The sequence below is a fragment of the Streptacidiphilus jeojiense genome (assembly GCF_000719095.1).
Classification (GTDB): Bacteria; Actinomycetota; Actinomycetes; order Streptomycetales; family Streptomycetaceae; genus Streptacidiphilus; species Streptacidiphilus jeojiensis.
The window spans coordinates 1-110,215 of record NZ_JOEH01000018.1; the positions used below are offsets into that span (position 1 = coordinate 1).

107 protein-coding genes and 1 pseudogene (1 of these 108 cut by a window edge) are annotated in these 110,215 nt (G+C 71.6%); 51 read left to right on the forward strand and 57 right to left on the reverse strand.

The window, feature by feature from the left end:
* The first annotated feature begins 142 nt into the window (after positions 1–142).
* On the forward strand, positions 143–1,042 hold the full coding sequence (locus IF29_RS42325) for an arylamine N-acetyltransferase family protein (protein ID WP_051725805.1): 900 nt from the start codon (positions 143–145) through the stop codon (positions 1,040–1,042).
* A gap of 29 nt (positions 1,043–1,071) precedes the next feature.
* Here the strand turns inward: IF29_RS42325 and IF29_RS46225 are convergent, their stop codons facing one another.
* Positions 1,072–1,887, reverse strand: coding sequence for a hypothetical protein (locus tag IF29_RS46225; RefSeq protein WP_157623898.1), 816 nt, complete (start codon positions 1,885–1,887; stop codon positions 1,072–1,074).
* Positions 1,888–2,059: 172 nt separating this feature from the next.
* Between IF29_RS46225 and IF29_RS0123400 the strand changes: the two genes are divergently transcribed.
* Positions 2,060–2,989 carry an NADP-dependent oxidoreductase gene (locus tag IF29_RS0123400; RefSeq protein WP_030258303.1) on the forward strand — a complete coding sequence of 310 codons (930 nt, stop codon included), beginning with the start codon at positions 2,060–2,062 and terminating at the stop codon, positions 2,987–2,989.
* On the opposite strand, the gene IF29_RS0123405 is transcribed toward IF29_RS0123400, so the two are convergent.
* Positions 2,978–3,610, reverse strand: coding sequence for an HAD family hydrolase (locus IF29_RS0123405; RefSeq protein ID WP_030258306.1), 633 nt, complete (start codon positions 3,608–3,610; stop codon positions 2,978–2,980). The two genes, IF29_RS0123400 and IF29_RS0123405, sit on opposite strands and share 12 nt — an antisense overlap.
* Positions 3,611–3,642: 32 nt before the next feature.
* On the reverse strand, positions 3,643–4,869 hold the full coding sequence (locus tag IF29_RS0123410; RefSeq protein WP_051725807.1) for an MFS transporter: 1,227 nt from the start codon (positions 4,867–4,869) through the stop codon (positions 3,643–3,645).
* Between the two features lie 89 nt (positions 4,870–4,958).
* Between IF29_RS0123410 and IF29_RS0123415 the strand changes: the two genes are divergently transcribed.
* Both IF29_RS0123415 and IF29_RS0123420 read left to right on the forward strand, forming a co-directional pair.
* Positions 4,959–5,720 (forward strand): DeoR/GlpR family DNA-binding transcription regulator, encoded by a 762-nt coding sequence (locus IF29_RS0123415; RefSeq protein WP_030258310.1) that lies wholly within the window; start codon positions 4,959–4,961, stop codon positions 5,718–5,720.
* A 28-nt stretch (positions 5,721–5,748) separates the two neighbouring features.
* Positions 5,749–7,011, forward strand: coding sequence for an MFS transporter (locus IF29_RS0123420; protein ID WP_051725810.1), 1,263 nt, complete (start codon positions 5,749–5,751; stop codon positions 7,009–7,011).
* On the opposite strand, the gene IF29_RS0123425 is transcribed toward IF29_RS0123420, so the two are convergent.
* Positions 6,998–8,971 (reverse strand): heavy metal translocating P-type ATPase, encoded by a 1,974-nt coding sequence (locus tag IF29_RS0123425; protein WP_030258315.1) that lies wholly within the window; start codon positions 8,969–8,971, stop codon positions 6,998–7,000. The two genes, IF29_RS0123420 and IF29_RS0123425, sit on opposite strands and share 14 nt — an antisense overlap.
* A 93-nt stretch (positions 8,972–9,064) precedes the next feature.
* On the opposite strand from IF29_RS0123425, the gene IF29_RS0123430 reads away from it, so the two are divergent.
* The 5 genes and pseudogenes from IF29_RS0123430 to IF29_RS42330 all read left to right on the forward strand — a co-directional run bounded on the left by IF29_RS0123430 (position 9,065) and on the right by IF29_RS42330 (position 12,332).
* Positions 9,065–9,439 (forward strand): ArsR/SmtB family transcription factor, encoded by a 375-nt coding sequence (locus IF29_RS0123430; RefSeq protein ID WP_030258317.1) that lies wholly within the window; start codon positions 9,065–9,067, stop codon positions 9,437–9,439.
* A gap of 187 nt (positions 9,440–9,626) precedes the next feature.
* Complete coding sequence (locus tag IF29_RS46230) at positions 9,627–10,106, forward strand: DUF6193 family natural product biosynthesis protein (protein ID WP_157623900.1); 480 nt, start codon at positions 9,627–9,629, stop codon at positions 10,104–10,106.
* A 1,038-nt stretch (positions 10,107–11,144) separates the two neighbouring features.
* The gene (locus IF29_RS46235) at positions 11,145–11,387 is read left to right on the forward strand and encodes a hypothetical protein (protein WP_157623901.1); all 243 of its coding nucleotides are present in this window, start codon (positions 11,145–11,147) and stop codon (positions 11,385–11,387) included.
* A gap of 77 nt (positions 11,388–11,464) precedes the next feature.
* A complete protein-coding gene (locus IF29_RS0123445; protein ID WP_030258319.1) occupies positions 11,465–11,665 on the forward strand; it encodes a hypothetical protein in 201 nt (66 codons plus the stop codon).
* A pseudogene (locus IF29_RS42330) lies at positions 11,665–12,332 on the forward strand (YdcF family protein). Before IF29_RS0123445 ends, IF29_RS42330 begins: the two are co-directional and overlap by 1 nt.
* A gap of 342 nt (positions 12,333–12,674) precedes the next feature.
* Here the strand turns inward: IF29_RS42330 and IF29_RS0123455 are convergent.
* Entirely contained in the window at positions 12,675–13,076 is a 402-nt protein-coding gene (locus IF29_RS0123455; protein ID WP_051725813.1) for a Zn-ribbon domain-containing OB-fold protein, read from the reverse strand.
* A 121-nt stretch (positions 13,077–13,197) separates the two neighbouring features.
* On the opposite strand from IF29_RS0123455, the gene IF29_RS0123460 reads away from it, so the two are divergent.
* Positions 13,198–13,893 carry a TetR/AcrR family transcriptional regulator gene (locus IF29_RS0123460; RefSeq protein ID WP_030258326.1) on the forward strand — a complete coding sequence of 232 codons (696 nt, stop codon included), beginning with the start codon at positions 13,198–13,200 and terminating at the stop codon, positions 13,891–13,893.
* Between the two features lie 121 nt (positions 13,894–14,014).
* Positions 14,015–15,940, forward strand: a complete 1,926-nt coding sequence (locus IF29_RS0123465) for an ABC1 kinase family protein (RefSeq protein ID WP_030258328.1) — start codon at positions 14,015–14,017, stop codon at positions 15,938–15,940.
* A 27-nt stretch (positions 15,941–15,967) separates the two neighbouring features.
* Here IF29_RS0123465 and IF29_RS0123470 read toward each other — a convergent pair whose 3' ends face one another.
* The gene (locus IF29_RS0123470; RefSeq protein ID WP_030258331.1) at positions 15,968–17,623 is read right to left on the reverse strand and encodes a flavin-containing monooxygenase; all 1,656 of its coding nucleotides are present in this window, start codon (positions 17,621–17,623) and stop codon (positions 15,968–15,970) included.
* A 176-nt stretch (positions 17,624–17,799) separates the two neighbouring features.
* On the opposite strand from IF29_RS0123470, the gene IF29_RS0123475 reads away from it, so the two are divergent.
* On the forward strand, positions 17,800–18,741 hold the full coding sequence (locus tag IF29_RS0123475; protein ID WP_030258334.1) for an SDR family NAD(P)-dependent oxidoreductase: 942 nt from the start codon (positions 17,800–17,802) through the stop codon (positions 18,739–18,741).
* A gap of 82 nt (positions 18,742–18,823) precedes the next feature.
* Here the strand turns inward: IF29_RS0123475 and IF29_RS0123480 are convergent, their stop codons facing one another.
* The 4 genes from IF29_RS0123480 to IF29_RS0123495 are packed head-to-tail and all read right to left on the reverse strand — an operon-like array spanning position 18,824 to position 21,425.
* Positions 18,824–19,534: a TetR/AcrR family transcriptional regulator gene (locus tag IF29_RS0123480; RefSeq protein ID WP_030258337.1), complete on the reverse strand. Its 711-nt coding sequence runs from the start codon at positions 19,532–19,534 to the stop codon at positions 18,824–18,826.
* A 6-nt stretch (positions 19,535–19,540) separates the two neighbouring features.
* On the reverse strand, positions 19,541–20,014 hold the full coding sequence (locus tag IF29_RS0123485) for an HtaA domain-containing protein (protein ID WP_084714842.1): 474 nt from the start codon (positions 20,012–20,014) through the stop codon (positions 19,541–19,543).
* Entirely contained in the window at positions 20,011–20,664 is a 654-nt protein-coding gene (locus IF29_RS42335; RefSeq protein ID WP_051725815.1) for a carboxymuconolactone decarboxylase family protein, read from the reverse strand. Before IF29_RS42335 ends, IF29_RS0123485 begins: the two co-directional genes overlap by 4 nt.
* A gap of 5 nt (positions 20,665–20,669) precedes the next feature.
* A complete protein-coding gene (locus IF29_RS0123495; RefSeq protein ID WP_030258346.1) occupies positions 20,670–21,425 on the reverse strand; it encodes an SDR family oxidoreductase in 756 nt (251 codons plus the stop codon).
* Between the two features lie 174 nt (positions 21,426–21,599).
* Between IF29_RS0123495 and IF29_RS0123500 the strand changes: the two genes are divergently transcribed.
* On the forward strand, positions 21,600–22,958 hold the full coding sequence (locus tag IF29_RS0123500; protein ID WP_037596345.1) for an FAD-dependent oxidoreductase: 1,359 nt from the start codon (positions 21,600–21,602) through the stop codon (positions 22,956–22,958).
* A 154-nt stretch (positions 22,959–23,112) separates the two neighbouring features.
* The gene (locus IF29_RS0123505; RefSeq protein ID WP_030258352.1) at positions 23,113–23,919 is read left to right on the forward strand and encodes an IclR family transcriptional regulator; all 807 of its coding nucleotides are present in this window, start codon (positions 23,113–23,115) and stop codon (positions 23,917–23,919) included.
* An 84-nt stretch (positions 23,920–24,003) separates the two neighbouring features.
* On the opposite strand, the gene IF29_RS42340 is transcribed toward IF29_RS0123505, so the two are convergent.
* From IF29_RS42340 to IF29_RS0123520, 3 genes are all read right to left on the reverse strand, one after another.
* Positions 24,004–24,321: a DUF4286 family protein gene (locus tag IF29_RS42340; RefSeq protein ID WP_037596302.1), complete on the reverse strand. Its 318-nt coding sequence runs from the start codon at positions 24,319–24,321 to the stop codon at positions 24,004–24,006.
* Positions 24,322–24,332: 11 nt separating this feature from the next.
* Entirely contained in the window at positions 24,333–25,250 is a 918-nt protein-coding gene (locus IF29_RS0123515) for a VOC family protein (RefSeq protein WP_051725819.1), read from the reverse strand.
* Between the two features lie 122 nt (positions 25,251–25,372).
* A complete protein-coding gene (locus tag IF29_RS0123520; protein ID WP_051725821.1) occupies positions 25,373–26,860 on the reverse strand; it encodes an MFS transporter in 1,488 nt (495 codons plus the stop codon).
* 368 nt (positions 26,861–27,228) lie between these two features.
* Between IF29_RS0123520 and IF29_RS0123525 the strand changes: the two genes are divergently transcribed.
* Entirely contained in the window at positions 27,229–28,761 is a 1,533-nt protein-coding gene (locus IF29_RS0123525) for an aldehyde dehydrogenase (protein WP_084714844.1), read from the forward strand.
* A gap of 62 nt (positions 28,762–28,823) precedes the next feature.
* Positions 28,824–29,681: a mycofactocin-coupled SDR family oxidoreductase gene (locus tag IF29_RS0123530; RefSeq protein ID WP_030258366.1), complete on the forward strand. Its 858-nt coding sequence runs from the start codon at positions 28,824–28,826 to the stop codon at positions 29,679–29,681.
* 198 nt (positions 29,682–29,879) lie between these two features.
* Here the strand turns inward: IF29_RS0123530 and pntB are convergent, their stop codons facing one another.
* From pntB to IF29_RS0123545, 3 genes are all read right to left on the reverse strand, one after another.
* On the reverse strand, positions 29,880–31,319 hold the full coding sequence (pntB, locus tag IF29_RS0123535; protein WP_030258368.1) for a Re/Si-specific NAD(P)(+) transhydrogenase subunit beta: 1,440 nt from the start codon (positions 31,317–31,319) through the stop codon (positions 29,880–29,882).
* Between the two features lies 1 nt (position 31,320).
* Positions 31,321–32,877, reverse strand: a complete 1,557-nt coding sequence (locus tag IF29_RS0123540; protein ID WP_030258372.1) for a Re/Si-specific NAD(P)(+) transhydrogenase subunit alpha — start codon at positions 32,875–32,877, stop codon at positions 31,321–31,323.
* A gap of 117 nt (positions 32,878–32,994) precedes the next feature.
* Positions 32,995–33,981, reverse strand: coding sequence for a cyclase family protein (locus IF29_RS0123545; protein WP_030258375.1), 987 nt, complete (start codon positions 33,979–33,981; stop codon positions 32,995–32,997).
* A 272-nt stretch (positions 33,982–34,253) separates the two neighbouring features.
* Between IF29_RS0123545 and IF29_RS0123550 the strand changes: the two genes are divergently transcribed.
* From IF29_RS0123550 to IF29_RS0123570, 5 genes are read left to right on the forward strand one after another with little or no spacing between them, the layout of a single operon-like run.
* Complete coding sequence (locus IF29_RS0123550; RefSeq protein ID WP_030258377.1) at positions 34,254–35,546, forward strand: cytochrome P450; 1,293 nt, start codon at positions 34,254–34,256, stop codon at positions 35,544–35,546.
* Positions 35,546–35,755 carry a ferredoxin gene (locus IF29_RS0123555; RefSeq protein ID WP_030258379.1) on the forward strand — a complete coding sequence of 70 codons (210 nt, stop codon included), beginning with the start codon at positions 35,546–35,548 and terminating at the stop codon, positions 35,753–35,755. The genes IF29_RS0123550 and IF29_RS0123555 overlap by 1 nt, the downstream gene beginning before the upstream one ends.
* On the forward strand, positions 35,752–36,144 hold the full coding sequence (locus tag IF29_RS43820) for a Zn-ribbon domain-containing OB-fold protein (RefSeq protein ID WP_051725823.1): 393 nt from the start codon (positions 35,752–35,754) through the stop codon (positions 36,142–36,144). The genes IF29_RS0123555 and IF29_RS43820 overlap by 4 nt, the downstream gene beginning before the upstream one ends.
* Before the next feature lie 15 nt (positions 36,145–36,159).
* Positions 36,160–37,308: a thiolase family protein gene (locus IF29_RS0123565; RefSeq protein ID WP_030258384.1), complete on the forward strand. Its 1,149-nt coding sequence runs from the start codon at positions 36,160–36,162 to the stop codon at positions 37,306–37,308.
* Positions 37,305–38,534 (forward strand): CaiB/BaiF CoA transferase family protein, encoded by a 1,230-nt coding sequence (locus IF29_RS0123570; protein ID WP_030258387.1) that lies wholly within the window; start codon positions 37,305–37,307, stop codon positions 38,532–38,534. The genes IF29_RS0123565 and IF29_RS0123570 overlap by 4 nt, the downstream gene beginning before the upstream one ends.
* Before the next feature lie 41 nt (positions 38,535–38,575).
* Here IF29_RS0123570 and IF29_RS0123575 read toward each other — a convergent pair whose 3' ends face one another.
* Together IF29_RS0123575 and IF29_RS0123580 are read right to left on the reverse strand one after the other, a co-directional pair.
* Positions 38,576–39,385: an NAD(P)-dependent oxidoreductase gene (locus IF29_RS0123575; RefSeq protein ID WP_037596307.1), complete on the reverse strand. Its 810-nt coding sequence runs from the start codon at positions 39,383–39,385 to the stop codon at positions 38,576–38,578.
* A gap of 22 nt (positions 39,386–39,407) precedes the next feature.
* A complete protein-coding gene (locus tag IF29_RS0123580; protein WP_030258391.1) occupies positions 39,408–40,607 on the reverse strand; it encodes a cytochrome P450 in 1,200 nt (399 codons plus the stop codon).
* Between the two features lie 139 nt (positions 40,608–40,746).
* Here IF29_RS0123580 and IF29_RS0123585 point away from each other — a divergent pair, with 139 nt between their 5' ends.
* Positions 40,747–41,532 carry a FadR/GntR family transcriptional regulator gene (locus IF29_RS0123585; protein WP_030258394.1) on the forward strand — a complete coding sequence of 262 codons (786 nt, stop codon included), beginning with the start codon at positions 40,747–40,749 and terminating at the stop codon, positions 41,530–41,532.
* Positions 41,533–41,583: 51 nt separating this feature from the next.
* Here IF29_RS0123585 and dmpG read toward each other — a convergent pair whose 3' ends face one another.
* From dmpG to IF29_RS0123600, 3 genes are read right to left on the reverse strand one after another with little or no spacing between them, the layout of a single operon-like run.
* The gene (gene dmpG, locus IF29_RS0123590; RefSeq protein WP_030258397.1) at positions 41,584–42,591 is read right to left on the reverse strand and encodes a 4-hydroxy-2-oxovalerate aldolase; all 1,008 of its coding nucleotides are present in this window, start codon (positions 42,589–42,591) and stop codon (positions 41,584–41,586) included.
* Positions 42,588–43,553: an acetaldehyde dehydrogenase (acetylating) gene (locus IF29_RS0123595; RefSeq protein WP_030258400.1), complete on the reverse strand. Its 966-nt coding sequence runs from the start codon at positions 43,551–43,553 to the stop codon at positions 42,588–42,590. The genes dmpG and IF29_RS0123595 overlap by 4 nt, the downstream gene beginning before the upstream one ends.
* A complete protein-coding gene (locus tag IF29_RS0123600; RefSeq protein ID WP_037596311.1) occupies positions 43,550–44,386 on the reverse strand; it encodes a 2-keto-4-pentenoate hydratase in 837 nt (278 codons plus the stop codon). Before IF29_RS0123600 ends, IF29_RS0123595 begins: the two co-directional genes overlap by 4 nt.
* A gap of 325 nt (positions 44,387–44,711) precedes the next feature.
* Between IF29_RS0123600 and IF29_RS0123605 the strand changes: the two genes are divergently transcribed.
* A complete protein-coding gene (locus IF29_RS0123605; protein ID WP_030258405.1) occupies positions 44,712–46,181 on the forward strand; it encodes an MFS transporter in 1,470 nt (489 codons plus the stop codon).
* Between the two features lie 22 nt (positions 46,182–46,203).
* Positions 46,204–46,992: a FadR/GntR family transcriptional regulator gene (locus IF29_RS0123610; protein ID WP_030258408.1), complete on the forward strand. Its 789-nt coding sequence runs from the start codon at positions 46,204–46,206 to the stop codon at positions 46,990–46,992.
* A 67-nt stretch (positions 46,993–47,059) separates the two neighbouring features.
* On the opposite strand, the gene IF29_RS0123615 is transcribed toward IF29_RS0123610, so the two are convergent.
* The 10 genes from IF29_RS0123615 to IF29_RS0123660 form a co-directional block, all read right to left on the reverse strand.
* Positions 47,060–48,301 carry a MaoC family dehydratase gene (locus IF29_RS0123615; protein ID WP_030258410.1) on the reverse strand — a complete coding sequence of 414 codons (1,242 nt, stop codon included), beginning with the start codon at positions 48,299–48,301 and terminating at the stop codon, positions 47,060–47,062.
* A complete protein-coding gene (locus IF29_RS0123620; protein WP_030258412.1) occupies positions 48,298–49,833 on the reverse strand; it encodes a class I adenylate-forming enzyme family protein in 1,536 nt (511 codons plus the stop codon). The genes IF29_RS0123615 and IF29_RS0123620 overlap by 4 nt, the downstream gene beginning before the upstream one ends.
* Before the next feature lie 168 nt (positions 49,834–50,001).
* Positions 50,002–50,649, reverse strand: coding sequence for a hypothetical protein (locus IF29_RS0123625; RefSeq protein WP_030258415.1), 648 nt, complete (start codon positions 50,647–50,649; stop codon positions 50,002–50,004).
* Positions 50,650–50,770: 121 nt separating this feature from the next.
* Positions 50,771–51,562 carry an enoyl-CoA hydratase/isomerase family protein gene (locus IF29_RS0123630; RefSeq protein WP_030258417.1) on the reverse strand — a complete coding sequence of 264 codons (792 nt, stop codon included), beginning with the start codon at positions 51,560–51,562 and terminating at the stop codon, positions 50,771–50,773.
* A 13-nt stretch (positions 51,563–51,575) separates the two neighbouring features.
* Positions 51,576–53,093 carry a class I adenylate-forming enzyme family protein gene (locus tag IF29_RS0123635; protein ID WP_030258419.1) on the reverse strand — a complete coding sequence of 506 codons (1,518 nt, stop codon included), beginning with the start codon at positions 53,091–53,093 and terminating at the stop codon, positions 51,576–51,578.
* 11 nt (positions 53,094–53,104) lie between these two features.
* The gene (locus IF29_RS0123640) at positions 53,105–53,410 is read right to left on the reverse strand and encodes a hypothetical protein (protein ID WP_030258421.1); all 306 of its coding nucleotides are present in this window, start codon (positions 53,408–53,410) and stop codon (positions 53,105–53,107) included.
* A 53-nt stretch (positions 53,411–53,463) separates the two neighbouring features.
* A complete protein-coding gene (locus IF29_RS0123645) occupies positions 53,464–54,240 on the reverse strand; it encodes a crotonase/enoyl-CoA hydratase family protein (RefSeq protein WP_030258424.1) in 777 nt (258 codons plus the stop codon).
* Positions 54,237–55,220: an NADPH:quinone oxidoreductase family protein gene (locus IF29_RS0123650; protein ID WP_030258425.1), complete on the reverse strand. Its 984-nt coding sequence runs from the start codon at positions 55,218–55,220 to the stop codon at positions 54,237–54,239. Before IF29_RS0123650 ends, IF29_RS0123645 begins: the two co-directional genes overlap by 4 nt.
* Before the next feature lie 71 nt (positions 55,221–55,291).
* The gene (locus IF29_RS0123655; protein ID WP_030258427.1) at positions 55,292–56,455 is read right to left on the reverse strand and encodes a thiolase family protein; all 1,164 of its coding nucleotides are present in this window, start codon (positions 56,453–56,455) and stop codon (positions 55,292–55,294) included.
* Positions 56,456–56,469: 14 nt separating this feature from the next.
* The gene (locus IF29_RS0123660; RefSeq protein WP_030258429.1) at positions 56,470–57,303 is read right to left on the reverse strand and encodes an enoyl-CoA hydratase/isomerase family protein; all 834 of its coding nucleotides are present in this window, start codon (positions 57,301–57,303) and stop codon (positions 56,470–56,472) included.
* A gap of 102 nt (positions 57,304–57,405) precedes the next feature.
* Between IF29_RS0123660 and IF29_RS0123665 the strand changes: the two genes are divergently transcribed.
* Positions 57,406–58,179, forward strand: a complete 774-nt coding sequence (locus IF29_RS0123665; protein WP_030258431.1) for an SDR family NAD(P)-dependent oxidoreductase — start codon at positions 57,406–57,408, stop codon at positions 58,177–58,179.
* A gap of 28 nt (positions 58,180–58,207) precedes the next feature.
* Here IF29_RS0123665 and IF29_RS0123670 read toward each other — a convergent pair whose 3' ends face one another.
* The gene (locus IF29_RS0123670; RefSeq protein WP_037596357.1) at positions 58,208–58,648 is read right to left on the reverse strand and encodes a pyridoxamine 5'-phosphate oxidase family protein; all 441 of its coding nucleotides are present in this window, start codon (positions 58,646–58,648) and stop codon (positions 58,208–58,210) included.
* Positions 58,649–59,003: 355 nt separating this feature from the next.
* Here IF29_RS0123670 and IF29_RS0123675 point away from each other — a divergent pair, with 355 nt between their 5' ends.
* From IF29_RS0123675 to IF29_RS0123710, 8 genes are read left to right on the forward strand one after another with little or no spacing between them, the layout of a single operon-like run.
* Complete coding sequence (locus IF29_RS0123675; RefSeq protein WP_030258434.1) at positions 59,004–60,227, forward strand: amidohydrolase family protein; 1,224 nt, start codon at positions 59,004–59,006, stop codon at positions 60,225–60,227.
* Positions 60,220–61,896: a thiolase C-terminal domain-containing protein gene (locus IF29_RS0123680; protein ID WP_051725827.1), complete on the forward strand. Its 1,677-nt coding sequence runs from the start codon at positions 60,220–60,222 to the stop codon at positions 61,894–61,896. The genes IF29_RS0123675 and IF29_RS0123680 overlap by 8 nt, the downstream gene beginning before the upstream one ends.
* A gap of 50 nt (positions 61,897–61,946) precedes the next feature.
* Positions 61,947–63,179: a CaiB/BaiF CoA transferase family protein gene (locus IF29_RS0123685; RefSeq protein ID WP_030258439.1), complete on the forward strand. Its 1,233-nt coding sequence runs from the start codon at positions 61,947–61,949 to the stop codon at positions 63,177–63,179.
* 39 nt (positions 63,180–63,218) lie between these two features.
* Positions 63,219–63,662: an FAS1-like dehydratase domain-containing protein gene (locus tag IF29_RS0123690; RefSeq protein WP_198037540.1), complete on the forward strand. Its 444-nt coding sequence runs from the start codon at positions 63,219–63,221 to the stop codon at positions 63,660–63,662.
* Positions 63,659–64,087 (forward strand): MaoC/PaaZ C-terminal domain-containing protein, encoded by a 429-nt coding sequence (locus IF29_RS0123695; RefSeq protein ID WP_030258444.1) that lies wholly within the window; start codon positions 63,659–63,661, stop codon positions 64,085–64,087. The genes IF29_RS0123690 and IF29_RS0123695 overlap by 4 nt, the downstream gene beginning before the upstream one ends.
* Positions 64,084–64,965, forward strand: a complete 882-nt coding sequence (locus tag IF29_RS0123700) for an SDR family oxidoreductase (RefSeq protein WP_051725831.1) — start codon at positions 64,084–64,086, stop codon at positions 64,963–64,965. Before IF29_RS0123695 ends, IF29_RS0123700 begins: the two co-directional genes overlap by 4 nt.
* On the forward strand, positions 64,962–67,433 hold the full coding sequence (locus tag IF29_RS0123705) for a CaiB/BaiF CoA transferase family protein (RefSeq protein WP_030258449.1): 2,472 nt from the start codon (positions 64,962–64,964) through the stop codon (positions 67,431–67,433). Before IF29_RS0123700 ends, IF29_RS0123705 begins: the two co-directional genes overlap by 4 nt.
* Positions 67,430–68,437 carry a DUF2889 domain-containing protein gene (locus IF29_RS0123710; protein WP_030258451.1) on the forward strand — a complete coding sequence of 336 codons (1,008 nt, stop codon included), beginning with the start codon at positions 67,430–67,432 and terminating at the stop codon, positions 68,435–68,437. Before IF29_RS0123705 ends, IF29_RS0123710 begins: the two co-directional genes overlap by 4 nt.
* A gap of 17 nt (positions 68,438–68,454) precedes the next feature.
* Here the strand turns inward: IF29_RS0123710 and IF29_RS0123715 are convergent, their stop codons facing one another.
* Positions 68,455–69,165 (reverse strand): TetR/AcrR family transcriptional regulator, encoded by a 711-nt coding sequence (locus IF29_RS0123715; protein ID WP_051725834.1) that lies wholly within the window; start codon positions 69,163–69,165, stop codon positions 68,455–68,457.
* Positions 69,166–69,284: 119 nt separating this feature from the next.
* Here IF29_RS0123715 and IF29_RS0123720 point away from each other — a divergent pair, with 119 nt between their 5' ends.
* Genes IF29_RS0123720 through IF29_RS0123740 form a run of 5 tightly spaced genes read left to right on the forward strand, consistent with a single transcriptional unit; the run spans position 69,285 to position 73,399 of the window.
* On the forward strand, positions 69,285–70,412 hold the full coding sequence (locus IF29_RS0123720; protein WP_030258456.1) for an amidohydrolase family protein: 1,128 nt from the start codon (positions 69,285–69,287) through the stop codon (positions 70,410–70,412).
* A 4-nt stretch (positions 70,413–70,416) separates the two neighbouring features.
* Positions 70,417–71,643 carry a thiolase C-terminal domain-containing protein gene (locus tag IF29_RS0123725; RefSeq protein WP_198037541.1) on the forward strand — a complete coding sequence of 409 codons (1,227 nt, stop codon included), beginning with the start codon at positions 70,417–70,419 and terminating at the stop codon, positions 71,641–71,643.
* The gene (locus IF29_RS0123730; RefSeq protein WP_030258460.1) at positions 71,640–72,089 is read left to right on the forward strand and encodes a Zn-ribbon domain-containing OB-fold protein; all 450 of its coding nucleotides are present in this window, start codon (positions 71,640–71,642) and stop codon (positions 72,087–72,089) included. Before IF29_RS0123725 ends, IF29_RS0123730 begins: the two co-directional genes overlap by 4 nt.
* Positions 72,090–72,091: 2 nt before the next feature.
* Positions 72,092–72,304: a hypothetical protein gene (locus IF29_RS0123735; RefSeq protein ID WP_030258462.1), complete on the forward strand. Its 213-nt coding sequence runs from the start codon at positions 72,092–72,094 to the stop codon at positions 72,302–72,304.
* Between the two features lie 45 nt (positions 72,305–72,349).
* Entirely contained in the window at positions 72,350–73,399 is a 1,050-nt protein-coding gene (locus IF29_RS0123740) for a zinc-dependent alcohol dehydrogenase (RefSeq protein WP_198037542.1), read from the forward strand.
* Between the two features lie 27 nt (positions 73,400–73,426).
* Here IF29_RS0123740 and IF29_RS0123745 read toward each other — a convergent pair whose 3' ends face one another.
* The 4 genes from IF29_RS0123745 to IF29_RS0123760 are packed head-to-tail and all read right to left on the reverse strand — an operon-like array spanning position 73,427 to position 76,361.
* Positions 73,427–74,191, reverse strand: coding sequence for an enoyl-CoA hydratase-related protein (locus IF29_RS0123745; RefSeq protein WP_030258466.1), 765 nt, complete (start codon positions 74,189–74,191; stop codon positions 73,427–73,429).
* A gap of 48 nt (positions 74,192–74,239) precedes the next feature.
* Complete coding sequence (locus tag IF29_RS0123750) at positions 74,240–75,019, reverse strand: SDR family NAD(P)-dependent oxidoreductase (protein ID WP_030258469.1); 780 nt, start codon at positions 75,017–75,019, stop codon at positions 74,240–74,242.
* A gap of 17 nt (positions 75,020–75,036) precedes the next feature.
* Complete coding sequence (locus tag IF29_RS0123755; protein ID WP_030258472.1) at positions 75,037–75,897, reverse strand: mycofactocin-coupled SDR family oxidoreductase; 861 nt, start codon at positions 75,895–75,897, stop codon at positions 75,037–75,039.
* Positions 75,898–75,926: 29 nt separating this feature from the next.
* Positions 75,927–76,361: a hypothetical protein gene (locus IF29_RS0123760; RefSeq protein WP_157623902.1), complete on the reverse strand. Its 435-nt coding sequence runs from the start codon at positions 76,359–76,361 to the stop codon at positions 75,927–75,929.
* A 130-nt stretch (positions 76,362–76,491) separates the two neighbouring features.
* On the opposite strand from IF29_RS0123760, the gene IF29_RS0123765 reads away from it, so the two are divergent.
* Positions 76,492–77,070 (forward strand): VOC family protein, encoded by a 579-nt coding sequence (locus IF29_RS0123765; RefSeq protein WP_232242410.1) that lies wholly within the window; start codon positions 76,492–76,494, stop codon positions 77,068–77,070.
* A 32-nt stretch (positions 77,071–77,102) separates the two neighbouring features.
* Positions 77,103–78,674, forward strand: a complete 1,572-nt coding sequence (locus IF29_RS0123770) for an FAD-dependent oxidoreductase (RefSeq protein WP_030258481.1) — start codon at positions 77,103–77,105, stop codon at positions 78,672–78,674.
* Here the strand turns inward: IF29_RS0123770 and IF29_RS0123775 are convergent.
* Genes IF29_RS0123775 through IF29_RS0123785 form a run of 3 tightly spaced genes read right to left on the reverse strand, consistent with a single transcriptional unit; the run spans position 78,638 to position 81,496 of the window.
* The gene (locus IF29_RS0123775) at positions 78,638–80,119 is read right to left on the reverse strand and encodes a FadR/GntR family transcriptional regulator (protein ID WP_157623903.1); all 1,482 of its coding nucleotides are present in this window, start codon (positions 80,117–80,119) and stop codon (positions 78,638–78,640) included. The two genes, IF29_RS0123770 and IF29_RS0123775, sit on opposite strands and share 37 nt — an antisense overlap.
* A gap of 28 nt (positions 80,120–80,147) precedes the next feature.
* Positions 80,148–81,020, reverse strand: coding sequence for an alpha/beta fold hydrolase (locus IF29_RS0123780; protein ID WP_030258484.1), 873 nt, complete (start codon positions 81,018–81,020; stop codon positions 80,148–80,150).
* Entirely contained in the window at positions 81,017–81,496 is a 480-nt protein-coding gene (locus IF29_RS0123785) for a cupin domain-containing protein (protein ID WP_232242411.1), read from the reverse strand. Before IF29_RS0123785 ends, IF29_RS0123780 begins: the two co-directional genes overlap by 4 nt.
* A 125-nt stretch (positions 81,497–81,621) precedes the next feature.
* Between IF29_RS0123785 and IF29_RS0123790 the strand changes: the two genes are divergently transcribed.
* The gene (locus tag IF29_RS0123790) at positions 81,622–82,080 is read left to right on the forward strand and encodes a cupin domain-containing protein (protein WP_030258488.1); all 459 of its coding nucleotides are present in this window, start codon (positions 81,622–81,624) and stop codon (positions 82,078–82,080) included.
* Positions 82,081–82,114: 34 nt separating this feature from the next.
* Here IF29_RS0123790 and IF29_RS0123795 read toward each other — a convergent pair whose 3' ends face one another.
* From IF29_RS0123795 to IF29_RS0123805, 3 genes are all read right to left on the reverse strand, one after another.
* Entirely contained in the window at positions 82,115–82,945 is an 831-nt protein-coding gene (locus IF29_RS0123795) for an IclR family transcriptional regulator (RefSeq protein WP_084714848.1), read from the reverse strand.
* Between the two features lie 259 nt (positions 82,946–83,204).
* Entirely contained in the window at positions 83,205–84,647 is a 1,443-nt protein-coding gene (locus IF29_RS0123800; protein ID WP_232242412.1) for an aromatic ring-hydroxylating oxygenase subunit alpha, read from the reverse strand.
* Between the two features lie 42 nt (positions 84,648–84,689).
* Positions 84,690–84,971, reverse strand: a complete 282-nt coding sequence (locus tag IF29_RS0123805) for a ferredoxin (RefSeq protein ID WP_030258494.1) — start codon at positions 84,969–84,971, stop codon at positions 84,690–84,692.
* Positions 84,972–85,195: 224 nt separating this feature from the next.
* Between IF29_RS0123805 and IF29_RS0123810 the strand changes: the two genes are divergently transcribed.
* From IF29_RS0123810 to IF29_RS0123825, 4 genes are read left to right on the forward strand one after another with little or no spacing between them, the layout of a single operon-like run.
* The gene (locus IF29_RS0123810; RefSeq protein WP_232242413.1) at positions 85,196–86,206 is read left to right on the forward strand and encodes an NAD(P)/FAD-dependent oxidoreductase; all 1,011 of its coding nucleotides are present in this window, start codon (positions 85,196–85,198) and stop codon (positions 86,204–86,206) included.
* Between the two features lie 56 nt (positions 86,207–86,262).
* Positions 86,263–87,729 carry an aldehyde dehydrogenase family protein gene (locus IF29_RS0123815; RefSeq protein WP_030258498.1) on the forward strand — a complete coding sequence of 489 codons (1,467 nt, stop codon included), beginning with the start codon at positions 86,263–86,265 and terminating at the stop codon, positions 87,727–87,729.
* Between the two features lie 45 nt (positions 87,730–87,774).
* The gene (locus IF29_RS0123820) at positions 87,775–87,966 is read left to right on the forward strand and encodes a ferredoxin (protein ID WP_030258501.1); all 192 of its coding nucleotides are present in this window, start codon (positions 87,775–87,777) and stop codon (positions 87,964–87,966) included.
* 10 nt (positions 87,967–87,976) lie between these two features.
* On the forward strand, positions 87,977–89,173 hold the full coding sequence (locus IF29_RS0123825) for a cytochrome P450 (RefSeq protein ID WP_030258504.1): 1,197 nt from the start codon (positions 87,977–87,979) through the stop codon (positions 89,171–89,173).
* Between the two features lie 76 nt (positions 89,174–89,249).
* Here IF29_RS0123825 and IF29_RS0123830 read toward each other — a convergent pair whose 3' ends face one another.
* Entirely contained in the window at positions 89,250–90,020 is a 771-nt protein-coding gene (locus tag IF29_RS0123830) for an SDR family NAD(P)-dependent oxidoreductase (protein WP_030258506.1), read from the reverse strand.
* Positions 90,017–91,318 (reverse strand): acyl-CoA dehydrogenase family protein, encoded by a 1,302-nt coding sequence (locus IF29_RS0123835; RefSeq protein WP_030258510.1) that lies wholly within the window; start codon positions 91,316–91,318, stop codon positions 90,017–90,019. The genes IF29_RS0123830 and IF29_RS0123835 overlap by 4 nt, the downstream gene beginning before the upstream one ends.
* 99 nt (positions 91,319–91,417) lie before the next feature.
* On the opposite strand from IF29_RS0123835, the gene IF29_RS0123840 reads away from it, so the two are divergent.
* From IF29_RS0123840 to IF29_RS0123850, 3 genes are all read left to right on the forward strand, one after another.
* Complete coding sequence (locus IF29_RS0123840) at positions 91,418–92,452, forward strand: phosphotransferase family protein (RefSeq protein WP_030258511.1); 1,035 nt, start codon at positions 91,418–91,420, stop codon at positions 92,450–92,452.
* A gap of 3 nt (positions 92,453–92,455) precedes the next feature.
* Positions 92,456–93,262, forward strand: a complete 807-nt coding sequence (locus tag IF29_RS0123845; RefSeq protein WP_051725836.1) for a sugar phosphate isomerase/epimerase family protein — start codon at positions 92,456–92,458, stop codon at positions 93,260–93,262.
* 65 nt (positions 93,263–93,327) lie between these two features.
* Positions 93,328–94,209, forward strand: coding sequence for a VOC family protein (locus IF29_RS0123850; protein ID WP_030258516.1), 882 nt, complete (start codon positions 93,328–93,330; stop codon positions 94,207–94,209).
* 77 nt (positions 94,210–94,286) lie between these two features.
* On the opposite strand, the gene IF29_RS0123855 is transcribed toward IF29_RS0123850, so the two are convergent.
* Positions 94,287–95,054 (reverse strand): SDR family NAD(P)-dependent oxidoreductase, encoded by a 768-nt coding sequence (locus IF29_RS0123855; protein WP_030258518.1) that lies wholly within the window; start codon positions 95,052–95,054, stop codon positions 94,287–94,289.
* Between the two features lie 9 nt (positions 95,055–95,063).
* Positions 95,064–96,212: an acyl-CoA dehydrogenase family protein gene (locus IF29_RS0123860; RefSeq protein ID WP_030258521.1), complete on the reverse strand. Its 1,149-nt coding sequence runs from the start codon at positions 96,210–96,212 to the stop codon at positions 95,064–95,066.
* A gap of 76 nt (positions 96,213–96,288) precedes the next feature.
* On the opposite strand from IF29_RS0123860, the gene IF29_RS0123865 reads away from it, so the two are divergent.
* Entirely contained in the window at positions 96,289–97,053 is a 765-nt protein-coding gene (locus tag IF29_RS0123865; RefSeq protein ID WP_030258523.1) for a crotonase/enoyl-CoA hydratase family protein, read from the forward strand.
* On the opposite strand, the gene IF29_RS0123870 is transcribed toward IF29_RS0123865, so the two are convergent.
* The 8 genes from IF29_RS0123870 to IF29_RS46960 all read right to left on the reverse strand — a co-directional run bounded on the left by IF29_RS0123870 (position 97,016) and on the right by IF29_RS46960 (position 105,712).
* A complete protein-coding gene (locus IF29_RS0123870) occupies positions 97,016–97,795 on the reverse strand; it encodes an IclR family transcriptional regulator (RefSeq protein ID WP_030258527.1) in 780 nt (259 codons plus the stop codon). The two genes, IF29_RS0123865 and IF29_RS0123870, sit on opposite strands and share 38 nt — an antisense overlap.
* Positions 97,796–97,803: 8 nt before the next feature.
* On the reverse strand, positions 97,804–98,952 hold the full coding sequence (locus IF29_RS0123875) for a thiolase family protein (RefSeq protein WP_030258529.1): 1,149 nt from the start codon (positions 98,950–98,952) through the stop codon (positions 97,804–97,806).
* Entirely contained in the window at positions 98,949–100,061 is a 1,113-nt protein-coding gene (locus tag IF29_RS0123880) for a CaiB/BaiF CoA transferase family protein (protein WP_063757581.1), read from the reverse strand. The genes IF29_RS0123875 and IF29_RS0123880 overlap by 4 nt, the downstream gene beginning before the upstream one ends.
* Positions 100,062–100,164: 103 nt before the next feature.
* Positions 100,165–100,962 carry a FadR/GntR family transcriptional regulator gene (locus IF29_RS0123885; protein ID WP_037596324.1) on the reverse strand — a complete coding sequence of 266 codons (798 nt, stop codon included), beginning with the start codon at positions 100,960–100,962 and terminating at the stop codon, positions 100,165–100,167.
* 79 nt (positions 100,963–101,041) lie between these two features.
* Positions 101,042–102,070, reverse strand: coding sequence for an LLM class F420-dependent oxidoreductase (locus IF29_RS0123890; protein WP_030258537.1), 1,029 nt, complete (start codon positions 102,068–102,070; stop codon positions 101,042–101,044).
* A gap of 64 nt (positions 102,071–102,134) precedes the next feature.
* On the reverse strand, positions 102,135–103,322 hold the full coding sequence (locus IF29_RS0123895) for an acyl-CoA dehydrogenase family protein (protein WP_030258539.1): 1,188 nt from the start codon (positions 103,320–103,322) through the stop codon (positions 102,135–102,137).
* A 36-nt stretch (positions 103,323–103,358) separates the two neighbouring features.
* Positions 103,359–104,492: an acyl-CoA dehydrogenase family protein gene (locus tag IF29_RS46955; protein WP_030258542.1), complete on the reverse strand. Its 1,134-nt coding sequence runs from the start codon at positions 104,490–104,492 to the stop codon at positions 103,359–103,361.
* On the reverse strand, positions 104,492–105,712 hold the full coding sequence (locus IF29_RS46960; protein WP_051725838.1) for an acyl-CoA dehydrogenase family protein: 1,221 nt from the start codon (positions 105,710–105,712) through the stop codon (positions 104,492–104,494). Before IF29_RS46960 ends, IF29_RS46955 begins: the two co-directional genes overlap by 1 nt.
* 98 nt (positions 105,713–105,810) lie before the next feature.
* Here IF29_RS46960 and IF29_RS0123910 point away from each other — a divergent pair, with 98 nt between their 5' ends.
* On the forward strand, positions 105,811–106,812 hold the full coding sequence (locus IF29_RS0123910; protein ID WP_030258547.1) for an LLM class flavin-dependent oxidoreductase: 1,002 nt from the start codon (positions 105,811–105,813) through the stop codon (positions 106,810–106,812).
* A 65-nt stretch (positions 106,813–106,877) separates the two neighbouring features.
* Here IF29_RS0123910 and IF29_RS0123915 read toward each other — a convergent pair whose 3' ends face one another.
* Positions 106,878–107,978 carry an acyl-CoA dehydrogenase family protein gene (locus IF29_RS0123915; RefSeq protein ID WP_063757582.1) on the reverse strand — a complete coding sequence of 367 codons (1,101 nt, stop codon included), beginning with the start codon at positions 107,976–107,978 and terminating at the stop codon, positions 106,878–106,880.
* A gap of 110 nt (positions 107,979–108,088) precedes the next feature.
* On the opposite strand from IF29_RS0123915, the gene IF29_RS0123920 reads away from it, so the two are divergent.
* On the forward strand, positions 108,089–109,576 hold the full coding sequence (locus tag IF29_RS0123920; protein ID WP_030258551.1) for an MFS transporter: 1,488 nt from the start codon (positions 108,089–108,091) through the stop codon (positions 109,574–109,576).
* Positions 109,577–109,609: 33 nt separating this feature from the next.
* Here IF29_RS0123920 and IF29_RS0123925 read toward each other — a convergent pair whose 3' ends face one another.
* Positions 109,610–110,215, reverse strand: partial view of an NAD(P)/FAD-dependent oxidoreductase gene (locus tag IF29_RS0123925; protein WP_030258554.1) — the end only. The gene runs 624 nt beyond the window's last position; 606 of the gene's 1,230 nt are visible here — the last part of the coding sequence; the start codon falls outside the window, past its right edge — the gene reads right to left on this strand; the stop codon is at positions 109,610–109,612.

The window sequence follows — 110,215 nt, forward strand, 5'->3', positions numbered from 1 at the left end:
GCGTCAGCCCACCACCCTGCGGATACCTCATACACCCGGCATACCGCGACAATCACACTCCGTCAGCCCCCAACGACATCACGCTTCCAAAGTCAGTAATCCTGGAGCGGATCCACGCGGCGCTGTACTACTGTTCGGCGCCATGACCTCGAAGAAGAACGATCATCCCGCCTGGGTCGCGCCCTACCTGGCCAGGCTCGGCGTCGACGCCCCGGAGTCCCTCGGCGCTCCGTCGCTGGAGGCCCTGCGCAGGCTTCACCGCGCACACGTCGAGCTGATCGCCTTCGAGAACTTCGACATCCAGCTCGGACGCCCGCAGGGCATCGACCCGGCCGAGTCCATAGCCCGGATCCTGGCCGGCCGGGGCGGCTACTGCTTCAACCTGAACAACGCCTTCAGCGAGCTGCTGACCGTCCTCGGATACGACGTCACCCTGCACCGCGGCCAGATCAACGGCTCCGCCGCGAGCGCCAAGGCGACCGCCGAGGAGTACGCCACGCACATGGCCCTCACCGTCGTCATCGACGGCGAGCGCTGGTCGGTGGACGTGGGCCTGGCCAACTCGCACTACGAGCCCATCCCGCTGCGGGAGGGCGTCCACCTCCAGGGCCCCTTCCGCTTCGAGCTGCGGCCGCTGCCGGAGATCGGCCCGGACGCCTGGCGGTTCCTCACCGATCCGGCGCAGACGACCTTCCACAGCATGGACTTCACCCTGGCGCCGGCCGTCTGGGAGGACTTCATCAGCTGCCACACCGAGTTCTCGACGTCGCCCAAGTCTCCCTACGTCATGTGGTTCGAGCTCTTCCGCCGCGACGCGGACGGCGCCGAGTTCGTGCTGGACGACGAGTTCACCCGCGACGAGGGGGCCGGGCGCCGCACCACACGGCTCCTCGAGTCCGCCGAGGAGCTGTTCAAGCTCGCAACGGACGTGTTCCACCTGGACCTGTCGGCCGTCGACGACGCCGACCGTGCCGCCCTGTGGGACCGCATCCAGCGCGCGGGGGCGGAGTGGCGGGCGAAGCAGGAGTCGGCCGAGAAGTAGGCCCCGGCAGTAGGCCCTGGCAGTAGGCCCTAGTCGGCTCCGGCGACCGTGAAGTCCGCGGTCACGAAGACGTGGTGGGGCCAGTTGACGCCGATGTAGTGGACCTCGTACTCGCCGTCGCTGAGCTGGACCACCCGGTCCACCACGGCGCCCGGGTACGCGGCCAGCGCGGCCTCGGTGGCCTTGTCCGCGGTGCTGCCGCTGACGATCGTGCCGGAACCTTCCGTGTAGTCCGCCGGGACCTGGCCGGACTGCTTGGCCGCGGACTGCGCGCCCTGCTGGAACGGGACCACCTGGGACGCCGTCGAGGGCGTCGAGCCGCTGCCGGGCGGCTGGACGACGACCTGCGAGGCGGTGATGGCCGTGCTGTTGACCGTGCCCAGGACCAGCACCGGCTGCCCCACCGTGACGGCCGACGAGGAGGCCGGGGTCGTCCCGTTCAGGTAGCTGGTCGTGGACGTCCCGGTGACGGTCGCGGTCTGGCCGGTGGCCGTGGTGACGGTGAAGCCGCTTCCGGACACGGCTGTCACGGTGCCGGTCGTCCCTCCTTCGGCCGGCCCTGAGCGGGCGTTCGAGCCCGAGCCCGATTCCCCGCCGGAGCCTGCCTGGGCCGGGGCGGACGCCGAGGACGCCGAGGACGCGGCGGCTGCGGAGGCTGTGGCCGAGGTGGAGGACGAGGCGGTCGCTGCGTATCCGGCGCCCCCGATCGCGGCTGCCGCGACCACCGCGGCCGCGATCAGCGCCCTCTTCCTGGTCTTCTTCCTCGGGGGTGTCTGCTCGCCGCCTGGCCGCGGGTCTTCTGCTGATTCCTGACCGTTCATGACCGCGCCTTTCGCTTCGATCATGCATTTTTCCTGCCTGGTAGATCCACGGTCCTGCTCGGAGATGACCTGGCTCTGGGCATCCCCTGAGAAGCGTGTGAACCCGAGGGAGGGAATGAACGGGCCGCACCGCTGCTTCTGGCAGACGGGCTCGGCGAACACCGGGCCGCCGACCTGATACGAAGGGAGCCGGGCCATGCCCCGAGCAGTGCGTTTCAAGGAGTACGGCGGCATCGAGGTCCTCGACGTGGTCGAGGTGGAGAAGCCGGTCCCGGGAGCCGGGGAGGTACTGGTCGCGGTGCGGGCCGCGGGCATCAACCCCGGTGAGGCCAAGATCCGCAGCGGTGTGCTGCACTCCCGCTGGCCGGCGACCTTCCCCTCGGGCCAGGGCAGCGACCTGGCCGGTGCCGTCGAGGCGGTGGGCGCCGGGGTCAGCGGCTTCGCGGTGGGTGACGAGGTCTTCGGCTTCACCGACGACCGCGCCAGCCAGGCCGAGTTCGTAGCCGTCCCCGCGGACCACCTGGTGCACCGGCCCACCAAGGTGCCGGTGGAAGTGGCCGGAGCGCTGTTCGTCGCCGGTACGACCGCCTACGCGGCGGTACGGGCCGTGGCCCTGTCGCCCGGCGACGTCGTGGTGGTCTCCGGCGCGGCGGGAGGCGTGGGCTCACTCGCCGTCCAGCTGGCGAAGAACGCGGGTGCCACCGTGATCGGCCTGGCCGGCCCGGCCAACCACGACTGGCTGCGCCGGCACGGGGTGATCCCGGTGGCCTACGGCGCCGGAGTCGGCGACCGGATCAAGGAGGCCGCGGCCGGGCAGGTCGACGCCTTCATCGACACCTACGGCGACGGCTATGTGCGGCTGGCGATCGACCTGGGCGTCGCACCCGAACGCATCGACACCGTCATCGACTTCGCCGCCGCCGAGGAGTTCGGCGTCCGCACCGACGGCAACGGTGCCGCCGCCAGCGCGCCGGTGCTGGCCGAGCTCGCGGAGCTGGTCGCGGACGGGCGGCTGGAGGTCCCCATCGCCCGCACCTATCCCCTCGCCGACGTGCAGGACGCCTACCGCGAACTGGAGCGCAACCACACCCACGGCAAGATCGTCCTGCTCACGTCAGCCGGCTGACCCGGAGCCGGCCGCGAGCCAGCCGTCGATGACCTGCTCCAGGTCGTCGAGGCCGCTGAACAGGTGGCCGGCCATGCCCTCGGCCTGCGCGGTGCGGACGTTCTCCGCGCGGTCGTCGACGAAGAGGAAGTCGGCGGCCTCGGCGCCCATGGTGCTGATGCAGTGCCGGAACGCGGCCGGGTCCGGCTTGGCCGCTTTGATCTTTCCGGAGAAGGCGACCTGGTCCAGGCTCCGCAGCCAGGGCTGGGCCGCGAGCAGGGCGTCGGCGTGGTCGGCGGGGATGTTGGACAGCACGGCGACCCTGGCACGGGCGCGCAGGGACTGCGCGAAGGCGACCATCCGGCTGTCCACGCGTGACCAGCTGTCGATGTCGGCCAGCCGCAACCCCTCGACCGTCGCGGGATCGACGGGACGGGACAGCAGCCGCAGCACCTCGGCCCAGTACTCCTGGGCGGACAGCCGCCCGGCGTCGTAGGGCGGGCGCAGCTCCCAGTAGGCCTTGGTGAAGGCGTCCTCGGGCGCGTCGCATCGGGCAGCCATCTGCGCCAGGGAGCCGGGGCGCTGGTGCAGGGCGATGACCCCGTAGAGGTCGAACAGTACGATCCGCTGACTGATCGTCATGGGATTCCTTCCGACTGTGGCGACGGGCGTGTTCAGGGGCGCTGGGCCAGTTCGGGCTCGGCTGTGACCGCGGGTTCGCCGGTGGCTCCGGTGGCTCCGGTGCGGAGGATCCCGGCGGCGACGGCGGCGACCACCAGCAGCAGTGCAGGGAGCAGGAAGGTGTGGTTGAGGCCCGTCAGCCGGGTCATCCAGCCGATCAGTGCCGGTCCGGCGAGCATGCCGAGGTAGCCCAGGCCGGCGACCCGGGAGACGTTGGCGCCCGCGGCGGCGGGGTCGGTGTGCCCGGCGGCGCTGAACAGCTGCGGGACGCAGCCGGACAGGCCCAGGCCGAAGACCGCCCAGCCGATCAGGGTCGCCCAGATCCACGGTGAGAAGGCCACCACGGTGAGCCCGACCGCGCCGGCGGCGGCGCCGTAGCGCAGGACGGCCGCCGGTCCGAACCGCCGGGAGACGCGGTCGGCCAGCAGCCGGCCGATGGTCATGGTGGCGGCGTAGGTGCCGTAGGCGAACGAGGCGGTGGCGGCCGGGGCGCCGAGGATGTTCTTCGCCTCCAGCGCGCTCCAGTCGTTGGCGACGCCTTCGCAGAGCATGCACATCAGCGCCAGTGCGGCCAGGATCCAGATGCGTCCGGGCACGGCACGCCGCTTCGCCGCAGGTTCGGGCTCCGGGGAGGCCGGTGCGGAGGTCGGTGCGGAGGCCGGTGCGGTTCCCAGCAGGCTGCGGGCGGGCAGCAGGGCGATCACGATGCCGACCGCTCCGGCGACGCCGAGGGTCGCGGTCGGACTCATCCCCGCGCTGGTGGCTCGTGCCCCGACCAGCGCGGCGATCACTCCGCCGACGGAGAAGGTGGCGTGGAAGGCGGACATGACGGGTCGTCCGTAGGCCTTCTCCACGTGCACGGCGTGGGTGTTCATGCTGACGTCGACGCAGCCGTTGCCGAAGCCGAAGAGCAGCAGCGCGCCCGCCAGCGCCCAGGGATCGCGGGCCAGGCCGGGCAGCACCAGGGCCGCGGCGCACAGCACGCCGGCGGCGGGGACCACCAGGCGGGTGCCGAAGCGGTCGGCCAGCCGGCCGGCGACCTGCATGCCGAGGAACGCGCCGAGGCCCAACAGGACCAGCAGGCTTCCCAGGGTCGCGTTGCTGATTCCCACGCGTTGCTCGATGGCCGGGATCTGCACCAGCCACATGCCCATCAGGGTGCCGTTGAGGACGAAGTAGACGAAGGTCGCGACACGGGCGGCGCGGAGGGAGCGGTTCATGCAAACCACCATAACGAACATATATTGTGTTTGAAAAGCGCTACTAAGCACACCTTGCATGTTCGATGCGGGTGGTGTTGAATCCCGTCATGAGCAATGCGGACCGGCACCGGCAGATCGCCCAGGCCGTCAGGGATTCGGGCAGTGCCACGGTGCTGGAGCTCGCCGAGCTGACCGGTGCCTCGGAGATGACCATCCGGCGCGATCTGGACACCCTGGCCGAGCAGGGCGCCCTCGAACGCGTCCGCGGCGGGGCGCGCACCCTGCTGCTCCGGGGCGAGGAACCGCCCTTCGCGCTGCGCGCCCACGAGGCGGCCGACGCCAAGCGCCGGATCGCGGCCGAGGTGTCCCGGCTCATCGCCGACGGCGAGACCGTCCTGCTCGACAGCGGCACCACCTGCCTGGAGGTGGCCCGGCTGCTGCGAGGACGGCGCGTGACCGTGATGCCCCTGTCGCTGCAGGCCGTTCACGTGCTCAGCGACGCTCCCGCCGCGACCACGCTGATCGTGCCGGGCGGCCGGCCCCGCGCCGCCGAGGGCGCCCTGACCGGCCCGCTCACCCTCGCCTCGCTGGCGGCGCTGCGGTTCGACACCGCGGTCCTCGGCTGCTGCGGACTGAGCGCGGCCGAGGGCGTGACCGCCTACGACCTCGACGACGCCGCGGTGAAGAAGGCGGTCATCGCCTCCGCCCGCCGGGTCATCGCCGCCGCCGACGGCGGCAAGCTCGGCCGCACCGCCCACGCCTACGTCGGCCCCTCCTCCCTGCTGCACACCCTGGTCACCGACGCCACCGCACCCCCCGACGAAGTAGCAGCGCTCGAAGCAACCGGCACCGTCGTCAGCACCGCCTAGATCCGACTAGATCCGAGGGGTCTCCTCCGTGCCATCCGCACTCGCCACCGCCGAGGTCGCGACCACCCCGTCCGCCGTGCGCTCGGTCTGGGCCTCGCCGCTCTACCGCGGCGCGACCGTCGCGCTGTTCCTCTCCGGGCTCGGGACCTCCGCCGCCGCGCCGCAGATCACCCTGTTCCTGGTCAACGACCTGCATGTGTCGCTGACCACGGCCGGGTTGTTCTACCTCACCAACATCACCGCCCCGCTCGCCGGCTATCTGATCGGCACACGCTCGGACCGCTCCGGGAAGCGGCTCGGGCTGTTCCGCTGGTGCGCCCTGGCCGGAGCCCTCGGCTGGGCCGCCATGGCCGTCGCCGACCGGGCCTGGATACCCTTCGTGATCAGCGCCCTCGTCCTGGCCTTCTCCGGCGCCGCCGGCTCACAGCTGTTCGCCGCGGTCCACGACGACCTGAAGGCGACCGCGAGCCCGGTGGCCGACGGGGTGGTCTCCGTCGTACGGATGGCGTTGACGGCCGGATGGGTCGTCGGCCCCGTCCTCGGCTCGCTGCTGGCGACGGCCGCAGGGCCCCGGGTGATGCTCGCGGCCACCGGAGCCTGCGCCCTGGCGCAGATCCTCCCCATGGGCTTCGCCCGCAGCAGCGGCGACCGGCCCGGCGCAGCGGCTGACGCACCCGCCGAGGAGCTGACCGGGGCTCTGACCGAGCGTCATGCGCCGCGCCCCGGGCTGCGGGCGATGCTTCCGCTGCTCGCGTTCACCGGGCTGTACCTGCTCGTCTACGCGGGCGAGCCGATCAAGTACGGCTACCTGCCCATCTACATGCGCGACAGCATGCACCTGCCGACGGCGGTCAGCGGCGCGGTCATCGGCATCCAACCGCTGATCGAGCTGGTCCTGATGCCGGTGGCGGTGGTCGTCGCCCGCCGGATCGGCATGATGCCGCTGATGGTCCTCGGCGCGGCGTTCGGCGTCGGCGCGAACCTCTGCTTCGCCCTGACTGGCAACGCGGCCGGGATGTTCGCCGGGCAGATACTGATGGGCGGGGTGTGGGGGGTGTTCGCCGGCCTGGGCATCATCGTCGCCCAGCGGCTGCTGCCGCAGGCCGTGGCGACCGCGTCGGCGGTCTTCATGAGCTCAACTGCCGTCGCCAGCGCCCTCGGTGGGCTGACCGGCAGCCTCGGTGTCAGCGTGCTCGGCCTGCCGCATGTCTTCCTCGCCCCGGCCCTGTTCGGACTCCTCGCCACCGGCGGGATGGCCGTCCTGAGCCGCTCCCGGTTCAGCGTGCGCTGAGCGCCGCGGCGCGGTTCCACGCGGTGTCGCGCAGCAGCCGCAGGCCGTTCAGGCCCACGATCACTGTGGAGCCCTCGTGCCCGAGCACGCCGAGCGGCAGCGGCAGCCGTCCGGCCAGGTCCCAGACGACCAGGCCGGAGATGAACACCGCGGCGATCACCAGGTTCTGCACCACCAGCCGACGGGCCCGGCGGGACAGGGCCACCACGGTGGGGACAGTGGACAGTTCGTCGCGGACGATCACCGCGTCCGCGGTCTCCAGGGCGAGGTCGGAACCGGCCCGGCCCATGGCGAGGCCGCTGTGGGCGGCGGCCAGCGCCGGGGCGTCGTTGACACCGTCACCGACGACCAGGACCTTGCGCCCGGCCTGCTGCTGCTCCCGCACCGCGGCGACCTTGTCCTGCGGCAGCAGACCGGCCCGCACGTCGGTGATGCCGACCTCGGCGGCCAGCCGCGCGGCCGCGCGCGGGTTGTCCCCGGTCACGAGTAGCGGGGCCCGGCCGGTCAGCCCCGCCAGCGCGGCGACAGTGGCGGCGGCGTCCGGACGCAGCCGGTCGGCGATGCCGAGCACACCGACGGGCGTCCCGTCGCACTCGACCACGACGGCGGTGCGCCCCTCGCCCTCCAACTCCGCGGCCAGCGCGGCGGCCCGGCCGCCCCCGGCCAGCATCCGCGCCGGGGCGCCGACCGCGACGTCGACACCTCGCACGGTGGCCCGCACCCCGACCCCGGGGGTCGAGCTGAAATCCTCGGCGACCGGCAGGGCCAACCCGCGCTCGCGGGCCGCGCCGACCACCGCACGGGCCAGCGGATGCTCGCTGGGGTGCTCCGCCGACGCCGCCAGGCTCAGCAACTCCCCTTCCGACAGCCCGGATCCGCTCAACGGGCGGATGTCGGAGACCCGGGGCGTGCCCTCGGTCAACGTGCCGGTCTTGTCCAGCGCGACCGCATCGACCTGCCCCAACTGCTCCATCACCACGGCCGACTTGACCAGCACGCCGTGGCGTCCGGCATTGGCGATGGCGGAGAGCAGCGGCGGCATCGTGGCGAGCACCACCGCACACGGCGAGGCCACGATCATGAAGGTCATCGCGCGCAGCAGCGAGCCGGTCACGGCGGCGCCGAACGCCAGCGGGACCAGGAAGACCGCCAGGGTGGCGACGACCATGCCCAGCGAGTAGCGCTGTTCGACCTTCTCGATGAAGAGCTGGGTGGGGGCCTTGGTCCGGGAGGCTTCCTCGACCAGGGCCACGATGCGGGCGATCACCGAGTCGGAGGCGTCGCGCTCGACCTCGACCCGCAGCGCCCCGGTGCCGTTCAGGGTGCCGGCGAAGACCTCGTCGCCGGCCCGCTTGGCGACCGGCAGGGGTTCACCGGTGATGGTGGCCTGGTCGACCTCGGATGCACCGTCCAGGACCCTGCCGTCCGCGCCGACCCGCTCGCCGGGGCGGATCACGATGATGTCGCCGACCACCAGGGCCTCGGTGGCGACCGACTCCTCGGTGCCGTCGTCCAGCAGTCGGGTGGCGGTGGCCGGCGCGAGGTCCAGCAGGCCGCGCACCGAGTCCTGGGTGCGCGCGGTGGCCAGCGCCTCCAGCGCGCCCGAGGTGGCGAAGATGACGATCAGCAGCGCTCCGTCCATGACCTGCCCGATCGAGGCCGCGCCGATCGCGGCGACGATCATCAGCAGGTCCACGTCCAGGGTCCGCTCGCGCAGCGCCTGCAGTCCGGCCCACCCCGGCTCCCAGCCCCCGGTGACGTAGGCGACCGCGTAGAGCGGCCCCCACACCCAGGCGCCTGCACCGGCCAGTTGCAGCGGAAGGGCGAGCAGGAACGCGACCGTGGCGACCGCTGCCCAGCGGGCTTCGGCCAGCGCGAACACCTGGGTGCGCCGAGCGGGGGCCACCGTGTCCCGGAGGTCCGCAACCGGTGCGGGCCGCCGGGTGAGGGTCGTGGACATGGGTGGTTCCTTCGCTGCGGCAGGACGGGGTGACCCGTCCACCATAGCGGAACGATTGAACAGTCATTCACGCATCATCGGTAGGATGCGGTCATGGGACACGGAGTCGACGAGAGAGCGCGAGCCAGCGCACGCGAGCGCCTGGACCACGTCGGCAGCGCCGGTGTGGCCACCATGCTCCAGGCCCTGGCCACCCCGTCCCGGCTGCTGATCCTCGCCCGCCTGGTCGAGGGACCCTGCTCGGCCAGCGACCTGGCCACCGCCGCGGGCATGGAGCGCTCCGCCTGCTCGCACCAGCTACGGCTGCTGAAGAACCTCGGCCTGGTCGTCGCCGAGCGGCACGGCCGGTCCATGGTCTACGCCCTGTACGACAACCACGTCGCCGAACTCCTGGACCAGGCCATCTACCACGTCGAACACCTGAAACTCGGCCTGCCCGACGCCGAGGACCCCGCCACCACCGAATGACCGACGGCCTCCCCGGAAACTGGGCAGCGGACGAGTCTGCCAGCCGACGGACCACCACCCAAGTTCGCCATGTTCCTCCGCCAAGACCTCGACGCTGTCACCGCCGGGCTCACCTGTGAATGAAGCCCCGGCCGTGATCTTCGCTGTCAGGGTGCCGCTTTCAGACCCCGTCCGCGAAACTAGGGCAGTGGACGCGACCGAAGTGACCTCCGATCAACAGCTACTCCTGCCCCCAAGACCCGTTCTGCCGGACATGGCCGCAGCACGCAGTCACGGACCGGCTGACGCCGTCGAGGCCCAATGGCAGTCCCTACGACTCAGTTGGCAATGGCGGCAGGAAGTACACCAGATCCGCTCGCCCGGGAGCCCGTATCCGGGCATCGTCCCACTGCTGGAAGCCTCTGCAGCCCAACCGCGACTTCGGCGGCTGTATCCGTTCGCCAGCCACTTCACACTGCTCTTCAGCAGCTCCACCAGCTACCCCTGGACTGTGCAGGCCGGATCGATCGAGCCGCTGCACAACGGCCGGTTCAAGGTCCGCCGGCGCGATCCCTTCGCCATGATCGGCGAAGTCGGGACCGCCGAAGAGGCCGTGCGTCTTGTGCTTGAACTCTTGCCCATCGACTCCGAGCCCGTCATCACCGCCTGTGCAGACGACCATGTGTGACGATGCGTGGCCCCGCCTGTCGACACCATCGCCCTCCGGCCCCAGGGGCGCTTCAAAGCAATGCCGCGAAGTTACGGGTGAGGCAGCGCTGTCAACGCGTCGGAGGAGGGTGCGCGGAGGTGGATGCTGCAGGTCGCACGTCTGAATGTTCGGATCCGGGATGCCGGGTGAGAGGTGGTCGGCCGCAATGACGCTGTGCCGTGCGGTGCAGAGCACCACCGTGAAGGAGATCCGGTCCGGGTCGACCCCCGGCGGTAGAGCTGCAACTTCACCGGACCGGGCTACTCATTCCACGGCGCGACGACAGGTGCCGCGCCACCGGCGGGCGGCTGACCCGGGCGACGGCGTCCTACATTTCCATGCATATAGACCATATGTTCTCATCTAAGCAACGGAGGGACCGGTGGCACCGCGGCCGTGAGCACCGTGGTCGGCGACCCGCAGACCACGCCGGACGCCATCGGCAGAAACGGAGGAACGAAGGGGCAGCCGAAGTGAGTAACTTGTGTACTTCTAAGGCAAGTTAAGTGCTCGACTGTCTAAACTCGCCGCATGGCATCGCCGAACGGGCCTCAGCCTCCGGGCCAATACAGCCCTCCGCCTCCAGGCCCACTCCGAAGACTGTGGAATCTTTCCGGAAACAACCAGGTGGTGGGTGGCCTTGTGGTCGCAGCTATCCTCGCCCTGTCCGGCTGGGTCGTCAGTGAAGTGACGGGGCACGCGAGCGGCCCCACAGTTCCTATCCAAACGCACTCAGCTTCTATCGACCCGCAGCCGCCCACGACGGGCAGCAGCACGGCGGCAACACAATCGCCCACGACCGACGGCGGCACCACGGCGGCGGGCCCCACAGCCATATACACGAAGGAATTCACCGCCAGTACGGAGACACCGCAGGCTTGCGGCTCCGGCACTCCCGTCTGGACGTATGTAGCCTTCTCCCAGAGCGGTCCCGTCGTGGGTAGCGGCGCTTACGAAGCAGACCTGAACTTCAACTGCGAAGCATCAGACGTTCGTGGGGCACGGATCAGCACGGCCTTGAACTCGAAGCTGGCCATCTCATCTGTGGCGTCGCCAACCGAAGCTGACTGCGCGAACGATGCTGCCGCCAACCCGGTGGACAACATCTACTACCGAGATTTCAAGGACTCCATGGTGGTGTGCGAAACAGACTCAGGGTCGGGCATCGTGGCCGCCTTGCAGCTTGTAACGCCAGCGAACCAGGCGATCAACACCGGAGTTGTCAAGTTCCGAGTGACCGTCTGGCCAAGCGGCCAGTAGCGAGTTGTGCCCCGGAAGATCACCGTCAGCCGGGGCGCTCACTACGGCGCATACGCGCGCCCGATGATGGGGCCGGCGTGATCGGGCGTCGGCCCTGGCAGCACCTCGACCTCCACTCGCTCGAACCCGGCGCACAGCAGCATCCGCCCCCACTGCTCTGGCGGAGCGCGCCGGGCCGGTTCGCGCTGGACCACGCCTCCAGCATCGCCACGCAGTACGGCCTCCAGCACCAGCTACGCAGCATCAACAACATTCGCAACAGCAAGGAGTTTGCGTGATCAGCCACAACGCCGTCGGCATCACCGAGGAGGACCGCGCCGACGCGCGGCTGATCTGGGACTTCCACCAGCTGAACCACGAGCTGCGGCCCTGCTCCGCAGCAATTGCCCTCGGTAGTCTGGACCTCGGCGTAGCCGCCACTACCGCTGACCTCTACCGCGCCGGCATGTTCCCCACCGTCGTCTTCACCGGCGACTCCAGCGCAGCCACGAAGGACCGGTTCCCCGGGGCGAAGCGGTGCATTACCGCGAGCACGCTCTGACCCTCGGCGTGCCAGCCGACGCCATCCTGCTCGAACCGAAGGCCACCAACACCGGGCAGAACATCAGTTTCTCCCGCGAGGTCCTGGAGAACGCCAGGATCGAAGTGACGACACTGATGTTGATCTCCATGCCGTACATGCAGCGACGGGCCCACGCGACCTGCCGCAAGCAGTGGCCCGAAGTGGAGCCGGTCTGCGTGTCCACGCCGCTGTCCTACGAGGAGTACGTGAGCACCCACGATGACGAAAAGCAGCTGATCGACATGCTGATGGGCGACCTGGAGCGAGTGATCGAGTACCCCAAGCGCGGCTTCGCCATCGAGCAGCCGATCCCGGAAGGAGTACATCGTGCCTTCGACAGTCTCCGCGCGCACGGCTACGACAGCTGGCTCCTGCCTTCTTGACCGCCGTGCGCTCACAGCACCCCCTCCGATGCGCTCGTGCGCGATCCACCAGCCGAACCTACTGCCACGTCTGGGCGACAAAGATCTCTGCGATGTGGGCCATAGCGCGGTTCGGTCCAGCCCGAGTACGGATCGCCCTGGACGACCTCCGCGCAGTGATCTGAACGGAGAGCATAGGGAGCCGAGGTCGGGTCGGGACCCGAAGGCGCGCATCGCGGCGACCCGGCTGCGGCGGCTGCCGCAGCGGTCCGGCTAGCCCTGTTGCCCGACGGCGGCCCCGCCTGCACCTTCGTCAACTGGGACGGTACGCCGGTCCCCTGGTGACCGATGCCTTCCCGGGCCTCAGAAGTACTCGTGGGCGGCGCGGGGTCGCTCGCTGCCCGGCTGCAGGGCCAGTTCGAAGACCGGGTGCTCCGCCGGGCCGGCGTTGACGCTGCAGTGCACGCGGGATCCCGACTGCAGCTCGTGCCAGGACTCGCCGACGACCCAGCCCTCGACCTGCGGGCCCTCGTCGAGCTGGATCAGCGAGAAGGCGGGCGGGTAGTGCGTCCTGTTCGGGGTGGATCGGACCGAGGTCACCTTGCCGCTGCCCGAACTGCGCTCCCAGGTCAGCTCGTCGCCCGCGCACACGCGGCAGAGGTTGACGTGGCGCAGCTGCGCCGAGTTGCACCAGACGCAGCGCTGGAACCAGAGCTCGCGGCTGCCGGGGTCCGCGTCCGCGGCAAGGGGGTGGGTGCTGTCCATGGCGTTTCGCCTTCCGCCGAGGGGATCGAGCGTTTGGGACTCAGTGCCATACTTACGGTACTGAGTCCCACCAGGGGTGGCAAGTAGTCCCCGGGGATCGAACAGGGAAGGATGGGCGGCTATGAGCAGGCCTTCCGTGCGTGACCGGCTGACCGACGCCGCCCTGACGCTCTTCGACGAGCGCGGCTACGAGCAGACGACGGTGGAGGACATCGTCGAACGCGCCGGGGTGGGCCGCACCACCTTCTTCCGGCACTACGGCTCGAAGGAGGCGGTGATCTTCCCCGACCACGACCGGCTGCTCGACGCCGTCCGCGACCGCCTCACCACCTCCAGCCACGCCACCGGGCTGGTGGCCGTCTCCGACGCGGTCCGACTGGTGCTGCTGCACTACCTGGAGGAGGGCGACCTCGCCCGCCGCCGCTACGCCCTGACCAGCAAGGTCGCCGCGCTGCGGGACCGGGAGATCGCAAGCGTCGGCCGCTACCAGCGACTGTTCCGCGAGTTCATCACCGACTGGATGGGCGACCGCACCCCCGGGGCCTCGCTGCGGGCCGAGATCATGGCCGCCGCCGTGGTCTCCGCCCACAACCACGTCCTGCGGCGCTGGCTCCGCGGCGAGTGCGCCGACCCCGTCGCCGAGATCGACGAGGCCATGCGCGACGTCATCGCCCTCTTCGCCCCGGCCGGCACCCCACAGGGCACCACCGACCGCAGCACTGACGGCACCACCGTCCTCGCCTTCCGCAGCGACCAGGACCTGGACGCGCTGCTCCCCGAGCTGCGCCGGCTCCTGACCGGGAGCAGTAAGGGCTGAGACGCCCACCGTCGACACCCGGATGGCGGCGCAGTCCGGGTGGGCACCCGGCCCTCCGTGGTCGAATGACTGGTGGTCAGGGTGGTCCGGCACCCCCGCCCCTGTGACGGGAGGAGGCCCCGTGGTCCTACGACTGGTACTGGTGTCGCTGGGCATCGTCGTGGCCGCCGCCTGGATCGTGCGGCGCCTGCTCGGCATCGACCGCGGGCGCTGGGCGGCCACCCTGGTGTCGGTGGTCGTCGGCGAGGGCGCGACGATCGGGATCCTTCAGGCCGTCACCGGGCACGCGACCAGCCTCTCGTGGCGGTGGGTGCCGGTCGGCCTGGCCATGGTGACCTGCCTGTCGATGCTGACCTTCGCACTGCTGGAACTGCTGGTCGGGAGCCTGCGCAGCAGGCAGGGTGCCCGAGTCCTGCTCCACCCGCTGGCCTCGCTGCGCCGGCTGGCCGCACGGACCACCCGATATCTCCAGGTCAGCATGATCGCCTTTCGCAACGGCCTGCTGCGCGGCGGCGGGGACGAGCTGCAGCCACCGGGGTCGCGGCTGGGGCGTTCGCTCACCGCGACCTTCGAGGACGCGGGCGGCCTGTTCGTGAAGCTCGGTCAGGCGATGGCCGCGCAGCCGCACCTGACCACTCCCGCGGTCGCCGCCGAGCTGTCCCGGCTGCACGACCAGGTGGTCCCGGCCGACCTCGCCGCGATCCGCGCCGTGATCCAGGACGAGCTCGGGCCGCCGGAGGACGTCTTCGCGGACTTCGTCCCGGACCCCGCCGGGGCCGCCTCGATCGCCCAAACCCACTTCGCCACCCTGCACGACGGCCGGGCGGTGGTGGTGAAGGTGCAGCGGCCGGGAATGCGCGAGTCGGTCGAACGCGACCTCGACATCCTGGAGCGCCTGGTCGACCGCCTGGACCGACGGGCGGCCTGGGCCCGGTCGCTGGGCCTCAAGGAGTTGGCCGCCGGCTTCGCCGAGTCGACCCGCGAGGAACTGGACTTCCGCTACGAGGCGGCGAACGTCGCAGCCGCGCGACAGGCCGTGCAGGGTGTGGAGCTGATCTCAGTGCCGCAGGTGATGGACGAGTTCACCACCGGCCGGGTCCTGGTGGAGGAGCGGGTGCAGGGCCGCAGCCTGGCCACGCCGGGGGTGCTGGACCGGCTCGACGGCGACCGGCGACGGCCGCTGGCCGACGCCCTGCTGGGACTGATGATCCGCCAGATGGCCGCCGGGGAGCGGTTCCACGCCGACCCGCACCCGGGCAATGTGTTCCTCACCCCGGACGGGCGGCTGGCGCTGATCGACTTCGGTGCGGTGGGGCGGCTCAACCGCTTCGAGCGCGCCGGCCTGATCGACCTGCTGCGCGGCATGCAGACCGAGGACCCGTCCCTGCTGCGGCAAGGGGCCCTGCGGATCGGGACCCTGTCCGCGCGGCTGGACACCGACGCCCTGGACCGCGAACTGGCCGGGCTGCTGTCCCGCGCCACCCGGCCCGACGGCACCCTGAACCCGGCCCTGTTCACCGACTTCCTGACCGTGTTCCGCGATTTCGGCATCGCGCTCCCCCGCTCGACCACGACCCTCTTCCGCACCCTGGTCACCCTGGTCGGGACCATCGAACTCATCGACCCCCGGTACAACCTGATCCAGGGCATCCAGCGCCTGGGCGGCGAGGTCGTGGCCCAGCAGATGTTCTCCGGAGGCATCCGCGAGTTCCTCCAGCAGGAGGCACTGTCGGCGGCCCCGCTGCTCAAGCGCCTGCCCCAGGACATCGACGACCTGGCCCGGGGCCTGGTGCGGGGCGAGATCCGGACCCGCACCAGCCTGCTGTCCGAACCGGAGGACGTCCGGGTCGCCACCGGACTGCTGAACCGCCTGGTCCTGGGCATGATCGGGACCGGGCTGGCGCTGGCCTCGGCCCTGCTGCTCACCGTGCAGTCCGCCCCGGGGCACGACATCGGTCTGGTCGACGTCATCGGCGGCATCGGGCTCTCCTTCTCCGCCCTGCTCCTGCTGCGGGTGATCGTGCAGATCTTCCGCGAGCAGAACTGAGTCCGCCGCGCCCCGGGGCCGTCCTCGCTACTCCGCGCCCACGGCTGCGCCCGCAGCCGCGGTCACGGCCGCGCGGGTGAAGGCTCCGCCGTAGTTCTCGGTCGAGGAGACCTCGTTGAGGATCTCGTGGAGCTTGCCGCGGCCGCCGGGGTTGAGCAGGAACTTGCGCACCTTCCCCTGGACGTTGGCGCCGTAGTAGTGGCTGTGCTCGGCGGAGAAGATCGACCGCGGGGCCAGCTCCTCGATCATCGTCATCCACAGCTCCTGCTGCGCCGCGGTCGGCTCGAAGACGTCGTAGCCGTGCTCGCGGGCGTACATCAGCGTGCCGAGGATCCAGTCGACCTGGTCCTGGGAGTAGCGCGGGTAGTTGCCGCCGCCGGCGCCGTGCGGGCCGCCGGGGAAGAAGAAGTTGGGCAGCAGGTGCGCGCTGAAGCCGCCGAAGTCGCAAGGGCCGTCCTCCCAGTCGACGCCGAGGTCCAGGCCCTGCCGGCCGCGCACGCCCATCCGGGTCAGCGCGCCGGTGCCGAAGTCGAAGCCGGTCGCGTAGACGATGATGTCGTAGTCGCGGTGCCGCTCGGTGGTCTCGATGCCGGTGGCGTCGATCCTCAGGATCGGGGTCTCCCGCAGCGAGACCAGCGAGGCGTTCGGCTTGTTGAAGGACTCGTAGTAGTCCGCGACGAACGGCGGGCGCTTGGCGCCGAAGAGGTGGTCCGTCGGGATCAGGCGCTCGGCCGTCACCGGGTCGGTGACGATGGAGCGGATCTTGTTGGCGAGGAACTCGCAGAACTCCAGGTTGACCTCGCGATTGGTCGTCATGTCGTAGTAGTTGGAGGTCAGTTTGGCGAACCCGGGGCTCTTCCAGATGGTCTCGTAGAAGGCCTGCCGCTGCTCCGGGGAGTCGGCCGTGGAGAACTTGCCGGCCGGGGTGTGCAGGAAGCCCGACGGGGAGGTGCAGAGGATCTTGACGATCTCGTCGAAGTTGTCGCTGAGCCACTCCTGGCGCTCGTCCGAGATCGGGGCGTTGTTCAGCGGGGTGGTCCAGGTCGGTGTGCGCTGGTAGAGGTCCACGCTGGCGACGGTGTCCACGATCGCCGGCAGCAGCTGGGCGCCGCTGGGTCCGTTGCCGATGATGGCGACCCGCTTGCCGGCGAAGTCGAGCGGGGTGTGCGGCCAGGCGCCGGTGTGGTGGGCCTCGCCGCGGAAGTCCTCCAGGCCCTCGATCTCCGGGTAGTGCGGGACCGAGAGGCCGCCGGTCGCCGAGATCACCCAGCGGGCCCGCAGCACGGTGCCCTTCTCGGTGCGCACCGTCCACACGTTGTTGGCTTCGTCGTGCACCGCCGAGACGACCTTCTCCCCGGTGCGGATGGACTCGCGCAGGTCGAAGCGGTCGACGACGAAGTTGAGGTAGCCCTCGATCTCCGGCTGGGTCGCGAACTCCTCCTTCCAGCGCCACTCGTCGAAGAGCTCCTTGGAGAAGATGTAGGCGTAGGTGTAGCTCTCGGAGTCGAAGCGCGCCGAGGGGTAGCGGTTCCAGTACCAGACGCCGCCCACGCCGTCGCCGGCCTCCAGCGTCTGCGCGGAGAACCCTGCCTCCAGCGCCCGGTAGAGCGCGTAGATGCCGACGACTCCGGCACCGATCACCAGCACCTCGACGTCAACGTCGTTGTCGACCTGCCCTGCCATGCTGACCCACTCCCACTCGGTTCCGACTGCCCTGACAGCAGCTCTCTGGATCTAAGCACGAGTGATGAAAAATGACAACGGATCCAGTCTTTAAGCAGCTCTTAGCCCTGCCAGAAGCATTGAACTATCTGAGCCTGAGTGATTAGATGCGGCGAGATCACAGTCGAAGGAGACCGATGAACGCCACCCCTGACTTCCGATTCGATGGACGGGTCGCCATCGTGACCGGCGCCGGCCGCGGCCTCGGCCGGGCACACGCGCTGCTGCTCGCCGAGCGCGGCGCCAAGGTCGTCGTGAACGACCTCGGTGGCACCAAGGAGGGCGACGGCAGCGACTCCGGGCCGGCCAACGACGTCGTCCAGGAGATCACCGCCGCGGGCGGCGTCGCCGTCGCCGACACCAACAACGTGGGCACCGAGGCGGGCTGCCACGCCCTGGTCGAAGGAGCCGTCGGCGCGTTCGGGCGCATCGACATCGTGGTGAACAACGCCGGCATCTCCCGCTTCGCCACCTTCCCGGAGGCCGACGCGGAGAACCTGGAGCGCACCCTCGACGTGCACCTGCGCGGCACCTGGCACACCACCCGCGCTGCCTGGCCGTACATGGTCGAGCAGGGCTACGGACGGGTGATCACCACGACGTCCACCGGCATGTTCGGGCTCGCCGACAACCTCGCCTACGCCACCGCGAAGGGCGCGCTCATCGGCTTCACCCGCAGCCTGGCGGTGGAGGCCGCCTCGCACGGCATCCTGGTCAACTGCATCGCGCCGAACGCGATCACCCGGCCGAGCACGACCGCGGGGAAGCCGAACATCACCACCCGGCAGCTGGACGAGGCGCGCATCCAGGCGATGCAGACCGGGCTGGTCTCGCCGATGGTGGCCTACCTGGCGCACGAGGACTGCAAGGTCAACGGCGAGATCCTGGTGGCCGGCGCGCACCGGTTCGCCCGCTGGCTGCTCGCGGTCACCCCCGGCTACCGCTCCCCCGGCGCCGAGGTGCCCACCGTCGAGGAGATCGCCGAGCACTGGGACGAGATCAACGACGAGTCCGGCTACTACGTCCCGGCGAACCTGCACGACTGGGCGTCGACGTTCATGGCCCACCTGAACGCCTGAACGCCTGAACGAACGACTCGCAGCAGTGCCGTTGACCGGTCAACGAGGACCGGTCAACGGCACTGCTGCGTAAAGGGGGCTGTCAGTCCGTCAGGGCCGCGCGCGGGTCCCCCTGGGCCAGCGGGGCCAGGATCCCGGCGCTGAGGAAGGTGATCAGGTCCTCGACCAGCACGTCGATCTTGGCAGGCAGATGTGCGCGCTTGCGCTGGGCGGACTGGTAGCGGGCCAGCGCGTGCACGGCGCTGGTCAGCGTCACCAGCCAGCGCTCGTCGAGCACGGCCTCCGGGACCTGCGGAACCAGCCGCCCGAGCAGGGTCCGCAGCGTGACCACCGAGGAACCGGTGCGCACGCCGACCAGGCCCTCGTAGCCGCCCTCCTCGGTGATGTAGAGGGAGAGGAAGGGCAGGTAGTGGTTGTCGGGCTGGAAGTGGATCGCCAGCGGCCGGACGAACGCGCTGACCACGTCGGTGACGGTGGGGGTCCGGCCGCCGAGCATCAGATCGGCGACGATGCCGGTGCGGCTGGCCTCGCTCTCGGCCCCGCGGAACTCCATGATGGCCTTCACCACCTCGTCGCGGTCCCCGAAGTGGTACTGCACGCTCGCGTGGTTGCGCTGGCCGGCGGCGATGCCGATGTCCCGCAGCGGAACGGCTGAGATCCCGTGTTCGGCGAAGAGCCGCTCGGCGGCCGTGAGGATCCGCTGCCGGGTCACCTGACCTCGGACGTTGGCGCGCTGTCCGCCGGTCGGGGAGCCGCCGCGGCGCGCGGGCCGCTCAGGCGAGGTCTGTGACATGGGCGCTCAATTTATCAGTACGGCGGCGTCGATCGGGGCGAACTCCGAGCCGGCCGCGTAGACGTCCCCGAAGACCGCGACCCCGGCCTCGGTCAGGTACGGGACCAGGGCCGGCCAGCGGACCAGCCCGGCCTCCTGGACCGGAGCGGCGGGCGCCGTGGTGGCCACGGTGACCCGGCCGTCGTCCGCACCGCGGATGCTGAGCGCGCCGCCACCCTCCGTCAGCCGCAGCTGCAGGTCGCGCAGTTCGACGTCGAGGAATCCGTGGTGCGCCTGGAAGCGGACCGCTCCCCCGAAGGAGAGCGTCCGGCCCTCGCTGTCCTCCTCGGCCGCCAGCAGCGGGAACACGAAGGCCCCGCCGGTGCCCGGCTCGGCGCCGTCCAGGGCCTCGCAGCTGCCGCCCGCGATCACGCGCACATAGTGGACGAAGGAGTCCTTCACCGCCCAGCGCAGCGCCCCCGGGCGCACCGTGCCGCTCAACGGTCGCGCCGCTGCTCGGCGGGGCGGTGGTCGGCGGGGCGGTGGTCGGCGGGGCGGTGCTCATCGGGGAAGCCGGTCATGCCGTCCTCCAGTTCCAGCCCCAGGGCGTTGAAGGCCATGCAGTGCATGTCGTAGGTGCCCACGGTGAAGACGAAGTCGATGAGCTGCTGGCGGGAGAACTGCGCCTCCAGTTCGCTCCAGGTGCCGTCGGCGATGTTCTTGCTGCCGCACAGCTCGTCCACGGCCCTGACCACGGCGCTGTCGCCCTTCGACCACACGGCGGCGTCGGGGCCCTCGGAGAGCCCCGCGATCTCGGCGTCGGTGAGCCACCCGGCGGCCCGGCTCATCCGCACGTGCTGGGCCCACTCGTACTCGCCGTAGCCGAGCCAGGTGGAGCGGACGATGGCGATCTCGCGGACCCGGTCCGGGAGGGTGGAGTTGCGCAGGTGGTTGGAGAAGGGCATCCAGCCGCGGATCAGGGCCGGGTGCCAGGCGTAGATGCCGAGGATGTGGGACTGCGGACGGGCGACCGGTCCGTCGGTCGCGGCGGCCTGACCGCCCGGCACATGGGCGCGGAGCGCGGAGAAGGCCTCGTCGACCTCGTCGGTCCAGTCGTCGACGGGGCGGACCGGGATGCGTGGCTGACTCATGGAAATCACCCTATGAAGGAGCCGCCGTTGACGCTGACGGTCTGACCCGTCACGTACGACGCCTCGTCGGATACGAGATAGGCGACCGCGGCGGCGATGTCGTCGCCGCTGCCGGTCCGGCCGACCGGGATGAACTTGGCCATCTCCTCGGCCGAGGGCATGGCGCCGGTGGCGCGCTTCTTCTCCACGCTCGGGGTGTCGATCGACGACGGCGCCACCGTGTTGACGGTGATGCCGGAGCGTCCGAACTCCATCGCGAGGGCCTTGGTCAGGGCGAGCTGTCCGCCCTTGGAGGCCGCATAGTGGGCCATCCTCGGTGCGCCGCGCTGGGCGCTGGAGGAGGAGATCAGCACCACCCGGCCCCAGCCCGCGGCGACCAGGTCGGGCAGGGCCGACTGGACCACGTTGAAGGTGCCGGTCAGGTTGATCGACAGGGTCTCGTTCCACTGCTGGAGCGTCATGTCCAGGAACGGCTGCTGCCGGGCGATCGCCGCGTTGGCCACGACGACGGCCAGCGGCCCCAGCTCCAGCCGGGCTGCCGCCAGCGCCGCGTCCACCTGTTCGCGGTCGCTGACGTCGGCGCGGTAGCCGCGGGCGACGCCGCCGGCCTTCTCGATGGAGGTGGCTGCCTCTTCCGCCGCGCCGTCGACCACGTCGAGAATGGCGACCCTGAGTCCGCTCTTCGCGAGGCGCTCGGCGATGGCCCGACCGATGCCCGCGGCTCCCCCGGTGACGACGGCGACCCGATCCGTGCTGGTCATAGGAGCCTTCCTCAGAGACTGTTTCGGCAAACGGAACGACCGTTCCGTTGTCAAGAATGCGCTCAGGTTGGCACGCTGCAGAATGCCATGTCAACTGCTTGACATGCCGTTCGGCACAAACGACACTCGCTGAAAGAATCACCTGTTCCGTTATACGACACACTGGGAGTGGACGTGCGCGCGCTACGAGTCGCAGTCGTGGGCTCCGGCCCCGCCGGAGCGTTCTGTGCTCAGATCCTGGCCGAGGAGGCCGACCACCCGGTCTCCGTCGACGTCTTCGAGCGCCTCCCCACGCCGTTCGGCCTGGTGCGCTACGGCGTCGCGCCCGACCACCAGAAGATCAAGTCCATTGTCGCCTCGTTCGCCGAGATCTTCGAGACGCCCGGCGTCCGCTTCCTCGGCAATGTGACGGTCGGTTCGGACATCACCGTCAGCGAACTGCGCGAGCACTACGACGCGGTGGTGCTGGCGTCCGGCGCGCCGCTGGACCGCCGGCTGGGCGTCCCCGGCGAGGACCTCGGCGGCGTGGTCCCGGCCGGCCGCTTCGTCTCCTGGTACAGCGGGCACCCGGACGCCGACTTCGACACCTCGCTGCTGTCCGCCGAGCGCGCGGTCGTCGTCGGCGTCGGCAACGTCGCCCTGGACGTGGCGCGGATGCTGGTGCGCACGCCCGACGAACTGCGCCGCACCGACGTGCCCGAGCACGTCATCGAGGCCCTGGCCGGCCATGCGGTCCGCGAGGTCTGCATCGTCGGGCGGCGCGGGCCCGAGGCCGCCAAGTTCACCGGCAAGGAACTCCTGGAACTGGCCGAGGTCGAGGGCGCGGACGTGATCGTCCCCGCCGAGGAACTGGCGCTCGCGGAGGCGGCGCAGCAGGCCGGCGCGGGCGCGCCGAGCAGGCCCGCGGTCACGCGGATGCTGGGCTCGCTGCGGAAGATCGCCGACCGGCAACCGCAGGGCCGGTCGCGCGCCATCCGCTTCCTGTTCAACCGGACGCCGGTCGAGTTCGTCGGCGACACCTCGGTCACCGGCATCGCCCTGGCCCACACCGCGGACCCCACGCAGGTCGAGGTCCTGGAGACGGGCCTGGTGCTGCCTGCGATCGGCTACCGCAGCGTCCCCCTCGGCGGGGCGCCGTTCGACGAGGCGACCGGCACGGTCCCGCACCGCGACTCCCGGGTGCTGGACGGCGACCGGACCGTGCCGGGCCTGTACGTGGTCGGTTGGGCGAAGCGCGGCCCCAGCGGGGTGATCGGCACCAACCGGCTGTGCGCGAGCGAGACGGCCACCGCCGTCCTGGCGGACGCCGCGGCCGCCGCTGCCGCACCGGAGCGAGACACCGACACGGACACGGACACCGACAGCACGGCCATCGACGACCTGCTGCGCTCGCGTGGCGTGCCGGTGGTGAACTGGAGCCGCTGGCTGGCCATCGAGGCGGCCGAGGTGCGGCTCGGCCAGGCCTCGGGCCGGGACCGCGCCAAGTTCCACCACCGCGCCGACATGCTGGTGGCCGCCGGCATCGACCGGTGACCCACCGTCGGATCCGCCCCTGTACCCCTATGCTCTACGTGCTCAGATCAAGGCGAGAAATCCTCACACAGGTCACCGCCTGCCAGGGCGGCCCCTGCTAGTGTTTGGTTAAAGAGAACTCCCATCCCACTGAACGGGCCAGAAGGAGCAGCGCGTGGAGTCGCAGGCAACCGAGGTGACCGCAGGCGCCCCCGATCGCCAGCGGCATCCGCTCGCCCGGGGGGTCGAGATCCTCACCCTGATGGTCGACGGCGGCAAGCAGGTCTACGGGGTGCGCGACCTCGGCACCCGCATCGGCGTCAGCGCCAGCACCGCCCACCGACTCCTCAGTGACCTGGAGGAGTTGGGCATGGTGGCCCGCACCCCGACCGGCAGCTACCGGCTCGGGATGGAGTTCCTGCGGCTGGCCTGGACCACCAACACCCGTTTCCCGATCCGCGAGGCCGCCAACGACGTCCTGGCCGACGTCACCGAGCGCAGCGGCGAGTCGGCGTTCTTCGCGGTCTACAACGACCAGCGCCGGCAGATGATGTTCGCGCTGTCCGTCGAGTCCCCGCACCCGCTGCGCTACACCGTCCCGCAGGGCGTCTGGCTCCCGCTGCACGCGGGGGCCAGCGGTCTGGCGATCCTCGCCTTCCTGCCGACCGAGGTGCAGGACGCGATCGTGCACGGCAGCCTCGACGTGCTCACCAACCGGACCCTGGTCGATCCCGACAAGCTCGCCGAGCGGCTGGCCCAGATCCGGCGGGACGGCTACGCCATATCGCACGGCGAGCGGATCGACGGGGCGATCGCCATCGCCGCGCCGGTGATGGGCCCGGCGGACGCCGTCATCGGCGACGTCGGCATCACCATCCCGGAGACCCGCTTCAACGCGACGACCACCGCGGACTTCACCGAACTGGTCAAGCAGGCCGCACAGGTGCTCACCCGCAGATTCACCGGCGCCGAGAAGCCGTAGGCCGGCGGCCCTTGTCCCAGCGCTGAGGCCCCGCCCCGGAACGTTCCGGGGCGGGGCCTCAGCGGTTGCCGGACCGCAGGCCGGCTAGTCCTTCGCCAGCAGCGGCAGCATGGCGACCGTGGTGACGTCGAGGGCGTCGCTCGTGCTCAGGCCGGAGGTGAAGAGCTTGTCGCGGGCGGCTTCGGCGGAGCCCTCCACCTCGTAGAGCGTCACGTAGCGGTGCGAGACGCCGGCGGCGGACTCGGGGGCCAGGTAGCGGCGGGCGGAGACGATGCCGGGGAGGGCGAGCACCTCGGGGATGTGGGTCTCCCAGTACCAGGTGCGGAACTCCTCCTCCCGGCCCTCGACCGGGTTGGTGAGCGCCAGCAGGATCTCGTGCGCGGGCTGGGAACTGTCGGTCATCAGATGTCTCCTCAAATGGAATCGGTGGTGAAGCCCCACGGGACGCCGAGGCTGGTGGCCGGGTCGGTCACCAGGGCGGTCCGTGAGCGGTGTGCGATGCGCACGCCCTCGGCATCGAGGTGCTTGGCGGTGCGCTCCAGGTCGACCACCTTCCAGGTGATCGCGTGGTAGGTGTCCTGCGGCACGTGGGCCGCCGCATCGGCGGCGGCCGGGCTGCCGGGGTCCGGTGCGGCGAAGTGGAACACCGTGTCGGCGAGCCGGACGAAGGGACCCTCGACGCCGCGCAGTTCGTCGCGGCCGGTGCGCACCACCTCGCCGCCGAGGACGTTCACGGTGAGCCGCAGCGCGCGTTCCGGACGGGACGTCAGCACGGTGTGGTGCGAGGCGTGTTGGATGCCGAGCGGATCGTCCTCGGCGACCTCCGGAACCGTCCAGCCCTCGCGCACCCGCGGGTCGAGCGGGAAGGGGAACATCTCGAAGAAGGCGTACCGCAGCCCGGCGTCGTCCGGCAGGGTGTGGAACGGTGACGGACCGCCGGGCCACTCCTCGCCGTCGACGACGGAGTCGTGCGAGTCGACCAGCCGCAGGCCCTCGGCGCGGAGTTCGCGGTACAGCTCCTTGACGCCGTCGACGTACCAGCCGGTCGTCTCCAGGTGCGGGACCTCGACGTCCGGGTAGCGCTGGGTGCCGCCGGTGAGGTAGCGCTTCGGTTCCAGGCTGTCGATGAGCACGTCGCTGACCGAGGTGAAGGTCGAGTACCCGACGGAGTGTCCGGGCGCCGGCGGCTCGGGCATGACGACGGAGAAGTTGGTGCTCGGGCGGCCGAAGACCCGGGCGAAGAAGTCTTCCGCCTGGTCCAGGCTGGGGACGTGGATCCTCGGGTGGTACAGCATCCGCACGTGGAAGGGGCGGTCGGTACCGTCGTTCACTGTCGATCTCCTTGCGTCGGTGCTGGTGGTGCTGGCCGGGCCGGGGTGCCGTGGCTCTGTCCGCGGTCCCCCAGGGGGCCGCGGACAGAGCCGGGCGGCCGACTTCGGCCGGACGGACCGGTTCAGATGGCTTCCGGGGTGATGGCGACCGCGTCGGCCAGGCCCTCGGCCCGCGCCTCCGCGAGCTCGTCGCTGTCGCCGGCCTTCAGCGGGTTCAGGCGGATGAACAGGGCCACCACGACCGCGACGGCGGCGACGACGGCCACCATGGTGAAGAGCACGTTGTAGCCGGTGCGGGTGGTGAACGGCGTGCCGGTCACCAGGTAGTGGGACATCAGCACGGTGCCGATGGAGGTGCCGACACCCGAGAAGGCGGTCTGGGTGACCATGTAGACGCCCTGCGCCTCGCTGGTGTTGGAGCCGGGCACGCCCTCGACGATCAGGTTGGGCAGGGAGCTGAGCAGGAAGCCGGTCGCGATGGTCAGCACGATCTGCGAGATGATCCAGCCCGCGAGCGAGTGCAGCAGCAGGGCCGAAAGGATGGCCGCCGCGACGGCGAAGGCAGCTCCGATGATGAAGGAGTTACGGGCCCGTCCGCCCCGGGAGATGCGCCCGCTGAGCGACGCGGCCACGAATCCGATGAGGCCGATGGCGAAGGAGACGTCGCCGGCGGTTCCGGCGCTGAGACCCAGACCGACCGGGGCCATCTTCGGGGTCTGCATCACGATCTGGCCGACGAAGCCGGAGATGCCCAGCGTGCCGAAGGAGACCAGCGCGGTGGCGACCAGGGTCAGGCCGAGCTTGCGGTCGAAGAAGAACCGGATGTTGATGAGCGGCTTGTCGACGTTCAGCTCCCACACGGTCCACAGCACCAGGACCACGATGCCGCCCAGGATGAAGCCGATGGTCTTGCCGCTGGACCAGCCCCAGGTGCTGCTCTCGTTGACGCCGTACAGGGCGAGGGCCACGCCGGGGGCGAAGAGCAGTCCGCCGAGCCAGTCGATCCGGTCCAGCCCCGACTTCACGACCGGCCGCGGCAGGAAGCACGCGCCGACCGCGGTGACCGCGGCCAGGACCGCGGCGACCACGAAGATGTAGTGCCAGCCCCAGGAGTCGACGATGTTGCCCGAGATGACGTTGCCCGCGGCCCCGCCCCACATGGCCGCCCCCGCGACCACCGCCACGCCCACGGGCAGCTTCTTCTTCGGCAGGTTCTCGCGCAGCACCCCGATGCAGAGCGGGACCAGACCGCCGGCCAGACCCTGGATCGAGCGGCCGATGATGAGCCCGGCGAGGCTGTTGCTGGCCAGGCTGACCACGGATCCGACGATCGAGGCCACCAGCACCACGACCAGCACGTTGCGGCGGCCGAAGGCGTCGCCCAGGCGACCGCTGATGGCCGCGGACGCCGCCCCCACCAGGAGGAATCCGGTGAGCACCCAGCCGGCGTTGCCGGGGGTGGTCTTGAAGTGCTGGATGACCTCCGGCAGCGCCGTGTACATCATCGTGGCTTCGAAGGAGCTGACGATGGCAGCGAGGATCAGGATCCCGATGATGAACGGGGTGGGGCGCGCAGGCCTGGGCTCTGCTTCTGCGGTGATGGGGGGCATCGTTGCCTCTTTCATCCGGGGATCTTGGCGTTAGTCTTTGGCTGCACGATGCACATACCTGGGTGAGGCTTCCGCGCCTCCCCGGTGTTCCGTTCAACGGGACAGCTGATCGCTACAGCGTCCCTGAGTGTGATCCCGCCGACATGGCGAGTCAAGGGGTCTGCACGCGGTAGTTCCGGGCTCGGCATGGCCCCGTCACCGCCACCCGTCCGACTCGCAATCGGCCGCCGGAGCGGCCCTGATCTGGTCCTTGACACGCAGGGGAACGTGGGCGAAGCTGACTCAGCTGTATAAAGCAACGATCGTTCGGTTAAACGAACGCCCGGCCCCCGGCTCATGAACAGTGGGGCCCGGATACGGAGGCTCTGATGTCCACCCAAGTCAGCGTTGACGGATCTGCAGGTGCGGCGCCCTCCGCGCGCGAACAGCCGGTACCGCTGCGACACCCCGACCGCCTCTTCATCGACGGCCGATGGGTGGCGCCGACCACGGCGTCGACCTTCGCGATCATCGATCCGGCGACCGAGGAGCTCTACTACCGGGCCGCCGAGGCCGGCGCCGAGGACATGTCCCTGGCCGTCGCCGCCGCGCGCCGCGCCTTCGACAGCTCAGGATGGCCGCAGCTGGCACCCGCGGAGCGGGCGCAGTGGCTGCACCGGATCGCCGACCGCCTGCGCCGCCGGGCCGCCGACGCCAGCCAGCTGTGGACGCGTCAGGTCGGCGTGCTGCACTCCATGTCGAAGGGCTCCATCGAGCGGATCGGGGCCAGCTACGACTACTACGCCGACCTGGCCGCCGACTTCCCCTTCGAGGTCCGGCACCGGCCCAACCAGGGCCCCTTCGGGGCCGTGGTCCGCGAGCCGATCGGCGTCGTCGGCGCCATCGTCGCCTGGAACACCCCGATGTCGCTGGCGGCCCACAAGGTCGGCCCCGCCCTGCTGGCCGGCTGCACCGTCGTCCTCAAGGCGCCCCCGGAGGCACCCGGCGAGGCCTACGTGCTGGCCGAGGTGGCCGAGGAGATCGGCCTGCCGGCCGGCGTCCTGAACGTGCTCACCGCCGACCGCGAGGTCTCCGAGCTGCTGGTCCGCGACCCGCGGGTGGACAAGATCGCCTTCACCGGCTCCAGCGCCGCCGGCCGCCGGATCGCCGCCGTCTGCGGCGACCGGATGGCCCGCTTCACCCTGGAGCTGGGCGGCAAGTCCCCGGCCATCGTCCTGGACGACTACGACCTGGAGACCGCGGCCAGGTCGCTGGCCGCCGCCGAGTGCACCCTCAACGGCCAGGTGTGCTCCTCGCTGACGCGCATCATCGTCAGCCGGCACCGCCACGACGCCTTCGCCGAGGCCCTCGGGAGCTTCTTCGGCGCGGTCCGCATCGGCGACCCGTTCGACCCCGACGCGCAGCTCGGCCCGCTGGCTATGGAGCGTCAGCGCGACCGCGTGGAGGGCTTCGTCGCCAAGGGCCTGGCCGAGGGCGCACGCCTGGTCACCGGCGGCGGCCGCCCGGAGGGGTTCGAGCGCGGCTACTACCTGCAGCCGACCGTCTTCGCCGGCGTCGACAACGGGTCGACCATCGCCCAGGAGGAGATCTTCGGCCCGGTCCTCAGCGTCATCCCCGCCGACGACGAGGAGCACGCGATCCAGCTGGCCAACGAGACCCCCTACGGCCTCAACGCCAGCGTCTTCACCGACGACGCCGACCGCGCCCTCCGGGTCGCCCGCCGGCTGCGCGCAGGCACGGTGGGCCACAACGGCTACCGGACCGACCCCGCGATGGGCTTCGGCGGCTTCAAGCAGTCCGGCATCGGGCGCGAGGGCGGCCGCGACGGCCTGCTCCCCTACCTGGAGTCCAAGACCCTGATCCTGGACGGCCTGCCGACCGGGTACGACCCGCTCGACTGACGCCCCCCGCTCCCCGCTCCACCCGCAGACCCACCTTCCACCGATCACACCAGGAGAGACTCATGTCGGGACGCGTCGAGGGCAAGGTCGCCCTCATCACGGGTGCCGCCCGCGGACAGGGCCGCAGCCACGCCGTTCGGCTGGCCGAGGAGGGCGCGGACATCATCGCCGTGGACATCCTCGAGGACATCGACACCGCGCCCTACGCGATGGCCACCAAGGAGGACCTGGACGAGACGGTCCGTCAGGTCCAGGCCCTGGGCCGGCGCATCGTCGCCCGGCAGGCCGACGTGCGGGTGCTCTCGCAGCTGCAGGCCGCCGTGGACCAGGGCGTCGCCGAGCTGGGCAAGCTGGACGTGGTGGTCGCCCAGGCGGGCATCCTGACCATGGGCACCGACACCCCGCAGGCCTTCTTCGACGTCGTGCAGGTCAACCTGGTCGGCGTGGTCAACACGGTCACCGCCGCCGCGCAGTACCTGGAGTCCGGCGCTTCGGTGATCCTCACCGGCTCCACCGCGGCCCTGCTGGTCGGCTCCGTCGACATCACCGGCGCCGGCGGCCTGGGCTACGCCCACGCCAAGCGGCACGTGGCCCGGCTGGGGCACGACCTGGCGCGCATCTACGCCGACCAGCAGATCCGGGTCAACGTGATCCACCCGACCAACGTGGACACGGCCATGATGGACAACGACTTCATGTACCACGCCTTCCGGCCGGACCTGGAGAACCCGACCCGCGAGGACATGATCCCCTCGCTGGCCACCAAGTCCCCGATGGGCGTCCCCTGGCTGACGCCGCGGGAGATCTCGGCGGCCGTCCTGTACTTCGCCTCGGACGAGTCCCGCTGGGTCACCGGGCAGCAGCTCAAGCTCGACGGAGGCCAGCTGCTCCCCATCTCCAGCTCCGGTGCGCCCGCGTAGGAGCCGCACCCGAGAACCCCAGGTCGGCGGTGGCCGCCGTGCGCAGAGGCGCGCGGCGGCCACTGCTTGTTCGTCCCGTTCCCCGTCTGCGGGGAACGACAGAACCGGTCGGCGCCGCACCCGTTGGTCCGGGTGCGGCGCCGACCGGTCGTTGCCCTGGCGTTCGTTGCTCTGGCGGTCGTTGCCTGGGGAGAGCCGTCAGACGAGGGCGGGAACCGCGCGGGCCGCGGCCAGGACGCCGACGATCTCGTCGACCCTGGTCTTGGCGTCGCCGAAGAGCATCGCCGTGTTCTCGCGGAAGAACAGCGGGTTCTGCACCCCGGCGTAGCCGCTGGCCATGGAGCGCTTGAAGACCACCACGTTCGCGGCCTCCCACACCCGCAGCACCGGCATGCCGGCGATCGGGCTGGTCGGGTCCTCGGCGGCGGCCGGGTTGACGGTGTCGTTGGCGCCGATGACCAGGACCACGTCGGTGTCGGCGAGTTCGTCGTTGATCTCGTCCATCTCCAGCACGATGTCGTAGGGCACCTTCGCCTCGGCCAGCAGCACGTTCATGTGGCCAGGCAGCCGGCCGGCGACCGGGTGGATGGCGAAGCGCACGTCGACGCCGCGGTCCCGCAGCAGCCGGGTCAGCTCGGCGACCGGGTGCTGGGCCTGGGCCACGGCCATGCCGTAGCCGGGGGTGATGACCACCCGGGAGGCGTTGGCCAGCAGGTCGGCGGTCTCCTCGGCGGAGGTCTCCCGGTGCTCGCCCTGCTCGCCGTCGTCCGAACCACTGGGCGCCTCGATGCCGAAGCCTCCGGCGATGACGGAGAGGAAGGAGCGGTTCATCGCCTTGCACATGATGAAGGACAGGTAGGCGCCGGAGGAGCCGACCAGCGCGCCGGTGACGATCAGCAGGTCGTTGTTGAGCAGGAAGCCGCTGGCCGCGGCCGCCCAGCCGGAGTAGCTGTTCAGCATGGAGACCACCACCGGCATGTCGCCGCCGCCGATGGAGGCGACCAGGTGCCAGCCGAACAGCAGCGCGATCGCGGTCACCGCGATGATCGCCCAGGAGGAGGGGTGGATCACGAACAGCGCGGTCAGCACCGCGAAGGCCAGCAGCGCCAGCAGGTTGAGCAGGTTCTTGCCCGGCAGCACCAGCGGGGCGGACTTGATCCTCGCGCTGAGCTTCAGGTTGGCGACCACCGAGCCGGTGAAGGTCACCGCGCCGATGAAGATGCCGATGAAGACCTCGGCGTGGTGGATGCGCAGCAGCGAGCCGGTGAAACCGCCCAGGCCGTTGCGTTCCACCTCGATGTAGGAGGCCCAGCCGACCAGTACCGCGGCCAGACCCACGAACGAGTGCAGCAGCGCGATCAGTTCGGGCATGCCGGTCATCTGCACGATGCGGGCGCGCCACAGGCCGACCACGGCGCCGATCCCGATCGCGGCGACCACGATCAGCACCGTGGTCGTCCGCACCGGGCTGTCGTGGACGGTCAGGCCGACGGTGGCGGCCAGCGCGACGACCATGCCGACCACGCCGTAGGTCCAGCCCTGACGGGCCGTCTCGTGCTTGCTCAGGCCGGCCAGGGACAGGATGAAGAGCAGCGCGGCGACCAGGTAGGCCGCCGTGGCGATGGAGGCTGCGGACACGTCAGTTCTCCTTGCTGAACATGGCGAGCATCCGGCGGGTCACCGCGAAGCCACCGAAGACGTTGATGGACGCGAGCAGCGTGGCGATCCCGGCCAGCACCTGGATCACGTGCTCGCCCGGTCCGATCTGCACCAGCGCGCCGACCACGATGACCCCGGAGATGGCGTTGGTGACGCTCATCAGGGGCGTGTGCAGCGCGTGGTGGACCTTGCCGATGACGTAGTAGCCGATCACCACGGCCAGCGTGAGCACGGTGAAGTCCTGCGGGATCGGCGCCGGGGCGAGCGCGATCACCAGCCACAGCAGGGCGATCGCGGTCAGCACCAGGGCGACCCGCCCGGCGGCCGACAGCGGCTTGCGCTGCGGCTTCGCCGGTGCCTGCACCTGCTCGGCCGGCGCCGCGGCGGGGGCCGCGCTGACCTGGACCGGCGGTGGCGGCCAGAGCTTCTCGCCGCGTCCGGTCCCGGTGGCGCGCACCACGGTGATGCCGCGCTGGACGGCGTCGTCGAGGTCCAGCACGACCTGGCCGTCCTTGCCCGGGGTGAGCAGCTTGAGCAGGTTGACCAGGTTGGTGCCGTACAACTGGCTGGCCTGGGTGGGCAGTCGGCCGGCCAGGTCGGTGTAGCCGAGGACGGTCACGCCGTTGTCGGTGACCACCTTCTGGCCGGCGACGCTGTCCTCGACGTTGCCGCCCTGGGCGGCGGCCATGTCGACGATCACCGAGCCGGCCTTCATCGAGGCCACGTCGGCCGCGGTGATCAGCCTGGGGGCAGGGCGGCCGGGGATCAGCGCGGTGGTGATGATGATGTCGACGTCGGCGGCCTGGTCGGAGTAGAGCTTGGCGGCGGCCTCGTTGTAGCGCTCCGAGGTGGCCTTGGCGTAGCCGTCGCCGGACTGCTGGGCCTGCTCCTCGACGACGACCGGCAGGTACTGCCCGCCCAGCGACTTCACCTGGTCGGCGACCTCGGGGCGCGGGTCGGTGGCGCGCACGATCGCGCCCAGGCTGGAGGCGGCGCCGATGGCGGCCAGGCCGGCCACGCCGGTCCCGGCGACCAGCACCTTGGCCGGGGGCACCTTGCCCGCGGCGGTCACCTGGCCGGTGAAGAAGCGGCCGAACTCGTGGGCGGCCTCGACCACGGCGCGGTAGCCGGCGATGTTGGCCATGCTGGAGAGCACGTCCAGGGACTGGGCCCGGCTGATGCGCGGGACGGCGTCCATGGCCAGCACGGTGATGTCGCGTTCGGCGAGGGCGTCCACCAGCTCGGGGTTGAGCGCCGGGGCCAGCGTGGAGACCAGGTAGGCGCCGTCCTTGGGACGGGCGACGTCCTCGGTCGTGGGGCCGTTGACGCGCAGCACGACGTCGGCGCCCCAGGCGTCGTCGGCGGTGCCGACGGTGGCCCCGGCCTCCTTGTAGCTGGTGTCGGTGAAGGCGGAGAGCTCACCGGCTCCGGCCTCGACCACCAGGTCGTAGCCGAGGGCGATGAGCTGCCTGACGGTCGCGGGGGTCGCGGCCACGCGGGTCTCACCGGCCGGCTCGCGGGTCACTCCTATGAGCATGGAAGGACTCCTTCTGGACATGGAGCACTGTGCGCAGATGGGGACATGGCAAAGGTCTGGCGCCGGCCCGGTGTCCCGGTCCGGTGCCAGACCTCCTTCGGCGCGAACAGTAGCGGATCAGTAGAGCAGCAGCGGGTTGATGATCACACCGGTCGACCGGTGGATCGCGGTGGGTGCGGCGACGAGCAGGCCGGTCGAGGCGCCGGCCTCCTTCAGCGCGGCGACGGCCGGACCCAGCAGGCAGTTGTCGACCAGGCAGAGTCCGATCGAGTAGATCAGGCCGTGGACCTCCAGCTTTCCGCCGGGGTTGTTGCGCGCGTCGTGGAAGTCCCAGGCCACCAGGCCGGGGTCCTGGGCGGCGATCCACTTGGCGCCGTCCTCGCCGATGCCGGGGCGGCGCACGGCGGCGGCGCCGCTGGGGTAGACGTTCCCGGCGGCCTCGTAGCGGTCGCGGCCCTGGTAGACGATCAGCGCGTCGCCGGGCTCCAGGGTGACGCCGGTGGCCGCGAGGGCCTTGTCCAGCTCGGCGGCGGTGACCGGCTGCTCGGCGACGATCCAGTCCACGCCGCGGGCCGCCGCGACGTCCAGCAGCACGCCGCGGGTGGCGATGCCGTGCTGGGCCCAGTTGACCATGGTGTCCTCGTCGGTCTGCGAGGCGTCGGCGGCGATGGGGCCGTGCCAGCCGGCGTCCGCGCCGATGTGCGAGAGACCGTCGAGGTGGGTGTTGTGCACACCGTGCGGGTCGTAGCTGATGACCTCGCCGCCGTGGGCGCTGCGGCCGTGGATGCCGACGTGCACATTGAGTTCGACGCCGCCGTGGCCGTCGGGCAGTCCGGCCGCGCCCAGGCGCTGCCAGTCGCGCTTCTCGGCCTCGGCCAGCGCGCGGCCGGCGGCCAGGCGGTGCGGACGGGTCTCGACCTCGCGTTCGAGCGAGACGGCCCTGCCGAGCTTCACCTGGGCGACGCCGCGCAGCCGGGCGGCCTCGTCGATGAGCGCCACCGAGCCGCGGCACTGCTCGCCGTCGGTGTGGCGGGCGGCGGCGTGCGCGTCGGCGATCGCGCGCTCCCAGGGGGCCAGCGGATCGGGACCGAGGTCGTCAGTCATCTGTTACTCCATGTCGTGTATTACGTAGAACAGAACATCGATACGCTACAACGGAACACGGTCGGGATTCTGCCCCCGGATTCGAGCGGCTGTCAATGGTTCGGGGCTCCGCGCTGAAGCGGTGAAATCCGACGTCGCTCCTTGACATGGGATCCGTGGTCGGACCATCCTATGGCCATCGCATAACAGTACGTGCGTTCCGTACAGCGAAACACAGCGCATCGGCTCGGAAGACGCGGAGCCGCAGGCACGCCGCAAGGAAAGGGGTACGGATGAGCACCGTGAAGATCGACCCGACGGAGATCGACTACTTCACCGACGCCGCAGTGGCGGCTGACTCAGTGCCTTACTTCGACCACATGCTCGCCGACCACCCGGTCTGGCGCGAGGAGAAGTACGGAGTCGTCATCGTCACCGGGTACGAGGAGGCCCTCCAGGTCTACCACCACCCCGAGGTCTACTCCTCGATCAACCGGACCGGCGGGCCCGTCCTGGACCTCCCCTTCGAACTGGTCGGCGAGGACCTCACCGACCTCCTCGAACAGCACCGCGCGCACTTCCCGCAGAACGACCAGATGGTCACCTTCGACCCGCCGATGCACACCGACCACCGCGCCCTGCTGATGGGACTGATCACCCCCAAGCGGCTGAAGGAGAACGAGGAGTTCCTCAAGCGCACCGCCGACCGCTTCCTGGACGAGCTGCTGCCCCAGGGGCACTGCGAGTTCATCTGGGACTACAGCAAGCGCTACGCGGTCCTGGCCGTCGCCGACCTGCTCGGGGTCCCCGAATCGGACCACCCGATGCTGATCGAACTCCTCGCCACCCGGCAGGGCCCGATCCTGGGCAACCTCAACCTCCAGGTGGCCCACCACAACAGCCTCGAACGGCTCTACGACTACTTCATCGAGAAGATCGAAGAGCGGCGGGAGAACCCGACCGGCGACATCCTCACCGGAATGTCCCTGGCCACCTTCCCGGACGGCACCCTCCCCGAGCCGATCGACGTCGCCCGGATCGCCTCCAACCTCTTCGCCGCCGGCAACGAGACCACCGTCCAGCTGCTCGGCGTCGCCCTGGCCCGGATCGCCGGGGACCAGGAACTGCAGGACCTGCTGCGCCGCGAGCCGGCGCTGGTCCCCAAGTTCATCGAGGAGGCGCTGCGGATCGAGGCGCCGATCAAGGGCTCCTTCCGGCTCACCAAGGTGGCCACCAGCATCGGCGGCCTGGACCTGGAGCCGGGAACCGTCGTGCTGCTGCTGCACGGTGCGGCCGGCCGCGACCCGCGGATCTTCGACAACCCGGCCGAGTTCGACGTCAAGCGGGCCAACGCCCGCCAGCACCTCGCCTTCGGCCGCGGCATCCACACCTGCCCCGGTGCCCCGCTGGCCCGCGCCGAGGCGGTCTTCTCCATCCAGCGCCTGCTCGAACGCACCGAGCGGATCTCCATCTCGGAGCAGCACCACGGCCCGGCGGAGGACCGCCGCTGGGACCTGATGGCCAGCTACAAGTTCCGCGGCCACAACCACCTGTACCTCGACTACACGGAGCGGGAGGCCCAGTGATGGCCGGTGAACTCACCGTGGACCGCGACCGCTGCATGGGGTCCGGGCAGTGCACCTTCTACGCACCCAACACCTTCGACCTCGACGACCTGAGCATCGCGGTCGTCATCGACCAGCACGGCGACGGCGAGGACGAGATCAAGATGGCGATCGACGTCTGCCCCACCCGGTCCATCGCCCGCAGCGGCGCCAACGGAGGACAGGCATGACGCCCAGCACCGAGGTCCCGGTCTCCGCACCGATCGCGGACCTGGAGACCGACAGCCTGCTGGGGACCTTCCCCGAGGGCCCGCGCCTGGTCGGCACCGAGTGCGGCCAGTGCGGCCGGACCATGATCGGCACCCGGGTGGTCTGCAGCTCCTGCGTCAGCCGCGAGGTCTCCCGGGTCGCACTCCCCAGCACCGGCGTCCTCTACTCCTTCACCCGGCTGCACGTCGGCGTCGAGGGCGTCCGGCCCATCGGCTACATCGACCTCGACGACGACGTCCGCACCCTCGCCGACCTCCGCGAGGGCGACACGCCGCTGCAACCGGGCATCCCGGTCGTCCTCGGCGTCGAGGGCGACCAGTGGTTCTTCGCGCCGGTCGCCGGCGAGTGAGAAGGAGACAACCCCATGACTGAGAACGTGTTCGTGATATCGGCGGCGATGATCCCCTTCGGCAAGCACCGGAGCTCGTCCTACGTCGGCCTCGGCGTGTCCCCGCTGATCGACGCCCTGCAGGGCGCCGGCATCCAGAAGTCCGACGTCGACGCCGTCTATGTGGGCCACTCCTACGGCGGCATGATGACCGGTCAGCGGATCACCAAGGAGATCGGCCTGGGCACCGTGCCGACCGTCAACGTCGACAACGCCTGCTCCAGCGGCGCCACCGCGATGCACGAGGCCTGGACCGCGATCAACCAGGGCCTGATCGACGTCGCCGTGGTCATCGGCGTGGAGAAGCTGACCCAGTTCGGCGGCGGCGCCCTTCCGCTCTCCCCCGAGGACCGCGAGGTCAAGCAGGGCCTGATCATGCCCGCCGTCTACGCCATGCGGGCCACCCGCTACCTCTACGAGAGCGAAGCCACCGTCGAGGACCTGGCCCGCGTCAGCGTCAAGGCCCGCAGGCACGGCGCGCTCAACCCCTTCGCGCAGTTCCGCAAGGAGGTGACGGTCGAGGAGGTGCTCGCGGCCCGGCCGGTCGCCGACCCGCTCACCCTGCTGATGTGCTGCCCGACCGGCGACGGCGCGGCCGTGGTGGTCCTCGCCTCGGAGCGGGCCCGGGCCCGCCTCGGCGCCCCGAACGGGATGCGGGTGGCCGCCTCGGTGCTGCACTCGGGCCAGGTCGAGGAAGGGTTCCGCGACATGACCAAGCCCGAGATCAGCTACCAGTCCGCCCGCGACGCCTACGCCCAGGCCGGCATCGGACCCGAGGACCTCGACATGATCGAGCTCCACGACGCGTTCTCGATCGCCGAACTGGTCTACTACGAGGCCTTCGGCCTGACCGAGAAGCACAGCGCGGTCGCGCTGCTGCGCGACGGCCGGACCACCTTCGGCGGCGACGTGGTGGTCAACCCCAGCGGCGGACTGCTCGCCAAGGGCCACCCGGTCGGCGCCAGCGGCGTCGCCCAGATCGCCGAGGCCTTCTGGCAGCTCACCGACCAGGCCGGCGCACGCCAGATCGAGGACGCCCGCTGGGCGCTGACCCATGTCACCGGCGGCGGCACCGCCGGCCTGGACCACGGTGCCTGCACCATTCACATCTTCGAGGCGGCATGACGACCGACGAACGCCCGCCCCTGGAAGGGCTCCGGGTCATCGACCTGACCACCTTCCTCTCCGGGCCCTCGGCGACCCAGCTGCTCGGGGACCTGGGCGCGGACATCATCAAGGTCGAGTCGCTCGACGGCGACTCCAGCCGCGCCATCGTCGGGCCCACGGTCGAGGGCGAGAGCGCCTACTTCCTGGCCAACAACCGAAACAAGCGCGGCATCGCGGTGGACCTGAAGACGCCGCGCGGGCTCGATGTGCTGATGCGGCTGATCGCCGGCGCCGACATCGTGATCGAGAACTTCCGGCCCGGCGTCACCGCCCGGCTGGGACTGGACCCCGAGACGGTCACCGCCGGGCAGCCCGCGCTGATCTGGGCCTCCATCAGCGGGTTCGGGCAGGAGGGACCGCTGCGGGACCGTCCGGCCTACGACATGGTGGTCCAGGCCCTGGGCGGAGTGATGAGCCTGAACGGCCACCCGGGCGCCCCGGCCGCACGGCTCGGCATCCCGGCCGGCGACGTGGTGGCGGGACTGTACGCGGTGATCGGCGTGCTGTCCGCGGTGCAGGCCCGCCACGAGACCGGCCGCGGCCGGATCGTCGACGTCTCCATGCTCCGCGGCCAGCTGGCGATGCTCTCCTACCAGGCCCTGTACACCTACCTCAGGGGCGTGGCCCCGGGGCCGCAGGGCGCCGGCCACGACTCCATCGCCACCTACCGCTCGTTCAAGGGCGGCGACGGCCGCGAGCTGGTGGTCACCGCGAACACCCCGCGGATGTGGGAGGGCCTGTGCCGGGTCCTCGGGGTCGACGAGCTGGTGGTCGACCAGCGCTTCGTCGACGCGGCGAGCCGGCTGAGCAACAAGGAGGCGCTCTGGGCGATCCTGGAGGCGCGCTTTGCCGAACGGCCCGCGGCCGAGTGGGTCGAGCTGCTCGCCGCCGCCTCGGTGCCGGTCGCCCCGGTCAGGAACGTCCTGGAGGCGCTCGCCGACGCCCGTGCCGCCGGGGACGGAAGCCTGGTGGTGGTGCAGAAGGACGGGACCGCCTTCGAGAACGTCGCCACCCCGATCCGCTTCGTCAACACCGCCGAGGTCGAACCCAGCTACCCGCCGACCCTGGGCGAGGACACCGTCCGCATCCTGGTCGACGAGCTCGGACTGCCGGAGTCGGAGGTCGCGGCGCTGATCGCCGACCGGGTGGTCGCCGGCGCGTCGCTGGCGGAGCGGGTCGCGTAGGCGCCGGGGAGCCCCACGGCCGTGCGCCGTGGGGCTCCCCCTCAACCGGTGGCGCCGCCACCGAGATCCATGGGTCCTTCGCGGGCCGCCGCCAGCAGCTCCGCCATCTCCAGGCCCGCCACGGCCGCGGCCTCCGCACAGGCCGCCAGGTCCTTGCGCAGGTACGGAGCGACCGCGGCGACATAGCGCTCGGTCCCGCCGCGGGCCGCGATGTAGCGGGCCGCGGTGCTCCCGCCGCTGCTGACCGCGAGGGCCGCCAGCAGGGTGTCCTCGTCGACGCCCATGGCGCGGCCCGCCTGCAGTCCGCGCAGGGTCAGCTGGGTGACCCCGGCGAAGAGCAGGTTGTTGAGCAGCTTCACCTGCAGCGCCGAGCCCCGGGCCCCGGTCGCGAGGACGGGGTCGGCGTAGGCGCTGACGATGTGACGCGCCGTCGCTACGTGTTCGGGCTCGCCGCCGAGGTAGACGGTCAGCCGCCCGTCGCGGACCGCCTGCGCCGTTCCGCTGAAGGCGGCGTCCACGATCGCGGCCCTGCCGGTGGGCGACGCCTCGTCCAGACGGCGCAGCGTCGCCGGCAGGCCGGTGGTGTGCGACACGAGCACCGCGTGGGCGTCCATGGCCGCGACGACCCCGGGCAGCACGTCGAGCACCTGGGCGTCGCTGAACAGGCAGCTGACCACGGCGTCGGAGTCGGCGATGTCGGGCGGCCTGTCGACGAGCTCAGCGCCGGCAGCGGCGAGCCGGGCCCTGACCTCGGGCCGTCGCGCGTAGGCGCGCACCCGGTGACCGGCCGTCAGCAGGCGCTCCAGCATCGGTTCGCCGATGCTGCCGGCGCCGACGAACCCGATCGTCATGTCGTGACTCATCGTCAGAGCCTCACCACTCCAGCCGGAGCGACTGGAGGCCGTACATGTTGCCGTGCTGCCGCAGTTCCTGACCGGGTGCGACGCGGTAGTCGGGGATACGCCGGTGCCACTCCCTGACCGCTGTGGTGAGTTCGAGGCGGGCCAGGTGCGAGCCCAGGCAGCGGTGCGGGCCCGAGCCGAACGCGATGTGGTTGGTGCTGCTGCGGTGCAGGTCCACCTCCAGCGGGTTCTCGTAGCGGTGCGGGTCGCGGTTGGTGACCGCGAGCGGGAGCATCACCATCTCGCCCGCCCTGACCGGACAGCCGGCGATCTCGACGTCCCTGGTCGCCTTGCGCGCCGGGACCACGAACGAGTAGACGCGCAGGATCTCCTCCACCCCGCCGGCGATGAGTGCGGGGTCGGCGACGATCTCGGCACGCTGCTCCGGATGTGTGGCGAAGTGGTACAGCGCCCAGCCGATCGAGATCGGGACCGTGTCGAAGCCGGCCTGGAACATCAGGATGCAGAAGGCGTGCATGTCCCGGTCGCTGATCGGCTGGTCGTCGATCGTCCAGGCCATGGCGTGGGACAGCAGGTCGTCGCGCGGGGCCCTGCGGCGCAGGGCGATCTGTTCGTCGAAGTAGGCCGAGACGGCCTGCATGGCGCTCAACTGCCTGCTGCCCTCCGGGTCCTCGGCGTGGGAGAGGTGCAGCAGGTCGTGGATCCAGGCGAGGAAGGTGGGCAGGTCCTCCTCGGGCAGGCCCATCAGACGCATGAAGATCAGGGTCGGGAAGCGGCGCGCGAAGTCGTCGAGCACGTCGGCGCCGCCCCGGCCGGCGAGGGCGTCGATCAGCTCCGTCGCGGTCCTACGGATCTCCGGTTCCCGGGCGGCGACGGCGGCCGGGGAGAAGTAACGGCCGAGCAGGCGACGCCACGCGGTGTGCTCGGGCGGGTCCAGCATCTCGGGGATCCACAGGAACTTCGGGTCCGGTTCGAGCGCCGTCACCGAGGTGTTGGAGAAGGTCCGCCAGTCCTGCAGCGCCCGCTGCACGGCCGGGCCGTCGGTGGCCACCCAGTAGCCGCCGGCGACCGTGCTGCGGAACCCGGTGTGGGTGCCGGCCAGCTCGTCCCAGCGCTGCAGATGGCTGAGGACCGGGCCGTCGAGCCGGTTGTCGAAGTAGAAGGCGGGCAGACCGTCATGGGTACCGTCGGGTTCGAGGGTCGTACTCATCGCCACTCCGCTCTCCAGGCGTTCTCCGCTTCGCCCATTGTCGGGGCGTGGCTCCGGCAACCCCCGTGCGGTTCCCACTGAGCGGGACAGTGTTCGGTATCCTGGTGACCCTAGTCAACTTTCAGGGAAGGCGGGTCCCATGGTGCAGGCCGACGCCCGACGGCTCGACGAAGGACCGCTCGACAGCGCGTTGGCCGCCAGTGTCCGGGCTCCGAAGACCGGAGAGCTCGTGGCCCGACGGCTGCGCCGTATGATCGCCGACGGTGAGCTGAAGAACGGCGACTTCCTCCCCCATGAGGCACAGCTGCTGGAGCACTTCGGGGTGTCCCGGCCCACCCTGCGCGAGGCGGTGCGGGTGCTGGAGTCGGAGGGGCTGGTCGAGCTGCGGCGCGGGTCGCGCACCGGGGCGCGGGTGCGCATCCCGGGTCCGGAGGCGGTGGCGCTGCCGGCCGCGCTGCAGTTGCAGATCGGTGGCGCCACGCTCGCCGACGTCTACACCGCGCGCAGCGCGATCGAGCCGACCGCCGCGCGGCTGCTGGCCCTGACCGGGGACGAGGAGCGCTACGCCGCCCTGGAGGCGGCGTTGGAGGGCGAGCGGGACAATCTCGGGTCCCCGGCCGGTTTCGCGGTCGGCTCGGCCAGGTTCCACCTGCGGATGGTGCAGCTGGCGGGCAATCAGACCCTGGCGCTGATGGCCGGGATGCTGCACGAGATCATCCTGCGGCAGACCCGCAACGCGGTGCGCAGCAGTGGCCGCCCGGGCATGGACGAGCAGGCGCTGAAGTCCTACGAGAAGCTGATCCGGCTGGTGCGCGCCGGGCGGGGCGAGGCGGCCGAGACGTTCTGGCGCAAGCACCTGGCGGCGGCCGACGAGATCGTGCTGGCGGGCCAGGCGGCGACCCGGGTCATCGACATCACGGACTGACGGACTGACCCGTCCGCGGTGCCGGACGGGCACCGCGGACGGGGAAAGCGATCAGTCCTGCTGGGCCGTCAGGTCCAGGGCGATGTCGGTGATCATGTCCTCCTGGCCGCCGACCATGCCGCGGCGTCCGGCCTCGACCAGGATGGAGCGGGTGTCCAGGCCGTAGCGGGCGGCGGCGACCTCGGCGTGGCGCAGGAAGGACGAGTACACGCCTGCGTAGCCGAGGGTCAGGGTCTCCCGGTCCACCCGTACCGGCCGGTCCTGTAGCGGTCGGACCAGGTCCTCGGCGGCGTCCATCAGCGGGAACAGGTCGCAGCCGTGGTCCCAGCCCATCAGGTCGGCCACCGCGACGAAGGCCTCCAGCGGGCAGTTCCCGGCACCGGCCCCCTGGCCGGCCAGTGAGGCGTCCACCCGCAGCGCGCCGCTCTCGACGGCGACGACGGTGTTGGCCACCCCGAGGGCCAGGTTGTGGTGGGCGTGGATGCCCATCTGGGTCTCCGGTTCCAGCACCCGCCGGTAGGCCAGGAAGCGTTCGCGCACGTCGTCCATGGTCAGTCGGCCGCCGGAGTCGGTGACATAGACGCACTGGACGCCGTAGGACTCCATCAGCTTGGCCTGGCGGGCCAGTTCCTCGGGTGGTGCCATGTGCGACATCATCAGGAAGCCGGCCACGTCCAGGCCGAGTTCGCGGGCGAAGCCGATGTGCTGGGCGGAGATGTCGGCCTCGGTGCAGTGGGTGGCGATGCGCACCGAGCGGATGCCCAGTGCGGCGGCCTGTTTGAGGTCGTGCAGGGTGCCGATGCCGGGCAGCAGCAGGGTGGTGGGGATCGCGCTGGTGCAGTTGGCGGCGACGGCCTCGATCCACTCCCAGTCGGTGTGGGCGCCGACGCCGTAGTTGACGCTGGAACCGGACAGTCCGTCGCCGTGGGCGATCTCGATGGCGCCCACCCCGGCGGCGTCCAGCGCGGCGGCGATGGCTGCGGCCTGTTCGACGGTGTAGCGGTGGCGGATGGCGTGCATGCCGTCCCGCAGGGTCACGTCCTGCACGTAGAGCTTCACTGCTGTCCGCCCTTCAGCGCGCCGGCGGTGCCCTCGGCGCGCAGCGTCGCGATCCGTTCCGCCGTGCGCAGTGCGGCGGAGGTCATGATGTCCAGGTTTCCGGCGTAGGCCGGCAGGTAGTGGGCCGCGCCCTCGACCTCCAGGAAGACCGACACCTTGACCGGGTGCTCGGCGCCGGGGGCCAGGCTGCGCACCGGGTCGTCGGCGGCGACCGCGTCGAACTGCACCTTCTGCTTGAGCCGGTAGCCCGGGACGTAGGCCTGGACCTCGCCGATCATCCGCTCCACGCTGGCGGCCACGGCCGCCTCGTCGGCGTCGCCGGTGATGCAGTAGACGGTGTCGCGCATGATCAGCGGGGGTTCGGCCGGGTTGAGCACGATGATGGCCTTGCCCTGGGCGGCGCCGCCGACCTTCTCGATCGCGGCCGAGGTGGTCTCGGTGAACTCGTCGATGTTGGCCCGGGTGCCGGGGCCGGCGGACTTGGACGCGATGGAGGCGACGATCTCGGCGTAGTGCACCGGGGTGGCCTGCGCCACGGCCGCCACGATCGGGATGGTGGCCTGGCCGCCGCAGGTGACCATGTTGAGGTTGGTCGCGTCCAGGTGCTCGTCGAGGTTGACCGAGGGGACGACGTAGGGGCCGATCGCGGCCGGGGTCAGGTCGATGACGGTGCGTCCGAGGGCGCGCAGCACCTGGTCGTTGTGGCGGTGGGCGCCGGCGGAGGTGGCGTCCAGGACGATCCCGACGTCCTGGAACTCGTCCATGGCGACCAGGGCGTCGACGCCGCCGCTGGTGGTGGCGACGCCGAGGCGGCGGGCCCGGGCCAGGCCGTCGGACTCGGGGTCGATGCCGACCATTGCGGCCATCTCCAGCCGGTCGGACAGCCGCAGTACCTTGATCATCAGGTCGGTGCCGATGTTGCCCGAGCCGATCACGGCGACCCTGGTCTTGGGAACGGTCATGCTTTCTCCTCCGTATCGGGGTCGGGCGCGGTCCCGAAGCGGACCCGGGCCGAGCCCAGTCCGCTGATCCGTGTCTCGAACAGGTCGCCGGGGGCGGCCTCGACCATGGGTCCGAGTGCTCCGGTGAGCACGACGTCGCCGGCCCGCAGCGGGGCGCCGGCGGCGGCGAGCGTGGCGGCGAGCCACACGGCCGCGTTGACCGGGCCCTCCAGGCAGTCCGAACCGCGTCCCTCGGACCGCAGCTCGCCGTTGCAGGTCAGCGACATGCGCACCTGGCGCAGGTCGATCGCGCTGAGCGGCACCGGGGCGGCGCCGAGCACGAACAGGCCGCTGGAGGCGTTGTCGGCGATGGTGTCGACGATGCCGATGTCCCAGCCGGCGATGCGGCTGTCGACGATCTCCAGCGCTGGCAGCGCGAAGTCGACGGCCCGCAGCAGGTCGACCACGGTGCAGTCCGGATGCGGCAGGTCGGCGTTCAGGACCAGCGCGACCTCCGCCTCGACCTTGGGCTGCAGCAGCCGTCCGGCCGGGATCTCGCCGGCGTCCGGCACCGCCATGTCGGCGAACAGGGTGCCGAAGTCGGGCTGGTCGACTCCGAGCTGCCGTTGCACGGCGGCCGAGGTGGCTCCGGTCTTGCGGCCGACGATGCGCCGGCCCCGGGCCAGCGAGCGCTCGGTGTTGATGCGCTGCACGGCGTAGGCGGCCGCCAGGTCGCCGGGGGCGAACCAGTCGCGCACCGGGGGGCAGGGCTGCCCGCTCCGCTCGGCGTGCAGCAGTGCGTCGGCGGCCTTGGCGGCCGCCGGTGGCGGGGCGGGGTCGCGGGGTTCTGCCACGGGCCTTCCTTCCGGGACGGGCTGACGAACAGTCCGGAGTGGCCCCGGTCGGGCCGCCGTCGCGGTCTGCGCGACCACGTCTACCAAGCGCCCGCGCGGCGCGCCCACCGCGCGGCCCGGTGAATGGGACGGGCCCGCACCGTCGGGGGCGGTTCCATTTTGTGTTCCGCTCATCGGGAGAGCCCGGTCGCGCTCCGTTTTCCCGTGGTTACGCTTCCCCCCACCCATGGAAGGAGACCGTGATGACCACGGAATCACAGGCGGCCACCCCCGCCGGCGCGATGCTCCCGGGCCTGGTCGACGGCGGTAGACGGGGGGCAGGGCGATGACCGAACTGCAGACCCCGGTCCAGGACGTCGCGGCGGACGACCGGTCGGGCTGGACGCCGCGGCTGGTGCTGTCGCTGGTCTCGCTGGTGCTGATCGTGGAGCTGGTCGCGCTCAGCTACACGGTGACCTCGACAGCCATGCCGTCGATCACCCGGCACTTCCGTACCGACCAGGGCGGCTGGCTGCTCACCTGCTACCTGCTCACCGGCGCCGTGGTCAGCCCGCTGCTGGGCAAGCTGGCGGATCTGCACGGCAAGCGCAAGGTCCTGCTCGGCGCCCTGACCGTGTCCGCGGCCGGGGCGGTGCTCACCGCGCTGGCGCCGACGTACGGGGTGCTGCTGGCCGGGCGCTGCCTGGAGGGCTTCGCCATCTCCGGGATGTTCCTGACCTACTCGCTGATGCGCGACGTCTACCCGCCGCGCACCCTGCCGCTGGCGGCCAGCCTGTCGGTCACCGGCATCGGGCTGTTCGGCGTCGGGGTGCCGTTCCTGGTCGGCTGGCTGCTGGACACCTTCGGCTTCCGCGGGATGTACGCCTTCGACGCGATCGTGATCGCGGTCCTGGGCACGCTGATCCTGCTGTCCACCCCGGAGACCCCGCTGCGGCATCCGGCCCGCACCGACTTCCCCGGCGCGCTGCTGCTCGGCGGCGGGATAGCGCTGGTGCTGGTCGCGGTCAGCCAGGGCGACAGCTGGGGCTGGACCTCGGTGAGCACCCTGGGTCTGATCGCGCTCGGCCTGGTGCTGCTGGCCGGGTTCACCCTGCGCAGCCGCCGGATCTCCGAGCCGGTGCTGAATGTGCGTCAGTTCACCCGCCGGCCGATCCTGCTGGCGGCGGTGGTCGGCGCGTCCTCCTACGGGGCCACCATCGTCCCGGCCACCATCCTGCCGGTGCTGGCGCTCACCCCGGCCTCCGCGGGGCGCACCTACGGCCTGGGCATGACGGCGTTCGCCTACGCCGCCATCGCCTCGCCCCAGGCGGTGGCCCAGGTGATCGGCGGGTTCTCGGTGGGCCGGGGGGCGCAGCGGATCTCCCCGCGCTGGTTCGCCATCGCGGGCCTGGTGCTGATCGCCGCGGCCGGGCTCTTCCTGCGCTCCTTCCACGCCCACCTGGACACCATCCTGGTCGGGGCGGTCGTCGACGGGCTGGGGGCGGGCCTGGTCTACGGCGCGGTGCCGAACATGGTGATCGCGGAGACACCGCCCGAGGAGCAGGCGTCGATCGCGGGCAGCATCCAGGTCTGCATGAGCGGCTTCTCCAGCATCATCCCGGTGGTGATGTTCACCATCCTGGCCCGCTCGGCGATCGTCTCGCCGGCGGGCGTGCTGTACGCCGAGCCCGGGATCCGGGGCAGCCTGCTGCTGATGGTCGGCCTGGCCGTGGTCGGCGCGGTGCTGGCGCTGACCGTACTGGGGCCGCGGAGGGCGGGAAAGCTGGTCATGGACACCGCACCTGCGCATAACTAGTACATTGAATACTATGAGTGCTATGAATGCAGGCCTGCAGGTCGGTCGGCCGGTGCGGGCGCCGAAGACCGCCGAGCTGATCGCGGCCCGACTGCGCCGGCAGATCGTCCGGGGCGACCTGCGGCCCGGCGACACCCTGCCCTCCGAGATCCAGCTGATGGAGCAGTTCGGGGTGTCCCGGCCCACCCTGCGCGAGGCGTTCCGCATCCTGGAGGCGGAGGCGCTGATCAACATCCGTCGGGGCAGCCGGGGCGGCGCGCAGGTCACCGCCCCGGACCTGTCGGTGGCCGCGCGCTACGTCGGACTGCTGCTGCAGATCCAGGGCACCACCCTGGACGACGTCTACGAGGCCAGGATGATCGCCGAGCCGGCCTGCGCGCGGATGCTGGCGAAGCGGCGCACCGGTGCGGACCTCGCGGACCTCAGCGCGGTGGTGGGGCAGTTGGAGGCCGCCGTGGAGTCCCGTGACGACGCGGTGCCGGATCTGGCGGAGTGGTCGCGGCTGACCTACCGGTTCCACGAACTGGTGATGGAGCGCTCCGGCAACAGGACCCTGGCCATCCAGGGCGCGGTGCTGCAGGACGTGGTGGGGATGCACACCACGGTGCGGGTGGCCCGCAACTTCGACGCGGCCGAGTCGCCGGAGCGGTTCCAACGCGCCATCAGGGCCTACAAGAAGCTGGTGGCCCTGCTCGACGCCAAGGACGCGGACGGGGCCGAGCGGCACTGGCGCAGCCATATGAAGGCGGCGGCGGACTACCTGCTCCGCGGCGAACTGCACAACAAGCCGGTGGTCGACCTGTTCGAGTGACTGCGGGTCAGCCGAACGCCCCGTGGTCCCACGCCCTGAGGGTGCGGGACCACGGGGCGCTTCCGGTTCAGTCCGCGAACCGGGCGATCTCGCTCTGCAGCAGGTCCAGCAGGTTGTCGGCCGGGGGCTGCGGGAGCTGCACCGCGGCGTCGCGGGTGGGCAGCAGCACCACGGCGGTGCCGGGCGTGGTGACCTCTCCGCGCTGGTTGCGGCAGTCCAGCTCCAGGTGGACCTCGTTGCGGCCGTGCGCCTGGACCTTGTCGACCACGGTGCCGTGCACCCAGGTGGTGTCGCCGATGTAGTTGAAGCGGCGGTGCTCGCAGCGCAGCCGGAACAGCCAGCCGTCGTCGCCCATCCAGTCGGTGAGCGCGTGGGTCAGCCAGGTCTCCCGCATCCCGCCGTAGTCGTAGCTCATCGGGATGCCCAGCTCCCGTGCCCGCTCCGGCTCCCAGTGCAGGCGCTGGACGGTGTCCGGGATGTTGCGGGCGTTGCGCGGGTACAGCCCCGGAGCCTTCCGGCGCACCTGGCGGGCCAGCGCGAAGGCGCCCGGCGGGGTGAGCTGCATGCCCCAGCCCAGGTGCCACACCACCACGTCGGTGACCGTCAGCGGCCCCTTGACCCGGGGCTGGATCTGCTCGCCGATCCGCACGTCCTCGAAGTAGCGGGGTTCGGCGCCGCGGCGGGTCTCGCTGTCGTAGGCGGCGTCGATCGCGGCCAGCTCGTCGTCCGAGTACGGCGGGAAGGTGACGGGTGGCCGACTCTGCGACCGCTCCTTGGAGCGGCCCCGTTCGGCGTGGATCCAGGTGCCGCGCTGCACGGTCACCACCGCGCCGTCGCCGTCGGCGAACAGCAGGCCGTCGGTGACGTGGGCGGCCCGGCCTCCGAAGGAGCTCTCCTTGACCTGGACGCCGACCTGGGCGCGGACGCTGGTGCAGCGGTCGCCCAGCCGCAGCGGGCGGTAGTACTCGAACTCCATCGCGGCCTGGTAGGCGCCCAGGCCCGCCAGCGGGTCGCCGCGCAGCTGCGCCTTGACCTCGGCGTCCTGTTCGATGGCGTTCTCGCCCATGGTGTAGCAGAAGTTGGGCGGGGCGATGGTGCTGCCCCAGCGGGTGGCCGGGCCGTGGCCCGGGTCGCACCACAGCGGGTTGTCGTCGCCGTAGCCGTGGGCGAAGTGGCGGATCCCGTCGGCGGTGACCTCCAGGTTGTGCGGGGCCAGCTGCTTCTTGGGCAGGCCGGTGCGGCGCCGGGCCCGCGCCACCGCCTCGTCGGTCAGCTGCCCGGCCCCGGTGTGGTCGGTCACGGCGCTCATGGCGTGCTCCTCGCGGATTCGAGTCCGGGTGCAACGGCGAACAGGTCGCGCACCTCGGGGCGGCTGACCTTCAGCGACGCGGTGCGCGGCAGCTGTTCGACGATCCGCAGGGCCACCGGCATCTGGTAGCGCGTCAGGCGTCGGGTCAGGTGGTCCAGCAGTTCCTGCTCGGTGGCGGGGCCGCTGACCGTCACCGCGACGGCGGGGACCTCGCCGAGGCGTTCCTCGGGCAGCCCGACCGCTGCGGCGTCGCTGACCGCCGGATGGGTGCGCAGCGCGTCCTCGATGACGCTGGGCGGGATCTTGAAGCCGCCGCGGTTGATGGCGTCGTCGGCGCGGCCGTGGATGAAGAGGAAGCGGTCCGCGTCCAGGGAGGCCAGGTCGGTGGTGCGCAGCCAGTCCTGGCCGCTGGGCAGTTGCGCGCCGCGCGCTTCGAGCAGGCCGACCGTGTCGCAGGGCAGTACGGCGCCCGAGTCCGGGTCCACGATCCGCAGTTCGATGCCGCGGTGGGCGCGGCCCACGCTGCCGCGCTTGCTGCGGGCCCAGTCGCGGTGGTCGGCGAGCGACCAGCCGGCGATGGCGCCGGCGAACTCGGTGGCGCCGTAGGTGGTCAGCAGCGGAACGCCGTAGCGCGCCTCGAACTCCTCGGACAGCTCGGGCGGCAGCGGGGCGGTGCCGGAGCCGATGGCGCGCACGCCCTCGAAGACCTCGGGCGGGATGCCGGTGCTCAGCACCATGCGGATGGCGGTGGGCGGCAGCCGCAGCTGCCGAGGACGGTGGCGGCGGACCAGTTCGGCCCACGGCTCGACCTCGAACCGCTCCATCAGCACGACGGCGCGGCCCTCGACGGCGTGCGCCAGGGCGAAGTACAGACCGCTGATGTGGGCGAGCGAGGACCACAGGATGACTCGGCCGGTCCGCAGCCGGGGCTCGTCCGCGAGCACGGTCCCGGCGGCGGTGAGCGAGGAGGTCACCTGGGGGTAGCTGAGCGCCACCCGCTTGGGGCGGCCGGTGGTGCCGCTGGTGGTCATCAGCACGGCGGTGTCCTCGGCTGGCAGCGTGGCCGGGGCGGGCCGCCAGGCGTCGGGGAGCAGCAGCAGCGGTGCGCCGTCGCGGCACACCACCGGCACCGCGCGGACCTGTTCGGCGGCGCTGCGCAGAGCCGACCGTCCCCAGTCCTGCGGTGCGGCGACGACCACGTCCGGGCGCAGCGCGGTGACCTCGTCGGCCAGTCCGGTGTCGCCACTGTGCGGGCTCAGGGTGACGACCTGTCGGCCGGTGGCCAGCGTGCCCAGCAGCGCGGCCAGCGGGCCGGGCCGGTTGCGCAGCACCACGCCCACCCGCCGCGCGCCGGGATGCGCCGCCAGCATCGCGTCCAGGTCGCGGGCCGCGGCCTCGAAGTACGACCAGGGGTGGTCGGTGTCCTCGAAGGTCAGCGCGGTCGCGTCGGGGTCGACGGTCAGCACCCGGCGGAGCCGGGCCGACAGCGCCGGCAGGTCGGGCCCCGGCGGTGGATGTTCCAGGTTCGTCATATGGCCTCTATCCGAGTAGCAGCCCCTCCGTGCTCGGAATAGTAGCAAAGAACAAAGTAAATTAGTAAACTGATTCAGCGATTCAAGAGGGTGCGGCGAGGGTCGCGGCGGCGCATGCGGAACAGGCCCATGACGTCGTCATGGGCCTGTTGGGAGAGCGAGGGTGCCTCAGGCGGCGCAGCCGGCCTTGGAGAAGGTGAAGGCGGCGAAGGGGTCGGTCACGGTCGCGGCGACCATCCGGATCAGATCCGCGGCCCGCCCGACGATCGGGCCGGGAACCGACTCGACGTCAGGACAGCCGCCGCCGGCCAGCAGCGCCAGCGAGTCGTCGTAGCGGACCAGCGCGGACCAGGTGCTCTCGGCCGCCGGGTCCACGTCCACCACCTCGCGGTCCCGGGCGCGGGCCTGCTCCAGGGCGTCGGCGACCAGCTCGACCTGCTGCTCGGCGTCGCAGGCCGGACCGGGCCGGTGTCCGCCGGGGAAGAAGAAGTTGGGGAATCCGGCCGCCATCACCCCCAGGTAGCTGCGCGGACCGTCGGACCAGTGGTCGGCCAGCGTCCGCCCCCGGCGTCCGTGCACGCCCAGGCTGACCGGCTCGCAGGCGGCCACCACGAAGCGGGCCCGGAACCGGGTGCCGCAGGCGGCGACGACGTCCCAGTTCCCGGTCGGCTCGTCGAAGACCGCCGAGAGCACCTCCTCGTCGAGCAGCGAGGCGCGGAAGCCGCGGGAACGCATCCGGACCACCTGGGACAGGGCGACCTCGCTCGCGCCGATCACCAGGACATCGGCCGCACCTGAATCGGTCCATCCGTGCATGAACGCTCCAGCTCCACAACGCCGTGGGTCTCGACTGTGTACCGACCGGTCCAAACAATCGAGACCTCAAACTAATGGAGCTGCCTGCCCCGGGCAAGGCTCGCGACAGCATGATTGATCTTCAGCGAAGCTTCCACTCCGGCTTGACGAATCCCTCGCGGGACACCGCGGGCATGCCGATCGGGTTCCCGATCGTGGTGTAGTTCCAGCCGACCGCCTGCGCGGTCTCCCGGTCCAGGTCCAGCGTCTCCCAGATCGCCTTCACCGTTCCCTGCACGGCGGCCGGCGGCTTGGCGGCGATGATCCGGGCCAGGGCGTCGGCGCGCGCCCAGAGTTCGCCCTGCGGCACCAGCTCGGAGACCAGGCCGATCTCGCGCGCCCTGGCCGCCGACATCCGCTCGTCCAGCCCGATCAGCGCCCAGCGCAGCGCCTCCCCCAGCGGGATCCGGCGGGCCAGGCCGATCGGCTCCAGGGCCGAGGTCATCCCGTAGGAGACATGCGGGTCGAAGAAGGTGGCGTCGTCGGAGCTGATCACGATGTCCGACTCGTTGATCCAGTAGAAGGCCCCGCCGGCCACCATGCCGTGCACGGCGGTGACCACCGGCTTCCACACCTTGTTCTGCTTGGGGCCCAGCCCGCGGCCCGGGTCCTCCTGGCTCCACACGTTCTCGGCCTTGACGATGCCGTCGGTGACGTCCACTCCGCTGCTGAAGGCCCGGTCACCGGCCGCCCGCAGCACCACCACGTGGATCGCGTCGTCGGTGCGCACCCGCGCCCAGATCTCGCGGAACTCCTCCACCATGGCCTGGTTGAAGGCGTTCAGCCGGTCCGCGCGGTCCAGGGTGACCGTCGCGATGTGGTCCTGGACCTCGAACAGCACCGTCGTGTAGTCGCGCTCGTCGTCCCGCGCCATCAGTCGGACCTCCTCAGACCGGGACACCGTCGGCCCCGTTCGCCCGCGCCACCGCATCGGCCACCCTGCGGCGGATCAGCTTGCCGGTCTCGGTGCGCGGCAGTTCCTCGACGAACCAGAAGCGGTCCGGCGTCCTGCTCGAACGCAGCGTCAGCCTAGTGAAGTCCCGCAGCTCCCCCGCGTCCACCGGGGACCCGGGACGCGACACCACGGCCGCCTCGATCCGCTGGCCCCACTCCCGGTCGGTGACGCCGAACACCGCCGCGTCCTGCACCTGCGGATGGCGCAGCAGGACCTCCTCGATCTCGGCGGGCGCCACGTTCTCCGCCCCCCGGATGATGGTGTCGTCCGTGCGGCCGCCGAGGAAGAGATAGCCCTCCGCGTCCAGGTACCCCTCGTCCCTGGTGTCGAAGAACCCCTGCGCGTCCAGGGCCCGTCCGACGCCGGCGTACTCGGCGGAGATCTGGCCGCCGCGCACGAAGACGCGACCCGGCTGCAGCGGGCCGAGCAGGTTTCCCTCCGGGTCCCGGATCTCGATCTCCACGCCGGGCAGCGCCCTGCCGGCGGAGCGCAGCCGGGCCCGCCCGTCGGGGTCGGTCGCCGCCTGGGCGCGGCGGTGGTCCTCCGGACCCAACAGGGCGATGGTGGAGCTGGTCTCGGTCAGCCCGTAGGCGTTCACGAAGCCGACCTCGGGCCAGGTCGCCAGCGCCTTCTCGATCACCGGTCCGGGCATCGGCGCCCCGCCGTAGGACAGCGACCGCAGCGAGGGCAGCGAGACGTCCTGGTCCGACTCGACGAGGCGGGCCAGCATGGTGGGGACCACCATGGCGTTGGTGACCGCCTCATCGCGCACGGTGCGCAACCACTCGGTGGGGGTGAAGCCCTCGATCACCACGGTGCGCCGGCCGGCGAACAGATTGGTGATCACATTGGCCACGGCGGCGATGTGGTACGGCGGGACGCTGACGAGTGCGGCCTCCTCCTCGCCGGCTGCGGCGAACTCCACTGTGCCCAGGACGTAGGAGACCAGGTTGCTGTGGCGCAGCAGCACGCCCTTGGGTTCGGAGGTGGTACCGCTGGTGTAGATCACCGCGGCGACCCCGTCCCCGTCCCCGTCGTCGCCCGGCTCCTCGACCCGGCCGCAGCCGGACGCAGCCGTCTCCAGCCACTCCTGCGGGGTGATCGACGGGATCCCGGCGCGCTCCAGGTGGATGCGGGCGCCGGGGTCGGCCACACCCAGGGCGTTCGGATGCTTCGTCAGCAGTGCTGCGAGCTGCTGCTCCCCCAGCCGGAAGTTCAGCGGGACGAGGGGGATCCCCGCCCTGGCCGCGGCGAACAGCGCGACCGGGAAGGCCGGGCCGTTCACCCCCAGGTAGACCAGCGAGCCGGCCCCGCGCTCGCGCAGCGCATGGGCTCCGGCGTGTGACCGCCGGGCCAGCTCGGCGCCGGTGATGCCGGCCTTCCTGCCCCCGATCAGGACCCGGTCGCCGAACCCGTCGGCGGCCATGTCCAGCAGTGTCGACAAGCGCATCGGACGCCCCCTCAGTCCGAGGCCGGCAGCGGCTTGGCCTGCTGGGTCTGCAGCGGGATCCCGTCCAGGGCCAGCGTGCCCTTGCCCTGCTTGGTGCAGAGGACCTGGATCCTGCCGCCCTCGTCGGCGTACCGCTTGCCCAGCACCGTTCCGCCCTGCAGGGCCGGATCGGCCGGCACGGCGGTCACCGCCGCACCCGAGGCCACCATCTCGACGCCGCCGCAGCTCAGCGCCGTGTCGCCGTCGGGCGCCCGGATCACGACCACTGCGGTCGTGTCGGTGGCGCTGACCAGCATCAGACCGGGCCGAAGAATCATGGTGTTCGCTCCTCAAGTGAACTCTGGACGGGTGGGTCGGTCGGCCTGTCTGCTCAGCGCCCGCGCCACACCGGCCGCCGCTTCTGCGCGAAGGCCGCGGCCCCTTCGCGGGCGTCCTCGGAGTCGAAGACCGGCCGGTACAGCTGTTCCTGCTTGGACCATCCCTCGCCGACGCTCCAGTCGGCCTGCTGCTGGGCGATCTGCTTGGTCACGGCCACCGCCAGCGGGCCGTTCGCCGCGATCGCGGCGGCGAGTTCCAGCGCGCCCTTGAGTGCCTCGCCGTCCGGGGTGACCCGGTTGACCAGGCCCAGGGCGGCCGCCCGGTCGGCGGTGACCAGATCACCCGTCAGCAGCATTTCCAGCGCCACCGCGTGCGGGATGCGCCGCGGCAGCAGCATCGCCGCTCCGCCGCCGGCCACCAGTCCGCGCTTGACCTCGGGGACGCCGAACCGGCTGGACTCGCCGGCCACGGCGAGGTCGCAGGCCAGCATCAGTTCGAAGCCCCCCGCCAGCGCCCATCCCTCGACTGCGGCGATCAGCGGCTTGCGCGGCGGGGCCATGGTCACCCCGGCGAAGCCGCGGCCCGGGATGAAGGGCTTGTCGTCGTTCAGCCAGGCCTTCAGGTCCATACCGGCGCAGAAGGTCCCGCCCGCTCCGGTCAGCACGCCGACCCGCAGCTCCTCGTCCGCGTCCAGTTCGTCGACGGCCGCGGCGATGGCGCGGGCCGTGGCGCCGTCGACGGCGTTCCGGGAGCCGGGGCGGTTGATGGTGATGATCTGGATGCCCTCGCGCCGTTCGACCAGTACCGGGGTCAGGTCCGGGTCCGTCATCGTTCGCCCTCCTCGGAGATCCGGATCACGATCTTGCCGGTGTTCACCCGGTCGGCGACCCGCTGGAGCGCGTCGCCGACCTTCTCCAGCGGGTGCACCTCGGACACCAGCGGCCGCATGCCCTGGGCGACCAGCTCGGCCAGGTGCTCGCGGGCCCGCGCGGTCTCCTCGGGCAGCCGCTGGGTCCAGGTCCGCAGCTCCAGGCCGCGGACGGTGACGTTCTTCAACAGCACCAGGTTGAGCGGGATGCTCGGGATACCCCCGGCGAAACCGATCGTCACCAGGCGTCCGCCCCAGCGGATCGCGCGCAGCGCGGGCTCGGTCCAGCGGTCGCCGACCGGGTCCAGGACCAGGTCGGCGCCCTCACCGGTGATCTCCTTGATGCGCTTCTTGAGGTCCTCGCCGGCGTAGTCGATGCCGGCCTCGGCGCCCAGCTTGCGGCAGACCTCCAGGCGTTCCGGGGAGGAGGCCGCCGCGATCACCCGGGCCCCCAGCCGTACCGCGAGGTCCACGCAGGCCGTGCCGACGCCGCCGGCTGCCCCGAGCACCACCACCCACTGTCCCGGCTGCACCCCGCCGGCGGTCACCAGCCCGTGATAGGCCGTCAGATAGGCCACCCGGAAGGACGCCGCCTCGGCCATCGACAGTCCCTCGGGGATCTTGGAGACCGATCCGACAGGCGCCACCACCTGCTCGGCCATCGCCCCGGTGGGCACGGAGCCGTGGACCAGGTCGCCGACCGCGAAGCCGTCGACCCCTTCGCCCAGCGCGGCGACCCGGCCGGCGAACTCGCTTCCGGGGGTGAACGGGAGCGGCGCCGAGACCTGGTACTGGTCGGCGATGAAGAGCAGGTCGGGAAAGTTCACGGCGGCGGCCGCGACGTCGACCAGGACCGTGCCCGGTCCGGCCCGCGGTGCCTCGATGTCCCGCACGACGATGTCGGCGGGGCCGCCGTACACCTCACAGCGAGCGGCTCTCATGGATCCTCCAAGGTGGGACTCCAGGGTGGGAACTGCAGATCTCCTGACGGGCCGGGGCCCCGGACGGGGTGTCACACCTCGATCACCACCGCGCCGCCCTGCCCGCCCGCCGCGCACATGGCCGCGACCGCCACTCCCCCGCCGCGGCGGCGCAGTTCGTGGACGAGGGTGGTGAGCATCCGCGCCCCGGACGCGGCGACCGGGTGTCCCAGGCTGCAGCCGCTGCCGTGGATGTTGACCCGCTCCTCGTCGATCCCCAGCTTTCGGCAGGCAGCGATCGGGACCGAGGCGAAGGCCTCGTTGATCTCCCACAGGTCGACGTCGGCGACGCCGTAGCCGGCCCGGTCCAGCACCTTGGGGATCACCTCGCCGGCGGCCATCCCGGTCCGGTGCGGGGCGACGCCGACGGCCGCCCAGGCCCTGACCCGGGCCAGCGGCCGCAGTCCGCGTTCGGCAGCGAGGTCCGAGCCGGCCACGACCAGGGCGGAGGCGGCGTCGTTGACGCCGCTGGCGTTGCCCGCGGTGATGCTGAACCCGTCGATCCCGGGCCGCAGCGGCTTCAGGCCGGCCAGCTTGTCCAGGGTCGACCCGCGGCGGGGGTGCTCGTCGGTCGAGAACCGTACCGGCTTGCCGTCGAGCACCACGTCGACCGGAACGGTCTCGTCGGCGAACAGCCCGGCGTCGATGGCAGCCACGGCTCGGTCGTGCGACCGCTTGGCCCAGGCGTCCATCTCGGCGCGGGTGATGCCTGCCTCCTGGGCGGTGTTCCAGCCGACGGCCACGGCCACGTCGTCGTTGGCGTCCTGGTAGTACGGAAAGGTCGGGGCGAATCCGGTGCGCCGCTCGTCGCTGCCGGGGATGCGCCAGGACAGGGCGGGGTTCATGGACGCGGAGTGGGTGCCGCCGGCGATGACGGCGCGGTCCATCCCGGCCCTGACCGACGCCGCCGCGTTGCCGACCGCGGCCAGGCTCGCGGCGCAGTGCCGGTTCACGGCCTGCCCGGGGACGTGAGCCAGGCCGGCGGCGACCGCCGCGTAGCGTGCGATGTCGCCGCCTCCGGCCAACTCCTCGGCCAGGATGACGTCGTCGATGTCCTGGGCGGACAGCCCCGAGCGCTCCAGCGCGGCCCGCACCACCACGGTGGCGAGTTCCTCCGCGGGGGTGTCGCGCAGGGTGCCCTTGAAGGACGTGGCGATCGGCGTACGTACGGCGCTGAGGATGACTGCCTCGTTCATGCCTGTCTCCTTGCTCATGCCCGGCCGCCGCGGCGCAGGTCGTCGGGGACCCACTCCGGGGAGCGCCTCTCGATGAAGGCGCTGAAGCCCTCCCTGGACTCGGGGCGCTGCAGGCTGTCGAACATGGCGATCCGGTCGTGCAGTCCGACGTACTGGTCGAGGACGCGCTTGACGTCGCGTCGGGCCAGCGGTGCGGTGCGGCAGCATTCGGCGAGCACCTCGGTGGCCGCGTCCATGAGGTCGGCGTGCGGGACGACCCGGCTGACCAGTCCCCAGTCGAGGGCTTCCTGGGCGGTCAGGGTCCGGCCGGTCATCATCAGGTCGCGGGTCCGCACCGGGCCGACCAGGCGCGCCAGCACCTGCGCGAAGTAGGTGTCCGAGATGCCGCGCAGCAGTTCCGGCACTCGGAAGGTGGCCCGCTCGCTGACCACCGCGACATCGGAGCACAGCGCGATCATCAGACCGCCGCCCTGGCAGATCCCGTTCACCGCGCAGACCACCGGTTTGACGCTCTGTCGCAACACGTCGAAGGGCACCACGTCGATCGCGCCGGGGACGCCGCCCAGTTGCAGCCAGTTGTCGCCGGCGTTCTTGCCCAGGTCGCCGCCGGGGATGAAGACGTCGCCGGTGCCGGTGATCAGCAGTCCGGCGATGCCGGGGTCGGCGTCGACACAGCGGACCGCGTAGCGCACCCCGAAGTACATCGCCGGGGAGAGGGCGTTGCGCGCCTCGGGGCGGTCCACGACCAGGTGGGCGAACGGGCCGTGGCGGTCCAGGCGCAGGTGCGGGGAGCCGAGCCAGTCCCCGTCGGGCGGGCGCGGCAGTTCCTCTGCTACGGCCTGAGTCATGCGGCCCCCTTCGGCTGTAAGGTCGTTCAGTTGAATGATTGCACTATAGACACTAGCCTGCCCCATGGCGAGACCGGAAGATCCGGACAGGAGAGACGGTTGATGAGCACCGGGAAGTCCGAAGAATTGGAGCACCAGGGCAAGGTCGCCTTGGTGACCGGAGGCGCCCGCGGCTTCGGCCGGGCCTTCGGTGCGGCGCTGGCCGTGCGCGGCGCCCGGGTGGTCCTGGCCGACATCGACGCAGACGCCGCAGCGGCGACCGCGGCCGAACTGCGTGCCGACGGCGCGAGCGTCGAGGGACTCGCCTGCGATGTGGCCGACGAGGAGCAGGTGAACCTGATGGTCCAGCAGATCACCGCCTCGCACGGCGGCCTGGACCTGCTCGTCAACAACGCCGGCCTGCACTCGGCCGCGTTCAACAAGCCGTCCGAGGAGATCGGCGTCGCCGGGATCCGCCGGCTGTTCGACGTCAATGTGATGGGTGTGCTCATCTGCTCCCTTGCGGCGAAGGCGGCGATGCGCGGACGGCCCGGCGGCGCGATCGTCAACATCTCCTCCTCCGCCGCCTACGCCAACCGGACCGCCTACGGGGTCTCCAAGCTCGCCGTGCGCGGCCTGACCGCGTCCCTGGCTCGCGAGTTCGCCTCCGACGGCATCCGGGTCAACGCGGTCGCGCCCGGGCTGATCTTCACCGACACCATCCGGAAGGAGCTGCCTGCCGCCGAGGCGCAGCGGGTGCTGGGCCAGCAGATCCTGCAGCGCGAGGGGCGGGAGGAGGACGTCGTCGATGCGGTCCTGCATCTGCTCTCGTCGCGGGCGTCGTTCGTGACTGGTGAGACCGTCCGGGTGACCGGCGGCTTCGCGCTGTCGCTGTGAAGCGCGCCGGCACCACTGTCGGTGTGGGTCAGCGTGTCATCTTGCGGAAGTCCCAGCTGGTCAGCTTCTCCGGGGTCAGCCGCAGCCATCCGTGCCGTCCGTCGGCGTGGAAGGTGTCGCCGCCGGTGTACTTGCGGGCGAACAGCAGTTCTGGCTCGGCCAGTTCGGCGGCGAGTTCACGGTGCGGCTCGGCCTGTCGCGGGATCTCGCCGACCGGTTCGACGCTGCCGGTCAGCTCCACCCCGCGCAGCTCGGCGAAGCCGACCCCCGCGTCGACCACCACGGCGACCCGGGGGTCCCGGGCGAGGTCGGTCCAACGCTGGCTGCGCACCAGGGAGTTCAGCCACAGCGAGGTTCCGTCCCAGACGAACCACAGCGGGGCTACATGGGGCCTGCCGTCGGCGCCGCAGGTCGCCACCCGGCAGGTGCGCTCGCCGCCCAGGAACTCGTCCACCTCCGCCGGGGTCATCGCGATGGCCCGGCCCCGCCGCTGCCGGGCCGGTGCGGGGCGGTAGTTGAGGAATCCCGCCTCGCCGGGGTTGGCCGAGGCGAACCCGGTGTTGCGCTCAAGCGCCCTGCGCAGTTCGCGCAGCCGGGCCTGGATCTGCACGGCCTCCTCGCCCGGCGAGGCGGCCAGCAGGTCCGCCTCCGCCTGCTCGATCTCGGTCCGCAGTCGTGCGCCCGACTCGTTGAAGGTCAACAGGTCGTGGTCCTCGTCATCCCGGGCTCCGGCGTCCAGCACTGTGGTCCTCCTGGGGGTCCAGCCTTTACGAGACAGTTGAATAGGTTACATAATATAGCTAGCTGAGAGACAAGGATGCGCGATGCCGCTTCAGGACCACATGCAGATCATCTCGGTCGACGACCACCTCATCGAGCACCCGCGGGTGTTCAGCGACCGCCTGCCCAAGAAGTTCCTCCAGGAGGGCCCGAGGATCGTCGAGGACGAACAGGGCTGCCACGTCTGGCACATGGAGGACAAGGTCTTCCCCTACATCGGGCTCAACGCCGTCGCCGGCAAGTCCCCCGAGCAGTTCGGGCTGGAGCCGCTGCGCTTCGAGGACATGATCCCCGGCTGCTACGACCCCGCCGCCCGGGTGAAGGACATGGACCTGGACGGCGTCCAGGCGGCCTGCTGCTTCCCCTCCTTCCCCGGCTTCGGCGGCCGGGTCTTCCTGCGCGCCGCCGACAAGGACCTCGGGCTCGCCTGCATCAAGGCCTGGAACGACTTCAACATCGACGAGTGGTGCGCGACGGCGCCCGACCGCTACGTACCGCTGTCGATACTCCCGCTGTGGGACGTGGACCTGGCCGCGGCGGAGCTGCGTCGGGTGGCGGCCAAGGGCTCCCGTACCGTCTCCTTCCCCGACAGCCCCGTCCCGCTGGGCCTGCCGTCCTTCCACAGCGACCACTGGGGTCCGCTGTGGGACGCCTTCGAGGAGACCGGTATCCCGGTCAGCCTGCACTTCGGCTCCGGCAGCTTCGTCCCCGGCTTCTCCGCCTCGGCCGCCGCCCTCGCGCCGAACGCCTCCGGCAAGGAGTACCAGTCGGTGTCCGCGCGCTACGACCCCGCGGCCAAGGGCCCCAAGGACGAGGCACCCACCGCCGCCTCCTTCGCCGTCTACGCCACCAACCTGATGTGGACCACGGTCGACCTGGCCCTGTCCGGGCAGCTGCAGAAGCACCCCGGGCTGAAGTTCATGCTCGCCGAGGGCGGCATCGGCTGGCTCCCCTACATCAGCGAGCGGGTGGACAACGTCTGGCAGCAGCACCGCCACTACCAGGCGATCGACTTCGACACCCGCCCCAGCGACCTGATCAGGAAGCACTTCTGGGGCTGCTACATCAGCGACGAGTTCGGTCTGAAGAACCGTCACGAGATCGGCGTCGACCGGATCTGCGTCGAGGTCGACTACCCGCACTCCGACTCGATGTGGCCGAACAGCCGCAAGATCATCGCCGAGTCGCTGCTCCAGGTGCCGGACGACGAGGCGCACCGGATCGTCGAGCTGAACGCCCGTGACGTCTTCACCTTCCCGCGTGTCTGAGCCGACCGGTCGGCCCGGGCCGCAGTACACCCGTCCACTGCCCCAACCGACCCTGGCCAGCGCGGAGTTCTGGGCCGCGGGCAGCGACGGGACCCTGCACGTCCTGCGCTGCGCGGACTGCGGCGGCTACACGCATCCGCCGCTGCCGCGCTGCCGGGTCTGCCGCGGCGCCGCCCTCAAGCTCTCGCCGGTGTCGGGGCGGGCCGTGGTGGTTGGATTCACCGTCAACCACCAGCAGTGGCTGCCCGCGTTCCCGCCGCCGTACGTCGTCGCGATCGTCGCCCTGGAGGAGGACGACGGGGTCCGCCTCACCACCAACCTGGTCAACTGCGACCCGGACGAGGTGCACGTGGGCCTGCCGGTCCGGGTCGTGTTCGAGACGGTCGACGACATCGCCCTGGCGCTGTTCGAGCCCGACCCGGAACGGCAGGGGACCACGCCTCCGCTGCCCGAGCCGGAGGACCTCTCGGTCCACCTGCGCCCGATGGCCTCGCCCGCCAAGTTCGAGGACCGGGTCGCGCTGACCGGCGTGGGCCAGTCGCGGGTGGGGCGCAGGCTCATGGTCGACCCGCTGTCCCTGACCGTCGACGCCTGCCTGCAGGCCGTCGAGGACGCCGGGCTGACGCTGGACCAGATCGACGGGCTCTCCACCTACCCGGGCAGGTCCGGTCCCCCCGGCATGTCGGAGGGTGGCATCCCGCCGCTGGTCGAGGCCCTGCAACTGCGCCCGACCTGGTTCAACGGCGCCGGGGACACGCCGGGCCAGGCCGGTGCGGTCATCGCCGGCATGCTGGCGGTGGCCTCCGGGCTGTGCCGCCATGTGCTCTGCTACCGGACCGTGTGGGAGTCCTCGCACGCGGCGATGGTGCGCGACGGACGCTGGGACGCCCCGGGCGGCCGCGCCACCGGAATGCTGGAGGACCGGGCGCCCTTCGGCGCCATGTCCGCCGCCAACTGGATCGCCATGCAGGCCTCCCACTACTTCCACCGCTACGGCGGCGAGCGCTCGGCCCTGGGCTGGATCTCGGTCACCCAGCGCCAGGGCGCCGGTCGCAACCCCGAGGCCGTGCTGCGCACACCGCTGACCCTGGACGACTACTACGCGGCCCGGATGGTGTCCACGCCCTTCGGCCTCTACGACTGCGACCTGCCGGTGGACGGGGCGGTGGCGGTGGTGGTCTCCGCGATCGAGACCGCGGCCGACCGCCCCAAGCCCCCGGTCCTGGTCGAGGCGGTCGGCACCCAGATCCTGGAGCGCCCCAGCTGGGACCAGGGCACCCTCACCCACGAACCGCTGGTGCTCGGCCCCGCCCGCCACCTGTGGAGCCGTACCTCGCTGCGCCCCGACGACGTCGACGTCGCCCTGCTCTACGACGGCTTCACCTTCAACGCCGTGTCCTGGCTGGAGGCCCTGGGCTTCTGCGAACCGGGCGGCGCCCAGGACTTCATCGACCAGGGCCGCGGCATCGCCCTGGACGGACGGCTCCCGCTCAACCCCCACGGCGGCCAGCTCTCGGCGGGCCGCCTGCACGGCTTCGGCTTCCTGCGGGAGGCGATGCTGCAACTGCGCGGCGAGGCCGACGGCCGCCAGGTCGCCTCCCCCGACGTCGCAGTGGTCACCACCGGCGGCGGAGCCCCGGGCAGCGCCCTGCTGCTGCGCCGCGCCTGAGCCGCCACGCCACCCGGCGACGGCACGATCAAACGAGGAGAGCAACGACCATGCACCAACCCATGCAGGGCATACGGGTCCTCGAAGTGGCTCAGTTCACCTTCGTCCCCGCGGCCGCCGCGGTCCTCGCCGACTGGGGGGCGGAGGTGGTCAAGGTGGAGCACGCCGAACGCGGGGACGGACAGCGCGGCCTGGTCAACGTCCTGGGCGTGGACGCGATCGTCGACGGCAGCAGCTTCTCGCCGATCTTCGAGGGTCCCAACCGGGGCAAGCGCAGCATCGGCCTGGCGCTGGAGAAGCCCGAGGCCCGCGCGATCCTGGACCGGCTGATCGAGCAGAGCGACGTCTTCCTGACCAACTTCCTCCCGGACGCCCGCGCCAAGCTGCACATCGACCTGGAGGACGTCCGCAGGGTCAACCCGGACATCATCTACGTCCGCGGTTCCGGCTTCGGGGCCCGCGGGGCGGAGGCGACCAAGGGCGGCTACGACATGACCGCCTTCTGGGCCAGGTCCGGCAGCGGCGCCGGAGCCACCCCGCAGGAGGCCGCCCGGCTGGCGCCGATGCCGGCCGGCGGCTACGGCGACAACCTCGGCGCGATGACCATCGCCGGCGGCATCGCCGCCGCCCTCTACGCCCGCGCGACCACCGGCGAGACCTCCGTGGTCGACGTCTCCCTGCTCGGCGTCGGCGCCTGGGCCACGCAGTTCACCGTGAACCTGGCCCTGATGGCCGGCGGCCCCCCGCCGCGTCCCCCGGTGCCCCGGCACGGCTCGGCCAGGAACCCGCTGGTCGGCAGCTACCGCACCTCGGACGGACGCTGGCTGCTGTTCTCCATGCTGCAACCGGGCCGCTACTGGGGCGAGTTCTGCACCGTGGTGGACCGCCCGGACCTGATCACCGACCCGCGCTTCGACACCGTCGAGAAGCTCATGGCCGACGCCCCGCAGGCGGCCGAAATCATCGCGGAGATCATCAGCGGCCGGACCTTCGACGAGTGGGTCTCCCTGTTCGACGGTATCGAGGGCCAGTGGGCGATCGTCCAGGACGCCTGGGGGGTCGCCAACGACACGTCACTGCGTGAGAACGGCATGATCGCCACCGTCCAGGACAGCGACGGCGTCGACCGCGAGCTGGTGGCCAACCCGGTCCAGTTCGACGAGACACCGGCCCGGCTGCGCCGGGGACCCCAGTTCGCCGAGCACACCGACGAAATCCTGCGCGGCCTCGGCCTGACGGACGAACAGCTGATCGAGCTGAAGATCGCCGGTGCGGTCACCTGAACCGCCTGACTGTTCATCAAGGAGCAGATGATGGCAGTGATGCCCATCGAATGGGGCAAGGTACGCGAGTACGCGCAGGCGACGGGGGCGGCGCGGCCGGAGTACCTGGACGACCCGCACGCCCCGATCCCGCCGACCTTCCTGGCGACGGTGGTGTTCTGGACGCCCATCGGCGAGAGCCTGCGCTCCCCGCAGGTGCTGAAGGCCTGCGCGGAAGCCGGGATGGAGGCAGGTAGGCACTCCCTGCTCTCGCTGGAGCAGGAGTACGTCTACCACGGTGCACTGCCCCGGGCCGGCGACCGGCTGCACGCCTCGGAGCAGCTGCGCGACGTGCGCGTCAAGCAGACCAGGAGCGGGCGGTCCATGGTCGTGGTCCGGTTCACCGTCTCCTTCCACGACCAGCCGACCCTCCAGGACGAGCAGGGCGAACTGCGCGCCGAGTGCCGGTACACCTCGGCCTACCTCCAGCGGGAGCACCCATGATCGACCCGGTACCCGGCGCCACCCTGCCGGAACGCAGCTTCGGCCCGGTCACCGCGACCGACATCGTCCGCTACCAGGGCGCCAGCGGCGACATGAACCCGATCCACCACGACGACGACTTCGCCCGCGCGGCCGGCTACCCCGCCGCGTTCAGCGCCGGGATGCTCAGCGCCGGCTGGCTCGCCGCCTACTGCACCGAGCACCTGGGCGAGACCGGTGTGCGCCGCTACCGCACCAGGTTCCGCGAGGTGGTCCACCGCGGCGACACGCTGACGGCGTCGGCGAAGGTCGTCCGGGTCTTCGAGGTCGACCGCGAGCAGCGGGTGGAACTGGCGATCCGGCTCCGCAAGGACGGCGACGGATCGGTGGTCGTGGACGGAACGGCGGAGTTCGCACTGCAACCACAGGGAGCACAGCAGCCATGACGACGAACCCCAACGCACGGCCGGGGCAGCCGACCGCGCTGGTCATCGGCGGCGGCGGGATGGGCATGTCGACCGCCCGCCGCCTGGGCCAGTCCCACCGGATCGTGCTGGCCAGCCGGTCCGCGAAGGCGAACGAGGAGCGGGAGGCCGCACTGCGCGAGGACGGCGTGGACGCCGTCGCCGTCGAGTGCGACGTGACGGATCCGGCCTCGGTCGCAGGGCTCGCGGAGTTCGTGGCCGAACGCGGCCCGCTGCGCACCCTGGCCCATGTCGCCGGGCTCTCCCCGTCGATGGACGACTGGCACGGCATCTTCAGCGTCAACCTGATCGGCACCGCATTGATGGAGAGCGCCTGTCTGGGCCTGGCAGCCCCGGGCAGCGCGGCGGTGTTCGTCTCCTCCTCCGCCGGCCACCTCGCCGACCCTCCGGCCCAGGAGGTCACCGAGGTGCTGGACGATCCGCTGGCGCCGGACTTCTTCAGCCGTCTCGACCGGCTCTTCACCCCGGAGGAGCAGACGCCGCTGCAGGCCTACCGGCTCTCCAAGTTCGCCCTCAACCGGATGTGCCGCCGCCAGGTGTCGGCCTGGGGCGCCAAGGGCGCACGGATCGTCTCGGTCTCCCCCGGACCCATCGCCACCCCGATGGGCGCCCGGGAACTCGACGGACCCAACCGCGAGGTGAAGCTGGCGCTGATGCGGCGACTGCCCATCGCCCGCGAGGGGACCATGGTGGAGACGGCCGACGCGATCGAGTTCCTGGCCTCCGACCGCGCCTCCTACATCACCGGCATCGACCTGCTGGTCGACGGGGGTCTGGTCGCGGCGACCCGCCCCGACCCGACATCCCGCGTCCACGGAGCTTACGGAGCGTCAGAGTGACCGCCGGGACCCGGCCTGCCACCAGTGCGCCCCTCGCCGGGCTGCTCGTCGTCGACCTCTCGACCACCCTGCCGGGCGCACAGGCCACGCAGTTCCTGGCCGACGCGGGCGCGGACGTCGTCCTGGTCGAGCCGCCGGGCGGCAGCCCACTGCGCGCCGACCCCGGCTGGCCCGGGCTGCTGCGCGGCAAGCGCAGCATCACCCTGGACATCGGCCTGGGCTCCGAGGACCGCCCCGTCCTGGACGGCCTGCTGCTCCAGGCCGACGTGCTGGTCACCACGATGCGCCCGGCGGCGGCCGAGCGGCACGGCTTCACCGCGCAGCGCCTGGCCGAGGCCTTTCCCCGCCTGGTGGCTGCCAAAATCACCGGCTGGGGGTCGCACGGCCCGTGGGCCGACTACAAGGGCTACGAGAGCCTGGTGATGGCCAAGACCGGCGTGATGCACTCGAAGCGGCAGCTGTCACCGGGCCCCGATCCGGCGTACGTCTCCACGCCGTACGCCTGCTACGCCGCCGCGCAGACGGCGGTCCAGGGCATCCTCGCCGCGCTGTTCGAGCGCGAGAGCAGCGGCCTCGGCCAGGTGGTCGAATCCGACCTGGTGTCGAGTGTGGGCGCGCTGGACCCGTACAACTGGTTCTACGAGATGATCCTGCACCGCTACCCCGACGCCTTCACCCCGCAGATCGCGGCCTTCGACGCGCAGGGACGGCCGCAGACACGGCTGATGTACGCCCTGCTGGTCGCCGCGACCAAGGACGGCACCTGGCTGCAGTTCGCCCACACCGCGCCGCGGCTGATGCAGGCCTGGCTGGAGGAGCTGGGCCTGGCGGACGAGCTGAAGGATCCGAAGTGGACGGACTTCCCCGACCTGCCCACCCCCGAGCTGCGCTTCGAGTGGTGGACCAGGATGCTGGCCGAGGTCGGCGCCCGGACCCTGCCGGAGTGGGAGGCGACCTTCGCACGCAACTCCAACGTCTTCGGCGAGCAGTTCCGCACACCCGACCAGGCCCTCGACCACCCGCAGATCCTGCACGAGGGCCGGGCGGTCACCGTGGACGACCCCGACCTGGGCCCCGTGCGCCAGCCCTCGACGCTGGTGCACGCGGCCGGGCGCCCGCTCACCGAGATCCGCCGCGCACCGAGACCGGGCGAGCACAGCGAGGAGCTGCGCCGGCTGGCCGCCCTGGCTGCCCCCGAGCTTGAGACACCGTCAACACAGGGCACCGCTGCGGGAACCGGCGGCCTCCCGCTGGCCGGGGTCACGATCCTGGAGCTGGGCGGGATGTTCGCCGCACCCTACGGCGCGACCCTGCTGACGGATCTCGGCGCACGCGTCATCAAGGTCGAGCCCCTGGAGGGCGACACCATCCGCTCGGTGATGGCCTTCCCCGAGGCCGGCGGCGCCAAGGTGCTCCAGGGCAAGGAGAGCATCGCGCTCGACCTGCGCACGCCCGAGGGCCTGGCCGTCGTCCTCGACCTGGCCCGCCGCAGCGACCTGGTGCTGCAGTGCTACCGCGCCGGTGTCACCGAGCGCCTCGGCATCGACGAGGCCTCACTCAAGGCCGTCAACCCCGACCTGGTCTACCTCAACTCCCCCGGCTACGGCATCGACGGACCCTACGGTCACAAGCCGGCCTACGCGCCCTCCATCGGCGCCGCCTCTGGCATCGCGCTGACCGACGCGGCCACGGCCGGAGCCAGCCCGGCCAACCAGGAGGAGTTGCTGCGCGGGGCACGCGAACGGTGGGCCGGCGGCGCCGTACCTGCCGTCCAGGCCGACGGGATCGCCGCGCTGAGCGTGGGTTCCGCCCTGCTGCTCGGCCTGTACGCCAGACGGCGGGGCATCGCCCTGACCGGCATGGTGACCACCATGCTCGGCAGCTGCACCCAGGCACTCATCGGCCGCAACACCAGCTATGCCGACCGGCCCCCGCTGACCAGGGTGGACGACGGTTTCCAGGGCACCGGACCGCTGCACCGCCTCTACCGCGCCTCGGACGGCTGGGTCTTCCTCGCGGCCTCCGCCGAACGGGACTGGTCCGCACTGGCCACCGCCCTGAGCAGCCACAGCGACCTTGGCAACGAGCGCTTCTCCACCGCCGACGCACGCGACGCCAACGGCGACGCACTCACCGACGTGCTCAGCCGCATCTTCGCCACCCGGACCAAGGACGCCTGGGAGGCGGACCTGACCGCCCGCGACGTCGGCTGCGTCGCCGTCTGCCAGGAGAACGCCGAATGGCGGATGCAGTCCGACGAGTTCCACCGGGCCGGTTATGCCGTCGACGCGGTGAGCCCCATCTTCGACGAGCACCGACGCCTCGCCCCGCTCAGCCGCTTCTCGCGCTCGGCGGTCAAGGCGGACGCCGGCTGCACCCTCGGCCAGCACACCGATGCGCTGCTGCGCGAACTGGGCCGCAGTGCCGAGTCCATAGCGGACCTTCGCAGCAGGGACGTGGTGCGATGAGCATCCCCGTACCCGAAGAACTGAGGCCGACCGGATCCGTTCTGTCGGCACCGCCGCGGCGGCCCGGATCCGTCCGCCGCACCTCCACCATGGACTTCACCTGGCCGGACGGCCTGGGCGGCGACACCGTCCTGGACGGCCGTGCCCGCGACCTGCTGACCCTGAGCGATGGCTCGGCCGGAGCTGTCGCCGAGGCCCGGCTCGGCATGGTCAGCGATCCGCGGCGGGTGGTCCGGACGATCACCTCGACGCCCCCGCTGCCGCCGTTGCGGGACCTGGTGGGCGAGTCGGCCATGTCGGGCTTCCGGGCCCGGATGTCCGTGCCGGCGGCGGCCGAGGCCGCTGCCGGTACCCCGCTGCACCTCCTGCTCGACGACGTGCCCGGCGCCACCCTGGTCTCCGGCTCCGCGTTCCAGCGCTGGTACGACCCCGAGCTGTACCGCGAGCTCAAGGCCGACGTGAGCCGGCGGGTGATGACCGACGTCTGCACCGGATACCAGCGCGGCTCCAGCGCCCTGCGCCAGGACGGCACCCTGATCTGGCGTCAGAATCGGGCACTGGCAGTGGACCTGGCCGCCGTGGACGACGACCTCGCCTGGCACGCGTACCCGGACCACACCGGGGTGGCCATGCGCCGCGCGCGCCGGATCGACGTCTGGATCGACGGCTCCACCGTCCACGTGGACGCCTTCTTCCAGGACTCCTCGACCCTCCCCGAGGGCGGCCGCCAGTCGATCCACGAGTACAGCCTGACGGCGCAGGCCGATCTGGACTCGCAGACCCTGCGCGCGGTCACCCCCGTCGCCCGGGTGCTGCCCTACGACGAGTGCCCGCTGGCCGTCCTCAACGTCGGGGCGCTGGTCGGGCTGCCGCTCGGCGGGCTGCGCCAGGCCGTGCTGAAGCGCCTGGCCGGCCCGCTGGGCTGCACCCACCTGAACGACATGCTGCGCGCGCTCGCCGACGTTCCGGCACTCGCCGGGCGGCTGGCCGATCCCGCAGCCTGACCCCCAGGAGGCACAGTTCAGCCGCGGCCCTCCGGGGTACCCGGCTCCTGCCCCATGAGCTCCGCTGTCGCAGCCGACAGCGGAGCCGTGAGCATGCCCACCCAGCCGTCGACGTAGTTGCTCAGCTGGGCCTCGCTGATGTGGTGCCGGCCGCGTGCCAGTTCGGCGAGGAGGTTGAGCACGCTGTTGTACAGCTGCACCTGGCGACCCCGCCGGGCCCGCTCGGGCAGCGCGGCCATCAGGTCGGGGACCAGGTCTCCGAGCAGGCCGAAGGACGAGTCGTCGGCGCCCTCGGGAAGGTACTGCGCGAAGGTCCGCGGGTTGGCGCTCACCCGGGCCAGGAACGGAACGAACATCTCCCCCGCCTCGATGCTCTCGACCAGCGGCCGCACGATCAGCCACACCGCGGCCCAGGGGTCGCCGGGCACCCCCTGGGCGCGGACCTCGCTGAGCAGTTCGGCCCGCCGGGCGTTGATCCGCACGTAGCGGAACGCGATCAGGGCGCGCACCAGGCCGGCCTGCGAACCGAAGTGGTAGGCGATCACGGACGAGTTCGACTGCCCCGCCTCGGACCGGATCTGCTGCAGGGTGACGGCCTCGATGCCGTTCAGGGCGAAGAGGCGCTCGGCGGTCACCATGAGCAGCTCGCGGGTGGCGTCTCCGGCGGAGTGGCGGCGCCTGCGCCGCACGTCCCGGTCGTGGTCGTGATCGTGGTCGTGGTCGGACATGACCAAAAGATAAGGGACTGCTCTTAGAAAAGGTAGACAGTTAAATAATTGAGTGGAATGCTCGAGGCGACCGACACACCTGAGCGGCCTAGCGCCGCCCGCGCTGCGGAGGGCCCTGCATGCCCAAACTCTGGACGAACTCCGGCGATTCGCACTTCCTCGAACCGGAGGACCTGTGGGAGTCGCGACTTCCCCGACGGCTTGCCGCCCTGACCCCCAAGGCCGCCAAGGACCCTGACGGCGAGTACGAGACCGTGCACGTGGACGGTCAGAGCTTCCGCCGCAAGCTGCCTACCTCGGCGGCGGTGACCTTCCTGGAGGAGAGCCGCAAGGCGGCCGGCATCCGCGACGCCGGGCTCCGGCTGGGCGATCTGGACCAGGAGGGCGTCTGGGCCGAGGTGATCTTCCCCTCGCTGGGCATGTGGGCCTCCACCTTCCGCACCCCCGAACTGCTGAAGGCCTGCATGCGGGCCAGCAACGAGTGGGCCCTGGAGGAGGTCGCATCGGTGTCCGACCGCTACGTGGTCACCGCCCAGGTCTCCACGCTCACGGTCGAGGACGCCGTGTCCGAACTGGAGTGGGCGGCCGAGCAGGGCTTCAAGGCGGTGTTCCTGCCGACCCGGCCGCACCCCAGCGCCCCGGACTGGCACCGGAACGAATGGGAGCCGTTCTGGGCCGCAGCCGAGCGGGCGAGCATGGTGCTCGCCATCCACATCGGGACCGACCCGGTCGACTTCACCTCCGAGCGCGTCGGCGTCGCCTACCGCGGGCCCGGCGGGGCGGTGATGAACTACACCGAGACCACCTTCTCCGGCCAGCGCGCCGCCATGAAGCTGGTGGCCTCCGGTGCGCTGGACCGGCACCCGGACCTGAAGGTGCTGATCTCCGAGGGCGGGGCCACCTGGATCCCGTTCCTGGGCGACCGGATGCGCGAGGGCTACCGGCAGCACCGGATGGCGGTGCGCCCGGAGCTGAAGCGGGACCCCAAGGACATCCTGATGACCCAGGTCTACGCGTCCTTCCAGCACGACGAGAGCGCCGTGGCGGCCTTCGACGCGATGGGCTACCGCAACGTCATGTTCGGGTCGGACTACCCGCACATGGAGGGCACCTACGGCCACACCCAGGACACCCTCAAGCAGCTGTTCGACGGCGTCAGCGAGGAGACCCGGCTGCGGATCACCCAGGGGGCGTTCCTGGAGCTCTTCCCGCACGTGCCGCCGGTTCCCGTCGGCGAGCCGGTCTGACCCGATGTCAAAGAACGTCAGGCTGAAGCACTCAGGGCTGCGCGACACCGCCATCGTCGGCGTCGGTGCGACCCCCTACTACAAGCGCGGCGAGAGCGCCGACAGGAGCATCAACCAGCTCGCCGGGGAGGCCATCCTGGCTGCCTGCGCGGACGCCGGCCTCTCGGTCAGGGACGTCGACGGGCTGGCCTTCTACTCCCTCGCCCGCGCCGGGTACGCCGACCAGATGGAGGCCGGCGAGTTCGTGGAGACCCTGGGGATCCGCGAGCTCAGGTTCTCGGCCGCGCTGACCGGTGGCGGCGGCGGCTCGGCCGGTGCCATCGGCCTGGCCCGGGCGGCGATCGTCGCGGGCGACGCCTCGATCGTGGTGACCGTGATGGCCCTCCAGCAGCGCACCCGGCTGGGGACCGTGTTCGCCGCCAAGGCGTCCACACCGCTCGCGTCGTTCGTCCAGCCGTCCGGACTCGCCGGGCCCGGACACCTGATGTCGCTGCTGACCCGGCGCCATATGCACCAGTACGGCACCACCCGGGACGCCTTCGCCGAGATCGCGATGTCGACCAGGGCCAACGCCCTGAACCGCCCCAAGGCCCGCTACCGAGAACCGCTGACGCACGATCAGTACTTCGGCGCCCGGATGCTGGCCGATCCGCTGTGCCTGTACGACTTCTGCATGGAGAGCGAGGGCGCGGTCGCGGTCGTCACCACCTCGATCGAGCGGGCGCGCGACCTGCGGCAGAAGCCGGTGCCGGTCGTCTCGGTCGCCCACGGCGGCACCCGCGAATGGGGCCGAGCGTTCTCCTGGTTCGGCATGCCCGACGACGGGACCTTCGCCTCCTCCGGGCACAAGTCGATCGCCCAACGGCTCTACCAGCGCGCCGGGGTCACCGCGGAGGACATCGACGTGGCGCTGATCTACGACCACTTCACCCCCATGGTGCTGATGCAGCTGGAGGACTACGGCTTCTGCGCCAAGGGCGAGGGCGGACCGTACGTGCTCAGCGGTGCCATCAGGCACTCCCCCGAACGCAAGCCGGGCCGCGTCTCGGTCAACCCGCACGGCGGGCAGCTCTCCGAGGCCTACATCATCGGGGCCACCCATATCGTCGAGGGAGTCGAGCAGATGCGGGGCACGGCGATCAACCAGGTCACCGACGCCGAACTGGCCCTGGTGACCGGCGGCCCGGCCGCCCTCCCGGTCAGCGGCCTGATCCTGGGACGTGACCGATGAGCGAAACCGGGATCGCCACAGCCCTGCCCGCCGAACTCGTGCGGATCACCACCGACCCGAGCACCGAGCCGTTCTGGCGGGCCGCCAAGGAGCGCCGGCTGGTCGCACCCCGGTGCGCCGACTGCACCGCCTTCCGGCTGCCGCCCACACCCTTCTGCCCGCACTGCCAGTCCGCCTCGGTGGAGTGGGTCGAGCTGTCGGGGAGGGCGACGGTGTACACCTACACGGTGGTCCAGGGCTTCCCCGGGCTGGCGGACATCACGCTGGTCCCGGTGGTCGTGGACCTGCCGGACGCCCCGGGGGCCCGGCTGGTCACCAACGTCGTCGGTGCCGCCCCCGGCGACGTCCGCATCGGCACCGAACTGACCGTCGACTTCCACCCCATCTCGGACGGCTGGCTGCTGCCGGTCTTCCGCATCGCAGACCCGCCCCTGGGAGGGGAGTGACCGTGGCCGACCACGAGAGCGTGCTCGACGACGCACCGTCCGAGTTCCTCGCCGGCATCGCGAACTCCGCCGGGCAGTGCGACGGACAGGCGGTCGTCCCCGACGGGGACCACTACCTGTGCTGGTGCTCCTGCGGCGAGTGGCGGATCCAGGCGCCCAGCCAGAGCGAGGGGCTGCGCCTGGCCCGGCTGCACACCGGCAGCCCGACCGACTGACACCTGACGACCCGTGACGACCCGTAACGACTGGGAGACGTATTCATGCCGCAGATCAGTAGAGCCGTAGTGATGCCCGGTGACGGCACCTGGGAGCTGCGGGAGTTCCCGGTGCCCTCCCCTCCTCCTGGCGGTGCCGTCCTGCGGGTGGAGGCCGTGGGCATGTGCCACAGCGACATCGACCACCTGCACGGCATCGTGCACACCCCGTGGGGCGGGGCCTATCCCTCGATCCCCGGCCACGAGATCGTCGGACGCATCCACGCGCTCACCGACGAGGCCCGCGCCCGATGGGGCGTTGAGGAAGGCCGGCGCGTCGCCGTGCGCGAGTCGGTCCCGCTGCCGGGCGGCATCCGGGTCTACGGCCACGACTTCGGCGTCGACGAGCGGTCGGGCCTGTCCGGCGGCTACGCGGACTACATGGAACTGCTGCCGGAGACGCTGCTGGAACCGCTCCCCGACGACATCCCGGCCGAGGAGCTGACGCTCTGGGAGCCACTGGCCATCGCGGTCCGGTGGGCGACAGCCGTACGGCCCGGCGACTCGGTCGCCATCCTGGGGCCGGGTCACCTGGGGCTGGCCTCGATCGTCGCGGCCCGCGCCGCGGGCGCCGAGAGGATCTTCATCACCGGCACCGCCTCGGACTCCCTGCGGCTGGACGCGGCACGCAAGCTGGGCGTCGAGGAGGCCATCGACATCAGCACCACCGATCCCGTGGAGCGCATCCGCGAGCTCACCGGCGACGGCGTGAGCGTGGTCATCGACGCCGCCTCGGCCTCGACCGCGACAGTGACGCAGGGCATGCAGATGGCCCAGCGCGGCGGCACGGTGGTGATCGGCGGCCTCAAGGACCGCAAGCCGGTGGAGGGCTTCATCAGCGACCTGATCCCCATGCGCCAACTCCACCTGCACGCCGGCTTCCCCGGCGACCACGTCAAGACCTCGGTGGAGCTGATCAGGCAGGGCAAGGTCCCGACCGCCGACCTGCTCGGCGAGGTCGTCACCCTCGACACGGTCGGCGAGGGCCTGTCCCTCCTCGCCCGCGAACAGCCGGACCGCGACGCGATCCGGGTCTCCCTCAAGCTCGCCGACTGAAGCGCCCGTCCCCGGTGGCGAAGCCGCTCAGCGGCCTTGCCACCGGGGACGGCGCTTCTCGAAGAAGGCGGCGACGCCTTCCTTGATGTCCTGGCCGGCCTTGACCCGCTCGACGGCCTGGGCGCCGGCTTCCCAGCCCGCCGCATCCTCGTCCTCGTGAAGTGTGGCGAGGGCGGCCAGGCTCGCTGCGACCGAGACGGGTGAGGAGAGGCAGACGTCCTCGGCCAGGGCCAGTGCGGTCGCGAGGGCTTCGCCGGGGGCGCACAGGCGGTTGACGAAGCCGAGTTGGTGGCCGCGTTCGGCGTCCAGGACGGCGCCGGTGATCAGCAGTTCCTTGGCGACGTTGAGCGGCAGGGCGCGCATGGCGCGGAAGAGGGCGCCCGAGGAGGCGACCACTCCCCGGCGACTCTCCGGGAGCGCGAACCGCGCGGTCTCCGAGGCGACCACCAGGTCGCAGGCGAGCGCGATCTCGAACCCGCCCCCGTAGGCCGGCCCCTCGACGGCTGCGATCAGCGGCTTGGCCCGGCGTCGTCTGATGACTCCGTACTCGCCGCCCCGTTCGGTACCGCCGCCCGTTCCGTCGCGCAGGTCGGAGCCGGCGCAGAACACCGACGCCGTTCCGGTGATCACGCCGGCCCACAACTCACCGTCGTCGTCCAACAGGTTGAGCGCCTCATCAATGCCGGCGGTGGTCACCCGGTCAATCGCGTTGCGCTTGGCCTCGCGGTCGATACGGATCACCAGGACCCGGCCCTGCCGCTCGCTGCGGACCGTGGCTGCGTCGGATGACATGGTCCCTCTTCCGGTGGCAACGTGGTGAGGACGGCAAGAGGCGAATGCCTACTTGGCGCCCTTCGGGGTGAACCGCAGGGCTCCGTCCAGGCGGATGGTCTCGCCGTTGAGGTAGACGTTCTCGGCTATCTGCTGGATCAGTTGGGCGTACTCCTCGGGGCGACCCATCCGCTTGGGGAACGGGACCGCGGCGCCCCAGTAGGCGTCCAGCTGTGCCGGGTCGGCGTCCCCGAAGGCCGGGGTCAGGAAGGTGCCGGGGGCGACGGTGACCACCCGGATGCCCAGCGGCGCGAGGTCGCGGGCCAGCGGCAGGGTCATCGCCACGATGCCGCCCTTGGCCGCGCTGTAGGCGGCCTGGCCGATCGTTCCGTCGTAGGCGGCGATGGACGCGGTGTTGATGATGACGCCGCGCTCCCCGTGCTCCAGTGGTTCGCTGCGCGCCATAGCCGCCGCGGCCAGGCGGCCGATGTTGAAGGTCGCGTTGAGGAAGACCTCGACCACCCGGGTGAACGACTCCTGCGGAGCCGGCCGGTTGTCCCGGTCCAGGGTCCGCGACCCGCCGCGGCCGCCGTGCGCGACGACCACGATGCGCAGCTGCCCCAGCTCCGCCGCCTGGTCCAGCGCCGCCTGGACGCTGTCCTCGTCGGTGACATCCGTACGGACGAACACGGCGCCGTCGCCGAGGTCCTCGGCGACCGCCTTGCCCTTGGCCTCGTCCAGGTCGCAGACCACGACCCTGGCCCCGGCCGCGTGCAGCCGGCGGGCCGAGGCGGCCCCGAAGCCACCGCCGCCGCCGGCGACCAGCGCTACCGCACCCTTGATGTCCATGTGTGTGTACTCCTCCGTCAGAATGCCGGGGCCTGCGGGCGCAGCTTGACGTAGCCGCCCGCGTCGACCCTCATCTGCAGGCCAGTGATGTAGCGGGATTCGTCGGACAGCAGGAACAGCACGGCGTCCGCGATGTCCTCCGGTTCGACGTAGGGGATCCCCATCGCCGTCTGGGAGGTGAACGACTCCAGGGCGTCGGCGCGGCCGGGCTCGGCCAGGTCGGGACGGAACACCTGGTACATGACGTCGCTGTTGAGCATGTCGGTGTTGACGTTGGTGGGGTGTACCGCGTTGGCGCGGATGTTCCGGGAGGCGAGGGCGGCCGCGAGGTCGTGCACCAGCGAGGCGACCGCGCGCTTGGCCCAGGAGTAGCCGAGCCCACCGGAGCCCTTGGCGACGTTGTCGAGGCTGCCGGGGACCAGCGCCGCGAGGCTGCCGGTGGCGACGATGGAGGCGCCCGCGCCCAGGTGCGGCAGAGCGGCCTCGATGGTGTTGAAGACTCCGCAGAAGTCGACAGCCACGGCGTCGACGAAGGCGCTGCCGTCGGTGGTGCCCAGCGGGCAGATGGCCGCCTGGGCGACGACACCGTCGAGCCTGCCGAACTCGGCCACGCCGTCGGCGAGGGCCCCGGCCAGGGCGCCCCGGTCGCGCACGTCGGCGACCCTGGCGACCATCCGCCGGCCCTGCTTGGCGACCTGACGCTCCGTCTCCTCCAGGTCCTCGCGCCGGGCCAGCGGGTACTGGTTGGAGTCGATGTCGGCGCAGATGTCCACGCCGATGATGTCCGCGCCCTCCGCCGCGGCGCGAACCGCGTGCGCGCGGCCCTGGCCGCGGGCGGCGCCGGTGATGAAGACGACCTTGCCGTCCAAGCGTCCCATGATCACTCCTTATCAGCTAAATCATATGCCTATTTTTGACGCATGGTCCAGTCGGCGACCAGGTCTGCGTAGTCGCGGTAGCCGCACAGCGCGGCGGCCACGACCGGGGCGACCGCCGCGGGTTCGGCGTCCATGAGCAGTTGCACCAGCACGTGGTGCGGCCCCTCCGGCGGGGTGAGCGCGGTCGCCAGCCGTCCGTCGATCACCCCGGCCCGGGCCACCGAGGCGAACGAGCCCGCCGACGGCCCCGGCGCCTCATCCAGGAGCACCGACGAGATCTGACGGTTGATCACACCGGAGAGGTCCGCGAGCAGCGCCAGGACCCGTTCCACCACCACCCCGACCGCGGGATCACCCGCCAGCCGGGCGGCGTCCACCGGGCCGATGGCCTCCAACTGGCCGACCGAGGTGCGCATGGTCATCAGGCTGCGCTCGATCGCGGGCACGTTCAGGGGTGGGGTCACCCAGCCATCCTCACGGCCCGGAGGCCGCGCGGCACGCCCCGGTTCCACCTGCCGGGATGCTCGATGGACCCGTCCCGCTCCCCCGTTGGAAAGTCGGCCGACAACTTCCTTCCTTGGACCAGGGGGTCCGGTGCGCTCTTTGAGTGACCTCTTCCGCAACGTCATGCAGCTCGGATACGTGACGGACGACATCGACGCCGCGACGGCGTACTTCGAGTCCACGTTGGGGACCGTGGACTGCGTCAAGCACTACAAGTCCTCACTGGGCGGCGGACGCCCCCCGGCCCTCGGCGGCGAACCGGGCTCCTCCTTCGTGGTGGTCGACGGCGTTCCCGCCGAGGAGTGGGTCATCGACGTCGCCCTGGTCAACGCGGGCGCCACCAATCTGGAGATCATCCGCCCGGTCAGCGGCGCGGTCGACCTCTACCGCGGCGCGGTACGACCCGGGCGGCCGGCCACCCTGCACCACCTCGGCTTCCGGATCGACGACTTCGACGAGGCGTCCGCGGTCGTCGCGGCCGCCGGCAAGGAATGGGCGCAGTTCGGCGTCAGCGGCGACATCCGCTTCGGTTACCTCGACCTGACGGCCGAGCTGGGCCACTTCGTGGAGGTGATGGAGCTCGGGCCGCAGAGCGCCGAGGGCTTCGCCCAGCTCGAAGCGGTGTCGAACGCGGTCACGGACGCGGTCACGGACACGGACAAGCAGTGACTTCTTCATCCACCATGGCGAAGGGAACGGGCATGAGCGAGCAAGGTGCGGCCGGGGACGAGTACGACGTCATCGTCGTCGGCTCGGGCGGCGGACTGATCGGCGCCTACACCGCGGCCTCCCACGGGCTGCGGACGCTGGTCATCGAGAAGACCCCGTACGTCGGCGGCACGACCTCCTACTCGGGCGCGGGCATCTGGCTGCCCGGCAACGCCGCCGAGCAGCGGGCCGGCGTCGAGGACAGCCCCGAGGCCGCCCGCCCCTACCTGGACGCGATCATCGGCGACGACGCACCGGTCGCGCTGCGCGAGGCGTTCCTGCAGGCGGGCCCGCGCATGATCGACGAGCTGGAGCAGAACCCGCTGTTCCAGTGGTTCGAGTGGAAGGGCGTGCCGGACTACTTCGAGGGCCGCCCCGGAAGCCTGGCACAGGGCCGCACCGTCTTCCCGCCCGACTTCCCGCGCGCCGAGCTCGGCAGCCTGGAGCCGCTGCTGCGCCGGCCGCTGTGGACCGAGCGCTGGGGCGTGCACCCCGGCCTGCAGTTGATCGGCGGTCAGGCATTGATCGGCCGGGCGCTGCTGGCCTACATGGAGACCGGCAATGGCTCGCTGCGGGTGAACACCGCGCTGCAGAGCCTGCTGGTGGAGGACGGACGGGTGGCCGGCGTGGTGGCCCTGCAGGACGGCGAGCAGGTGACCTTCCGCGCCCGCCGCGGCGTGATCCTGGCGGCCGGCGGGTACGAGCGCAACGGCGAACTGCGCCGCAGCTTCCAGCCGGCGGTGGGCGACGAGTGGACCCAGGGCTGCGAGGGCAACACCGGCGACGCGCTCACCGCGGGCATCGCTGTCGGCGCGGCCACCGACCTGCTGGAGGAGGCCTGGTACGCCCCCGGGCTGGTGGTGCCGGACACCCGGCCGGTGTTCTACACCTCGGTGTGGAGCGGCATCTGGGTCAACGGCGAGGGCGAGCGCTTCATGAACGAGCGCCTGCCCTACGACCGGGCCGGCCACGAGATGCTGCGCCTGGGCCAGCTCTCCACGCACTGGGTGTTCGACCAGCGCCAGCTCGACAACGAGCGGGCCTTCGCCACGCTGCCGGTGGCACCGGAGGTGCCGGGCTGGTTCGACGTGGAGAAGTTCGTCGAGGCCGGGGTCCTCAAGCGGGCGGACACCCTGGAGGAGCTCGCCGAGCTGATCGGGGTGCCCGCCGCGGCCCTGATCAAGAGCGTCGACCAGTTCAACGGCTACGCGCGGGCGGGCAAGGACGAGCAGTTCGGCCGCGGCGAGGCCCCCTGGGACCTGATGGTCACCCACCTGGCCGGAGCCCACACCGACGGCCCCAACCCGGTCCTGGGCGTGATCGACAAGGGGCCGTTCTACGCGGCCACCATCGTCCTCTCCGACCTCGGGACCAAGGGCGGCCTGCGCACCGACGAGCACGCCCGGGTGCTGCGGACCGACGGCTCGACGATCACCGGGCTGTACGCCTCGGGCAACACCATGGCCCCGATGTCGGGCCGGATCTACGCCGGCGCCGGCGTGCCGGTGGGCTCCTCGATGGCCTTCTCCTACATCGCCGCGCTCGACCTGGCGGAGCAGGGCTGATCGACGGCCGGCCGGGCGGGAGCCCGGCCGGCCTCATCGGCCAGCACCTGCAGATGACGCCGCATCAGCTGCTGGGCGAGTCCGCAGTCCCCGGCGCCGACCGCCTCCAGGATGCTGCCGTGGGCCTGCCGGTCCTCCTCGTCACCCAGACAGGCGGACGGCGGGTCGCCGGCCCCCTGACGGGTCCACAGCTCGGTGACGATGCGCAGGAACACCGCCAGCACCGGATTCCCGGCCGCCGAGGCCAGCTCCCGGTGGAAGGCGTCGCCGTGTCCGACGGCCGCGCGCAGCCGGTCGGCGGTCCCGGGCGGGACGGGCCCGCCCGCGAGGGCCTGCACACAGGCCAGCTCGATCGCCTCGCGCACCTCGCGCAGGTCGGCCGGGCCGATCCCCTCGCGGTCGAGGTACAGGGCGGTGGTGTGGATGCTCGCCGTGGGATCCGGAGCCTGCACCACCAGCCCGCCACCGGCCCCGCGGCGCATCCGCGCCACACTGTGGTGCTCCAGCAGCCGCACCGCCTCGCGCAGCACCGACCGCGACACCCCGTAGCAGCCCAGCAGGTCGGCCTCGGAGCCGAAGACGCTGCCGACGCGCCAGCCGTCGGCGGCGATGTCGTCGTGGATCCGGTCGGCGACCAGCTCGGCCAGTTTGCGGCCGCCGCTCCGCCGGGCCTCCGCCGGGCCGAGCAGCAGCTGCCCGGCGGGGCGGCGCGCCTGATGGTCCTTCATCCACTGCGTCGACCACTCCAGCTGCTCGGCCATCACGGCGTCGGCAGCCTTGGCGTCGCCCGCGCTGACGGCCTCGACGATACGGATGTTGCGCTGGTGCGCCCCGGCCTTCTCCGCGTCCGGGTCCTCCCCCGGGATGCTCTGCGAGGCCCGTGCGTAGCGCGCGGTCAGCCGCACCAGGACCTCGATCAGCAGGCGCAGCGCCGCGTTCCCCGAGGAGCGGCTGAGGATCACGTGCAGGTCGTCGTCGGTGCGCAGGTCCCACTCGTCCCAGCGCTCGCGTTCGATCGCCAGGACCTCCCGCAGCCGGCCTCGGAGCTCCTCGGTGACGGCCGCGGCCGCCAGCCGCACGCTGAGCGGTTCCAGCAGCAGCCTGGCCCGCATCAGGTCGTCGACGCTGGTGCCGACGAACTCGAGGTAGACCACCAGCGCGCGGGTCACCGGTCCGATGTCGGGCGCGGCCACGAACAGTCCGCCGTTGGGCCCCCGGCGCATCCGGGCCACCTGGTGGTGCTCCAGCAGCCGCACCGCCTCGCGCAGCACCGACCGGCTGACCCCGAACCGCTCGCGCAGCTCGGCCTCGGATCCGAGCACCTCGCCCACGGGCCAGCCGCGGGCGAGGATCTCGTCCTCGATCCGTCGCGCCACCTGGACCGCGCGTCTGTCGGACGACGGCGCGCTGCGAGGAGTCCCGGCGTCGGCAACGGTGGCGGTCACAGCAGCGCAGATCTCGGTCTCCCCCGGTTCACCGGCCGCCCGACGCCTTCCGGTCGCGCAGCAGGTACGACAGCACCACGTCTTCAAACTCGTTCTTGCGCTCCATCATCGCCCAGTGCCCGCAGTCGTGGAAGACGTGCAGCTCGCACCTGGGGATCAGCCGCATCGGCAGCAGTGCGTTGTCCAGCGGCGTGACCCGGTCGTCGCGTCCGATGGTGAGCAGCGTCGGCGCCTGGATCGAGGTGAGCATCCGGGCCTGGTCGGCGGCGCCGGTGCGGACGTCGCGCATGGCGGCCAGCGACCCGGCGTTGAACAGTCTGCCGAGGTCGGCGAGCGCGTCCGGGGCCGACGCCGCCTTCCAGCGCATCTCGACGAACTCGTCGGTCAGGATGGCGGTGTCGTAGACCATGGACTCCATCCAGGCCTGCAACCGCTCGCGGGTGGGCTCCTGGACGAACTGGACCAGGAGTTTGATGCCCTCCGGAGGGGCCGCGCTGAACAGCGGCAGCCCCACGCCGCCGATGGTGACCAGCCGGCTCACCCGGTCCGGATGGCCGGCGGCCAGCCGTGCGGCGACGTTGCCGCCCATGGAGTTGCCCACCACCGGAACGGCGTCGAGGGAGAGTGCGTCAAGGAAGTCGAGCGCGGCGGGCAGCGCCGCGAACATCGGGTTGCCCTCGCTCGGGTAGCTCTTGCCGAACCCAGGGAAGTCCAGCACCAGCGTCCGGAAGTGGGCGGCGAAGACCGGCAGGTTGGCGCCGAAGTTGGCCCAGCCGCTCACCCCCGGGCCGGAGCCGTGGAGCAGCAGCAGCGGGGGGCCGTCGCCGGCCTCGTGGTAGTGCAGGGGGCCCCGGGGCGTGTCGACCGTCCTGCTGGTGGCGTCGTGCGTCAGTTCGCTCATCCCCGGCCTCCCCGCACCCAGCCGAAGTCGTGCCAGTAGGTCTTCAGCTCGGCCACCGGCCTGGGCCAGGTCTCGATGTAGGTGACGCCCTCGGACCCGGCCGTCATGGTGTACGGGGTGCCGGCCCGGCTGAGGAACACCTCGCCCGGCCCGACCCGGACGACCTGCTTCGCTCCACCCTCCTGGTGCTCGATGCGGTACTCGCCGGCGAGCACGAACAGCATCTCGTCGAGGTCGTGGTGATGGCGCGGCACGGTGAAGTCCGCTCGCACGCGCAGCGGATTGCGGTTGAAGCGCGGGACGTCGATCGGCTTCGTGGTCACCCACATCGCACCGTCGAAGGTCGCCGCGAAGTCCACCGGGGCATCGGCCAGCGAACCACCGTCGTTCCAGAAGTAGTTCGGGTGGCTCTGCTGGTCGAGGGACATCGGAACCCAGTCCGAATCCTCTAGGAGATTGCCGAAAGTGATAGTCACCCGGCAACCGTAGGAGCGGCCCGGACACGGTGTCACCGAGCGGTTCCACCTGACGGGATGCGCCGGCGTTCCGCCCATCGGGACCGGGGAATGCCGCCCGCCGCCCGGTTCGACACACTCGCCGCATGCCAATCGAGAACTTCAGTCTGGTGAACGACGAGGGCTGGATGGACATGCCCCTCGATGTCCTGCCCAGCTACCTGTGGGCCGAGGGCGGCCAACTGGCCGATGCCCCGGTGAACTTCGAGAAGACCTTCGGCGGCAACATGTGGGTCTCCACGCGAGTGGACCGGGAGTTCAACATCAACGGCCTGCGCTGCTCCCCCGATTTCGCGGTGCCCCGGCACCACCACAACCTCGACGAGATGATCATCGTCTTCGCCGGCCAGTTCCACGTCACCTGGGGCAGGGACGGGGAGGAGGGCAGCCGCACCGTCGGTCCCGGCGAGTTCTGGATCAGCCGGGCGGGCACCCCCTACCTGATGACGGCGGGTCCCGAAGGGGTCTCCTACACCGAGACCTGGCCCGAGCCGATGGCCGAACTGCTGACCTACTGGCACGACGAGGGCTGGGTCCGGCGCTGACCCGGCGCCGGTCCCGCTCGGAGCCACGGAGGGGTCACTGCCGGGCAGCGACCCCTCCGGCGCTCAGGTTCGCATTGCGGATCGCCTCGGCGGTGCCGGACACCGCCTCGGCCAGCGCGGCCCACCGCATCCTGCCCACCGGCCCGGTCACCGACACCGCCGCGATCACCCGGTCCCCACCGCGGATCGGCGCGGCGACGCAGGCCAGCCCCTCGTACACCTCACCGCGGTCGAAGGCCACGCCGGCCTCGCGCACCCGCATCAGCTCCGCGTGCAGCGCGAGCGGTTCGGTGATGGTGTTCGCCGTCCTCCTGGGCATCCGCGCGCTGACCACGTCCTGCACGGACTCGTCGTCGAAGGCGGCCAGGGCCTTGCCCAGGGCGGTGCAGTGGGCCGGCTTGCGGCCGCCGCGGCGGGTCGGCAGCCGCAGCGGGCCCGAGGTGACGCGTTCCAGGTAGACCACCTCGGCCTGGTCCAGGACGCCGAGCTGGGCGGCCATCCCGGTCCGCGCCGCCAGCGCCTGCAGGTGCGGCAGCGCGGCCTCCTGCAGCCTGGTCCCGGCCACCGCCAGGCTGCCCAGTTCGAACATCCGCAGGCCCACCCGGTAGCCGCCGGGGTCGCGTTCGATCCAGCCGACCCCGCACAGCTGGTCGGCCAGCCGGTGCAGGGTCGACTTCGGCAGCCGGGTCCGCTCGCGCAGGTCACCGAGGCTGAGCACCTGCCGGCCGTCGCTGAAGGCCGCCATGATGACCGCGATCCGCCCCAGCACGGTGCGGTCCGAGCCGTGCAGGCCGCCGTCCTCGTCGTCCTCGTGCCGGGTGTCCGCCGGCTGGGTGAGTGTTCTCGTCGACATGCTCAAAGACATGGCTTCCTCCTATTCAGGGCACCTTTGCCCTCAGACCGCAGGAGTGAGTCCGGCTGCGGCGCCTCCCGCCGCCGACCGATTCCGCCCTGTCCCTGGGCCGGTCCGCGCGGGTCAATGAGCTAAATGAGTATCCTGTTAGTAGGATCATCCCCGCCGGATGGGCTGTCAAGAACCTTGCAGGCCCAGCAGACGCACAGGACCCCGGCGGCGGCGCTCCAAGGCTGGAGCGCTGCCGCCGGGGTCCTGTCAGGGGTCCGGTTCACTCGCTCCAGAGGTAGCGGTCGGCCACCCGGTGGTGGTTGTAGATGGTCATCTCCTGGTCCTCGCTCAGCCGGTGGCCGTCGAAGCTCGGGGAGTGCATGCCGACGGTGACCTCCTTGGCGTTCATCAGGTCCTGGGTGAAGACCTCGCCGAGGTCCGCGTCGCGGAAGTCCTCGAAGAACTCCGGCTGGTGGTCCCGCTTCCTGCCGTAGTCCGCGACCGGGACCTGGTCCAGGCTGAAGATCTCGAACACGCAGCTGTCCGGGTCGTCGCCGTTGGGCCGGGCCCGGTACATGAACGAGGAGCCCTGGTTGGGCAGCAGGATGGTGTTCGGGAAGACGTTCCACGCGGTGCCGGCGTCGGCCCACTTCTCCGCCGGGATCTCCGGCCAGTCGTAGCCCTCGGCGACCGACAGCTCCCGGTAGAGCTGCAGCATGTACTCGCCCGCGTTCATGCCCTCGGGCACCTCGGCGGTCTTCAGCGCCTGGGCGGCGCGCCAGCTGCGGTCGTTCTCCAGCCCGCGCATGTCGTCGGCGATGTACTGGACGCTCAGCGCGACGCTCAGCCGCGGGTCGACCACGTCGTTGGTGCCGCGGGCGGTCGGGTCCTTGCCCGCGTCGGCGCTGGTGTTCTTCTTCTGCCCGATGCTGGAGTAGTGCGCGTGCCGCTCGTACGTGGTGGTCGGCGACCAGACCCGGTTCTCCAGCTCGGCCAGCGAGGCGATGTTGGTGTTGGACTTGTCGAACCGGAACAGCTGCGGATGGGTCCCGGCCACGTGGTAGGCCTCCAGGAACCCGTCCAGCGCGGTCTTCCAGTTGCAGGGCAGGATCACGCCCTTCTGCCAGCGGATGCGCATGTTCTGGTACTGGAACGGCTCGAAGATCCTGGGGATCGGGTCCAGGTACTCCAGCAGCGGCATGGCGTTCGGGTCCATGGTGATAAACACGAACCCGCCCCAGGTCTCCGCGCGCACCCGGACCAGGCCCAGGTCCTCGTCGGTGCGCGGCACGAACTCCTCGCGGTCCAGCACCAGCCGGATCGAGCCGTCGAGGTTCCAGCGCCAGCCGTGGAACGGGCAGATCAGCGAACCGACCCTGCCGCGCCCCTTGGCCAGCCGGGTCCCGCGGTGCCGGCAGGCGTTGTAGTACGCGCTGACCGCGGTCCTGGACTCGCGCACCACGATGACCGAGTGCGAGCCGATCTCGTACTCGACGTAGTTGCCGACCCCGGGCAGCTCCTCCTCCCGGCAGGCCACCAGCCAGGTCCGGGTGAACACCTTCTCGAGTTCGAGCTTGAGGAACTCGGGGTCGAGATAGCGCCCCTTGGGCACGTACGCGCGGTCCAGCCGGTACTTCTCCGGCACCGCCTCGGCGGGGACGTCACCCTCGAACCACGGGGTCTGCCCGGTCAGCCGGGGCTGGGACTCAATCGAAACGGACACCGGAACCTCTCCTCCACCAAGTCCTGTCTCTGCCAACGGATGTCAGTTCGCATCGGGGCCGGCGATCTCGGCCCCGTCCTCGCGGCGCACCACATGGATGCAGTTGCCGGGGCAGCCGTCGGCCGCGTCGATCACTTCGAGGCGCAGCGCCTCGGGCACGTCGGCCCGCGCGCCCGCCTCGCTCAGGCGCTCGCCGTCGGCGTGCTCCTTGACGTAGGCCAGCCCGTCGCCGCCGAACTCAAACACCTCCGGCGCGTACTGGATGCACAGACCGTCACCGGTGCACAGCTTCTGGTCGATCCACACGCGTACGTCATCGCTCATGGGCTCCTACCCTCGTGGTCTGCGGAGCGCTGCGGGAGGCGCCCTGCCTGCGCCGTTCGCCGTCCCGGCGGCGGCCTCGGCGACGACTCTCCCCGCGGCGCCGGCGAGCGTCCATCGCGTGTCCCACCGAGCGGAATCGCGGGTGACGGGCGGGCCACGGCGGCTCATACACTCGCCGACGCTTCCACCCAGCCCCCGCCCCACCACTTCCTGGAGGTCGGTCCGTGACCGAGACCGTGGCACCTGACATCCGCGCCGGCATCAGCACCGACATCCTGATCGTCGGCGCCGGTCCGGTCGGACTCTACGGCGCGTACTGCGCGGGCTTCCGCGGCCTGCGGACCGTACTGGTGGACGCGCTGCCCGAGTGCGGCGGCCAGATCACCGCGCTCTACCCGGAGAAGCAGATCCGCGACATCGCCGCTGTCCCCACCGCACGCGGCCGTGACGTGGTGGCCGCACTCAAGGACCAGGCCGACGCCTTCGGCCCCACCTACCTGCTGGGCCGTCAGGCCGTCGGGCTCGCGCACACCCCGGCCGGACGGGTGCGGGTGACGCTCGCCGACGGTGCGGTGGTCGACGCCGGGGCGGTGGTGGTGACCGCCGGGATCGGCACCTTCAGCCCGCGCACCCTTCCGGCCGGCGAGGAGTTCCTCGGCCGCGGGCTGAGCTACTTCGTGCCGGCCCCCGAGGAGTACACCGACCTCGACGTGGTGATCGTCGGCGGCGGCGACAGCGCGCTGGACTGGCTGCTGGCGCTGCATCCGATCGCCCGGTCGGTGACGCTCGTCCACCGCCGCAGCGGGTTCCGCGCGCACGCGGCGAGCATCCGCGAGGCCTACGAGTGCGGCGCCACCATCATCACCGACGCCCAGGTGACGGCACTGACCGGCGACTCCCGGCTGCGCGAGGCGCAGGTGCGGGTCGACGGCGAGGACCAGGTCCGGGTACTGAAGGCGGACGCGGTGGTGGCCGCACTCGGCTTCCTCAGCAACCTCGGCCCGCTCGCCGAGTGGGGCGTGGAGCTGGACCGGCGCACCATCGTCGTCGACACCCGGATGCGCACCACGGTGGACCGGGTCTACGCCGCCGGGGACGTCACCGCGTACCCGGGCAAGGTCAAGTTGATGTCGGTGGGCTTCGGCGAGGTGGCGACCGCGGTGAACAACGCGGCAGTCGCCCTGGATCCCGCACTCTCGCTCTTCCCCGGCCACTCGACCGAGGCGTCGGCGTAGGGCACCATGGAAATCGCTTAATCAGTAATCCAATTACAACGAAGGTGGTACCGCACGTGGCCGCTCAGGCGCACCGCAAGCTCTACATCGACGGGCAGTGGCAGGACAGTGCGGCCGACGGCGTGCTCACGGTCCTGAATCCCGCGACCGAGGAGACCATCGCCACCGTCCCCGACGCGACCGTCGGCGACGTCGACCGGGCGGTCGCCGCCGCCCGCCGGGCCTTCGACGAGGGCCCCTGGCCGACCATGAGCGTCCGGGAGCGCTCCGGGCTGATGCTCCGGATGGCCGACGCCCTGGAGCGACGCTCGGACGAACTGAAGGAACTGGCCGTCCGCGAGGCCGGTTCGACCCGGGCCCTGGCGGACACCCTGCAGGTCACCGTCCCGCTGCAGCACTTCCGCGACATGGCCGAGCGGGTCCTGGGCCAGTTCCCCTTCGAACAGCCGATGCACCCCACCCTCGGCCCCACCCTCGCACAGGGGGTCGTCCGCCGGGAGCCCTACGGGGTGGCCGCACTGGTCTCGGCCTACAACTTCCCGCTGTACCTGAACATCCTGAAGCTGGCGCCCGCGCTGGCCGCCGGATGCACCACCGTCCTCAAGCCGGCACCGACCACTCCGCTGGCGGCACTGGTACTGGGAGAGGCGGCCGACGAGGCAGGGCTGCCGCCCGGGGTGCTCAACATCGTGACCGGGGACATCGCCGCCGGACAGGCACTCACCACCCACCCGGGCGTCGACATCGTCAGCTTCACCGGCTCGGACTCCGTCGGCCGGCTGATCTACGCCCAGGCCGCGCCGACGCTGAAGAAGGTGGTCCTGGAACTGGGCGGCAAGTCCGCCAACATCATCTGCCCGGACGCCGACCTCGACCGGGTCGTCCCCAACGTGGTCAACGGCATGACCGCGCACGCCGGCCAGGGCTGCTCCCTGCTCACCCGGACCCTGGTCCACGAGTCGCGCCTGGACGAACTGGTCGAGCGGGTGACCAAGGCGCTGGCGCAGGTCAGGGTCGGCGACCCGGCCGACCCGGCGACCACGATGGGCCCGCTGATCAGCGCGGCCCAGCGCGGCAAGGTCGAGGCGCTGATCGGCGTCGGCGAGCAGGAGGGCGCGCGGATCGTGCACGGTGGCGGGCGACCGGCCGGGCTGGACCGGGGGTTCTTCGTCGAGCCGACGCTCTTCGTGGACGTGGACAACTCCATGACGATCGCTCAGAAGGAGTTCTTCGGCCCGGTCGGCGTCGTCATCGGCTACAAGGACGAGGACCACGCGGTGCGGCTGGCCAACGAGAGCGAGTTCGGGCTCGGCGGCGGCGTCTGGGCGGCCGACCCGGTCCACGCGTACCGGATCGCCACCCGGATCCGCGCCGGGATGGTCTACATCAACGGCGGCGGCGCCGGCTCCAGCCCGCACACCGCGTTCGGCGGCTATAAGCAGAGCGGGCTGGGCCTGGAGCGCGGCGAGTACGGCCTGGAGGAGTTCCTGCACTCCAAGAGCGTCATCTGGAGCGCCCGCTGAGCACCGGTCAGTTCCATTCGCCCCCGACGAAAGGCAGTGAGTGAGATGCAGGCACACATCGACCTCAACAGGTGCTCCGGGCACGCGCGGTGCGCCGCGGCGGACGAGGAGGTCTTCCAGCTCGACGACGTCGGCTACGCGCTGCGCGCCGAGTTCGACGTCCCCAGCGGCGCGGAGCAGGCGGCGCGTCTGGCCGCCGCCTCCTGCCCGGAGCGCGCGATCACCCTGACGGACTGAGGAGAAGACCGTGCAGCAGCAAGCCGTCGAACAGTGTCCCGTCCACACCTACTCCCCCCATGAGCCGCGGCCGCTCGGGGAGTGGAACGCCTTCTTCGACCGGTTGCGCGAGGAGGCACCGGTCGTCCGCAACACCTTCGCGGGCGGCTACTTCGTGCTCACCCGCTACGAGGACATCCTCGCCGCCTACCAGGACCCGGACACCTACTCCAGCGAAGCGGTCACGGTCATGGACCCTGATCCGGCGCACCGCTGGATCCCGCACATGCTCGGCGGCGAGGAGCACCGCCAGTGGCGCCGCAACCTGGGCCCGGCCTTCTCCCCGCGCGCCGTCAGCGGCCTGGACGACCGGGTGCGGCAGCGGGCCGGCGAGCTGATCGACAGCTTCGCCGACCGCGGCTCCTGCGACGTGATGACCGACTTCGCCTTCAGGTTCCCCACCTCCATCTTCCTGGAGCTGATGGGGCTGCCCAGCGGGGAGCTGGAGCGGTTCATGGACTGGGAGGCCGACATCCTGCACTCCCGCGGCCCGGATCCGGCCACCATCGCCCGCCAACGCACCGCCGCCCTGACCGCGGTCGGCGACTACGTCTCCTCGGTGATCCGGGAGCGGCGCGCCGACCCCGGCGAGGACCTGGTCAGCCAGGCCCTGCAGTTCCGGTTCGAGGGCCGGACGGCCACCGACGAGGAGCTGCGCTCCTACTGCGTCTTCATGTTCATGGCCGGGCTGGACACCGTGGCCGCGCAGCTGGGCTACATCCTGCACCACCTGGCCACCCACCCGGAGGACCGGCGCAGGATCGTCGACGAGCCGGAGCTGCTCCCGGTCGCGGTCGAGGAGTTCCTGCGCGCCTACTCCTTCGTCATCCCGGCCCGCAAGGTGAAGCGCGACGTCGAGGTGGCCGGGTGCCCGATCCCGGCCGGCTCGATGGTGCAGCTGCCGCTGGCGATGGCGACCAGGGACGCCGCCGCCTTCGAGGACGCCGGGCAGGTGCGGATCGACCGCACGCCCAACAACCACATCGCCTTCGGCGCGGGTCCGCACCGGTGCCTGGGAGCCCATCTGGCCCGGCACGAACTGCAGATCGCGCTCACCGAGTGGCACCGGCGCATCCCCGAGTACCGACTGGCCGAGGGGGCGGTCACCCGGGAGACCGGCCGCAGCTCGGGGCCGGACACCGTGCCTGTCGTCTGGGACCGGCAGTAGCACGGCCGGCCCCGTACGTGCGGCCCGGCCCCCGCCAGGGGCCGGGCCGCGAACACACCCTGAGGGGCGGCAGCCTTCAGTGCAGCCCGCCGTCCACCCGCAGCAGCGAGCCGGTGGTGTAGCTGGAGGCCGGGGAGGCCAGGTAGAGCGCAGCGGTCACGATCTCCTCGGGCGAGCCGGCCCGCCCGGCCGCGTTCCTCCAGGTGCGCTCACCCTCGTCGGGCCAGTGCTTGGCGATGTCGGTCAGGAACGGGCCGGCGGACAGGGTGTTCACCCGCACCTTCGGCGCGTACTCCAGGGCGAGCACCGTGGTGAGCGCGTTGAGCGCGGCCTTCGCCCCGGCGTAGGGGCCGAACCGCGGGCTGGGGAACAGCGCACCGCTGGAGGAGACATTGATGACCGAGCCGCCCTCGCCTTCGCACATGCGCCGGGCCACCAGCGATCCGAGCCGGAACGGGCCCTTGAAGTTGACCCCCACCACCTTGTCGAACAGCTCCTCGGAGGTCTCCGCCGAGGACGGCGCCAGCGGCGACATCCCCGCGTTGTTGACCAGCACGTCGACCCGTCCGAAGTGTCCGTACGCCGCGTCCGTCAGCTGCTCGCACTCGGCCCAGTGCCCGACGTGGCAGGAGACGGCCAGCGCGCGCCGGCCGAGGGCCTCCACCTCCTCGGCGGCGGCCTTGCAGCTGTCCAGCTTGCGGCTGGCGATGACCACGTCCGCGCCGGCCCGGGCGAACGCCAGCACCATCTGCCGGCCCAGCCCGCGGCTGCCGCCGGTGACCAGGGCGACCTTGCCGGACAGGTCGAAGAGTCCGGACGTACCGTCAGTTCGGTCGCTGCCGCTCACACGCCGAACTCTTCCAGGATCGACGCGTACCGCTCCCGGGCCGCCGCCCGGCGCGCGGGAATGTGCTCGGTGGGGAACAGGCCGGGTGCCGGCTGGTAGCCGCGGAGCACGCGCTTGGCGACGGTGGCCTTGTGCACCTCGGTCGGCCCGTCGGCCAGGGCCAGCTGCGGCAGCGCCGCCCACCACTCGGCCAGCGGCGTCTCATGGGTGATGCCGAGGGAGCCGTGCAGGTGCAGGGAGCGCTGGACGATGTCGTGCAGCACCTGGGCGAGCGCGACCTTGCACATCGCGATGTGGGTGCGGGCCGCCCCGTGCGGCTGGTTGTCGATGATCCAGGCCGTCTGCAGCACCAGCAGCCGGAACTGCTGCAGCTGGATGGCGGAGTCGGCGATGAACCCCTGGACGAACTGGTGCTCGGCGAGCACCCTGCCCTGGGTTCGCCGCGACAGGGCGCGCTCGCACATCATGTCGAAGGCCCGCTGGCACTTGCCGACCACCCGCATGGCGTGGTGCACCCTGCCCCCGCCGAGCCGGGACTGGGCGACCTTGAACCCCTCCCCCGGTGCCCCGAGCATGGCGTCGGCCGGGACCCGGACCTGGTTGTAGCGGATGTAGGCGTGGATGCCCTCGTCCAGTTCGTCGCGCTCGTTCACGGTGGCGACATTGCGGATGATCTCGATGCCGGGGGTCTCCGACGGGATGATGAACATCGACATCCGCTGGTGCGGGGCCGCGTCCGGGTCGGTCACCACGAGGGCGATCAGGAAGGACGCGTAGCGGGCGTTGGAGGAGAACCACTTCTCGCCCTCGATGACCCAGGTGTCGCCGTCACGGGTGGCCCGGCAAGCGAACTCCTTGGGATCGGCGCCACCCTGAGGCTCCGTCATGGAGAAGCAGGAGACGATCTCGCCGTCCAGCAGCGGCTGCAGATAGCGGGTCCGCTGCTCCTCGGTGCCGTACATCGCCAGGATCTCGGCGTTGCCGGTGTCCGGGGCGGCGGTGCCGAACACCGTCGGCGCCCAGTAGGAGCGGCCCAGGATCTCGTTCATCAGCGCCAGCTTCAACTGGCCGTACCCCTGGCCGCCCAGGTCGGGGCTGAGGTGGCAGGCCCACAGGCCCTGCTCCCGCACCCTCTCCTGGAGCGGCCTGAGCACGGCCCGGGACGCCTTGTTGGTGACGTCGTAGGGGTCTCCACCGTGGGGGAAGAGCAGGTCCAGCGGCTCGCACTCGTCACGGACGAATGCCGCCATCCAGTCCAGCTTGCGCTGGAACTCGGGCTCGGTCGCGAAGTCCCACATCCGCAGCTCCCGTCGTCAGCCATACTTGAATCGTCTTACTAAATAATACAAGATAGATGTTAACCCCGACAAGCAGTGCCGTGACATGAGGTGACGAAGATGACGGTACGTCAGGTCGACGACGACCTGCTGGCAGCGCTGCGCGAACAGGTCGACGCGCACACGGCCGCGAGGCACCGGGGGTCGCGGGTGCGCGACCTGCGCCCGCTGACCGGCGGCACCTCCAGCCTGACGTTCACCGTCGAGCTGGAGGGCGTCCCGCGCGCGGAGACGCCGATGGTGCTCAAGGTCGCCCCGCCCGGCCTGCCGCCGGTGCGCAACCGCGACGTGCTGCGCCAGGCGCGGTTGCAGAAGGCGTTGCAGGCGGCCGAACGCACCCTGGCCCCGAACGTCTTCTTCTCCGATCCGGGCATCCCGCCGGAGGTGCCGCCGTTCATGGCGATGAACCTGGTGACCGGCGAGTGCGTGGAGCCCGTCCTGCAACCGCAGGGCGAGCGCCCCGAACCCGGGCAGGTGCACGCACGGTTCCTGGACGCCGCACGGCTGTTGGCCGCGCTGCACCGGGTGGTGCCGGAGGCGGTCGGACTCGGCGCGGAGCCCGTGGTGGGACTGGACGAGGAGATCGACCGCTGGACCCGGGCCTTCGACACCCTGCCCGCCGAACTGAGCGGCGACTACCGGCGCGTCGCCGCGGCGCTGCACGCCACCGTCCCGGCCCCGCTGACTCCGGTGATCAACCACGGCGACTTCCGGCTCGGCAACGCCTTCTGCGCGGACGGCCGGATCAACGCCGTGATCGACTGGGAGATCTGGTCGGTGGGCGACCCCCGGGTGGACGTGTCCTGGCTCGCCTTCTTCACCGACGACGCCGGTCACCCCGCCGCCGATCCGGGGCCCGCGGCGGGGACGCCGGCCGGCGCCGACGTGGTGCGCGCCTACCAGGCGGACATCGGGCGCACGCTGCCCGACCTCGACTGGTTCCACGCCCTGACCCGCTACAAGGAGTCCGGCCTGACCGGCCTGCTGATCAAGCGCGCCGACAAGAGCGGCCGGCAGCTGACCGGCGCGATGGCGCGGATGCGGCCGGGACTGCCGGTACTGCTGGACCAGGCCATGCACTACCTCGGACGCTGACCCGTGCATCCACGGGTCTCGGTCAGCAGCCTGTGCTTCCCCGCCCTCGGCGCCGTCCAGGCGGTCGAGGCGGTCGGCCGGCTCGGTGTCGGCGCCATGTCCCTCACCGGCCGCGTCCTGCGCGAGGCCGGCCCCGACGCGGTGGCGGCGGCCTGCCGGCGGCACGCCGTGGCGGTCACCACCGCCACCGGCTCCCTGGCACTCGACCCCTCCTCGGCGGCGGCCCTGGACGCCTCGCTGAGCCGGGCCAGGGAGGACGTCGACCTGGCCGCCGCGGTCGGCGCCCGGTCCGTCTACGGACTCCCGGGACCGCGCGGCGCGGCGGAGTGGAAGGACCGCGTCGAGGCCTTCGCCGACGCGGCCGGTCCCCTGGTCGCGCACGCGGCCCGACGGGGCGTCACCCTGGCCGTGGAGCCGGTCAACTGGCTCTACGCGGACCTCGGTTTCGTGCACTCCTTCCACGACGCGATCGCCGTCGCCCGGCGCTCCGGCCTGGGGGTGTGCCTGGACCTGTTCCATGTGTGGACCGAGGGCGGGCTGCGCGAGGAGATCGCGGAGAACGTCGACCTCATCACCCACGTGCAGCTGAGCGACATGACGCCCGGCGCGCGGGCGCTGCCGTGCCGGACCGTGCCCGGTCAGGGCATCGTCCCGCTCGCGGGGCTGGTGGAACAGCTGCTGGAGGCCGGCTACCAGGGCACCTTCGACTGCGAGCTCAACGGACCCGACATCGACGCGTTCGGCCACGCCGAGGCCGCGGCGCAGTCGGCGCGGTGGCTCGATGCGCTGCTGACCCGTCTGGGTGCGTGACACGAGCTTAATCAGTATACTCATATCAATTAGTTCACTGCCTTGACCGCCTGATTGGAGAGACCATGAGTGTTCGTTCACTCGGCTATCTGCGGTTGGAGACGCCCGACATCGAGGGCTGGAGGCGGTTCGGGGCCGACTTCCTCGGCCTGATGCCGGTCGAGGGCGCCGACCCGGAGTCGCTGTACTTCCGCATGGACGACTTCCCCACCCGCATAGCCGTCGCCCCCGGCTCCCAGCCGGGCATGACCGCCCTGGGGCTGGAGGTCCTCGACGAACGCGAACTGGACAGGCTGGCCGCCAAGGTCGAACAGGCGGGCATCAAGGTCACGGTGGGAACAGAGGCCGAGAGCGCGGCGCGCCGGGTCACCGGCTTCGTCCGGTTCAGCGACCCGGGCGGCAACCCGGTGGAGCTGTTCTACGGCACCGTGCTCGACCACGTCCCGGTCCGCACCCCGCTGGTCTCCAAGTTCGTCACCGACGGCATGGGCCTGGGGCACGCCATCGTCTCCGCGGAGAACCCCAAGGAGACGGTCGACTTCTACCTGGGGGTGCTCGGCTTCATCGAGCGCAACACCATGAGGTCCCCGGGCGGCACCACCTACTTCATGGGCTGCAACCCGCGCCACCACACCCTCGGCGTCACTCCGCACCCCGGCCCCGGCCGGCTGCTGCACGTCATGGTGGAGGCCGCCACCATCGACGACGTCGGGCTCGCGCTGGACCGCGCCCACGCCCTGGAGGTGCCGATGATGCACTCCCTGGGCAAGCACACCAACGACCACATGGTGTCCTTCTACGTCTGGTCGCCGGAGAACTACGCGGTCGAGTTCGGCTGGAACGGACTGCAGGTCCCGGAGCCGGTGCCGGTCTACGAGATCACCGAGGGCGCGTTCTGGGGGCACCGGTTCACGCCGCCGCCCGCACCGCCCGCGCCGGCGGCCTGACCGGAGCCGTCGCGCGGACGCCGAGGCCCTCACCCCGCTGCGGGGGTGAGGGCCTCGGCGTCCGTCAGCTGCAATTCTCAGCGCGGAGCCATCCGGATCCCGCCGTCCAGGCGGATGGTCTGGCCGTTGAGGTAGGGGTTCTCCAGCATCTCGACGGCCAGCCGGGCGTAGTCGTCGGGGTCCCCCAGCCGCTTGGGGTGCGGGACGGTGGCCGCCAGGCCCTCGCGGATGTCGGCGCGCAGCCGTCCCAGCATCGGGGTGTCCATGATGCCCGGGGCGATGGTGTTGACCCGGATCTGACGGCCGGCCAGGTCGCGTGCGGCGACCAGGGTCAGCCCGTGCACCCCGGCCTTGGCGGCGGTGTAGGAGGTCTGGCCGATCTGCCCGTCGAAGGCCGCGACCGAGGCGGTGAGCACCACCGCCCCGCGGTCCCCGTCCACCACGTCATTGGCCGCCATCCGGGCGGCGGCCAGCCGCAGCACGTTGTAGGTGCCGACCAGGTTGACCCGCACCACCTCCGCGAAGGTACCCAGGTCACCCGGGTTCCCCTCGCGGTCCAGGATCCGGGTCCGGTCACCGCCGCGGCCCGCGCAGTGCACCACGAAGCGCAGCGTGCCCTGCTCCTGCGCCGCGTCCAGCGCCTTGGCCACCTCGGCCTCGTCGGTGATGTCGGCCCGGACGAACCGCGCCGCCCCGCCCAGCTCCTGCACGGCCGCGGCGCCCTGCTCCTCGGAGATGTCCGCGATGACCACGCGGCCCCCGCGCCCGACGATGCGGCGCGCGGTGGCGAGCCCGAGGCCCGAGGCCCCTCCGGTGACGAACGCACTGCTTCCGTCGATCTGCATTCCGGCTCCTCACAGTCCCAGGGACTTGCTGATGATGGTCTTCATGACTTCGCTGGTGCCACCGTAGATACGGGTGACCCGGGCGTCGGCGTACAGGCGGGCGATGGGCGACTCCAGGATGTAGCCGTAACCGCCGTGCAGCTGCAGGCACCGGTCGATCGACCGGCCCTGCACCTCGGTGCAGAACAGCTTGGTGGCCGCCGCGTCCGCGCCGGTCAGCTCTCCGGCGACCCTGGCCGCCACGGCCGCGTCGAGCAGGGCCTGCGCCGCCTGCAGTTCCGCCGACACCGCGGCGAGCTCGAACTTGGTGTTCTGGAAGCGGGCCAGCGACTGGCCGAAGACGGTCCGGTCGCGCACATAACCGACGGTCAGGTCCAGTGCGGTGCGCGCCTGGGCGACGGCTCCCACCGCGATGGCCAGCCGCTCCTGGGCCAGGTTCCGGCCCAGCAGGGAGAAGGCCTCCCCTGGCGCCCCCAGCACATTGGCCGCCGGGACCCGTACGTCATCGAAGGACAACTCGACGGTGTCCTGGGTGGTGAGGCCGATCTTCTCCAGCCGGCGTCCGACCGAGAAGCCCGGCATCCCCTTCTCGACCACCAGCAGTGAGAGCCCGCCCCGCCGGTCGTCCGGCTCGGCCGAGGTGCGGGCCACGACCACGACCAGGTCCGCGTGGTAGCCGCCGGTGATGAAGGTCTTGGCGCCGTTGAGGACGTAGTCGTCGCCGTCGGCCACCGCCCTGGTGGTGATCCCGGCCAGGTCCGAGCCGACCCCGGGCTCGCTCATCGCGATCGCGGTGTACAGCTCGCCGCTGGCCAGTCCGGGGAACCACCGCGCCCGCTGCTCGTCGTCGGCGAAGGCGAGGAAGTAGGGGACCACCACGTCCAGGTGGGTGCGCAGCCCGCCGAGGGTGACGCAGGCTCGGGCGCACTCCTCCTGGATCACCACATTGAACCGGTAGTCGTCCTGTCCGCCTCCCCCGTACTGCTCCGGGACGGCGGTGCCGATGATCCCCACCTTGCCCAGCTGCGTGAACAGTTCGCGCGGCACCAGGCCGGCCGCGCGCCACTGCTCGTAGTGGGGCAGCACCTCACCGGCGATGAAGTCCCGTACCAGCAGCCGGAAGTCCTCATGGACCTCGTCGAACAGAGTCCTGCGCATCAGCCCTCCCCTTCCAAACCCTTCTTAATGAGTATACTAATTTAGTCTATAGCCCGGGAAGATCCAGGAGGCAGGCATGAGCGAGAAGGTCCTGATCGAGCGGCACGGCGCGGTGCTGGTGATCACCGTCAACCGGCCCGCCGTGCGCAACGCCCTGGACGCCGAGGTGGCGGCGGCGGTCGCGGCGGCGGCGGACGAGCTGGACTCCTCGCCCGAGCTGCGGGTGGGGGTGCTCACCGGTGCGGGCGGCGTGTTCTCCGCGGGCATGGACCTCAAGGCCTTCCAGCGCGGCGAATCGCCCTCGATCGAGGGGCGCGGACTGTGCGGCATCGCGGTGACGCCGCCGCGCAAGCCGTTGATCGCCGCGGTGGAGGGCTGGGCCCTGGGCGGCGGCTTCGAACTGCTGCTGGCCTGCGACCTGGTCGTGGCCGCCCGCACCGCCAGGCTCGGCCTGCCCGAGGTCAAGCGGTCGCTGGTGGCCAGGGGCGGCGGCGCGCTGCAACTGGCCGACCGCGTGCCGCAGGCGGTCGCCCTGGAGATGCTGCTGACCGGCGAGCCGATCAGCGCCGAACGCGCGGCCCTGGTCGGGCTGGTGAACCGGCTCACCGAGGAGGGTGGCGCGCTGGCCGGCGCCCTGGAGCTGGCCGAGCTGATCGCGGCCAACGGACCGCTGGCCGTCGCGGCCTCCAAGCAGGTCGTCCGCTCGGCCGCGGACTGGTCCCTGACGGACCGTTGGTCCCGGCAGGCCGAGATCACCGACCCGGTGTTCGCCTCCGCGGACGCCAAGGAGGGCGCCGCCGCGTTCACCGAGAAACGGCCACCGGTCTGGCACGGGCGCTGAGCACCGGAGTCGACAGCCGCCGCGAGATCTCCGCGGCGGCCCACTGCACCTGGACCTTGAGGCCCCCGCCCAGGATCTGCCGCTGCGGCCCGCACAGCGACACCGCCGCCACCGCCGTGCCGGCCTGGAACACCGGCGCGGCGATGCAGGCCGCACCGGGCACGGCCTCGCCGCACTCGGCGGCGACTCCGGCGTCCAGGGTCCGGGCGAGGGCCTCCCGCAGCGCCCCGGGATCGGCGATGCTGCGCCCGGTGCGGGCCCGCAGCCCGGCCCTGAGGTACTCCTCGACGACCAGTCGGGGGGCGTTGGCCAGCAGGACCTTGCCGACCGCCGTGCAATGCGCGGGGAACCGCCCGCCGACCCGCGAGGGCAGCGCGTCCGCGAAGGGACCGCCGATGCGTTCCAGGTAGACCACGTCCTGCTGGTCCAGGACGGCGAAGTGCACCACCTGGCCGGTGGCGGCGTTCAGCTCGCGCAGCATCGGCCCGGCCGCGCCGAGGATCCGGGTGCGGTGCACGACCACGCTGCCGATCTCGAACATCCGCAGGCCCAGGCCGTACTCGTTGTCGTCGCGGCTGAGCCAGCGGGCGCTGACCAGCTGCTGCAGGATGCGGTGCGCGGACGAGCGCGGCAGTCCGCTGCGGGCGCTGATCTGCCCGAGCGTCAGCGGCTCCGACGACCGTTCGAGGATCCCCAGGATGAGGACGACCCGCTCCACCATGCTCGACGGGTGATCGGACACTGGGGGCCTCAGTCGGCCAGTTCGAAGACGGTGGCGTTGGCGGTCCCGCCGCCCTCGCACATGGTCTGCAGGCCCAGCGCGATCCCGTTGCGCCGCATGTGGTGCAGCAGCCTGGCCGCGAGCACCGCGCCGGAGGCGCCCAGCGGGTGGCCGACCGCGATGGCGCCGCCGAGCGGGTTGACCCGGTCCGGGTCCGCCTTCAGCTCCGCCTGCCAGGCCAGCGGCACCGACGCGAACGCCTCGTTGACCTCGAAGGCGCCGATGTCGCCGATGTCCAGCCCGGTGCGCTCCAGCACCTTCCGGGTGGCCGGGATCGGGGCGGTCAGCATCATCACCGGGTCGTCGCCGACCACGGCGCCCGCCCGGATCGAGGCCAGCGGACGCAGCCCGTGGTGCCGGGCGAACTCGTCGGTGGTGATCAGCAGCGCGGCGGCGCCGTCGGATATCTGCGAGGCGTTGCCGGCGTGGATCACCCCGTCCTCCCGGAACGAGGGCTTGAGCCGGGCCAGGGTCTCCGGGGTGGTCCCGCGGCGCAGCCCCTCGTCCTGGCGCAGCCCGGGGGCCTGATCCACCGTCACCAGGTGGTCGTCGAACCATCCGGCGTCGATCGCCTCGGCCGCCAGCCGGTGCGAGCGCGAGGCGTACTCGTCGAGATCGGTCCGGGACAGGTTCCAGCGGGCGGCGATCATCTCGGCTCCCGGCCCCTGCTCCAGCCGGTCGGTGTGGAAGCGTTCCAGCACGGTGGCCCCGTAGGGGACGCCGGTCTGCCGGGTGGCCCCCAGCGGTACCCGGGACATGGACTCCACGCCACCGGCGACCACGCAGTCGTAGGCACCCGCGACCACCGCGTGCACGGCCGACTCGACGGCCTGCTGGCTGGAGCCGCAGGCGCGGTTGAAGGTCACCCCGGGCACGCTCACCGGCCAGCCCGCGGCGAGCGCGGCGAACCGGGCGATGTTGCTGGACTGGTCACCCAACTGGGTGACACATCCCCACATCACGTCCTCGACGGCCTCCGGCGGCACCCCGTTGCGCTCCACCAGCGCCCGCAGCACCACCGCGGACAGGTCCACCGGGTGCACCTGGCTCAGCGAGCCGTCCCGCTTGCCGATGGGGGTGCGCACCGCGTCCACGATCACAGCTCGACGTTGCGTCATATCCGTTCGCCTTTCTGGGAAGCAGCACGGGCGGGGTCTTCCTGGGCGGGAGCGTCGGCGACCCAGCGGTCCATGACCTCCTGGGCGCTGCCCGCGTCCTTGCGGTGACCGGCCGGGATCGCGGGCCGCCAGCCGCTCTGTCCGGCGGGGGCCGGCACCAGCACCTCGCGCGCCCGCAGGTGCGGATGGTCGGCGGCCTCGGCGAGGTCGAGGACCGCTGTCAGGCAGGCGTCGGTCCCGGCGGCCGCCGCGGCCCAGGCGTCGCGGGTGCGTCCCGCCACCGCCTGCTCGATCGCCCGGCGCAGTTCGGGCCAGCGGGACTGGTCGTTCCTCCACCGGCTCCACTGCGGGTCCAGGCCCAGCAGTTCGACCAGGGCGGCGAAGAACTGCGGCTCCAGGGCGCCTATCGCGACATGGCGGCCGTCGGCGCAGCGGTAGACGTCGTAGAACGGGGCGCCGGTGTCGAGGCGGTTGGCGCCGGCGGTGTCCGACCACATGCCGCTGGAGCGGTACTCGTGCAGCATCGCGGTCAGGTAGGCGGTGCCGTCCACGATGGCCACGTCCAGGACCTGGCCCAGGCCGGTGCTCCGGCGCTGGTGCAGGGCCGCCAGGACGGACAGCACCAGGTACATCCCGCCGCCGCCGAAGTCCCCGAGCAGGTTGGCCGTCGGGGTCGGTACGGCTCCGGCCCGGGCCGCGTGGTGCAGCGCGCCGGTCAGGCCGATGTAGTTGAGGTCGTGGCCGGCCTCCGCGGCGAGCGGTCCGTGCTGCCCCCATCCGGTCATCCGGGCGTAGACCAGTCCGGGGTTCCTGGGCGCGGTGTCGTCGGGGCCGAGCCCCAGCCGCTCCATGACCCCCGGTCGGAACCCCTCGATGAGGACGTCGGCCCGGTCGATCAGCCCGAGCACCAGCTCGCGGCCCTCCGGGCTCTTCAGGTCCGCCTCGACGACCGGCCGGTTCTCGGCCATCGCCGGCATCGTGGTGCCCGGGCGGGCAACGGCGAGGATGTCGGCGCCCAGGTCGGCGAGCAGCATCCCGGCGAAGGGGCCGGGGCCCAGTCCGAGGAACTCGATCACCCGCAGGTCGGCGAGGGGTGGCTGCGCCGGCATCGGAACCTCCTCAATCAGCATTCATGAGGTAAATCAGTTCACTATTTAATACCACGATGCCGGCCCGAGAGGAACAGTGCGGCCGCCGCAGGCGGCGGGCCACTTAGTCGAAGAGGTCGACCACGGGCTTGTTGTGGAGCTCGCCGCGCAGCAGGTACTTCGCCGCCGCCTCCATGTGGTTGCGCCAGTGGCGCTCCGCCCCGTCCGCGTCCTTGGCCTCCACCAGTGCGACCAGCTTCCGGTACGCCTTGATGGCCCGCTTGAAGCGCTCCGGGGACTCGGTGGAGTCGAAGTGCCGGGAGACCCGCATCATCAGGTGGGTGGCCACGATGTCCTGGAGCACGGCTCCCTGCACGGCCAGCGTCCGGTTGCCGGAGCGCTGCATCACCAGCTCGTGGAACTGGTAGGTCAGCCCCGACCACTGGGCCGGGTCGGGCAGCGAGTCGTCGCGGACGGCGATCGCCGCCTCCAGCTTCTCGATGACCTCGTTGAGGTCCTGGAGGTCCTTCTTGGTGCGCCGCTTGGCCAGCAGCCGGGCGCAGGCGGGCTCGGCGATCATCCTGGCCTCGTAGACGTCGTCCAGGGTGGTGCCCTGGATCTGCAGCAGCAGGCCGACGTAGCGCGCGGCCACGGCTGGGTCGGGCGCGGTGACCTGGGCACCGCCGCGGGCGCCGCGCCGCACGCTGATCAGGGTCTCCGCCTCCAGGATGCGGAACGCCTCGCGCAGCGTGGGCCGGGACACCCCGAACTGCTCCATCAGCTGGAGCTCCGAGGGCAGCGAGTCACCCGGCTTGAGGATGCCGTGCACCATCTGACGGCGCAGCTCGGTCGCGATCAACTCACCGGTCTTGGGCGCGCGGACGGGCTGGCCGACCTGCATCCCCGCACTCGTGGAACTCATAGAACTCATTCTACTGGTGGCGCGGGTCTCTTCGACGCCGGGTACACGCCCAATTCGCGGCCGTCCCGCACCGGCCCGGCTACAGCCAGCTCCTGACCTTTTCGACCGTCGCCGCGGCGTCGGGGCCGACCGGGTCGACGTTGAGCATGGTGACGCCGGCCTCGCGGTAGGCGGCCAGCCGCTCGCGCACGAACCCCTCCGGGCCGACCAGGTTGGTCAGGTCGATCAGCTCATCCGGCACGGCCGCCTCGGCCTCGGTCTTCCGGCCGGCGAGATAGAGGTCCTGGATGAGTTCGGCCTCCTTCTCGTAGCCGTAGCGGCGCACCAGGTCGTTGTAGAAGTTCCTGCCGCGGGCCCCCATGCCGCCGATGTAGAGGGCCAGGGTGGGGCGGGCCAGGTCGCGCAGTGCCGCGCGGTCCTCGCCGACGGCCAGCACGCCGCCGGCCACGATCTGGAGCTCGCCGAGCTCGGCCGGACGCTTGGCCCGGCCGGCCGCCAGCGCCCCGCCCCAGGTCTCGGCGGCGCGTTCGGGCAGGAAGAACAGGGGTATCCAGCCCTCGGCGATCTCGGCGGCCAGTTCGACGTTCTTGTCGCCCAAGGCGGCCAGGTAGACCGGTACGCGGGGGCGTACCGGTCGGGTGAGCAGCTTCAGGGGCTTGCCCAGGCCGGTGCCCAGCGCCGGGTCCAGCGGGACCTGCACGGTGGCGCCCTGGTAGGAGACGACCTCGCGGCGCAGCGCCCGGCGGGTGAACTCGACCACGTCGCGGGTGCGGGCCAGCGGTCTGGCGTAGGGCAGGCCGTGCCATCCCTCGATGACCTGCGGACCCGACGCGCCCAGGCCCAGCAGGGCGCGACCGCCGGAGACGGCGTCCAGGCCGGCTATGGTCTGGGCGATGGTGGCGGGGGTCCGGGAGTAGACGTTGAGGATCCCGGTGCCGATGCCCAGGGTGGTGGTCCTGGCGGCGAGGTAGCCGAGGATCGACACGGCGTCATATCCGTACGCCTCGGCCACCCAGGCGGTGTCCAGTCCGGCGCGCTCCAGGGCGACGGCCTGGTCGACGGTGCGGTGCACGTCCCCGGCGTAGCGCAGTGTGGTGCTCAGCTGCATGGCGATGGTCTCCCGTGTCGGCCGGGGCGGTGGTGTGGGCGGGGTCAGCGGCGTGCGGGCGGGCTCAGCGGGGCAGGCCGAGGCCTCGTTCGGCGATGATGTTGCGCATGATCTCGGAGCTGCCGCCGGCGATGGTGTAGGCGCGGGCGTAGAGGTAGGCGTCCTGCCAGCGGCCGTGGGCGACGGCGTCCGGATCGCCCTCGGCGAGGACACCAGCCGGGCCCAGCAGGGTCAGTGCGTACTCGGCGATGCGCAGGTTCAGCTCGCTGAAGAAGAGCTTGGCCATCGGGGCGTCGGTGGGTGTGCCGCGGCCGGAGAGGTGGCCGAGGGTGGAGTCGCGGGCCAGCAGTGCGCAGGCGTCGACCTCGGCGGAGAGCCGGGCGATCTGCTGGCGGACGTCGTCGTGCTCCAGGGCGGGGCGGCCGTCGATGCGGACCGCTGACGCGTCGCGGATCAGGTCCTGGACCGCGAGCTGGAGCCGGACCACGGAGGCGCCGACGCCGTTGCGTTCCTGGGCCAGCGAGGCGTTGGCGATGGTCCAGCCCTGGCCGGGGGCGCCGATCAGGGCGTCGGCGGGCAGCCGGACGTCGTCGAGGAAGACCTCGTTGAAGTCGCTGGTGCCGGTGAGCTCGCGCAGCGGGTGGACGGTGACGCCGGGGAGGGCCATGTCCAGGATGAAGGCGGTGATGCCCTTGTGCTTGGGCGCCTCGGGGTCGGTGCGCGCCAGCAGGTAGCCGTAGCGGGCCCACTGGCCGTTGGTGGTCCACAGCTTCTGGCCGTTGACGGTCCATCCGCCGCCGTCACCGTCGTGCACGGCCCGGGTGCGCAGCGAGGCGAGGTCGCTGCCGGCGTCGGGTTCGCTGAACAGCTGGCACCACAGGTGCCCGCCGGAGCGGATGGGCGGCAGGTGACGGGCCTTCTGGTCCTCGGTGCCGAAGCCGATGAGGGCGTTGGCGGCCAGGCTGCTGCCGCTGGGGGGCATGGGTGCGCGGGCCCGGGCGATCTCCTCGGCGACGACGACGCCGCGCAGGGGGTCGTGGCCGGGGCTGCCGCCCCATTCCCCGGGCCAGTCGGCGCCCAGGTAGCCGGCCGCGTAGAGGTCGGCGGTCCAGCGCTGCAGGTCCTTGTACTCCTCGGCGTTCTCGGGGCTGCGCACCCCGGAGCGGACCTGGTGCCCGGGTGCGTGGGCGGCGACGAAGGCACGCACGTCGGCGCGGAAGTGTTCGAGCGGTGTTCCGGCTCCGAGTTCCACTCGGCTACTCCTTGCTGGTGTGCGGGACATGACGGATCATCGCCGGGATCCGGCCGCCACGGAAGTGGGAGGGGCCGTATCGAGCAGGGCGCGGGCCGCCCGCTCGCGCAGCCGGTCCGGCTGGGCGATCAGGCTCTGCGCGGCCTTGGCCCGGCGCAGGTAGCGGTGGGCCGGCAGTTCCCAGGTGAAGCCGATGCCGCCGTGGACCTGGATGCAGCCGGCGGCGACGGCGACGGCGGTGTCCAGTGCGTCGGAGGCGGCCAGGGCGACGGCGATGTCGGTGTCCGCGTCCGGCGGTCCGTCCAGGGCCTCGGCGGCGGCGGCCACCAGGGCCCGGGCGGACACGACCGCGACCGCCATGTCCGCGCAGCGGTGCGAGACCGCCTGGAAGGAGCCGATCAGCCGGCCGAACTGACGCCGGGTCCGGGCGTAGCCGACCGCCAGGTCGGTTGCCTCCGCGGCGACGCCGACCGCATCCGCTGCCAGCGCGACCAGGGCGGCGCGCTGGGCGGCGGCCAGTAGCCGCGGGGCCTGCCCCGGGTCGCCGACCGGGTCGGCATCGACAGCCGTGAGGACGGCCCTGGACAGCGGCCGGGTGGGGTCCAGGGCGTCGACGGGTTCGAGGCGGACGCCAGCGGCGTCGACCAGGAAGAGCCGGTCGCCGGCGGCGGCCAGGAGCAGGGTCGCATCGGCGGCCTCGGCGACGACGGGCACGGTGCCGTCCAGGGTCCAGCCGCTGGCGTGTTCGGTGGCGACCAGGTCGGGTGCGGGGATCCAGCCGTCATCGGTACGTCCGGCCGCGACGGCGGCACGGGCCGTGCCCGCGGCCAGTGCGGCCAGCGCGTCGGTGTGGGTCCCGGCGGCGGCCAGGGCGGCCTGGACCGCGAAGCCGGAGACGGTGGGTGCGGGGGCGAGCCGACGGCCGAGCTCCTCCTGGGCCGCGGCGGCCAGCGCCCAGGAGCCGGCGCTGCCGCCGTGCTCCTCGCCGACCGGCAGGCCGGGGATACCCATCAGGGCCAGTTCGCGCCACAGTTCCGGCGCGGTGCGCCGCCCTTGGTCGCACCATGCGGCTAGGGTCGCGGCCGAGCAGTGGTCGCCCAGGAGCCGCCGCAGGCCGTCGCGCAGGTCGCCCTCCAGCTCGGCGGTGTCGGACAGATCATGACCGGTCATCAGTTCCCCTCCCGGGCAACGGTGCCGCCGAGGTGCGAGGGCAGGCCGAGGACCTTCTCCGAGATGGTGTTGCGCTGGATCTCGGCGGTGCCCGCACCGATGGTGGAGGCCAGCGATCTGAGGTAGCCGTAGGTCCAGCGCGCACCCTCCGGGGCGGTGGGCTCGCGCAGCCCCAGCACCGCGTCGGGGCCCAGCACCCGCAGCGCGGCGCTGTGCAGGATCTGGTCGAACTCGGCCCGCACCAGGCGGTTGACCGATGCGCTGGCCCCGGGGTCCCGTCCGGCCAGCACCGAGTCGAGGGCGCGGCGGCTGTTGGAGGCCAGCACCCGTACCCAGGCCTCGATCCGGGCCAGCGACTGGCGCACCACCGGGTCCTGGCCCGCACCGGTGCTGCGGGCCAGGGCGAACAGCTCGTCGACGACGCGCCGGTAGCGGTACTCGTCGGCGAGGAACGCGGTGGCGCGCTCGTGGCCGAGGCTGGTGCGGGCGATGGACCACCCGCCGTCCTGCTCGCCCACCAGGTTGCCGGCCGGCACCCTGACCTCGTCCAGGAAGACCTCCGCGAAGTGGGCGGCGCCGGTCAGATCGCGCAGCGGGCGGACGGTGATCCCGGGCGTGTCCATCGGGATGAGCAGGTAGCTGATGCCCTCGGCGCCGGGGCCGCCGGTGCGCACCAGGGCGAACATCCAGTCGGCCAGGTGGGCCTGGGTGGTCCACACCTTCTGGCCGGTGACCAGGAAGTCGTCGCCGTCGCCGTCCTGTGCCGGGACCCGACGTGCCCGGGTGCTCAGGGCGGTGAGGTCGCTGCCGGCCCCCGGCTCGGAGAAGCCCTGGCACCAGAACTCGTCGGCGCGCAGCAGCGGGCGCAGGAAGCGGTCCTTCTGCTCCTGGGTGCCGTGCTTGATCAGGGTGGGCGCCACGATGAACGACAGCGCGCACGGGTGCTTGGGCGCCCTGGACCTGGCCATCTCGCGGTGGTAGGCGATCTGGTCCGACAGCTCCAGGGCCATGCCGCCGGCCTCGACCGGCCAGCCGGGAGCCGCCAGGCCGGCCTCGGTGAGGTCGGCGTGGAAGGCGCGGGCCCAGGCGAGCCGTTCGGCCCGGTCCCGGGGCGGCCGCCCGGCGCGGTCGGCCAGGAAGGCGCGCAGCCGGCCCAGCCACTCGGCTGCGGGCGGCGCCGAGCGGTCGGCATCCGCATCCGCGGCGGTGACGGCGGGCATCTGACCTCCTCAAGCTCATCACCAGGTGCTCTTACATAGCTGAGACTACATGGTTAACTAGGTTAGCTACAACGATTCGAGTGAAGGAGGAGCCAACCATGCACTGGGGACTGCCCTGGCCCGGCCCCGAGGTGGCCGCGCAGGCCGAGAAGGCCGGCGCCGCCGCCTTCTGCGCCGGCGAGTTCGCCGACACCAACTCCTACCTGACCACCGGCGAGATGGTCGCGGGCACCACCGGGGCGATGGTGGGGCCGGGCATCGCCTACGCCTTCGCCCGCTCCCCCTTCGTGCACGCCTCCGCGCTGCGCCACCTGCACGCCAAGGCACCGGGCCGGATCTTCCTCGGGCTGGGCTCGGGCACCTACCGGATGAACACCGACTGGTTCGCCACCGGCGCCGACAAGCCGGTCGCCCGGATGGCCGACCTGGTCGGCGCCGTCCGCGCCTACCTGGAGGCCGAGAACGGCAGCACCGTCACCCACCAGGGCGACTACTACCCGATCAACGCCGCCATCAGGGCCCCGGTCCTCGGCCGCCTGGAGATACCGATCCTGATCGGCGCCTTCAACAAGCTGATGGTCCGCACCGTCGGCCGCGTCGCCGACGGAGTCCTCGGCCACGGCCTGTTCACCGACCGCTGGTGGACCGAGACCATCAGCCCCGAGCTGGTCCGCGGCGCCGAGGAGCGCGGCCGCGACGCGGCAGCGCTGCGCCGTTGGGGCTGGCTGATCACCGCCGTCGACGAGGACGACCCGGCACGCGCACGCCGCGACGCCCGGCTGCAGATCGCCTTCTACCTGACCGTCAGGACCTACGACACCCTGGTCGAACTGCACGGCTGGCAGGACGAGGTGAGCGCGATCCGCACCGCCTTCGGCGTCGGCGACATCGAGGGCATGGCCCGCGCCGTCACCGACGAGATGCTGGACGCCGTCGCCCTGTGCGGCACCCGCGAGGAGGCCAGGCAGCGGCTGGCCGCCCGGCAGGCCCTGCCCGACCTGGCCTTCCTCTCCTCCCCCGGGTTCATGGTGGGCAGCCGCCGCCGGGAGCGCTACGCCGCCTCCGCGGTGGAGCTGATGCGCTCGGTCGAACCCGGCTGACCGATGTGCCGGCGCGGCCTGCGGCGGCAGGCCGCGCACCCGCGCCCCCGTCAAGCCGCCGCCCGTCAGGCCGCCCGCCGGGCCGGGCCGCCCGGCAGCAGCACCGCGGCCAGCGCGCTGCGGTGGTGCCGGGGCGTGCCGTCGAGCAGTTCCGAGGTCTTGATCCGGCGCAGGTACAGGTGCAGGTCGTGCTCCCAGGTGAAGCCCATACCGCCGTGCAACTGCAGGGCGGTGCCGGCGACCCGGGCGCAGGCCTCCTTTGCCAGCGATCCGGCGTTGGCCACCCGCGTGGCGCGTTCGACGGCTTCGCCGCCGTCCAGCGCCCGGGCGGCGGCGCGTACGGTCAGCCGGGCGCAGCGGACGTCGAGGGCCATGTTGGCGGCGTGGTGCTTGACCGCCTGGAAACTGCCCACAGCCACCCCGAACTGCCGGCGTTCCTTGACGTACTGGACGGTCCGCTCCAGCAGCAGGTCCGCCGCTCCGACCGCGTCAGCGGCCTGATGAACCGTCAGGGCGTCCACCAGTAGCCGGTGCACGGCCGGGTCGACGACCGCGCTGCGCTCCGGCTGCGCGACCGCCCCGTCGAGGTCGACGCGGGCGAGGTCCCGGGTCAGGTCGAGCGCTGTGCGGCGGGTGCGGGTGATGCCCGGGCCGTCGGCGTCGAGCAGGGCCAGGACGTGCTCTCCCCGGTCGGTGACGGCAGCCACCAACAGCAGGTCGGCGTCCGATCCGCCGAGGACCTGGCCCAGGGTGCCGGTCAGCACCGCGCCCGAGTCGGACAGCACCGCCAGGACCGGATCCTCGCCCGGCTCCGCGACGGCGGGCACGGCGAGCAGCTCGCCGGAAGCGATCCGGTCCGCGGCGTCGCCATCGATGCCGGCCAGCTCCAGCAGCCGGCACACCACGGCGGCCCGGCCGATCGGCAGCGGCGATCCGGCGCGGCCCAACTCCTCGGCCACCAGGGCGAGATCGGCATGAGTACCGCCCTCCCCCGAGCGCAGCAGCCCGACCAGACCCAGCCCGGCGGCGGCACGGACGTCCTCACGGCGGACCAGCCCGGCGCCGTCGCGGTCGGCACGGGCCCGGGCCAGATCGGCGCGGTCCGCCAGCCAGGCCCGCACCGTCCCGATCAGGGCCAGTTGTTCGTCACTGATCATCAGTTCCATGCCACAGCCTCCCGATACAGGTATTTGAGAAAACTTCTTCAACCTAGGTTGCTAAGTAACCCATACCGCCGGATGATGGCGCCACCCCACTCCGAAGAAGGCGACCACCCATGTCCGACACCTCGGTCCACGGATCCCCGACATCGAGCGGCCCCGAACGCTCCACCGGCTACTACGCCCTGGTGCTCACCGTCATCCTGCTGTTCTGCGAGGCCAACACCTTCAGCGCGATCCTGTTCTACAACGCCCTGCCGCACATGAGCCCGCCGTTCACCCCGTCCGAACTGCCGTGGATCGTCAGCATCAGCCTGCTGGTCGCGGCGGCCGCGCAGCCCCTGGTCGGCAAGCTCGCCGACGTCTTCGGCTTCCGGCGGCTGGTCCTGGTCATCGCCCTGCTCTACCTGGCCGGGTCCCTGCTCGGCGCCGTCACCCACTCCTTCGCGCTGATCCTGGTCGCCCGCGCGCTGCAGGGCGGCATCATCGCGTTGCCGGCCGCCGTGTACGCGTTCTTCCGCGGCTTCTTCCCCAAGCGGATGGTGCCGATCGTCGTGGGCATGAACGTGACCGGCGTCGGCGTGGCCGGCATCATGTCGCCGATCGTGGCCGGCGCGCTGCTGGACGCCTTCGGTTACCAGTCGATCTTCTGGTTCTGCTTCATCTACATCGGCGTCTTCACCCCGCTGATCCTGCTGGTGGTGCCGCGCTCCGGACCGCGGATCAGCCGGCGCATCGACGTCCCCGGCTCGCTGATGATCACGCTGGGCGTCGGCAGCCTGCTGTTCAGCCTGACCGAGGGCTCCGACAACGGCTGGACCAGCGCGTCCTTCCTGATACCGCTGCTCATCGGCCTGGCCGTGCTGGTCGGCTTCGTCGTGGTCGAGACCCGGGTCGCCGAGCCGATGATCCAGATCCGGGTGCTCACCAGCCACGCGGTGCGCAACAGCCTGCTGGTCGCCCTGCTGGTCGGCATCCCCGCCTCCACCTGGAACTACCTGTTCCCGCAGCTGGTCAGCCCGGACCGGGTGCACGGCATGGACTACGGCTTCGGGCTGACGGCCCTTCAGGCCGGCTATGTGGCCATCCCCTCCGGCCTGTGCACCACGCTGGCTGGACCGCTGGGCGGCTATCTCTGCCGGCGCACCTCGCCGCGCCTGGTGATGATCGGTTCGGCGCTCTGCGGTCTGGTGGCGGCGCTGTCCATCGCCTACTTCCACAGCCACCTGTGGCAGGTCATCGTGGCGGGCCTGTTCGGCGGGGTCTGCCTCGGCTTCTACTTCGCGGCCGGGCCCAACCTGATCATCGACGCGGTGCCGGAGGAGATCACCGGCGTCGCCACCGGCATCCAGACCTGCATGTCGGCCTTCATGGGCTCGGTGATGCCCATCATCATGTCCATCATCCTGGCCCACAACGTACTGCGCACCGACCCGACCACCCACCGGACCATCTCCACCACCCGCGGCTTCATCGACCTGTACTGGATCATGGCCGGCGCCTGCGTCCTCGGCCTGGCCGTCGCCCTCGCCATGCGGCACGGCCGCAGGCCCTCGGCCGGCGACGAACCCCAGCAGGAAGCCGCTCCAGCTCTGGCGCACTGACGCACGGTCAGGCCGGGCCGGGCTGGAAGCCGTTCAGGGCAGCTGGCGGATCGCCTCGACCACGTCCTCGGCCGACGCGCCGGCCGCCAGCAGCCGGCGGGCCTGGTTCAGCGCCCGGATCCAGTTCACCGTGACGGCCCCGCACGCGGCGCCGCTCGCGTCGGCGTGGACGACGGCGACCCGGCCGTCCGCCTGCAGGTCACCGACGACGACCGAGTGCCCTGCGGGGTCGCGCCGGCCGAACGCGTTCACCTTCCAGTCGTACTGGTCGGACCAGACGTAGTCGGTCGGCTCGTACCCGGCCGCGGCGCCCTGGGTGACGGCGGTGGCGACGTACCGCGCCTGGTCGCCGGCGTTGGTCCAGTGCTCGGCCCGCACATCGGTGCCGTGTCCCGGATGCGGCCAGCGGGCCACGTCGCCGACGGCGTAGACGTCGTCGAACCCGATCGCCCGCAGGAAGCGGTCGGTGACGACGCCGTTGTCCAGCTTGAGGCCGGAGCCGGCCAGCCAGCCGGTCGAGGGAACGGACCCGATTCCCACCACCGCGGTCGACGCGGCCAGCCGCTCCCCGCTGTCCAGTTCCACGGTGAGGTCCCCGGCCTTGCCCTCGATGCCCACGACGCCGACGCCGAAGCGGGT

Bases quoted from the DNA above. Each gene is read 5' to 3' on its own strand.
- IF29_RS0123540 (WP_030258372.1), bottom strand. From the start codon at position 32,877: ATGCTCATAGGAGTGACCCGCGAGCCGGCCGGTGAGACCCGCGTGGCC.
- IF29_RS0123525 (WP_084714844.1), top strand. From the start codon at position 27,229: ATGTCCACCCAAGTCAGCGTTGACGGATCTGCAGGTGCGGCGCCCTCC.
- IF29_RS0123890 (WP_030258537.1), bottom strand. From the start codon at position 102,070: ATGCAGCTGAGCACCACACTGCGCTACGCCGGGGACGTGCACCGCACC.
- IF29_RS0123880 (WP_063757581.1), bottom strand. From the start codon at position 100,061: ATGCCGGCGCAGCCACCCCTCGCCGACCTGCGGGTGATCGAGTTCCTC.
- IF29_RS0123790 (WP_030258488.1), top strand. From the start codon at position 81,622: ATGCCAATCGAGAACTTCAGTCTGGTGAACGACGAGGGCTGGATGGAC.
- IF29_RS46225 (WP_157623898.1), bottom strand. From the start codon at position 1,887: ATGATCGAAGCGAAAGGCGCGGTCATGAACGGTCAGGAATCAGCAGAA.
- IF29_RS0123460 (WP_030258326.1), top strand. From the start codon at position 13,198: ATGAGCAGGCCTTCCGTGCGTGACCGGCTGACCGACGCCGCCCTGACG.
- IF29_RS0123585 (WP_030258394.1), top strand. From the start codon at position 40,747: ATGGTGCAGGCCGACGCCCGACGGCTCGACGAAGGACCGCTCGACAGC.
- IF29_RS0123835 (WP_030258510.1), bottom strand. From the start codon at position 91,318: ATGTGGGACTTCGCGACCGAGCCCGAGTTCCAGCGCAAGCTGGACTGG.
- IF29_RS0123415 (WP_030258310.1), top strand. From the start codon at position 4,959: ATGAGCAATGCGGACCGGCACCGGCAGATCGCCCAGGCCGTCAGGGAT.
- IF29_RS0123520 (WP_051725821.1), bottom strand. From the start codon at position 26,860: ATGCCCCCCATCACCGCAGAAGCAGAGCCCAGGCCTGCGCGCCCCACC.
- IF29_RS0123640 (WP_030258421.1), bottom strand. From the start codon at position 53,410: ATGATTCTTCGGCCCGGTCTGATGCTGGTCAGCGCCACCGACACGACC.
- IF29_RS0123750 (WP_030258469.1), bottom strand. From the start codon at position 75,019: ATGGACATCAAGGGTGCGGTAGCGCTGGTCGCCGGCGGCGGCGGTGGC.
- IF29_RS0123625 (WP_030258415.1), bottom strand. From the start codon at position 50,649: ATGCACGGATGGACCGATTCAGGTGCGGCCGATGTCCTGGTGATCGGC.
- IF29_RS0123480 (WP_030258337.1), bottom strand. From the start codon at position 19,534: ATGTCACAGACCTCGCCTGAGCGGCCCGCGCGCCGCGGCGGCTCCCCG.
- IF29_RS0123400 (WP_030258303.1), top strand. From the start codon at position 2,060: ATGCCCCGAGCAGTGCGTTTCAAGGAGTACGGCGGCATCGAGGTCCTC.
- IF29_RS0123865 (WP_030258523.1), top strand. From the start codon at position 96,289: ATGAGCGAGAAGGTCCTGATCGAGCGGCACGGCGCGGTGCTGGTGATC.
- IF29_RS0123575 (WP_037596307.1), bottom strand. From the start codon at position 39,385: ATGACGATCGGGTTCGTCGGCGCCGGCAGCATCGGCGAACCGATGCTG.
- IF29_RS0123430 (WP_030258317.1), top strand. From the start codon at position 9,065: ATGGGACACGGAGTCGACGAGAGAGCGCGAGCCAGCGCACGCGAGCGC.
- IF29_RS0123660 (WP_030258429.1), bottom strand. From the start codon at position 57,303: ATGACTCAGGCCGTAGCAGAGGAACTGCCGCGCCCGCCCGACGGGGAC.
- IF29_RS0123410 (WP_051725807.1), bottom strand. From the start codon at position 4,869: ATGAACCGCTCCCTCCGCGCCGCCCGTGTCGCGACCTTCGTCTACTTC.
- IF29_RS0123630 (WP_030258417.1), bottom strand. From the start codon at position 51,562: ATGGCGCGGGACGACGAGCGCGACTACACGACGGTGCTGTTCGAGGTC.
- IF29_RS0123850 (WP_030258516.1), top strand. From the start codon at position 93,328: ATGAGTGTTCGTTCACTCGGCTATCTGCGGTTGGAGACGCCCGACATC.
- IF29_RS46960 (WP_051725838.1), bottom strand. From the start codon at position 105,712: ATGCCCGCCGTCACCGCCGCGGATGCGGATGCCGACCGCTCGGCGCCG.
- IF29_RS0123710 (WP_030258451.1), top strand. From the start codon at position 67,430: ATGAGCATCCCCGTACCCGAAGAACTGAGGCCGACCGGATCCGTTCTG.
- IF29_RS0123595 (WP_030258400.1), bottom strand. From the start codon at position 43,553: ATGACCGTTCCCAAGACCAGGGTCGCCGTGATCGGCTCGGGCAACATC.
- IF29_RS0123675 (WP_030258434.1), top strand. From the start codon at position 59,004: ATGCCGCTTCAGGACCACATGCAGATCATCTCGGTCGACGACCACCTC.
- IF29_RS42340 (WP_037596302.1), bottom strand. From the start codon at position 24,321: ATGACCGACAGTTCCCAGCCCGCGCACGAGATCCTGCTGGCGCTCACC.
- IF29_RS0123725 (WP_198037541.1), top strand. From the start codon at position 70,417: ATGTCAAAGAACGTCAGGCTGAAGCACTCAGGGCTGCGCGACACCGCC.
- IF29_RS0123610 (WP_030258408.1), top strand. From the start codon at position 46,204: ATGAATGCAGGCCTGCAGGTCGGTCGGCCGGTGCGGGCGCCGAAGACC.
- IF29_RS46955 (WP_030258542.1), bottom strand. From the start codon at position 104,492: ATGACCGGTCATGATCTGTCCGACACCGCCGAGCTGGAGGGCGACCTG.
- IF29_RS42325 (WP_051725805.1), top strand. From the start codon at position 143: ATGACCTCGAAGAAGAACGATCATCCCGCCTGGGTCGCGCCCTACCTG.
- IF29_RS0123570 (WP_030258387.1), top strand. From the start codon at position 37,305: ATGACGACCGACGAACGCCCGCCCCTGGAAGGGCTCCGGGTCATCGAC.
- IF29_RS0123565 (WP_030258384.1), top strand. From the start codon at position 36,160: ATGACTGAGAACGTGTTCGTGATATCGGCGGCGATGATCCCCTTCGGC.
- IF29_RS0123745 (WP_030258466.1), bottom strand. From the start codon at position 74,191: ATGTCATCCGACGCAGCCACGGTCCGCAGCGAGCGGCAGGGCCGGGTC.
- IF29_RS0123860 (WP_030258521.1), bottom strand. From the start codon at position 96,212: ATGCGCAGGACTCTGTTCGACGAGGTCCATGAGGACTTCCGGCTGCTG.
- IF29_RS0123875 (WP_030258529.1), bottom strand. From the start codon at position 98,952: ATGACGCAACGTCGAGCTGTGATCGTGGACGCGGTGCGCACCCCCATC.
- IF29_RS0123885 (WP_037596324.1), bottom strand. From the start codon at position 100,962: ATGAGTTCCACGAGTGCGGGGATGCAGGTCGGCCAGCCCGTCCGCGCG.
- IF29_RS43820 (WP_051725823.1), top strand. From the start codon at position 35,752: ATGACGCCCAGCACCGAGGTCCCGGTCTCCGCACCGATCGCGGACCTG.
- IF29_RS0123690 (WP_198037540.1), top strand. From the start codon at position 63,219: ATGCCCATCGAATGGGGCAAGGTACGCGAGTACGCGCAGGCGACGGGG.
- IF29_RS0123455 (WP_051725813.1), bottom strand. From the start codon at position 13,076: ATGGACAGCACCCACCCCCTTGCCGCGGACGCGGACCCCGGCAGCCGC.
- IF29_RS0123730 (WP_030258460.1), top strand. From the start codon at position 71,640: ATGAGCGAAACCGGGATCGCCACAGCCCTGCCCGCCGAACTCGTGCGG.
- IF29_RS0123470 (WP_030258331.1), bottom strand. From the start codon at position 17,623: ATGGCAGGGCAGGTCGACAACGACGTTGACGTCGAGGTGCTGGTGATC.
- IF29_RS0123740 (WP_198037542.1), top strand. From the start codon at position 72,350: ATGCCGCAGATCAGTAGAGCCGTAGTGATGCCCGGTGACGGCACCTGG.
- IF29_RS0123715 (WP_051725834.1), bottom strand. From the start codon at position 69,165: ATGTCCGACCACGACCACGATCACGACCACGACCGGGACGTGCGGCGC.
- IF29_RS0123405 (WP_030258306.1), bottom strand. From the start codon at position 3,610: ATGACGATCAGTCAGCGGATCGTACTGTTCGACCTCTACGGGGTCATC.
- IF29_RS0123530 (WP_030258366.1), top strand. From the start codon at position 28,824: ATGTCGGGACGCGTCGAGGGCAAGGTCGCCCTCATCACGGGTGCCGCC.
- IF29_RS0123605 (WP_030258405.1), top strand. From the start codon at position 44,712: ATGACCGAACTGCAGACCCCGGTCCAGGACGTCGCGGCGGACGACCGG.
- IF29_RS0123805 (WP_030258494.1), bottom strand. From the start codon at position 84,971: ATGAGCGATGACGTACGCGTGTGGATCGACCAGAAGCTGTGCACCGGT.
- IF29_RS0123580 (WP_030258391.1), bottom strand. From the start codon at position 40,607: ATGAGTACGACCCTCGAACCCGACGGTACCCATGACGGTCTGCCCGCC.
- IF29_RS0123755 (WP_030258472.1), bottom strand. From the start codon at position 75,897: ATGGGACGCTTGGACGGCAAGGTCGTCTTCATCACCGGCGCCGCCCGC.
- IF29_RS0123555 (WP_030258379.1), top strand. From the start codon at position 35,546: ATGGCCGGTGAACTCACCGTGGACCGCGACCGCTGCATGGGGTCCGGG.
- IF29_RS0123665 (WP_030258431.1), top strand. From the start codon at position 57,406: ATGAGCACCGGGAAGTCCGAAGAATTGGAGCACCAGGGCAAGGTCGCC.
- IF29_RS0123655 (WP_030258427.1), bottom strand. From the start codon at position 56,455: ATGAACGAGGCAGTCATCCTCAGCGCCGTACGTACGCCGATCGCCACG.
- IF29_RS0123620 (WP_030258412.1), bottom strand. From the start codon at position 49,833: ATGACGAACCTGGAACATCCACCGCCGGGGCCCGACCTGCCGGCGCTG.
- IF29_RS0123495 (WP_030258346.1), bottom strand. From the start codon at position 21,425: ATGACCAGCACGGATCGGGTCGCCGTCGTCACCGGGGGAGCCGCGGGC.
- IF29_RS0123910 (WP_030258547.1), top strand. From the start codon at position 105,811: ATGCACTGGGGACTGCCCTGGCCCGGCCCCGAGGTGGCCGCGCAGGCC.
- IF29_RS0123855 (WP_030258518.1), bottom strand. From the start codon at position 95,054: ATGCAGATCGACGGAAGCAGTGCGTTCGTCACCGGAGGGGCCTCGGGC.
- IF29_RS0123920 (WP_030258551.1), top strand. From the start codon at position 108,089: ATGTCCGACACCTCGGTCCACGGATCCCCGACATCGAGCGGCCCCGAA.
- IF29_RS0123780 (WP_030258484.1), bottom strand. From the start codon at position 81,020: ATGAGCGAACTGACGCACGACGCCACCAGCAGGACGGTCGACACGCCC.
- IF29_RS0123915 (WP_063757582.1), bottom strand. From the start codon at position 107,978: ATGGAACTGATGATCAGTGACGAACAACTGGCCCTGATCGGGACGGTG.
- IF29_RS0123615 (WP_030258410.1), bottom strand. From the start codon at position 48,301: ATGAGCGCCGTGACCGACCACACCGGGGCCGGGCAGCTGACCGACGAG.
- IF29_RS0123550 (WP_030258377.1), top strand. From the start codon at position 34,254: ATGAGCACCGTGAAGATCGACCCGACGGAGATCGACTACTTCACCGAC.
- IF29_RS0123685 (WP_030258439.1), top strand. From the start codon at position 61,947: ATGCACCAACCCATGCAGGGCATACGGGTCCTCGAAGTGGCTCAGTTC.
- IF29_RS0123635 (WP_030258419.1), bottom strand. From the start codon at position 53,093: ATGCGCTTGTCGACACTGCTGGACATGGCCGCCGACGGGTTCGGCGAC.
- IF29_RS0123770 (WP_030258481.1), top strand. From the start codon at position 77,103: ATGAGCGAGCAAGGTGCGGCCGGGGACGAGTACGACGTCATCGTCGTC.
- IF29_RS0123645 (WP_030258424.1), bottom strand. From the start codon at position 54,240: ATGACGGACCCGGACCTGACCCCGGTACTGGTCGAACGGCGCGAGGGC.
- IF29_RS0123670 (WP_037596357.1), bottom strand. From the start codon at position 58,648: ATGACCCCGGCGGAGGTGGACGAGTTCCTGGGCGGCGAGCGCACCTGC.
- IF29_RS0123545 (WP_030258375.1), bottom strand. From the start codon at position 33,981: ATGACTGACGACCTCGGTCCCGATCCGCTGGCCCCCTGGGAGCGCGCG.
- IF29_RS0123795 (WP_084714848.1), bottom strand. From the start codon at position 82,945: ATGTCTTTGAGCATGTCGACGAGAACACTCACCCAGCCGGCGGACACC.
- IF29_RS0123695 (WP_030258444.1), top strand. From the start codon at position 63,659: ATGATCGACCCGGTACCCGGCGCCACCCTGCCGGAACGCAGCTTCGGC.
- IF29_RS42335 (WP_051725815.1), bottom strand. From the start codon at position 20,664: ATGAGTCAGCCACGCATCCCGGTCCGCCCCGTCGACGACTGGACCGAC.
- IF29_RS0123700 (WP_051725831.1), top strand. From the start codon at position 64,084: ATGACGACGAACCCCAACGCACGGCCGGGGCAGCCGACCGCGCTGGTC.
- IF29_RS0123425 (WP_030258315.1), bottom strand. From the start codon at position 8,971: ATGTCCACGACCCTCACCCGGCGGCCCGCACCGGTTGCGGACCTCCGG.
- IF29_RS0123840 (WP_030258511.1), top strand. From the start codon at position 91,418: ATGACGGTACGTCAGGTCGACGACGACCTGCTGGCAGCGCTGCGCGAA.
- IF29_RS0123720 (WP_030258456.1), top strand. From the start codon at position 69,285: ATGCCCAAACTCTGGACGAACTCCGGCGATTCGCACTTCCTCGAACCG.
- IF29_RS0123820 (WP_030258501.1), top strand. From the start codon at position 87,775: ATGCAGGCACACATCGACCTCAACAGGTGCTCCGGGCACGCGCGGTGC.
- IF29_RS0123650 (WP_030258425.1), bottom strand. From the start codon at position 55,220: ATGAGAGCCGCTCGCTGTGAGGTGTACGGCGGCCCCGCCGACATCGTC.
- IF29_RS0123475 (WP_030258334.1), top strand. From the start codon at position 17,800: ATGAACGCCACCCCTGACTTCCGATTCGATGGACGGGTCGCCATCGTG.